Raw genomic sequence first — 112942 nt, 5'->3', positions numbered from 1 at the left:
CACCGGTTCGATGTTGTACTTCAGCAGCTCATCGAACATGTCGTCGTAAAACTTCAGCCCTTCTTCGTTTGGCTGCGTTTCGTCACCTTTCGGGAAGATGCGCGTCCAGGCGATAGAGGTACGGAAACACTTGAAGCCCATCTCGGCAAATAGCTTGATGTCTTCTTTATAGTGGCCGTGGAAGTCGATGGCTTCGTGGTTTGGGTAGTATTTACCCGGCACCACTTCCTGCGTGATTTCGCGCGGCACGCCGTGTGCGCCTCCGGTCAGCACGTCGCAAATGCTTGGCCCTTTGCCGCCTTTGTTCCAGCCGCCTTCAACCTGATGAGCGGCAACCGCGCCGCCCCATAAAAAATCTTTCGGTAAGGTTATTTTTTTCATCGCTGCTATTCTCAATAAATGGCTTATTGGCATTGAGTCTAGCAAAGCGAAATTGAATGTCACGATATAACAATTTGCGAAAATTGTGATTTGTCACATCGAAAAAACAGGGTGTTTTATTCCGTCAGTTTTTTCGCCAGCTTGCGTCCGAGAGATTCCAGAATATAAATGACGGGAATTTGCGTGGTGATATCGTAGACGCCGCCAATTCGCGTCTGGGGAACGTGCCAGGAGAGATTAAAGTCCGCCAGTTTTGCCAGGCGAGAGTGCTCGTGGCTGGTGATAGAGAGCACCTTGCAGTGATGCAGGCTGAACTGGCTGGCGAAGCGCAGGATCTCCTCGGTTTCGCCCGAGACGGAGAGCACAATCGCCAGCGCATTTTTCGCCATATCATTGGTAACCGGGAAATAAGGGTCATCAATATGATTACTGAATTTACCAATATTTGAAAAGAAGCGTGCGCCATATTTGGCCAAAGAGCCTGACGTGCCCGCCCCGACAAATATAATTCGCTCGGAAGACAAAATGATATTTACCGCGTCATTTAATAGCGCGTCGAACTCTTCATTATTCACGCTTTTAAAGAAGCTGATAATTTCGCTGGCGCCGAAATTCGCCTGCTGGGGCTCGTTCTGCTCAAGATAGAGCTTAAAGCGCACGCGAAATTCAGAATACCCTTCGCAGTTGAGCTTGCGGCAAAAGCGCAGGATAGTGGTGGTTGAGACGCCAGCCGCATCCGCCAGCTCGCGGATGGTCATGTACATCACTTTGTCCCGGTTTTTGATGACATAGTTGTAGACCATCATTTCCAGGTTATTGAGACTGGCAATGGCGGAGTGGGTGAACATACTCACAGTGGCAAAACTCTCATTCAGACCTCATTTATCCATCATATCATGCAGCCAGACGGCAGGAGCCAATTTTATGCCATTGATTAGTAACGCTTAAATTTTTATGTGAACAAATGTCAGGTGAATTTTTCGTTTATGTTTTTGATTTTTATTATAAAAATTTAATTTAAAATTATTTTAGCTAACAGGTGTTCACTGGAATCATTCTCAGTTAGCATAGTCATGCGATGAATAATCATCTTTAGTTTTCCCGGAGTTTAGTATGGCGAGCAGACCATTAATCGCACAGGGATATTCGCTGGCTGAGGAAGTGGCCAACAGCATCAGCCACGGTATTGGCCTGGTGTTTGGGATTGTCGGTTTAGTGTTATTGCTGGTACAGGCGGTGGATACCAATGCCAGCGCGATGGCCATTACCAGCTATAGCCTGTATGGCGGAAGTATGATCCTGCTGTTCCTGGCCTCGACGCTCTATCACGCGATTCCGCATCAGCGGGCCAAAATATGGCTTAAGAAATTTGACCACTGCGCTATCTATCTGCTGATTGCGGGTACCTATACGCCTTTTCTGCTGGTGGGGCTAAACTCACCGCTGTCGCGCGGCCTGATGATTGTTATCTGGAGCCTGGCGCTGCTGGGGATCCTGTTTAAGCTGACCATTGCGCACCGGTTTAAAGTGTTGTCGCTGGTCACCTATCTGACGATGGGCTGGCTGTCGCTGATTGTGGTGTATCAGCTGGCGATTAAGCTGGCGGTCGGCGGGGTAACGCTGCTGGCGGTGGGCGGTGTGGTCTACTCGCTGGGCGTTATTTTCTACGTCTGCAAGCGCATCCCATACAACCATGCCATCTGGCACGGCTTTGTGCTGGGCGGCAGCGTGTGCCACTTTTTGGCGATTTATTTGTACGTGGGGCAGGTTTAGTTTGTTGTCGGGTGGCGGCTTCGCCTTACCCGACCTGGATTTGCACCCGTAGGCCCGGTAAGCGCAGCGCCACCGGGCGATAGAGCATCACTCTTCCAGTGAATACGGTAGCGGCTCAATACTCAACGTATTCGCGTCGTCGCGCACGCGGAACACGCTGTCCGCTTCCATGTCGTTGTTCATTACAGCCTGTACCAAAAGACGGCCATCGTCCAGCTGGACTGCGGCTAACACGGTACCGGTGCGGCGCCAGTTGTCGCCCATCTTCAGTTCTAAGTCTTCTCCTGCTTCCGGTACGCGGCTGGCATGGCCTGCCAGTGTCCACAACGCGCGTTTGTTTGCCCCACGGAATTTTGCACGCGCGACCATTTCCTGACCGGTGTAGCAGCCTTTTTTAAAGCTGATGCCCCCCAGCGCCTGCAGGTTAGTTGCCTGAGGAATAAACTGCGCGCTGTTGGCTGCGTCAATTACAGGCAGACCCGCTTCGATGTTCAGCGCCAGCCACTGCTGGCTGTTGTTGAGCTGAGCTTCGCCGCGCAGCGCCTCGGTCACGCGTTCGGCTGTTGCGGCATCCGTGACTAACAGGAAGCGCTCTGCCGGGTGTTCAAACCACAGGATGGAAGTTGCGCCCTCGCTGACCACCTGTTTTTCTGCATCCGGCAGCTCAGCAAACAGGTTTTTCAGCGCCGCACGCGCCTGGAAGCCCGCCACGCCCAGCAGAACATGTTCGTCGTCCGGGGCGATGGTGACTTTGGAAAAGACCGCGTATTTTTTCAGTTCTTTGAGCTGCGCATCGCGCAGGCTGCGGCGCTCAATAAAGGCAAAACCGTCCTGACGGCGGAAGAGACGCAGGTTGCTCCACATTTTGCCCTTAGGATCGCAGTGCGCGGCCAGCAGATGCTGGTGTTCAGTCAACTGCGCAACATCCGCAGTCACCTGACCCTGCAAGTATTTTTCGGCGTCGGCGCCGGAGAGGGTTGCCAGCGCCCAGTCATCAAGAGAAATAAGCGTCAGCGGCAGACGCGCAGAGGCGGCGGGCTGGCGAGGAGAAAATGGTGTAAAGGCCATAACGGTATCCTGAATTGCTTAACGCTTTGATAATGCCTAATGGTAAAAGAGCCTGCAGGCATTGCAAGCGCTTTCAGCAGACCACTTGTGCCATAAACGGGTTATGCGTAGCGCTACGCAAAATAGTGTAATCCGCTGTCTATGTAGGGATTATTCTGGAAGCCAGCTCGTCAAACGCAATATTCCAGTAATGAAACGGTCAAAAACACGTTACACTAGCTGGTGTCCCCGTAGAGAAATTAAGAACAGAAAACGGGGTACCGACTGTGCCAAACGTAATGCAGGAAACTGAACATGGATATTAACAACAAGGCCCGTATTCACTGGGCATGCCGTCGCGGAATGCGTGAACTTGATATTTCCATCATGCCTTTCTTCGAATATGAGTACGACAGCTTAAGCGATGATGATAAGCGTCTGTTTGTTCGCCTGCTTGAGTCTGACGATCCGGATTTATTCAACTGGCTGATGAACCACGGCAAACCCGCCGACACCGAGTTGCAACGGATGGTGCAATTAATTCAAACACGGAATCGGGAACGTGGTCCTGTGGCAATCTGATCTTCGCGTCTCGTGGCGCTCGCAGTGGATGTCTTTATTGCTCCACGGCCTGGTTGCGGCCATCGTTTTACTCATGCCGTGGCCGCTCAGCTATACGCCGCTGTGGCTGCTATTACTTTCGTTTGTTGTTTTTGACAGCGTACGCAGCCAGCGTCGCATTAACGCGCGTCAGGGCGAGATTAAGCTGCTTATGGATTCCCGCCTGCGCTGGCAGGGAAAAGAGTGGGATATTCTCGGTGTACCCTGGATGCTTAACGCCGGGATGATGTTACGGTTACGCAAAGTGGGGGGCGGACGTTGCCAGCACTTGTGGCTGGCGGCGGACAGTATGGACGCATCAGAATGGCGGGATCTGCGCCGGATGTTGCTGCAACAGCCGACGCAGGAGTAACGCGCGTTAGCTGAATTTTTCTGCCATTTCGCCGAGGATCTGCTCGCACCAGGCCTGCAGGCGCTCGTCGCTGAGATCGTACTGATTGGTTTCATCCAGCGCGAGCCCGACAAACAGCTCGCCGTCGGCAATAATCGGCTTTTTACTGGTGAATTCATACCCTTCGGTTGGCCAGTAGCCAATAAACGCCGCCCCTTTTGGTGCCAGCTTATCGTGCAGCATGCCGAGTGCGTCCAGGAACCATTCGCCGTAGCCTAACTGGTCACCCATGCCGTACATCGCAATAATTTTACCGTCGAAATTGACTGAATCGAGCTGATCCCAGATGGCTTCCCAGTCTTCCTGTATCTCACCAAAATCCCAGGTTGGGATGCCCAGAATCAGCACATCGTACTGCTCCATCAAGGCGACCGAGTCATCTTTCAGGTTATGCAACGTCACCAGTTCCGGGCCAATGATGTCGCGAATTTTCTCCGCCGCCATTTCGGTGTAGCAGGTGCTGGAACCATAGAACAGACCAATATTCATCGCGTAACTATCTCAATTCTTGCTATGACTTTGCGCGTAGTGTACCAGAAACCGGTCGCAATCAGGCATAATGGCCTGACTGCAAAATCAAAGGGGCTGATGTGGAAAAGGATCTCGCACTCGTTGAACAGTTTCTCGATGCGCTGTGGCTGGAGAAAAATCTGGCCGAGAATACCCTCAGTGCCTACCGGCGCGATCTCACCATGCTGGTGGAGTGGCTGGCGCGTCGGGAGCTATCGCTTGCGAGCGCGCAAAGCGACGACCTGCAGGCGCTGCTCGCTGAACGCGTAGAAGGAGGGTACAAAGCCACCAGCTCTGCACGCTTGCTCAGCGCAATGCGTCGGCTTTTCCAGCATCTTTATCGGGAGAAGATTCGCGAAGACGATCCCAGCGCGCTGCTGGCGTCCCCGAAACTCCCGCAGCGGCTGCCGAAAGATCTCAGTGAAGCACAAGTTGAGAGATTATTACAGTCACCGGCTGTTGACCTGCCGCTGGAGTTACGCGATAAAGCCATGCTTGAGCTATTGTATGCTACCGGCTTGCGCGTTTCGGAACTGGTTGGCCTGACGATGAGCGACATCAGCCTGCGTCAGGGCGTGGTGCGCGTCATCGGTAAAGGAAACAAGGAAAGGCTGGTTCCGCTGGGAGAAGAGGCGGTTTACTGGCTGGAGACGTATCTTGAGCACGGCCGCCCCTGGCTGCTCAATGGCGCGTCTCTCGACGTCCTGTTTCCGAGCCAGCGCTCGCAGCAGATGACGCGACAAACGTTCTGGCATCGCATCAAGCATTACGCCACACTGGCGGGTATCGACAGTGAAAAGCTTTCGCCGCACGTATTGCGTCACGCCTTCGCGACGCATCTGTTAAACCACGGCGCAGATTTACGCGTGGTGCAGATGCTGCTGGGACACAGCGATCTTTCAACGACGCAAATTTACACCCATGTCGCGACGGAACGCCTGCGGCAGCTACACCAACAGCACCACCCTCGTGCGTGAGTGCCGACAAATTGTAACAGGATCAATTATGAAAAAGTCTTTCGCGCTGTTCACCCTGCTGGCAGCCTCATTTACCGGCTTCGCCCATGCGGATGACGCCGCCATCAAACAGTCTCTGGCCAAGCTTGGCGTCACCAGCAGCGACATCCAGCCTGCGCCGGTTGCCGGTATGAAAACGGTACTGACCAACAGCGGCGTGCTGTACGTCACCGAAGACGGCAAACACTTTATTCAGGGACCGCTGTACGACGTGAGCGGCGCGCAGCCGGTGAACGTCACCAACCAGCTGCTGATGAAAAACCTGAACGCGCTCGAAAAAGAGATGATCGTCTATAAAGCGGCGCAGGAAAAACATGTGATTACCGTCTTCACCGACATCACCTGTGGCTACTGCCACAAGCTGCATGAACAGATGAAGGACTATAACGCGCTGGGCATTACCGTGCGTTACCTGGCCTTCCCGCGCGCAGGCGTACAGAGCCAGCCAGAGCAGGACATGAAAGCGATCTGGTGTTCCAAAGACCGCAACAAAGCGTTTGATGACGCGATGAACGGTAAAGACGTTAAGCCTGCCTCCTGCGACATCGACATTGCTAATCACTACGCGCTGGGCGTGCAGTTTGGCGTGAGCGGTACGCCAGCGATTGTCCTGAGTAACGGCTATGTTGTTCCGGGCTATCAGGGACCGAAAGAGATGAAAGAGTTTCTCGACGCGCACCAGAAACAGTTTGGTGGTAAATAATTCGCGTGAAAGCCCCCATCAAATTGCGCCGCCGCGAGGCGGTTGAACACGTTGATTTACCGGACGATCTCCCGCCGCTGCTAAAGCGCCTCTACGCCAGCCGCGGCGTGCGCCGCGCAGAGGATCTTGAGCGCAGCGTGAAAGGGATGCTGCCCTGGCAGCAGCTGAACGGTATCGAGAAAGCTACCGAAATGCTCTACAACGCGCTGCGTGAGGGAACGCGCATTGTGGTGGTAGGGGATTTCGACGCCGACGGCGCAACCAGCACCGCCCTGAGCGTGCTCAGCCTGCGCGCGCTGGGCTGCGATAATGTCACCTATCTGGTGCCGAACCGCTTTGAAGACGGCTATGGCCTCAGCCCGGAGGTGGTCGATCAGGCCCATGCCCGCGGTGCGCAGATGATCATGACCGTCGACAACGGGATCTCCTCCCATGCGGGCGTCGATCATGCTCACGCTTTGGGGATCCCGGTGTTGGTCACCGATCATCACCTGCCCGGCGATACGCTCCCCGCAGCAGAAGCGATTATTAACCCCAACCTGCGCGACTGCGATTTCCCGTCGAAATCCCTCGCCGGTGTGGGCGTGGCGTTTTATCTGATGCTGGCGTTGCGTACTCTCTTACGCGATAAGGGCTGGTTCGAATCCCGCGGCATTGCCGTTCCAAACCTGGCCGAATACCTCGACCTGGTGGCGCTGGGCACCGTGGCGGACGTGGTACCTCTTGATGCCAATAACCGCATTTTGACCTGGCAGGGCTTAAGCCGTATTCGCGCGGGCAAGTGCCGTCCCGGAATTAAGGCGCTGCTGGAGATTGCCAACCGCGATCCGCTTAAGCTGGCGGCAAGCGACCTGGGCTTTGCCCTCGGGCCGCGTCTAAACGCTGCCGGAAGGCTGGACGATATGTCCGTCGGCGTGGCGCTGCTGCTGTGCGACAACATCGGCGAAGCGCGCGTGCTGGCCAACGAGCTGGACGCCCTGAACCAGACCCGTAAAGAGATTGAGCAGGGGATGCAGGCCGAAGCGCTGACCCTGTGCGAAAAACTTGAGCGCAGTGGCGATACGCTGCCGGGCGGGCTGGCAATGTACCACCCCGAGTGGCATCAGGGCGTGGTCGGCATTCTGGCGTCGCGCATTAAAGAGCGCTTCCACCGCCCGGTGATCGCGTTTGCGCCTGCGGGTGACGGCACGCTGAAAGGCTCTGGCCGTTCGATTCAGGGGCTGCACATGCGCGATGCGCTGGAGCGTCTGGATACGCTTTATCCCGGTCTGATGATCAAGTTCGGCGGCCACGCGATGGCGGCAGGCTTGTCGCTGGAAGAGGCAAAGTTCGACGAGTTCCAGCGCCTGTTTGGCGAACTGGTCACCGAGTGGATTGACCCGGCGCTGCTGCAGGGCGAAGTGGTCTCTGACGGTGAGCTGTCCGTCTCCGAAATGACGATGGAGGTCGCGCAGATGCTGCGCGATGCCGGTCCATGGGGGCAGATGTTCCCGGAACCGCTGTTCGACGGGCGATTCCGCCTGCTGCAGCAGCGTATCGTTGGCGAACGCCACCTGAAAGTGATGGTCGAGCCCGTGGGCGGCGGACCGCTGCTGGACGGCATCGCCTTCAACGTTGACACCTCCATCTGGCCGGACAACGGCGTGCGCGAGGTCGAGCTGGCGTACAAACTGGATATCAACGAGTTTCGCGGTAACCGCACCCTTCAGATCATCATCGACAATATCTGGCCAATTTAGCGGCAGTAATCTCTATAAAAAAGGGCGTGGATTCGGTACAATCCCGCTCTTATCACCGCATTTTGACAAGTCCATAAAAGAAAACAGACCATGTTTGAAATTAATCCGGTAAAAAACCGTATTCAGGACCTCACGGAGCGCTCTGACGTTCTTAGGGGGTATCTTTGACTACGATGCCAAGAAAGAGCGTCTTGAAGAAGTAAACGCCGAGCTGGAACAGCCGGACGTCTGGAACGAACCTGAACGCGCACAGGCGCTGGGTAAAGAGCGTTCCTCTCTCGAAGCTATCGTAGATACGTTGGATCAAATGGCTCAGGGGCTGGAAGACGTTTCCGGTTTGCTGGAGCTGGCCGTCGAAGCCGACGACGAAGAAACCTTTAACGAAGCCGTGGCAGAACTCGACGGGCTGGAAGAGAAGCTGGCACAGCTGGAATTCCGTCGCATGTTCTCCGGCGAATACGACAGCGCTGACTGCTATCTCGATATTCAGGCAGGTTCTGGCGGTACCGAAGCGCAGGACTGGGCCAGCATGCTGATGCGTATGTATCTGCGTTGGGCGGAAGCGCGCGGCTTCAAAACCGAAATTATCGAAGAGTCAGAAGGTGAAGTGGCCGGTATTAAATCCGTCACTATCAAGATCATTGGCGACTACGCCTACGGCTGGTTGCGTACCGAAACCGGCGTTCACCGCCTGGTGCGTAAGAGCCCGTTTGACTCCGGTGGTCGTCGTCATACCTCCTTCAGCTCCGCGTTTGTTTACCCGGAAGTTGACGAAGATATCGATATCGAAATTAACCCGGCGGACCTGCGTATTGACGTTTACCGCGCGTCCGGCGCGGGTGGTCAGCACGTTAACCGTACGGAATCTGCGGTGCGTATTACCCACATTCCAACCGGGCTGGTAACACAGTGCCAGAACGACCGTTCCCAGCATAAGAACAAAGACCAGGCCATGAAGCAGATGAAAGCGAAGCTTTATGAGCTGGAGATGCAGAAGAAAAATGCTGAGAAACAGGCGATGGAAGACAACAAGTCCGACATCGGTTGGGGCAGCCAGATCCGTTCTTACGTCCTTGATGACTCCCGCATCAAAGACCTGCGTACCGGGGTTGAAACCCGCAACACGCAGGCGGTGCTGGACGGCAGCCTGGACCAATTTATCGAAGCAAGTTTGAAAGCAGGGTTATGAGGAACCAACATGTCTGAACAACAAGCACAGGGCGCTGACGCGGTAGTCGATCTTAACAACGAACTGAAAACCCGCCGCGAGAAGCTGGCAGCGCTGCGCGAGCAGGGCGTGCCGTTCCCGAACGATTTTCGTCGTGACCACACCTCAGACCAACTGCACGCTGACTTCGACGGTAAAGAGAACGAAGAGCTGGAAGCGCTGAACATCGAAGTGGCCGTTGCAGGCCGTATGATGACCCGCCGTATCATGGGTAAAGCCTCCTTCGTGACCTTGCAGGACGTGGGTGGCCGTATTCAGCTGTACGTTTCCCGTGACGACCTGCCGGAAGGCATCTACAACGAGCAGTTCAAAAAGTGGGACCTGGGCGATATCCTGGGCGCGAAAGGTAAACTGTTTAAAACCAAAACCGGTGAACTGTCTATCCACTGCACCGAGCTGCGCCTGCTGACCAAAGCCCTCCGCCCGCTGCCGGACAAGTTCCACGGCCTGCAGGATCAGGAAGCGCGCTATCGTCAGCGTTACCTGGATCTCATCTCTAACGATGAATCCCGCAAGACCTTCAAAATTCGCTCCCAGATCATGGCCGGTATTCGCCAGTTCATGGTCAACCGCGACTTTATGGAAGTGGAAACCCCGATGATGCAGGTGATCCCTGGCGGCGCGTCTGCGCGTCCGTTCATCACCCATCACAACGCCCTGGACCTGGACATGTACCTGCGTATCGCGCCGGAACTGTACCTGAAGCGTCTGGTGGTCGGTGGTTTCGACCGCGTGTTCGAAATCAACCGTAACTTCCGTAACGAAGGTATCTCCGTTCGCCATAACCCAGAGTTCACCATGATGGAACTCTATATGGCGTACGCGGACTACAAGGATCTGATCGAGCTGACCGAATCCCTGTTCCGTACCCTGGCGCAGGACATTCTGGGCACCACGCAGGTTCCTTACGGTGAAGAAGTGTTCGACTTCGGCAAGCCGTTCGAAAAACTGACCATGCGCGAAGCGATCAAGAAATACCGTCCGGAAACCAACATGGCGGATCTGGATAACTTCGACTCTGCGAAGGCCATCGCTGAAAGCATCGGCATCAAGGTTGAGAAGAGCTGGGGTCTGGGCCGTATCGTGACCGAGATCTTTGAAGAAGTGGCGGAAGCACACCTGATTCAGCCGACCTTTATTACCGAATACCCGGCTGAAGTTTCTCCTCTGGCGCGTCGTAATGACGAGAACCCGGAAATCACCGACCGTTTCGAATTCTTCATCGGCGGCCGTGAAATCGGCAACGGCTTTAGCGAGCTGAACGATGCAGAAGACCAGGCGCAGCGTTTCCAGGATCAGGTTGACGCGAAAGCAGCAGGCGACGACGAAGCGATGTTCTTCGATGAAGACTACGTGACCGCGCTGGAGCACGGCCTGCCGCCAACTGCAGGTCTGGGTATTGGTATCGACCGTATGGTGATGCTGTTCACCAACAGCCACACCATTCGTGACGTGATCCTGTTCCCGGCAATGCGCCCGGTGAAATAAGGCGTTACGTTGCTAAAAAAGCCCCGAAAGGGGCTTTTTTATTGCGCAGCGAACGCTCTCAGCGCGTCTCGCGCGACCGTTGCTTCCTGCACCATCCACGGGCTAAAGCTCCATGGGGCGGCGTCCAGCGCGCGGAATAACGACTCCAGCGTCACCCATTCAAATGCCATCACTTCATCATGGTTAATTCGCAGTTCGCTGGTGACGCGGGCAGCGAAGACCGGGCAAATCTCGTTTTCCACGATCCCGGAAGGATCCGTTTCGCGGTAGCGGAATTCTGAGGCGACAGGCGTAATCGCGGTAATTTCTGCGCCAATCTCATCGCGGCAGCGACGGATAATTGCCTCTTCCGTCCGTTCACCAGATTGAGGGTGACCGCAGACAGAATTCGTCCAGACGCCCGGCCAGGCTTTTTTACTTAGTGCGCGTCGGGTTACCAGACACTCGCCTTCGGCGTTAAATAGCCAGGATGAGAACGCCAGATGCAGAGGGGTTTGGGCGGTGTGCGCGGCGTATTTTTCCTGAGTGCCAATCACCATTCCCTGGTCGTTTACCAAAATAACGTGTTCTTGAATACTCATTCATGCTCCAGTGCCAACGATGCGGATGGTTCTGCACCATCAACAGGGAGCATTATACGGCAATCTTATACGAACGGTTTGTTTCCTGGAGCGGAAAAGGGCTGACCCATATCTCTCCGGGCTGGTATCATAGTGCGCCATTCACGCTGACCGAGGATCTGTTTTGTTTGCAGGAAGCCTGACGAGAAACCCCATCATCGCCATCTTTTGCCTGACGCTGACGCTATTCCTGGCTGGCTGTTCAGGAAGCAAATCGTCGGATATGGGTAGCTATTCCGGTTCGGTCTATACCGTTAAGCGCGGGGATACGCTGTACCGGATTTCGCGCGCAACGGGGACCAGCGTGAAGGATCTGGCGCGCCTGAATAACATCTCTCCGCCGTACACCATCGAAGTGGGGCAAAAGCTCAAGGTGAACGGCAGTTCGTCCTCGGGCAAAAAATCCTCATCGAAAGGCAAAACCGCCAAAGTGACGCCGTCCTATCAGGTACCGCAATCGTCATGGCCGCCGGTTGGACAGCGCTGCTGGATTTGGCCTGCCAGCGGTAAAGTGGTCGCCCCTTACTCACTCTCTGAAGGTGGCAACAAGGGTATTGATATCGCCGCTGCGCGCGGTACGCCGGTTTATGCCTCCGGGGCAGGGAAGGTGGTTTACGTCGGTAACCAGCTGCGCGGCTACGGTAACCTGATCATGATTAAGCATGGCGAAGATTACATCACCGCCTACGCGCACAACGACACGATGCTGGTCAACAACGGCCAGAACGTGAAGGCGGGGCAGAAGATAGCCACCATGGGCAGTACCGGTACCGATTCGGTGAAGCTGCACTTCCAGATCCGCTATAAGGCGACGGCCATCGATCCGCAGCGCTATCTTCCTGCGCCCGGCAGCAAACCGAAGTGCTAAGTGATTATTTAATCGCCGGTTAGTTGTGAAGAGGCTTGTATGAAGGTGCGTAAGGTCTATAATGCCTTACGCAACTCAAAGCGGGCGTAGTTCAATGGTAGAACGAGAGCTTCCCAAGCTCTATACGAGGGTTCGATTCCCTTCGCCCGCTCCAGCCCTTTAAAAGCCTTGTAACTCATTGAGTTAGCTCTAAGGTGATGTGACCAAAGTACCGCTATTTACCCTGATAGTTGCCGCGATTTGTTGAACGGTGAACAGGGAGTTTAGCAAAGCGCTGGCGGTCGTTCCACTGGTCATACCGCGATAGCCCAACATGAACCGAAAGCCGTGTGCCCGGCATAACTCCCGTAGCATTCATCTGTTCCGCACTTAGCGCGGTGTCCCGTAACAGCCTGTCGTGATGACACGCCACGGATAAACGAGCTGATGTTGGGAAGCCTAACCAGTCCGGGAAAGGGGCTGGCTCTACCGTGGTGTTCACCGTGCCATAAATGAACGGTACTCGATAAGAGAACTGATGGTTGTACAAGATGATGATGATGCGCCGGGGGCGCTGCTGCTGGGTGTACCCAACACGGCGCTAATGGCTTGCTATTGCCTGTGTATGGGGTACGTTTAACTGTTGGATGGGTGGCTCCGTCTGCACCAGCCCCGGCTCTGCTATGGCATCCGGGGCATCTCTCCCGAATTTCTCTTCCTGTGTTTCCCCATCCGTGCTTCGCAGTTGAGCTTCACAGTGGTAATAAATAACAACCCGTTGCATTAGTATCGATCATTTTGTAGCCTGAGATTAATCCTAATCTTGTAGGGCGTTGCATGGTTGACAATGAGCGTTTGCATGAGCAAGAATCCGCCGAAACAGAACTAGATAAATTGTTAGAAAAGCTGGAGTTGACGCAGGAACAACGAGACTTCATTGACTCGATGCGGGACGATAAACGTAGTGAAGAGGGTTAATCATGGATGTGAACAAAGACGCGATCTTCTCTGTGTGCGGGAAGTACCGTTACGCGATTTCTAGAACCTGGGACGCTACAAAGCCTTACGCTCTTTTCATTGGTTTGAATCCATCGTATGCGGATGCGGATCTTGATGACCCCACACTGAAACGTTGTATCTCATTTGCACAGAACTGGGGCTTCGGGGGTGTACGTATCGCGAACCTGTTCGCGTATGTATGTACTGACCGTTTTGAAATGATGAGATTCCCGGAGCCTGTCGGGGCGGATAATGATAAGTATCTGGCAGAATTGATAGCTGGTGCTGGTATCGTTGTTGCTGCGTGGGGGAATGAAGGGCGGCACCTGAAACGCTCTGCCGTAGTACGGGCGTTCCTTCCTGTAGATACGAAGTGTTTTAAAATTAACGCAACGGGAGAGCCTATGCACCCGTTATATGTGCATGGTGATACTAAACTGATTCCGTTTCTGATGCCGGATAATGCTGCTGTGGGGTGCTGAACGTCAACGCAAAGTGGCTTAAGCAGTGGGGAAAATGGTTAGCTTAGCGTTATCTGGTTCAAGGGGAGCTACCCTACAGCCTCACTCTCTGAATGCAAAATAGCCTCACAATCCCACTGTTAAAAGTCCCGGCTTGAAAAATTGCACGCTTATAGTTGCGCCTCCCTCAACTCTATAGCTCGCCCGCGCCCCCGTGCGCATGTGCGTGCCCGCGCGTCAGGGGTCGCTGAGAAAACCCTAAGATTTTGCTCATCCGAGACAACCGTTGCAGGCGCGAAATGCTGGCTGGTTACTGCTGCGGTTGCAATGTTTGATTCAACGCCTTTGTGATTTCGAGATCGTGGCGGTGCCGTGCTGATCTCCTGTGTGCGCTTTGCGCTGCGTTCGCTGGGTGCGCCGGGGTTTTGCTGTGACTCGGTGCCAGTCTGCCGCTGGCTGTCTCTGTCTCATCCGGGTATACCGCATTGTGATGTGCCGCCGCTGTCGCAATCAAATTTATTTTATACCCTATTGACCACGGTTTTTAAGTGTGATCTCCTTCATGTCGGGATGTGATACTTCACTGAGATTTGGAGGGAAATCATGATTAATGTTCGTCTGTACGCGAGGGCATCCACCGCTGAGCAGCACGCCGACCGTGCCGTGCCTGCGCTGGAATCTTTTGCTAATGAGCGGGGCTGGTCTATTGCTGCGCGATACATCGAGAACGCCAGCGGTGCTAGGCTGGAGCGCCCGGAACTGATGCGCCTGCTGGGTGAGGCGGAGGCTGGCGATGTCCTGCTTGTTGAAAGCATCGACAGGCTAAGCCGCCTGACTCAAAAAGAATGGGCGACTCTGAAACAGAGGATTCAGGATAAGGGGCTGGTGATCGTCGCCGTTGACCTGCCAACCTCGTGGCAGTTGCTGAACGAAACCGCGTCAGAGCTAACCAGCGGCATCCTCAGAGCCGTTAACGCAATGCTGATCGATATTCTCGCTACAATGGCTCGCGTGGACTACGAGACGCGACTGATGCGCCAGCGGCAGGGCATTGAACGAGCCAAAGCTGAGGGGCTTTATCGTGGGAGTCAGAAGGATGCCGCCGCTCGCGAGACCGTCAGAGAAATGCTGGCGCAGGGTGTGAAACCGGAGCGCATCATGAAAGCTGCCGGGATAAGCCGGGCGACGTTTTACCGCATCAAGCGAGAGTTGGCCGCCAGCGTCTGAATCGTGGCTGCTTCCTGTTGACATGCTCGACGCCGTGTGATTTTATAGCCATCTAGATGTCTAAGTGAGGTGGCGAGCTGGTCGCCGTGGGGGTGATGTTGTTCGATGCCGTGAGGCGATCTGTGCGCCTCTCTGCGAGGGTGTGAGCCGTTGAGTGTGGGTTACTTGTTCTAAGAGATTTATCAACTCAGAGATCGTTACGCTGCGTCTGGTGCTGTGCCATTGCTGCCGGGTGGGGTTATTGGGTGGTGCGGTCGGGCTGACCTACAACCAAATGATGTGCCAACACTGGCCGTTACTGGGCTGTGGGTGATGGATGACCTACAGCTTTCGTATTAATTTCAGAGCGTTATGTTATGCGCGATGTCGTAATGCTATGATTTATAATGTATTTTCGTATTACTTGCGGCTCTCGATGTGAAGAGATGGCGGGGCTTTAGCCGTGCCAGACGATGAACATCGAGATCAGATTGTGAAGTGATTCATCACTGAAAAATTCCGGGTGGGGCCGGGGAGGGGGTTCAACGATAATTGGTTATGTCGTGGTGCTGGGTTACATGCTGTTTCTATAGGCTTTTAATGATTTCAGCGTACATGTGTACACTTAACCAATTAGCGTTATACCCCTACCCACCGACACCCCGTGGGTGGAGCGAGGTGTGCCTTGCACATCCTCCCCAAATCCACCTCCCTAACGCGGAGACGTTCCGCCGTCTCCACACCTCTCAACGGTGCAGTGCTTACGCCTGCTTGCACTCACCTGTCCGGCTCGTTTATCAGTCGCCGCCTGCTGCTGCGCTTCTCTTTCGCTTTGCTCTATGCGATGCTCGGTACTCATCGCTTACCCGCTTGCCGTACTGGCTACAGGTCGGGAGTTATGTAGTGGAACGGTAATTTAAAGCGGTATTACTCAAACAGCTAATTGCTGAGATAGTAATGATTATTGAAATAGAAGAAAGGATTGAATTATTACAGGGAGAATAAATAGGAAATACTAATCCAGATAAATATTAAAAGTATTATTCAGCTAGGTAATTGTTCTAACTGTTATACAGCGTATCTTCGTTCGTACCGCTCAATCACTCATCGTATTCGATGACAAGTCATCTCATACTCTTCGTTCTTCGCCGACTGGCTTATCGTTCGCTACGCTCACTGCCAGTCGCTCACTCCGATACAACTTCTTAAAACCATTATACAAATAGCTGTCAAGAAAATTAAAGCTGATAATTCCGATCAATTTTAATTTATTGATCTGTTAAATTTATAAGTAATATAGATAACCATTTAATTAACTGAAATTATTAATAAATTTAAAGGTGTCTATATTGTAGGGAAAGAGCGACACCATGGGCCAACTTCACACCCCAAATCCGCCTACCTGAAATTACCCTGCCCAACACGGCCAGCCCACACGCAGCAAGGCTTTGCAGGTGGTTGGTTAAAAAATAAACTCAAGAAGGTGACTATACCGGAGAGATAACCTACGTACAGCGTTGCTGACAAAGAAAGCTACTAAATTGGGGAAAGGCTACCACTAAAACGGGATACTACCGTCACAAGCTGTGGCCGAAAGCCTGCCTACGGCCTGACCCTCGGCAATGCCCGCCGCTCCTGCGTTTAGTCCAGAGCGCCGGAAGAAAGCATCTATATGGGAGAGACAGAACTCCGACGCCATTGCAATGATGGTAACTACTAAGGAGGACAGACTGCCACACTCCCGGCGCTTCCATCCTACGCCCCATTCTAAACTCACCTTGATTTTTGGAGACCACAGTATGCACATAACGCTTAACCAAGTAGACCACGCTGCCATTCAAAAAGAGTACGAAGCCGAGGAGCGACGCGAAAAAGCGCGTCGTGCCCGCCGCAATCAAAAGTTTGTGAAGTTCATGCGCCAGAATTATGGGGAGCCATTGTATCACCCAAGCCCGGATGAACTTTGCGGCATATACATCCACGAATTAGGGCAAGTTGTCTGGCGTGTACGTTCCCGCACAAGGCCGTACCGATTTACGGATTACGAATCGGTGGAAGTTGCCCGCTGGGCTTTCGACCGAGATTGCAGGGAAGTCGCGAGGACTAACCCGGACGCTGTGAAAAATCCTAAAGGTATTCCCCGATACACCAAAGAACATGAGGATTACTTACGCTGGCAGTTAGCGTTAATCGAAAGTCGGACACCCGAAGATTTAGCTTGGGCGCGTAGTATTTAATCCTTCTCTGGAGTTTGCACCATGCCAACCAATTTAAACCGCTTGCTTGCGCTGGCCGCTGACGCCGAACCGCTGAACACCGAGCCTGCGGATACTCAGCAACTGGTTGCGGATAAGATCGTTATACCTCATTCCAAGTTATGCCCTGTTAAACAGCGACCAGTGAAGGCTGCGTTTAACACGGAGTCCGGGCAGTATTTCTACAATGCAGATGGTTCCGTTATGTCGTTCCGTGAATGGAAAGAGGCGAACGGAATCGGACGCAAGACACACGCCCGCCGCGCTGATGCAGGGTTGCGCCAGATTATCCAGCCGGGCGATGCAATCCACTGTCGCCGTGCTGAGATAGAAATGTGGCTCAACAAGAAGCCAGCCCGGTACGCTGACCCCCTGCCGCCAGACTTCCCCGGTGTGCGTGTCGATGATGCCGCTCTGAAACCACGTGAGCACGCTATCCCGGAAGCGACCACGGGGCAAAACGCCTTTCTCAAGGCGTGCCGCGAGTTTCTGATTTGCGATGAGAAGACCATGCGCCGTATCAGTCGCGGCATGAGCAAGCTGGAGGCGATGCGCCGCGATGACTTCACCAGACTGGGAGACTGCCCGGAGTTTCGCCAGCTATGGTGTGGAGAGGTTAGGTCTGTTGATGACAATTTCAACACGCAGAATCATCATTGTGACGCTGGAGGTGCTGACCTGACGCCATCCATCCCGCCGCTGGTTACTGCGCCGTACAGGTTCCGCGAGCTGGAGCAATGCGACCGCCCGGCGTTTGTGCCATTGCCGCCGCCAGATGGTGGCGACTGGCGACCCGGACAGCAGGACGTAGCCGCCGCTGTGTTTGCCCGTGACCGCGATATGTTGGCCGTGCTGCCAACTGGTTACGGAAAGACGGCTGCATTCACCTATGCCCTGCAATTTGAATCCGGTGCTGGCGAGGGGCTGACCGTTATCGTTGTGCCGACGAACACCATCAAGCAGCAGGTGTTACAGCAGTTAAGGGAGGCTGGCGTTCACGCGGTGGCCTTTGGCGATAAACTACCGAAGCGGCGTAATGCGCAGCAACTTGCGGGGGTGGCTGCTGGCGCTTTCCGCGTCGCTGTCGTTTCGCCGGAGCATCTGGTGCCGGGTAGTCAGGTACTGGCTGCGCTGATGGCCGCTGGTGTGAGCAGGTTCATCATCGACGAGGTTCACACCGTTGATGACTGGGAGTTTCGCACTGCTTTCCCCGCGATGAAGCACACCCTGCAAAATGCCTTTCCTGATGCGCAGCGGTGTGCATTCACCGCGACCCTGCCAAAAGGGGATGAGGCTGACCTGATGAAAGAGTTGGGTTGTCGTGGCGGGTTCCTCACCTTTCGGGCTGACGTTTCAAGAGAGAATATCCAGTTGATTCCTGTCCGGCAATGTGCAATTCAGCGCCGGGCTGCTGTTGGTCTGGTCGATGCCCTCCCGGTGGATGAAAAGACGCTGGTTATGGTGGACAGTATCAAGATGCTTTACGCGTACCTCGACGAGCTGGGAAGCCGCGCCCGGCCTTATCATTCTGACGTTGAGCGACTGAGCCGCGACCAGCGGCACGCTAACGCAGAGTGGTTTGCTTCAACGCCGGGCGCTGTTCTGGTGGCAACAAAGGCTTTTGGCTTGGGGGCTGACATTCACGATATTCGTAACGTCATCGTGACCTACGTTCCCGAAGACTTGGCCGACCTCGTTCAGATGGTCGGGCGTGCTGGTCGCGATGGCGAGCCAGCACGCGCTTTCATTCTCTGGTCGTCGCTGGCGCTGTACGGCGACCCAATCACGTATGATGCCGACTCTGCCCCGGTGCCGTCCGGGGTACCTGATGAGCTTGCTTATTTCTACCGCCCTGAAAACTGCAACTGGCAGTACATCGCTAAATACCTTTGAGTCGAAAGGCTCCCCCTCATTCTCTGGAGTTAATCCATATGCCTGTTACCGAACATGCGCAGCGTCGTGCTGCGCGTGCGGATGCGCTCGTCACCGCACAACTTGCCTTCGCCCTGAACGGCTATTCCTTTGATGGATTGGCTGAGCGCCACCACCAGACCCTTAACCGTGAGGCTTTGTTACGTCAAGCAAGTACGCCTCTACAGCGGTATTGCCTGCTCAATAACTGTGAGCCTTGGGAATGTCTGGCCGCTGTGCTGAATAGATTCCGACGCCGGGAGGATGGCGCTCGTCTTTGGCCGACCTATCGCATGGCTCGTGAGGTCTTTAATGGGACTGTTCACCCTGCCGACAAGACGCGCGACGAGATATTTCAATCCGTGCAGCGTCGCCTGTTTTTACCAAAACCAGTACATGCCGAGGTCATCCAACACCTGCGAGCAATGGGACTAACTGGAGACAACCACCAATGACGAAATCTGAATTTGAAAATGAAACGTGGCGAATGAAAGGCTTGCTTCTTGGGGCGCTAATCCGCCGCCTTGAGGAAGACAAGGCTGGTGAGTCGCGCATGGCCGCAGCGGAGTTATCCAGTGCGGTCAACTTCCTTAAGGCCAATGCCGTAGAAGCGCCGGACGCATCGTTTAATCGTGTATTTGAGGATGAAGATTGATGACGCCCCAGCAATTCCGCCAATGGTTCGCCTCGCTGCCTGAAAAATATCAGCGTCAGGCCAAAGCCATGTACGACAACGCCCGGCGTGGCGGTGGTGTTCATACCGCATCAAGCCTCGCCTTGATTAAAAACCTTGTAGAAGATTCGATTAACTTTGACGGAGAGTTTCAGTATGACAACCACCAGTAATGCAACCCTGACCATTGCCGACATCCAGCACATCAACCATTTGTGCATTGTTGAGCACATGAACAACGCGCAGATTGCTGATGCCACTGGTTTCAGTCTGGCAGATATCGACGCCGTAATCCGTGGCGTTTACGTGGACGATCTCGCCGAACAGTGGAAGGATGACGCTGATATTACCCTGCAAGAATACGACACTATCCGCCGTCGCTATCAGCCCGGCAAGTTGCATCGGGACACTGAGTATGCCATCGCTCGCGATATGCTGATTCGCCCTGAAACTGTGTTGGCTATCGCACATTCCCGCTTTAGCAATGCTCACACGCACCCGGCAGAGAAAACCGTGAAGGTGAAGCCAGCTAAGCCGAAAGCAGTGCGCAAGTTAGTGCCTACTGATTTAGATGAAATCCACAAGTTAGAGCGCTTCGGTTGGCCTGCTGCGGAGATCGCCGGGAAGCTGGGCGTCCCTGTTGAAGTCGTCGCGCATGTGCAACGCTGTCTGAGAAATCGTTGGTCGTACCCGGATACTCTGGAGTCTGTTAACTCCAAATTCAGCGAGGCTGAATGATGGAAGAGAACGAACCGCTGCACCCCGCCGTTAACCCTGATCTCTATGTGAACCTTGACGAACAGCGTGAAGGGTACGCGCCGATTGAATCACGGGGCTGGGGCGTGCTGACGCAGAACCTGTCCGGGGAAGGGCGAACTGACCCCGGCCAAACACTTAACCACAATCCGAAACAACGCCCGCGCGGCTCCGTTGGTGAGCGTCGTTGGCTTCGTAAACGTGGATTACTTTAACGAGGAATTACCATGAGCAAAACTATCGTTTTAATGGAGCCACGCCGCGCGGCTGATTGCGGGCAACAACTGAAATTCATTGCTGAAGCCTTGAATCTTCGTCAAATCGATTTGGCTCATGTGTACCAGATCGACAGACAAGATCTCGGCAAAGCGTACCACGGACAGAAAATGATTCCTGCCCGATGCGTACACGCGCACATGCTTTTACTTGAACTGGCACATCGCCGAGTTACATCACAAGAGGTTGCATAATCATGGCTGACCAGAATGTTAATCCGTACCTTTCGGGCGCTGATACTGCGCCGCAGCAATCGCCGTACATGGCCGCACCTGTAGGCGCTGACAACGGCGCTAGCCGATTCGACCAGACAACACCTGATGCTGATTTCCTGAAAACGCAGCCAGCGAACATTAATCAAAGCTGGAGCGAAGGTAACTTTGCCAACCAGCAAGACCAGCAGATTGATGTTGCTGCGCAAGTGGGCGACACGCTGCAATTACAGGATGGCACTACTGTTGAGTTGACTCCTGAACTTCATGGGCTGATGGGGCAGTTTCACCAGTCTGTCGAAAGCCAGCTAGGGCAGGGGACAGTTGACGCCATGTTGCAGTACGCTGGCACACTCGACGCTGGGACGCAATCCACCCTTGAACGTATGGTTATGTCTGGCGACCCTGCGCAGATGCAGCGGGCGGTTCAGTACCTGCAAGAGCGTATGGCCGCTGGCTCTGCCACTGGTTATGTCCCGTCGCAGGGGAACACATATGGTCAGCCCGCCGCGCAACCTGTCGGAATGTCACACGCTGAATTCATCGCGGCGTACGATGCGCTGAATCAATGGGCTGCACAGACTGGCCGGGGTGCTGGCACGCGAGAATACGACCAGCAGTATCATGCGCTGGTTGCTCAACGCAGCGCCGGGAAGCGTGCCGGGCGCTAACTGGAGAATTCCATATGTACGATGAGAATAGAATCCGAGTCCTGACCGAGGTAGAGAAACAATCTCACTCGGTCGATAGCATTCTTTCCATTCTGCTTGATAAATACCCCAGCACCAGCCACGACCATCTGACGCGTGTCGCTGAATGCCTCGTTACTTTTGGCTGGGGTGTTGCTGAATACGATGCGTACCGCGCCGGGACGCTTGGCGAAGAGAAGCGCCAGACGATGGTCGCTTGGTTTACTGAGCGGAATTCCGCGCAACGCTGGGCTGCCTGATTCCGATGCCAGCGCCTGACGGTGCATTGTGGGCTGCAAGTCCGACTGGACACCTGACCCTGCGAATTTACTACTTACTGTCCACTAACCCCTGAGAACCGCACCACATGCGGCTTCCGAAAGCCTGTTTTTAATCATCTGAGGTTCATTATGAGTATCCAGAATTTCCACGCTGTCGAGCGTGTCGTTGACGTGCGTCCTGAATACGCCTTGCCGCTGGGCGCTCGCTCTCGTTCGCGCTCCCGCCGCGCTGCTGCAACACCTGATGTACTGAATCCTGCGTACATCCGGGATGTGCTTTCTAATCCTGATGCGTACCGCCCCGAAATTGTAGAGTGGGTGCGTGCCGATGCTGTGACTCGTGGCGAGAAAGTTACCCATGCTTTTAATCCAGACGAAGCGGTTTATATCGTTGCCCGGTCTGCCACGTCTGATACTCGCACCTCTGGCGTTAGCCGTGGCCTGTCCCCGGAGTTGCCGCCGAAGATGGCCGAGCGTATGCGCGAACGTGAACGGCACGAGAGGAACCGAGCCAGACCCCGCAAGGCAATCACTGAGGCTGTACGCGCAGACATTATCGACCGCGCCGCTAAAGGCCAGTCGAATCGCTACATTGCCGAGAAGGTTGGCGTATCCAAATCATCTGTAAATACGGTGCTGAACATGGCGCGTATGAGTGTTCATTAATGTAGGATATGCGTTTGCACTGTTTGCTGTCCACTAATCGCTGAGAGCCGCGCCAGCTCTGGCCTCGCAAAGCCAGTTTCGGGTACTCCGAGACTAAATATCGATAGTTCGTTTTAACCCTTATTTCCCATCGCTTTGAATCCTGCCTCGGCGGGAGGAATCCGCATGTCTGTGCCATGACGATGGTGCGGTCTTCATCAACCTACGTAGGAGTTTTGTTTATGGCTGATACTTCGTACAGTCCCGATCTGTTCCGCCCACATTATGGCGGGATGGAATCCGACAATGATATTCACATCGAGGCTTATGACCGGGACGTCCAGACTCGTTTAGAGTCCAAATCCGTATTTCTGGCAGAGGGGCTGTCTACATACAGGCCGCTGAAAGCCAGCAACCAATACCGCATTGATCGCCTGAGTGGTGATCTTGAGGTGAAGGGCAGAACCGCAGGGCAATCGCTGGAGCCTACCGCCGTTAAGTCGGACAAGCTGATTATCTCTGTGGATACGCTGAGCTATATCCGCATCCCGATTGACTATCAGGATGACTGGACAGCACCCACCTTTCGCGCAGAGCTGAGCCGCAATATCGGTACTGCTCACGCTAAATTCTACGACGAAGCGCACACCATCCAGCTAATCAAAGCGACTGACTTTGTACCGCCGCCGACGTTGCAACCAACGTTTAACCCACTAACGGATAACGTTGTATCGCTCGACCTGACAGCGGGGAGCGAAGAGGACGCCGCAAACGAACTGGTTCACGCTATCAAAGCTGCTGTTAATCGATTTCTGACTGAGAAAGATATTCCGGTGGCGGAGCTGGTACTGCTTATCGACCCGGCTTGGTTCAGCATCCTGATGGAACATAAGAAGCTGATGAACGTCCGTTACAGCCGGGATAGTGGCAACGATTACGCATGGCGTCGTGTTGGCTATGTCGCTGGGGTGCGAGTTATCGAGCTGAATAGTTACCCGCAGGAAGCCATTACCGGGCATGAACTGGGCGCTGATTATGACGTTACCGCAGAGGAAGCGCTGACGAGGGCGACGCTGTTTAAACCTTCCTCGGTACTGTTGACGGTCGAAGCGCAGAGCGTCATCAATCGCCAGTGGGATGATGAGCGCGAAATGACGATGGTGATGGACTCATATCGCCTGTTCAACGTTGGGCAGCGCCGCCCGGACTGCGTTATCAATTTCCGACAAGCTGCATAACTGGAGGGGCTGAGTCATGGTTAATGATGCTTACGCCCCGGAGCTGCTGCGCTCTTTGTTTCGGTACGATTCGGAGACTGGCCGCCTGTTCCATGCAGTGGACAGGGTAGGCGCTAATAAGCGTGTTTACGCTAGAGCCGGGGAATTGGCCGACACCGCAACGGACAGCGCCGGGTATCGGCGCGTGTCTGTCCGCATTGGTGGAAAGTCATACATGCTTTACGCGCACCGTGTCGCCCTCATCATTGCTGATGGTGGTATTCCTGCCGGGATGCAAACTGATCATATCAACGGCATACGTGATGACAATCGTCGGATTAACCTTCGCACTGTTACACCGCAGGAGAATCAGCACAACTACCGCAAAGCGAAGGGATACAGCCGTCATTCCTGCTCTGGTCGGTGGGAGGCTTACATTCGCGTTGGTGGCGTTCGACATCACCTCGGTTTGTTCACGACCGAAGCGGCTGCGCGTGCTGCGTACCTGAAAGCGAAGCGACTCTATCACCCATCAACGCCAGCCGACTTGTTAAGGGCTGCTTAAATTTTATAGGTGATAATTAATGGCTGATGAAAAACGAATCAGGCAGATTAGACCACTGGCAGATGATGACCCACGCCGCCAGCGGTACGCCGAACTTTTGGCGCAAGCTGGCCGGATGACCATCCCCCGGTTGCATCCGGGCGACGCTAACAGCGTAATGAGCCAACTTGCGACGATGCTTGGCGCACCTGTCCCGTTTATTGGGACTATGCGGGAGCACGCCGCTGCATGGCGTTCCTGTCTGCTGGAGCAAGGGCTTGGCGATCTTCTGGATGGATTGAGTAAACAGGTGCTGACAATCTTCTTTCTACTCTGCTGGAGAGACAGCGCTTTGCGATTGGCTGGGAAACAACGGGAACAAATCGCAGCGGCAAGTGAAGGTCTGACCCTAGAGCGCTACCGGGCAATGCGCCCGGATAACAGCGAGGATAAAGAAGATGACATTGACGATTAAATTACGGTGGCGGTACATCGAGCCGCCGCCTACGGCTGGCGCACTCGCTGACCTTAAACAGTGGGTAATGGATGCCGGAGAGCCTGAACTTGAAGCTGAATTTCGTAAGCTGCTGGGACTGATGCGCCGCAATGGTATCAGCGATGGGCGCGTAAATGCGGTGGCTGATGAGCTTTATGCTCTGGTATGCCAACGCCAGCGCGAAGAATACGAAGCCTGCAAGCGGGCTGCGTCTGACAATGGAGGATTTGACGAATGGCTACTACCGAACAGAAGTTGAGAAAAGCTATGCGGGGCTATCTGGAATATCTCGGCAATATGCCGCTGGCGGAACGGATTACAAACGCTGCTGCATTCGAAGATGTTTATCGCTTTCTGTTGAATGGTTCCGGGCGGCTGGAGTTGCGCCGCGCTGATGTGGCCGCTGTCCGTGTCTTTCTGTGGAATTATCAGTACCGACGCTGTGCCATGACCGGGAAGCCGTTGCGGTTAGAATCTGCTGTGCTCGACCATTGCCACCGTACCGGGCGTGTGCGGGCTGTGACGCACCGCGCCGCGAATTCGGCGGAGGGTGGGTATCGTGTCGGGCGCATGGTGAGGCTGCCGAAAGCGGCGGCGGATGCTCTGATTCGTGCGTACCGCCGCCAGTACACGGGGCTGAATGTTACATACCCGGCGTAATGGCCTCAATTTCTGAATAGCTGACCAGCTCCACGTAATTCGATAGCTCTTTCATTTCCGCCCCTTGGCTGTATGTCTTGAATGCCTCCGTCTTTGCTTTCTTCTCAGTGTGTCCGGTAATCGCTCCTATGCGCTGTTCTGGTACGCCTGCCCGGTCTAAGCAGGTGATGAAGTGACCGCGCAAGGAGTGAAAGCACTGGCGATCTGTTGCCGCTGGCAGCACGCGACGGCGTAGCCGCGTGAATGCTTGCGAGTACCACGGCCCACGTTTGCCATCTGCGCGTTTTATCTTGTTTGACTGGGGCAGCAGGTACTCCCCTTTATTCTGCTCAAGGTATTTATCCACGATACCAAATAACAATGAGTGAATCGGGACGTACCTGATGCCCGCTTTCGTTTTGGATTTGCTGACGTAGAAACAGCGTACCCCTTCAACTGTGACAATCTCGTCTCGTTTGATGCTGGCGATCTCGTCAAGACGCATACCGGAATACAGCCCGATTATGATTACGTCCCGCAGTTCGCTACCTGCCTCTTTTGTTAACGCTTGTAGCTGTTGAGGCTCAAAAGGTTGATAGCTTTCGTTTGACTGGCGGGCTTCCAGATTGTGGCCGTGAAACGGATTATCGGGAGTGATGTTGTCGTATTTACGCCGGGCGAAGTCGTACAGTGTCCCCAAGCAGGTTAGCCAGTTTTGCAGCGTCTGTCGGGAAAACTTATCTTGATTCACTTCCAGAAAGTCAGAGACAAGCCGCCGCCCGATTCCGTTTATAGTAATGGTTGGCCGCTTGATTGATTTAGTGAATGCCGATACAGCGCGAACGGATTTACTCAATGTGGAATAAGAGCGCCGATCTTTGTATTGCTCGATGTACTCTTTGCTTACATCTACCAATTTTGGTGATGGAGGTTTTCCCCGTTCTGCTGGAGTAGTTACGGGCGCGGTAATGTCGCTGGATATTCCCGCCAGTAAGTGAAGATCTGAAATAGCAGAATGAATCCGGTTTATAGGGTTATCCGGTTTCATCATGAGCTGGAGCTTTCGGAACTCTAATAAGTATTGGTCACGGAATATGCGAGCTTGCATGATGTCCCGCGTGCCTGTCGATTTCTTGAGTGAGCGCCGCCCGTGCCATAAGTGGCGCATGTACACCGGGATAAAGATTTGAAAGATGAATATCCCATCTTTGTTTGCATAAAGATAAGAAGTCTTCTTGATTGGCATGGTAATTACCTTGTAATCTACCGCTACCAACTACCGGGATAAGTACCGCGATTACTTATTTTGGTTCACAATTCAATGGGTTAGCTATGAGGGTTCGATTCCCTTCGCCCGCTCCAGATCTCTCCCCTTGTGGCAAAACTTCGATAAAACTCGTTTTGCTTTCAACAACTTACTTAACATAAGTTGTCGTGTTCGTTCTACCATTGAACGACGATTTACCAACACAAGGTACACTGTTAGTTGTCACGGATAGTTACTATGGAAGTAAGAGTATAACTATTCGGCGGCGGCAGTTGTAGCCCTCACACCGCGATAGCACAACGTGAAGGAAAAGCCTGATCCGGGCATTGTCTCTTGCACCAGACCGATCACACGCATTTTAAGCCCGATGTGCGGCCTTGTGGCTGCGTAAACAGGTGTATAGTGGTAAACGTACCTGCACACGATATGCAGGCTCTGCCAGCGCTTCGCTCACGCTCCTGACGGTACACGAGCACCCTGATAAGGTGTGATCCCTCTGACAATCTGATGAAGTCGCTACGCTCCGCTTGTTGCTTGTACCACTAACGGGGCTTTATGGCTTCTATTGTCCAAAATCTGTTAGTTGCGCGTTGTATGCACCTTGGTTAATCTAAGATTAATCCGATAGGGGTGGTGTAGATGCGTGATGGGCGAAGCTCTGGTAGAGATTTGTATGTTAGATTTCAAGGAAGGGTAACTGCTGATGAAGAATAGTATTCTTGCTGATGCTTTGTTGAATGCTGCGAAAAATAGCGAGCCTGAAAGCGCTATCACCAAACTTGTTGCATCAAGTGCTGGAGAACAGCAAAAACAAACCAAAAGAAAACTTCATGCTCAAGAAATGTCTCTACCTGAATTGATCAGGGTAAAAAATGAATACTCTGAAAAAATAAACGATCCGGTAACATCTAACGAGAAGAAGAAAGAAATTTCGGAAATCATTAAATCATTAAATTATGAGATCAGGAATAGAACTAAGGATACGCCTGGACAAAGTCTAAAGGAACCTCGCTCAATATTTAAGCAGGAGAGGAGAGTTGCACGCGAAAATTATAGAAAATCTATTCAGGTTAGATCTTTCAAGAAAACTATCCCGCCGAATCAGTTTACCATTAGCCATGAAAATCGTAGTTTCCTGCCATTGAATGAGAAGACTTTGGAGCGTGAAAGATTGCGTAAAGAGTTAATAGCCAAAGAAGCTCAGGCTGAGCTGGAGAGAATGGCTTTAATTTCTCGCGTTACGCATACTAAAATTATTCAAGAAGAAAGAACTGATACGAAGAAGACATCACCTGCAAAGGTGATCACAAAATTAGATACCAATTCAACAACCAAAATTGAAGTGCCTGAATTTTATTTTAATAGCGAACTGTATAGCCAGTTGATAAGGACTATTCCTGTCACGCAAGCGTACAAGATCGCAAAAAGTCGTGAACTATCTTCAAAATATTATGACAGTAAAGTTGAGCCAGGTAAGTTTTCATATTTTAATTCGCTCGCTTACTTAATTTCGTTAAGAAGTAAGAATGAAACAGATGCGCGTGAAATTGCCAAGAAACAAGGGCAATCTGAAAGGGTTTTGTATGACCTTATCACAGTAGGTTATAAGATTTCTCTAAGTAAAAAAGATTCTGGCGCAGTAAGAAAGGAACAAGAGAAAATTAGTTCCTATCCTGAATCAGTGGATCTTAAATTAATTTCGAGTAATGTTCAGCGTACACTGCAGTTAAGAAGAATAAGTGACCAACAAAGTTTCCGAAGGAGAGTTGAGACCAACTTCAAAGGTAGGTGTGCAGTAACTGGACAATCAATTCAATCTTTGCTTCAAGCCTGTCATTTAGAGGATTATTGTTCTTCGCACAATATGGATACCAGTAACGGCATCCTACTTACCTCGGATTGTCATCGAATGTTCGATAACGGCCAACTTGGTATAAATCCAGATACCCTAACCATACATTTTAATGTTGAATGTATATATGCCCATATGTTTGAGGGTAAAATAATAGGGGCACATACTGTGAAGTTAGACGAGAATAAACTGCGCAGTAAATGGAAATTATTTTTGAAGATCAGATCCAGTTGATATGTTACTTTCAACCTTTGGTCAATTTTAGAATAAGTACATTCCGTCACCACTCTAAAGAAAACTCCTCTGTTAAATCGTCCTGCACGTCCTGACCATACCCGATGTAATACATCGTTGAGCGCGGATCTGTCTGTCCCAGGAAATGGGCGATTGTTTCAATAGCCACTCCAGCATCGAACATCACGCGCCCACGGCTTTTACGTGGTGTATGGCATCCCACGTTAGAGAATCCTGCTCTACGTCCCATCTTCCCAAATTCAGTGAATACCGTGTTACGGGTTACGGCGTTGCCTTTGCTACGTATATCGCCCTTGCTAAAAATGAAATCCGTCTTCACTGGCATATCGGCTTGCTCTGCCTTGCGTTGTGCCATCACTGACAGCATCGCGGCTGTCACCTTTGGCCTCACCACGTTTCCGGTTTTCTCCTGCTTCACCTTGAGGTGAGATTGCCCCTCTACATCTTCGTACCGGAGTTTGAGCACGTCAGAGATACGTAAGCCCGATTCATACATAAACACCCACAAGCAATAGAACAGGTTGCTTCTGGCGTTGCGTTGTAGCTCTGCCGCCACTGCTTTAACTTCGTCTGCACTCTTTAGCGCCTGGCTAATGCCTTTCATCTTTACCCTCCTTATGTTCGTTTCGTTGAAAGCATCATTGATCATAAATTGATCATTTTCAACATGTTGCACGATACGTTTTTTCAGAAGAGCACTAAATGATCAAAATGTGTGCGCGGTTACTTGAGTTGCTTAACGACGTGATCGAGGCCGCCCCATTTCCAGGCGCAGATTTTGGAGAATATCAGTAAGTGATTGAAAAATAGATGAAAATAAATTTTATGTCATGATTCATGAAGCGGTTGTTATGTCAAGAGATTTATTTTCGATGACGGGGAGTTACCCCTGTTTGCACGGTGAGGTGATGGAAAAGCGTACTGATTTAGTTGAATCAATGAGTTGCAGAATACACTTTGCTAATGTGTATCGAAACGGGGCGATATTGCATCTTTGTTGAGAGCTATTATCAATTATAATGGCTGCATCAAGAAATGATTAGAATGCTAACTAATTGGCGGGTTTGGCATGGAAAAATCAGCGGAGTGATCTTTCGAGAATACTCGTTCAACGAATCCGGCACGAGTGCAAAGTAGTTTTCATGACAAATAGCGCTGTATCCCTCACTACACAACGGTTTAGCTAAAATGATCATTCTGACAATGAAAGTGAACAATATACTTTGGCTTACAGCTACACCGATTCTTTACCTGTCATTTAAGATAGGTTTTGATGTTATTAGTGTCGTGATTTGATAGGTATTACCTAATACTTACGTCTGGCTATTCTTAGGATTGTTGCATGTGCGATTCGTAGTGGGCAGGGCGACGATATACATCAAAATGATGTGTGTCGAAACTGAGGATAAGCGGATATACATCAAAATGATGTATGGATGCATGGGATACGCATCAAATTGATGTATGGATCGGCAAACTACACATCAAATTGATGTTCTATACAAAGAGATTCTAAAAGCGATCTCTAAAAGAGAGCTTTTAGAAGATCTTGTGAAAGATTCGCTTTGCTGGCGCGTGTCGCCTGGCAAGTGACCTGATTCGCCTTTGGGGCTACTCGGTCAGCCGCTCACGACGCAGCGATCAGCGCATCTGTCTGTGATTGTGCCAGGGCTTCGCCCTCGTGAAACGAGGCACAGAAGCTATGCGCCGTGTGCGCAATGTCTTTCGGCATAACTTCTGCCTGTCTTCCATGCTCCGCATTCATCCATGCAAAGTTAGCCCACGGCTAAGGATTCACTGGTCGCTGATGGCTCCAGTTCATCCAGCCTCAATCCAACACCACCACCTACTATCCTGATAACTACCGTTATCCCTCAGTAGTTTGTGCTATTGGTTTCGGGAGTAAGTGCCAGAGGGCGGCGGTAACGCAAACGGAACGCCTCAGACGCGCTGAGAGCGTTTTCGAGAGGATAGGGAGGGCATTGCACCTCTCAGGCTTTCAAACCTGTTAGGAAGCGATAGAACGCGTTTTATGATGATATGAATGAGTTGATCACAACGTGTAAGTGCGCTATGATCTGAAATGGATAGAAATAAGTGTTGACATTTAAATCATTTCATGTTAAAGTAAATGATGTAGGGTGATGAAAGCATTCATCCCGTCATCATCTCAGGCATCCAGCCTAACGCAAACAATCCATCTTACACCGCACTATCAGGCAACGTGATTAACGTTCTCCCTGGATGGTGTTTCTGTGTTTCTAACGCAAGGAGAACCAAAATTAAGTATTTCAATCCAGAACTTGTCTTCGAGGCTTTAAAGGCCGGAAGCCAGACACGAAATGCAATAAACAGCCAGCGAGCAGCCGCACAACGGCAAGGATATTTCGAACATGCCGAAAGATTGCGCAAAGGAATAGAACTTTACGATCAATGGAAAGCTGAACAGGCTGAAACCACCAACAACGATTAAACCAGAAGGAGAACCAAATGAGCGAAATCCAGAAGAAGAAACCAGCCGGAACATTCGTAAAACTGCCGGATGAAGTGTTTAGCACTTTGTTCAAAGAGGCGCGAGCGAGAGGCGTAACAGTGCAGGAGATGTTAATTGACGCTGCAACCACACTTTCCACATCAATTAAGAACGGAGAACGTTCTACCAAATAAGGATACACCCAAACATGACTGACATTATAAACAGTAAGGCTTTTAGTTTCACCAACACCGAAGACGCATTTAACGAATGCACCAGGATCACCAATCTTAAAACAGGCGTAACAGAGTTCCTTTCTCCTGCTGATAAGCAGTTTTACGTCAGAATGCGCCATCGTTATTATCGCTTTGCGATAGAGTTGGGCGGCACTTATTACGATGATATTGATCAGCTTGGTGCAAGTATTGGTGTTAGTTCGGCAACAGCAACACGCATTGTTGCAAAGTTGAAGAAAATCGGACTGATCGCCAGTAATAAGCCAAAGCGCTCAAACCAATGGACTATAACGCCACTCACGCCGGAAAACTTCGCCTTTGAACGTGATCGTAATGCGATGGAACGAGATTCCGCGCCGGAATGGGTCGATTGTCTGAAACATCCCGTGTTTGGCAAAGTTAAAGAAGACATAGCGCCAGAGGAGCAACGCAAAGAGGCCAAAGCAGATCCGATGTGCGAGTTTGACGAAATAACGGAAGAAACTAAACCTATTCCAAAACGGGAAAAGCCAAAGGCAGTAACGAAGAAGAAATCTACACCACCCCCAGCCAGAGAAATAGAAATCGAAGCCGTTAACCCTGTCTCAATCGGCGTGTATCGGGATGAATGGGAGAATCCTGAAAAGAATCTACCTGTTTCACAACATCCGAAAATAAGATGGATGCTCATTCATGGATACCTGGACTATACAATCAACCCCAAACTTAAATCAATCTACGAGGAAATAGAACATTTATGCTGAAAACGGTTATACCCAAACAATACAACGAACGTGATCTTAACATCATTCATCTTGCCAGTTTATTAAATCCAGAAGTTGAAAGAGGCGTTGCATTCGAACAAGCACAAGAACTTGTAGATGTTTACGCTGAACGAGGTGAATCAAGTTACGCTAATGCTCTTGTTACGCTATTCAATGCAGCGATGAAGCCACCGAAAGAGATCGAATGTAAAATGTCATCCCCACATCTTCACGATAAGAATCTGTCTCCTTCGGAACGTCTGGTATTAATGCACCTCGAATCACTGTCATCATTAACAAATGTGAAGCAGGAATCAATAGCGATAGTGTTGGGGATCTGTGTGGCAACTGTATCCAGTGCGATTCGCAAGCTCCGCCGCAATGGTTATCTAACTACTACGTTAATCAAACCTGGTCGCGGTAAAGGTTGCGACATTACACTTACGACTAAATAACAACAATCGGGAAACTTTTATGATTACTGCTTTATGGTGGTGGGCTGTGCTGTACGGATTGTACGTCATGACAAGACAAGGAAGTTTCCCTCTACGAGGATTTAATGACAAGAAAACAAAATAGATCTACGCTCGTTAGAATAGAAAAAGCCACACGCATCAGAAAACATAAATTCACTTCATCTCTACAAGATTTCGCACGAGAATCTATTCCTGGGGAGATGGTGACAACTATTCAAGAATATCCCGCAGTAGTACCAACTGGATTAGAGTTTGAACTATTGCAGGATGTTTTAGCATCTTCGGATAAGGTTTATTACAAACCACGACGTAGACAAGAATACATTATCGATAGTAGTCATCTCAAAAAATGGCAAATAGCAGGATTTGAACATTACGCCGATTATGTTGGGTATTGTCAAACCTGGGGACTATCCCAGCACACACAAGACTTTGACATTCTCTTTGACGATAAGGAAATCACACATGATTAATACAATGAACACAGTAAGTACCTTGCTCGATTCTTTCCATAACACTTGGCATCTACCTATTCTTGAACTGGTCAATCATGCATGGCGTGACAGAACGCCAGAGGCGCTTTTAAGCGCGGCTAAACAGGCGGAGCAGGGGATTGATGCGCTGATGTATCTCCAAGAGGTTGTAGAGCGTCTGGTGAAGCGTGGAGACAGCACTATCACACCAGAAGAAGCCTGGCGTGTAGCTAATGACCTTGAAGAGCTGGCTTGCTCTCTACAATACATCACCGTTGAACTCGGAGAGCTTGCCATCCAGATCGCGGAAGAATGCACTGTAACATAAAAGTTACGAAAACGCTTGACAATAAGTGCTTTTTGTGTCATAATGAATTATAGGGTAAATATTCGAATCACCCTCGTATGTCAATACGCACTCCTTGAGAATGCCGTTCCCATAGCGGCATTCCCTCCCTCTGAATGCTATTTCTGAAAAGTGTTGGTTTTTTCGTCTCCCTTTTTGTCTTGTTTAGTTCCGAAGGAATGCGCAGGATGTAATATCTCGTTGTGTTGGTATTGCATCGCAATCACCGCGCATCTCCGACTTTTTCAGAAAGGGCATTCGCTCTTTACTCATTCATTCCGTTAGGATGAATGTAGTAATCTCTTATTACTATTCCAGTGGTGATAAGAAATTCCATTCCCACTTCTCGCCATGACAGAAGGGTTTCTGTTTTGAAGTGGGAGCAATGACGGGCGATCCTACTTCTGTTATTCGTAACAGTTGCGCCCTCCATTTTATTCAAGAAACCATTCTTTAACTTCATAATCCTCCCAAACGATGACGTTAAACAATGCTTTCTAACAAGGGCATCTCTCCAGGGGCTTAATTGCCCCTTTTTAACAATCTGCATGTAACACTTCCGTTATTAATGAACGCAGTAACAATACGAAGGAAATCTCATGTTCCTTATGAATTATGATCGTGTGATTACACACAAAGGTGCTTCTCTTATTCTCTCTGAAAAGATGATGAAACAAGCGGCGAATGTATTAGGTGTAAGTGTCGAAGAGATTCGAGAGGCTACAGAGAAATTCTGGCCTACCGCCACTATCACCAAATCAAAAGAAGGTTCTCACCCATCATCAGGGCTTGAGGAACGATTAAAACTAAAAGCAATAGCAAAAGGAAAATAACCAATGCAATTTGGAACATTTCAAACTCTGAACGGGAATAACAGCCACGCCCGATATAAAGTAGTGGCTTACGCATCTGATGCAATTATGCAGGATAAGCTGATCAAGACAGCTACAGGAATCCCTGATTCCCTTATCGTAGGTGATCTTGTAGACGCTACAGGTAAGAAAGCTACCGTTCCTGGCAATATTGCGTATGTTGTCGTAGAACCTGCACGCGCTGGCGATAAGGCGTTTATTGTAGCTTCTCCAGAACATACTATTTTAGCCCTGGTTGGCATTGAATTTGGAAGTCTGGATAAATCTCTGGCTCAAGCGCAATTAGCAACTCTTGGCTTTACTTTCACAGACTACGACACAGTAGCCCTACGCACAACCTAATTAAGGATAATAATAAAAATGGCTTATTCAGATCTATTTTCTGGCAATATGTACGATTTTGCCAGCCCGTTTACATTCTCTACTCAGTTGAATGCAATTGTAAGTAATCTTGGGTTATTTAAAATTGAGAACCACGACGTCAATACAATCGCTCTTGAGAAAATCACAGATGTGAAAAATCTCGTTGCACCTGAAAAGATGCCCTACGCTCAAAGCGATTGGAACAGTGCAGAACGTCCAGAATTCAGCAATGTGCTGTATCAGCTTAAATATACTAACTCCCTTAACTCCGTCACCTCTCGTGACCTTGAGCAGTATAAAGCGCGTGGAACAGTAGACACGGCTGATCAAATCACCCTGGCTATCTCTGATTTCAGCGATGCACAATACGCGCAGGTGAGTAACACCGTAGAGGTTGACCTTGTAGAGGCGCTGTTAGGGCTTCGTGTGCAGTCACAATACGCCGGACAGGGCAATTTAGATTTCCTTGCAGGTGGGAGCAAAACCACTTACACGATGGATATCAGCGCAGGTGCTAACGTGTTCCAGCAACTAAGCGAGATTGGACGAATCCAGAATGTGAAACTTGGCTCAGGGTTGGCACAGGCTAAACAGGGCGTAGTGATCCTGGCCTCCGGTAAAGCAGCCGTAGCGCTACGCTATCACCCATCAGTGAGAGACTTCATGGTGTATACGCTCCCTCTGGAGCAGGGAGACAACTTCTACACCCGTACTAAAAGTGCAAACCCTGCTTTCGAAACCTGGACACTAAACGGTGTCACCGTGATCGATGTGACAGGCTATAGCCTCATCACTGACAAAATCGGTGTGGACTCATTCGTGAGTCTTCCTGTAATGGCTCCTGAGAGTAATGCCTACGTCCTGCATAGCGGTGTCGGCGTTCGCCATGCCACACAGGGCAAAGGTGCAGAGCTATATCACCAGTATGTTGTAGTTGATCAGCGTTGGGGCTTCCCTGAGATAGCGACAGAATGTAGTTATCTGCCAATTGTGAATATTCCACAAGCGATCATCTTCGGTACTGTCTCAGAATAATGAGCGATAGACGTTAGCTCTTCACGTCTGGGAAAATAACAGAAGAGCTTTAATCAGGGGCGTAGGGAACTGGAACACGCAAAGCAAATGCGCCAGCCCTTGCCCCTTTTTTATTTCCAAAATGAGGAAAGATGAAATTGGAACTAATCCTAAAGAGTCGAGGCTTGCATTTACAACTAAATGATACAAATGCCGAGCAGCTACTGAATTTAGCAGCCGTATCGAGAGCGCTTGATGTGAGCTATTCACATTTAAGACAACTTATTTTCAAAGGAATGAGTGTATCAGATGCACTTAATTATCTTGTGAACGAAAAGAAAGGCGGTGAATAATCATGCTTGAACTTCAGATCAGTAAAATTAATAACACGGTGACATTCAGCGTTGATCGTAATTCAATGAAGGAAGCTATGGACGCTTTCGATCAAATTCAGAAGAAAGCCAAAGGCATTAAAGACCCTACGTTGAACATGAAGAGATTCAGCCAGGGGCTTAAATCTGCTGAGAGAGAATTAGACAAGCTGAATAAGAAAGCCTCTAAGCCTCGTAGCAACGATGAACGAGAAAAGGCAAGGGCAGCTAAGGCGCAAGCCCGTGTAGAGGCTCAGGCAGCGAAAGAGGCCGCACGTTCGGCGGCTCGTCGTGAACGGGCTGAATTGCGGCTATTGGACACTGCCAGCAGCTTTAAGAGTATGCAACACCTTACCAATGTTGAGCTTACACAGGCCGCGCTTGCAGCGTCACGGATCACTAAAGCATATGCAGCAGGTACTATCTCACTACAACGCCAAAACAGCGAGATCAAACGCCTTCAGCAGAGCTACAGACGTATTAACGCAGAGCGTAGGGCAGCGGCAAAAGCGGGAGGGGCTAACGCTCTTGGTGGCGGTGGTAAGGCTACAGGGGCTATCTCTGGCTCTCTGATGGGTTTAGGCACTGGTGCGCTGGCTGGCGCTGGTATCGGTGCGGCGGCTTACGGTGCTTATTCATGGGGTAAAGACGCTGTAACCGCACAGGAAGAGCGCAGCGAGATTGTACAGCGCAGCAGATTGGGCGGGGTGGATTATAACGTGTTACAGGCGCTTTCGCAGTATGCCACGGCTAACGGGATCGACAGCGGGATGGGGCTGCAAGGGGAGAGGAAGCTGCTCGATAACGGAAAAGACATCTCAGAAAAGCTGGCAGACAGCTACACCAACAGCACCTTTGATAAGAAGTCTGGAAAATGGAAAGGCGGGAACGCCGCAGTAGATACAGCCCTGAACATGGGATTCACTAAAGACGATCTGAAATCCTACCAATCCAATGCGTTTGGCTTCGTTTCTGCCTATACCAACACCATGCAGGGCAAAGGCTATTCACAAGAGCAAATCCTTCATAACCTGGAAGACCTTGCAGACGATTTAGGCTTGTATCACAAGGCATTTTCTAATCAAGGAAAAGCGATCACTGATCAGGTGGACGTGCTCAAGCGTAACGGGCAGTGGCTGGATGAAGCCCAGCAGGATCAACTTGTGGCCTACCGTAAGTTTAACCAGGAGCTTAGCATTCTCTCCGATAGCCAGAAGCTGGCATTCTTCGAAGGATTTATGTCAGAGATTGACCCTGAAACCATGCGAGAGTTTAAGGAAGCTATGCAGGAGGCGTTACCCTTCTTTAAAGGTTTAGGAAAAGCGGCGGGTGATGTAGTGGACGGCTTAATGAAGCTAACCAACTGGATCACAGGCAAGCTGAATCTCCTTAACGGTGACAATACCTCTAAAGAGGCCGTTAGTCAGCATTACGGCACTACGTCAGCACCTGCACAGCCAGGAAGTAATCCTGTGGCTAACGCTTACGGAGCCAGCCAGCCTAAATCAGACGGCACACATGAGCCGAACATGTTCGATACATTCCATGATTGGTGGAACGGGACAAGCGACGCTAAAGACGTGAGCAGCTACGCGCAGAGCACAAACGGAGATTACTCTCCTGTTTCTATGTTGAAACAGAGTGCAGCAGCGCCAGCTAAGCCAGCCAGTACGCCGATCATGCAGCCTGTAGTGTTGCAGAATCAGCTACCGGAAGGGCTTATCCATCTAACTATTTCTCCTGATCCAACTTTTGGAAACATGCTTAATGCTACCGTTGATCAGCGTATCAATGATAACAATCAGCGTATGGTGCTGGCTGTTTCATCTGGACAAGGGGCGGGGGGCTAATGCCCCTCTTCGTAAGGAATAAAATAAAATGGCAACACCAGGAAGTTTAACAATCGGGGGCGATTCCTCCCGAATCAATTCAACTCAGAACAGTAATAACAGCAGCGCTACCCGTACCAAAGGTGAAAACGGATTCACCATTCTTGCATCGGTATATAACCCAGCCTCTGATAACTATATTCGTAACTATCAGGCGATAGTTTTTGATGCTGTAACAGATACGGGAGTTCGTAGACAGGCTGATATTACGAGCTATCCCGTTGAGAGCGGGGCTGAGGTGAGCGACCACATTCAGATTAAGAATAATACATTCAAAATGTCTGGAGTAATCACGGAAACTCCGATCAGACTTGAGGGAGATTTATTATACAGTGCTGGTGTTAATGGTACGCGAATATCACAAGCTATCACCTATCTCGATCAAATATTTGACAGTCGTCAGCCCATCACATTAGTGACAGAACATAAAGTGTACGAGAATGTTATTCTCTCCGGCATCTCCTACGATTATAAATCTGAATACGCAATGCAATTCGATCTTGAATTTGAACAGGTCAGGCTTGTCAGTAAAGCTACGGTTAATGTGATTGCAACTAAAACGCAGGGAAATAAATCTGTAGGCGGTACGGTGAAACAGAAAGTAGTGAACAATGCACCTAAGAAAACCGAGGGTGATACGGTTACTACGGAGTTTAAGAAAAAATAAGGGGCTTGCGCCCCCTTTTATTAGATTAATGTTTTCACATCAAAATCTATGTTTGTATCGGTATCGGCTTCATAGTTAACTTCTTCGAATCCGAACCCAAACAACTTCAGGAACTCTTCTTTATAAGCAATGTAATCTGTTAACTGCTCCAGATTTTCATCGGTAATGGTCGGCCAGATTTCGCGGCACGCCTGCTGCACATCTTCACGCAGTTCCAGATCGTCCATGCGGATTCGCTGCTCGTCATCAAGTTTGGCATTACCCCCATACAGGCTGGTAGTCATCAGACGATTAATTTGCTCGATGCAGCCTTCGTGTATCCCACGATCTTTCATGAGCTTGAACACGATAGAAATATAAAGCGGCATGACTGGAATAGCTGAAGACGCTTGGGTGACAACAGACTTTAACACCGCGACGTTTGCAGCACCGTTGAGAGGAGCCAGCTTGTTGCGTAACTCTTTTGCCACCCGATCCAGGTCTTCCTTCGCCTTACCGAGCGCACCGTGCCAGTAAATAGGCCAGGTCAAATCCGTGCCGATGTAGGAGTAAGCAACGGTCTTCACGCCATCAGCCAGAACGCCAGCGTTATTAAGCGCATCAATCCACAGTTCCCAGTCCTCGCCCCCCATCACGGTAACAGTGTTACGCACTTCTTCTTCGGTTGCCGGTTCGATACTGGCAGTAATGATCTGATCTTTGTTGGTATCAATGGCTTTAGAGGTATAAACCTCACCGATTGGCTTCAGCGCAGAGCGAACAATTTCGCCTGTTTTTGGCATCTTTCTTACCGGAGATGCAAGCGAATAAACCACTAAATCAATCTGACCCAGATCTTCTTTGATGAGGCTGATAACTTCGTCGCGGCACTCATCGGAGAACGCGTCGCCGTTGATGCTTTTCGAGTAAAGACCTTCACGTTTCGCTGCTTCATCAAAAGCCGCAGAGTTATACCAGCCCGCTGAGCCTGGCTTGGCATCCGTCCCCGGTTTTTCAAAGAAAACACCGACAGTGGAAGCACCGCCGCCAAATGCTACAGAAATTCTGGAAGCAAGCCCATAACCAGTGGAAGCACCGATCACCAGCACGCGCGCAGGGCCATCAGTGAGTTTTCCGTTTTTGCGGATGTACTCGATTTGTTTGTTTACGTTGACTTGGCAACCAACCGGATGTGTGGTGGTACAAATGAATCCACGAATCTTAGGTTTAATTATCATGTTGATTTTAATCCATTTTCAAAATTTCTTTAGCATACAATAATGATAACTTTTTTATGAAAAGTTGTAATGAATAATACACTTTCATTAACTAACTCTGGGAAGGATAATGGTCTTGTTGAAACGTTACTATAATTAGATTTCAGGGTAGTCCACCAATTCGACATACCCTGCTAACTCTTCCATGCTCGCCCCCTTTGAATAGGTACGGAATGCTTCGGTTTTCGCTTTCTGTTCAGTGTGTCCGGTGATGGCCCCGATCCTTGTTTCGCTAACCCCTGCACGGTCTAAGCAGGTGATGAACATCCCGCGCAAGCTGTGGAAGCATTGACGATCTGTAGCGGTAGGCAATACTCGGCGGCGTAACCTGGTGAACGCTTGGGAGTAGAACGGGCCTTTCTTACCGTCAGCACGGTTAATCTTGTTAGCCTGTGGGAACAGGTACTCGCCGTAACTATGGCTCAGGTATTCATCGACAATCGCAGATAGCCTGGAATGAATAGGGACGTACCGTACCCCCGCCTTGGTCTTTGACTTCGAGATGTAGAAACAGCGTACACCTTCCATCGTTTGAATCTCTGATTTCTTAAGGCTTGCCAGTTCATCAAGGCGGCATCCTGAAAAAAGCCCCATGATTATGATATTCCTGATCTCCGGCTCTGCTGCATCCAGTAGCTTTTGCATATGATGAGCTTCAAATGGTTCATAGCTTACAATGCTGGCTCGTGCTTCGAGGTTGTGACCGTGAAACGGGTTATCTGGTGCTATGTCGTCGTAACCTCTCCGTGCATACTCGTACAGACTTCCCAGGCACGTCAGCCAGTTCTGCACGGTTTGGGGGGCTTTCTTGTCCTGCTGATTGATAAACATCGCCACTTGTGACCGTCTGATCTCCGTGACCTGAATGTCTGCACGGTCAAGCGAAGTGAGAAATACCTCTACGGCGCGAGCAGATTTAGCCAGCGTCGAGAATGAGCGCTTATCACTGTATCTGTCAGCGTATTGATCACGTATGGCGGTTAATGTTGGCACGGTCTGGAGTGGGGCGCGTAGCGTGGTTTGCTTATGTAATCCGGCTATGGCGTTTTGAATGCGCCGTTCCTCCGTGTTTGGGGAATACTGTTCCTTGAGTGTCTTCCACTCGATGAGCATGTGATTACGGAAGTGTTTAGCGGCGGCAAGATCTTTAGTTCCCGTTGATTTCCGGTATAGACGTTTCCCGCCGAAGATGTGGCGCATGTACGCCGGAATGAAGATCTGAAACATCCAGACCCCTTCCGCAGTTGGATATAGATAAGATTGACCCTTGATAGACATGAGAATGATCCTCTACAATCTCCGCTATCAACTACCAATGTTGAGATCTTTCGCGGTTCTTGGGGGGTTCTGTTCGATTCCCTTCGCCCGCTCCAGATCTCCTGATAAAGCAATAAGTTATAACTTATCAGTTAGTTACGTAGCCCTGCTTTAGCAGGTACAACTTAAACTACCCATTGTTCTACGCCCGTACCTGTCGCATGATTGGTCTGTGGTACAAGGGAGCATATCTTCACGCTGGCGGTGGTTCCTGGTTCTTAACGCGACAGCACAACAACGAACAAAAAGCCGCATACCTGGCATAACTCCCGAACAGATTGATCATACGCATTTAAGCCCGATGTGTGGCCCTATGAGCCACGTGAACAGGTGAATAGTAATGCCCCGGTAGCTACAGATCCGGCTCTGCCAGCGCTTCGCTCACGCTCCGAAAGGTACACGAGCACCCTGATAAGGTGTGATCCCTCTGAACACTGATGTTTTCGCCTAACGGCTCCGCTTGACTCCTTACCACTAACGGGGCTTTATGGTTGCTATTGTCTGAAGTCTAAGCTATTCAATGGGTTTGGTATCCAGTGCTTGTTATGCCAAACTTTTATTGTGGTATGTATTTTGTGTCACCTTGATGGAAGGTGGTTTTTCAAGGTATGTTGCCAGCCTTCACTCGTTTTGTTTTTTTGCTTTTTTTTACTTTCTGTTTAATCTCCTTTAGTAAAGGTTCTGTATGTAGCTTGGAAAGTTCGCTGAAGATCCTGTCCTTCAGTGAAGCAGAAATTTGTGTCATTTGATAATTTCTTCCAGCCAGTGTCACATAGTTCTTATATACTCGGCACACAGCCCCATTGAACATGAATTCAATTATTGGCATATTTTCCTCTACGTTATTTCTGTTAAAAATCTTTGTTTGAAATTGCATCTTTCCACGCTGCGGGGATTTGCTCCCATCTCTGACGATACCGAGCTTTGACAAGTGGTGAGGGATGGTCTGATTCTGAAACATCATAACCACGAGCCTTTAGTCCTTTTTTCGCTTTCTGGGCCTGTTTCCCTACCAAAATTATGGTTTTCAGGTTGGGTAGTAATGGTAGTAGCTCATCTAGAATTTCAATGCCTTTACGGACATGTAGAGCCTGGTATGCTCTTGAGTTATCCCAAGCAGGAATGGTATTCCAAAGCAGCGTTCGTTTTCTATCCAAGCCTATACTTTGCATAAAGCAAAAAATTGCTTTGGCCGTGTCATCGTTATTATCACGTGAAATAAAACCAGAACCACCGTTTCTAAAGTCAGTTTGGGGGCCTGGTTTCTCGAAAAGGAAAATAAATTCGGCATTGATCCCACCATCTAAAGGATCAAAGTCAGGGATGAATACATTGTCACCAAGTCTTTCACGTAGGCTTTCGACATACGCTGTTAACGGCTGTATATGAGGAGCTGTGAGTAGGCTCTGTCTGTGGCATATGTTTGATTCATATTTGAGTGATTTTGGTTCCGTTGGAAGAACTGACTCCACAAACATTTTCAACCCCCATGGATACTTCGACTCTTTCTTGAGTCAGTTTACATCTTCCTGCTTAAAATATCCCCGGTTCTATTGGTGATCTGTTGAGTGGAACAATTAGCACCATAATAATTTCACGGGATCTCTGGCGAATATCATAGCGCTGCCAGTGAGTTACACAGGTTTGCTTGTGTTGCAATTTGCCTCGCAATTTTACAACAGGCGAAACACTGTCTTCCTGTAGTAAAAAGCCTTAATTTAAGGTAATACAGTATTGTAGTTTAATATATTATGGCATTTTATAACATCATGGAAAGGGGGATAAGATGGCGAACATAGGTTTCATCAGGGTAACAGCCTGATAAATTAATTTATGCGTAATATACTTTACTCATATTAATTACCGGAATGTATGGACTCGAATGAGAATGGTCAGAATTTATATACAATGCGAAACCCGGAACGGCCTATTTCCTTTTTAAGTTTCGTAATTATTTAGAAATAATAAGTGTTTATTGCTGTGTTAAGAATAATCATTAATGAAATGATGCGTAAAAAGGCAAGGTTATTCAGGTTTTAATGGTCTTTTCTCCGTGGTTTTTCATGGGTTTTAAAGCAAGCACCAATAAATATCAGTTATATATCACTAATGTTCTGAGGGGAAATCCAAAAATAAACAAAATTTCTTTTTACTCATCCTTTTCCATCTGATATCACTTCTCCCTCATACTTGTCTGAGCCATGACCGCTGTAGTCTATAATGGCTATTACCCAACGCTAAAAGGTGGTGTCATGAATATTTTACCTCCCGTTCGGCCTGAACAATCTATTGAACGTCTTACTGCCATCCTTGAGCCGATCGCGGAAAAAGTGAAGCTCGTGCCGCGTAAACGGATCACCTGGAAACACAAAGGCCACCAGCAAATGTATCTTTTTCAGGAGGGTGAGCTTTCTTTGCTGCGGGCATCTGATGGTCTGCTCCTGGTGACCGTTTTTGAGCCTCATCTGTTCGGCATTGCCGAGATGATTCAGCCGACACAGGGGCATATTTTACGTGCAGAAAGAGAGTCTATCATTTTACGTGCTGATGCAGATGAAGCAGCTACGCTATTTCGTCAACAGGGCGTCTGGGAAGATGTTGCGGCCTTGCTGTCGTATCATACGGCGTATCTCATTTATCGTGATGCGCAGGTCGTGCAGCAACGTACCTATTCCGTGATTCGCAGTTATTTGCAGGAAATGGTATTATTGCCCGAAGAGGCGCGTATGCGAATCAGCATTCTGGAATATATTCAGGATCGTACGCTTCTTTCACGCAGCAGTATTCTCAACGTATTATCAGCCCTTAAGCAAGGTCAATATATCGCATTTAAGCGCGGCGGGTATTTAATGGAATTGGGAGATTTACCGGAGTCGTTCTAAATTTAAAATTAAACAGAAAAGTATTTCACGTTGTTCTCGTTTGTCGATATCGTTTGCTCACTGAAACTATTCAACGGAGTAAACGGGATTTGTATGAAGAAGACACTTTTTGCATTAATTATTGCTAACGCATTCACTGCCACAACTGCATTTGCAGCTGCGGATACAGGTACATGGTACAGCGGGGCTAAATTCGGCTGGTCACACTATTTTGACGCCAGCACCGGTTCAAAAGCGAGCGATAATAACAGTGGCTCCAGCCAGTATAATATCGATCATAATAACGTCGGTGGCGGGGTTTACGCTGGCTATCAGATGACACCCTGGCTGGCAGTAGAAGGTGGTTACGATTATTTAGGAAATATGCAGATTAAAGGCAATCATAGTGCGGGCGCACAAATGAAAAGCCAGGGGCTGCAGATGTCCTTAAAAGCCAGCTATGCCGTGACCGACAGCTGGGATATCTATGGGCGCGCCGGTGCGATGGCATATCGGGCAGAATCTGATGTAAGTGGTCACAATCGTTTCGATACAGGCGTTCGCCCGCTTGCCGCGGTGGGGACGGAGTATGCGTTCAACAAAAATTTGGCTGGTCGCCTCGAATATCAATGGGTAAGCAATGTGGGTAATGCCAACCAGATTGGCGTCAGCAGCGACGTAAGCTCCGTAACAGCAGGCCTGACATGGCGATTTGGACAGCACGATTGATCGTTGTTAGCCTCTCAATGATAAAAGCCCGACTGCTTAGCAGTTGGGCTTTTTGGTATTTAAGTAACTAAAGGATCAAGAGCAAGTTTAATCTTTTGCAGGCCGGTAACGTTTTTGTCTTTCAGGTATTGCTGATTAATCATTTCAAGCTGTTCTAGTTTTGTCAGCGAGGCGTAGACCGGCTGAACGGGGCTATCTTCGGTAAAAATATCCTTCGCGGTAGCGTGCTGTAAATACTCTGATTTCAGTTGTGCCGATAATCTGTCTATCTGTACTTTATTCTCCTGATAAAGCGCTGCAATATGCGAGGCCGGAATGGAAGGCGGTTTATCTCCCGGTAGAACTAGCGGAACCTGCAGATGATGTATCTGTTCAACCTTATCCGGATGAGATGCGCTGCAGGCGGTAACTAAATTGAGGCTGAACAGCGCCAGTAATAATGACCGTGTCTTCATTGGACAACTCAGGGTTAATAAGCGGAACGGACATTATCGTAAACAACAGGAAGATCTTCAGAGTAAACTTGTTTAATTTTAAATAACTTAGCGGGTATGTTTAACAACGGCGTAGACATAAACGGTTGTTCACGCTGTTAAAGTAAAACAGGCTGCAGTACGCAGCCTTTTTTATCAGTTTTTCGGGAACACCCAAACATGCTTCTCCGGCAGCGAAAGATGGCAGTGCTGCGGATCCCGAACCTCATGCCCGTACGCGCGAATGACAAAATCATCTCCCGGCGTGCGGAACAGGTACTCCCAGCGGTCGCCAAGATACATGCTGGTGAGCAGCGGCAGCTCAAGCTGATTTTCCCCTGGCCCCTCAACCACCGCCACGCGTTCGACCCGGATCACCGCCGTGGCGTCATTACCGCTCTGTACCCCTTCACCGGCCTGGCCCCACAGCACCCAGCCTTTCCCTTCGATACGCGCTCTGCCGTCGCGCACTTCGGTGACCTTGCCGTGCAGGCGGTTGTTGCTGCCCATAAACTCTGCGGTAAACAGCGTTTTCGGCGAGCCGTACATCTCCTGCGGCGTGCCCTGTTGCTCAATTTTGCCGTTGTTAAGCAGCAGGATGCGGTCGGATATGGACATCGCTTCGTTCTGGTCGTGCGTCACCATCAGCGCGGATAACCCGAGTTTGATAATCAGCTCGCGCAGGAACACGCGGGCCTCTTCGCGCAGCTTGGCGTCGAGGTTGGAAAGCGGCTCGTCCAGCAAAATCACCGGTGGGTTGTACACCAGCGCCCGGCCAATCGCCACGCGCTGCTGTTGCCCGCCGGAGAGCTGGTGCGGGTGACGTTTGCCAAGATGGCCCAGACCCAGTTGGTCCAGCACGTCCTGTACGCGCTGCTGGATCTCTTTGGCCGGAACTTTACGCAGCTTGAGCGGATAGGCCACGTTCTCAAACACGGTTTTGTGCGGCCATAGGGCATAGGACTGGAACACCAGCCCCAGGTTACGCTCTTCTGCCGGGATCTCACTGCGCGGCGTGCCGTCGTAAACTTTATTGTTGCCAATGACAATCGACCCCTGCGTCGGTTTTTCCAGACCCGCGACGGCACGCAGCAGGGTGGTTTTACCACTGCCGGAGGGGCCTAACAAGGAGACCACTTCGCCGCGCTTCAGGTTCATGGAGACACCTTTTAAAACAGGATTGTCGCCGTAGGTTAAGTGCAGATCGTCAACCGCTAATTCAATCATGTATTTTCACTCCGAAACGAAGGGCAATGCCCAGACCTACCACGACCAGCAGGATGTTAATGAAAGAGAGCGCCGCCACGATATCAATGGCACCCGCGGCCCAGAGGGAAACCAGCATTGAACCGATGGTCTCCGTGCCGGGGGAAAGCAGATACACACCCGTTGAGTATTCGCGCTCAAAGATCAGAAACATCAGCAGCCACGAACCAATAAGACCGTAGCGGGAGAGGGGAATGGTCACATGACGGGTGATCTGCCCGCGCGTCGCCCCGGTGCTGCGCGCGGCTTCTTCAAGCTCTGGCCCCACCTGCAGCAGCGTGGAAGAGATAAGCCTCAGCCCGTAAGCCATCCACACCACGGTATAGGCCAGCCAGACGCTGAAAATGGTGCTGCGCAGCGAACGCAGCCAGACGATGACGTTCTCGCGCATCCAGTCGGTCCAGGCGAACCCGGAAAGCCAGCCGGATTTCAGCGAGTTGTCCAGCCACATCGGCAGGAACAGGAACACCCACAGGAACGCCAGACCGGCAAGCAGGCCAGGCACGGCGCGCGGCACCAGCACGCTGTAGTCCAGGAAGCGCGTGGTGTTATCCGGTTTGCGGTGCATCGCAATCCCGACGAACAGGTAGCACGCCACGGCCAGCGCGCCGCCAATCACCCCAATTGCCATGGAGTTGACGATGGCGCGCAGCAGGTTGGGCTGTGCCCAGATGGTGCGGAAAGTGCTCAGCGAAAGCTCATCCCACAGCGAAACGCCCACACCCCAGTTGGAGATAAACGCGCGCAGCACCACGCCGAGCAGCGGCACGCCGATGGTGACGGTGAGCCAGAAGGCAACCACCGCCCCGGCAACCCAGCGCCATTTGCCCAGCGGTAACGCGCGAGCCTGTGAGGCTTTCCCTTTCATCGTGACGAAGCGGTTGGCGGTGCGCATCAGACGACGCTGGAGCATCACCAGCGGGATGGTGATGCAGATCAGCACCACGGCAACCGCCGCCATCAGGTGATATGACGGTGTGCCGAGCTTGTTCGTCAGTTGGTACAGGTAGGTTGCCAGCACCATATTGCCTTCCGGATCGCCGAGCACCAGCATCAGGCCAAATACTTCCAGCCCGAGGAAGAACAGCAGCACGATGGCGTACAGGATCGACGGGCGCACCATCGGCAGGCTGACGGAGGTCATCACCTGCAGCGGAGAGGCACCCGCAATGCGCGCGGCTTCTTCCACATCAGAGCCGACGCTGCGCAGCGCGGATGAAATATAGAGATAGGCATGCGGCACGTGCGTCAGGCCAGCAATGACCACGATGCTCGACATATCGTAAATGTTCCACGGCACAAAGCCGATCAGCGCCTGCGCCCACAGGGACAGAAAGCCCACGGGACCGGCAGCCACCACATAGCCAAAGCCGAGCACCATCGGCGATACGAAAATGGGGACCAGGATCAGCGGTTCAATCAGGCGGCGGCCGGGCAGGTCGGTGCGAACCATCAGAAACGCCAGTACGCCACCCAGCGGAATGGCGATAATGACCAGCCCGAAGGCGAGAATAAAGCCGCTTCTCAGGGCCTTATAGAAATCAGGGTCGGTGAAGATAAAGCCAAATGATTCAAGGCTCCACTCTTTTGCCGGAGAAAAGAACGGAGCGGACAGGAAGCTCTGTATCACGATAAATGACAGCGGCGTGTAGATAACCAGAGCGGTTATCAGCACGACGATGCCGCGCGGCAGGCTTTGCCACTTTCTGCGTAATGTATTCATGGGGTATCCCTGGTGTTGCAGCCCAATAAAACGAACTCAGTCGACAGGGAGCGCGACGGCGTGCGCCGCGCCCGAACGCTTATTTGGCGGCGGCTGCACGCCACTCTTTGATGTACTCCAGGCGTTTTTTCGGCTGCAGGTACTCCAGCAGCGTTTCGTCAACCGGGATCGGCTTCAGCGCGTTACCGAGGATTTTGGTCAGGCCGTCAATATCATTTTTGCCTTCGATATCGTTACGGATGGAGGGAATATCCGCCTGACTGGCCAGAATGCTTTGCCCTTTTTCAGACAGCACATAGTCCAGCCACAGTTTTGCCGCATTGCTGTTTTGCGCCTGCTGGCTGATGAACGACACGCGCGAGAGCACCAGCGTGTAATCTTTCGGGTACGAAATGCCGAGAGAAGGATCGTTCTTCGCACGGGCTTCAGCATAGGATCCGAGGATGTTAAAGCCGATCAGGTTTTCACCGGAGGAAACCCTCTCCATCATGGTGCCCGTTGATGACTGCACCGCTAAGCCGCCTTTGGCGACGTCGGCCAGGGTTTTAAAGTAGTTTGGATCGGCCTTGTGATCCTGCACGGAAAGCATAAAGCCAAGACCCGATTTTTCGATGTCGTAGGTGGTGACTTTGCTCTTGAATTTGTCCGTCTGGCTGGCAATCAGCTTCGCCAGCGCAGCGTGAGAATCCGGCACGTCGCCAGCCGGGATCAGGCGCTTGTTGTAGATAAAGGCCACTGGCTCATAGGTGGTGCCGTATGCCTTATCTTTCCAGACTGCCCATTTCGGCAGCTGACTTTGCTCCGGCGATTTGTACTCCATGGCGTAGTCGGTGGCGAGTTTCAGCCCGGTGTCCATTGAGGAGCTCCAGACCACGTCGCCGCTACCGCCACCGGAGGCCTGTTCGCTGATAAAACGGTTGTACAGCTCGGTGCTGTTCATGTCGTTGTATTCAACTTTGATGCCCGGGTAGGTTTTTTCGAAGCCCGCAATCAGCGGCCCGGCGGCTTTGGTGTCGGTGGTGGAGTAAATCACCACCTTGCCCTCTTTGGTGGCGGCATCGACAACTTTTTGATACTCAGCAGGATAGCCCTGCGGCAGGGCAGAGAGTGCAGAAGCAGAGAACAGGACGGTAGCGGTAAGCAGAGAAATTCGGAACGTGTTCGACATTATAGTTAACCTTTTAGTTACATTTGAGGAACTAATTGTCAACATAGCGTAAAGCGCGCCTCCGACAATAGGGAGGCGCGGGCAATGATTCCGAAGTGTGACTGTCACCATCGTTTCAGCAATTAACACCATAAAATCCGCGAACGTTTGCCTGCGAACGGTTTCGGATTACGGTTTATCGTCGGCTTTGCGGTATAGCCGCCGTGGATGACCAATATTGCCATACAGCATTTCGACGATGATTAACCCGCTCTCCACGCAGTATTCCAGGTAGCGACGCCCCGTGGTTTTGCTGATCCCCACGTTATCCACTACCTCTTCAACCGACATCGCGCTGTCGGGATGTTCGGCGAACAGGCGTTTAATCCTTTCCAGCGTTTGGGGTTCAATGCCCTTCGTCGACGGCGTAATGGAGGCTTCCGCGGCAGGCAGATTAAACAGACGATCCAGCGCGTGCTGGTCGACCACTTTCACCTGCTGCACGGTGTGGACGAAGCGCATAAACCGCTCCAGCGAGGCGTGCAGGCGCTGGAAAAAGACGGGCTTGATCAGGTAGTCAAACGCGCCGCTGCGCATGGCATGGCTGCAGGTCTGCATATCGCTGGCGGCGGTGATGAAGATCACCGAGCATTCATAGCTTTTCAGCAGCGGGTTATCGATGAGCTCCACGCCTTTACCGTCCGGGAGATAGTTGTCCAGCAGGATAAGCCGCGGCTGATGCTGACGAATCAGGCTGCATGCCTGCTCAATCGACGCGGCGATGCCCACCACGCGCAAATGAAAATTCTGCTCGATATACTCGCGATGCAGTTCCGCCAGGTGCGGTTCATCTTCAACGATCACAACGTCAAGTGGTCGGGTCATGCTGTTGTCCATTGGGAATAAACACAGAAAAAATGGTGCCCTGCGGCGTGTTGTCGGCGATCTCTATGCTGCCGCCCGCTTTCCTGATATAGCCTGCCACCAGAAACAGGCCAATACCGTGCTCGGTACCCACAATGTCGTTTTCACTTTCCGGTTTGCTGCTGAACCCCTGGCGGAAAATGTGTGGCTTCACCGCCTCATCCACACCGCAGCCTCTGTCTGCCACCTCTATCAACAACTCCTGGTTGCGGTCAGAAATGTAGAGGTCCACCGGCGCGGGGGCCGGTGCCTTAAGGGTCGCGTCCACCGCGTTATCCAGCAGATTACCAATAATGGACATCAGCTCCGTTTCGTTGAGCGTGGCGGGCATGCGGGTGAGCTGACAGGCGGGATCAAACAGCAGTTCAACGCCTTTTTCGCGCGCGCTGACGTATTTTCCTAACAGCAGCCCGCACAGGGCCGGAGAGACAAAATGGGCGGAGACAAAATCCAGCACGCGCTGCGCGCCTTCTGACTGCACCTGGATGTAACGGATCGCCTCGTCATAGTGTTTCATCTGCAGCAAGCCCACCAGCGTCGCGGTCCAGTTCAGCTGCTCGTGGCGCATAATGCGCAGGTTGTCCGCATAGCGCTTGATCTGGCTAAGCTGGCTGCTGAGGGTGTTAATATCGTTTTTGTCGCGAAAGCTGTACACCCAGCCGCTTTCAACGCCCGGTTCGACCTCAATCGCCACGCGGTTAACGATCACCTCTCGCTGGTTAAGCACTGCGATCTGGTCGTGGCGGCCAGCGCTTACCGAGGCGTAGCGCTGGGATAAAAAGCCCGGCGACGTCTGCAGAACGTCTTCCAGCGGTTTGCCGATAAGTTCTTTCTCACTTTGATGAATATCCAGCATCTCCCTGGCTGCCCGGTTAATTAAAATCAGCTGCTTCTCTTCATTGACGGCAAATACCCCCTCATACATCGCTTCTAATAGCGCGCGTTGCTGCAAAACCAGCTGGGCGATATCTTTCGGCTCAAGGCGGAACATCTGCTTTTTAAGATTGCGGGTAAACAGCCAGGAGAAAATAAACAGCAACAGCAGAAGGGCAATACCGTACAGTCCAGCCTGCCAGAGAATGCGGACGTTAATATTGGCGATATACGAGGTCAGATAGCCGACCGAGACGATGCCAATTACCTGATGCTGCGCATTAAAGATTGGCGCTTTGCTGCGCAGCGACACCCCAATCCCACCCTGACGCACGGAAATAATGGTTTTGCCTTTTAACACCTCCGCATTATCCCCTCCAATCATCGGTAAATTAATGCGCTCCGGTGATTCCGAATGATAAAGGTGCTGTTCCCCGGTATCGCCAATCACAATATAGCTGGCATCGCTTTCGGCACGCAGCGGCTGTATTAAGCGGGCGATACCGGGGATATCTCTGGCTGCCACCATTTCCGCCAGACCCGGTATCAGGGCGATTTCACTGGCCTGAACCCGGGCGCGCTGGCCCAAATCGTGGTGTAGCTGTCGGTCAATAAAATGAAACAGGATCGTTCCCAGCAGAACTAACAGCAGGCAGGAGAAGCACACCAGCGCTAAAAACAGCTTTACCTGAAAAGAGAGTCTGCGTTTCATTCAACCTGTGCTAGCCCTATGAAAGTGAGAGATTTGCGGAGCCTGACATGTGCCAATAGCGGACGCAATCTGGCGAGAAAAGAGTTGTGACCTGGCTTTTCGTTTTCGGCGTTATAGCCATCAGGATCCCGTAAGGCTATGCTTCATTCAGCAAGATAATAATTACAGAGGCAATGTCATGGATAAAGAACTACTGGATGAGGGTTACCGGGCCTATACCGGCGAGAAAATTGACGTTTACTTTAATACCGGGATCTGCAAACACTCAGGTAACTGCGTGCGTGGGAGCGCAAAGCTGTTTAATCTGAAACGTAAGCCGTGGATCATTCCCGATGAAGTGGACGTTGAAACGGTTGTACGCGTGATTGATACCTGCCCGAGCGGTGCGCTGAAGTATCGCCAAAAATAAGCGAGGAACCATGGATATTCTGGAAGGCCATAACAAGTTTTACGTGAATGATGCAGACGGCAATCAGGTCGCAGAGATTGTCTTCGTGCCGACCGGCGAGCACCTGAGCATTATCGAGCACACTGATGTGGATGAGAGCCTGAAAGGGCAGGGCGTCGGTAAACAGCTGGTGGCGAAAGTGGTGGAGAAGATGCGCGGTGAGAACCGCAAAATTATTCCGTTGTGCCCGTTTGCGAAGCATGAGTTTGATAAGACGCGGGAATATGACGATATTCGGGCCTAAATAACGCGCCCGGCAGCACGCCGGGCACGAGTACGTCTAGCCAACAAACATCACCGACACGCACAGCACGCCGACGACCAGCGTCAGCAGGCTGCCAATTGAGCGGTACGGTTTCAGGGAAGGGATCAGATACGTCGACAGCGTCGGCATGATAAACAGGATCATGGCGATAAGCGGGCCGCTGATAGCGTAAATCATCGAGATGGCGTTCGGGTTAATGCAGCAGACCGCAAAGGTGATTAACGACACTCCCATAATGGAAATCGCGCGGTTAAAGGCGCGGCTCTTTTTAATCCCCACTTGATTTAGCGACGACTTCACGATCTCCGTCGCCCCTTCAATCACCCCAAAATAGGTGCCGAGGAACGATTTCGACATCGCTACGATCGCCACGATAATCCCGGAAATGCCGAGCCAGGCTGGGGAAGACGGCATCATCGACAGCGCTGACAGAATCGTCACCCCCTGCTCTTTGGCGGCCATAATATAGGACGGTGGGATAGAGAGCAGGCAACTGAAGACAAAGAACAGCACGCTCAGGCAGATAATCAGGTACGCCACCTTCATGATCTTCTTGCATTTATCCATGGCACCGTCGGCAAACTTCTCGCGACGGTCAACGGCAAACGTTGAGATAATCGGGGTATGGCTAAAGGCAAACACCATCACCGGAATTGAAATCCATACCTGATGCAGCGTTTGGCGATCGAAGGCCATCTGGCTGGTGAGCAACGAGGGCTGCCAGCCTCCGGTGAGATAGATCGAGACAAACAGGAAATAGGCAATCAGCGGAAACACAAGGAAACCCATCACTTTTATCGTGATATGCCGTCCCATCAGGAAAATCAGATTCAATACCAGCACCACCCCCAGGCTGACCAGCACGCGAACGGTGGTGTCCACCGTCAGGTGTTTTGCCAGCTGCTCGGTTAACGAGTTGGTAATGGCCACCGCATAAATCTGCACCACCACAAAAAAGGCGATGAAATAGAGCGTGGTGATCAGATTGCCAATCTTCTTACCATAGTAGTGGGAGACGGCGCCGGTGATCCCTTCATTACCTTTTGTGTTTGACGAGAGAATAAATTGCGCCAGCGCCCGGTGCGGCCAGTAGGTTAACGGATAGGCCACGAGGGCGGTGATAAACAGGACAATAGCGCCTGCGGAGCCCAGCTGAATGGGCAAGAACAGCGTTCCTGCGCCCACGGCCGTGCCATAGAGAGCGAAACTCCAGAGAGTCTCATCTTTTGACCAAATTTTCGACATTAGAGCAACGTTTCAACTAACAAACCATCAGAATGGCGTGCAATTTACCATAGTTATGCCTGAAGAGCGCAGTTGCTTCGACGGAGTTTGGCCGGAACAGGCGTCCGGCCCGCGGGGGTTTAGCCTGCCAGAGCGCGTCGTTGCTGGCGACGCTTAAGGAATTTCTCACGCAGGTTATCGTATGCCCAGTTATAGAACATGGTGTATGGCAGGAAGAACAGGAAGAAACCAATTTCTAACGTGAATGCCTCAAGCAGGGTCACGCCCAGCACGGCGGCGACAATCGACACGCCGATTACAATAAACCCGCATTCGAACCCCAGGGCGTGCAGCGCGCGCACTTTTGCCGTACGTTTTACGCGCTGGACAGGCCAGAAACGGTCGAAGCCGAAGTTATAGATAATGTTCCAGAGCATGGCGGTGGTAGCCAGGATAATGGTTAACCCACCCATCTCCACCACCGAGCGCTGCATCAGCCATGCCGCCGTGGGTGCGAGAATTGCCGTGGCAATCCCTTCGAAACAGACAGCATGAAAGATCCGCTCCGGCAGCTTACGTTGGAGTGCATCCTGATGTTGCATAGTGTAGACCTCATTTATTCACCGGTATGGGCGTTGATGCAGCCTATTTTTATCGCTAAAGCTGATATATTAAAGATAGTATCCATCGATAAAGTAGATAGTTTATGCGCTATTCACCTGAAGCTCTTACCGCGTTTGTTGAGACCGTTGCGGCAGGCTCTTTCTCTGCTGCCGCGCGCAGGCTGCGTAAAAGCCAGTCGACGATCAGCACCTCCATTGCCAACCTTGAAGCCGATCTGGGTTTCGAACTGTTTGACCGCTCGGCGCGCCAGCCGGTGTTAACGGTCCAGGGAGAACAGGTGCTGGGCTATGTGCAGGCCATCCTCGCCGCCAGCACGCGGCTGGATGAGCTGGCGGTGTCGTTAACGGCACAAACGGAGGCGCGTCTGACGTTTGTCCTCTCCGATACCCTCAACCCCGACGTGCTTGAAGATCTGATGAAGCAGTTTGACGCTCGCTTTCCCCACACGGAGTTCGAATGCCTGATTGGCGAGGAAGAGGACGTGATCGATCTGCTGCAAAAGGAGCGCGCGCAGGTGGGGCTGACGGAAGCGCGAGACGGTTATCCTACGGATATTGGCGCTACCCGGCTGCCGATGCAGACCCGAATGGCGATATATGCCGCGACCACGCATCCGCTCGCCGGACAACACGAGGTGCAGAGCGACGAGCTGCACGGCTGGCGGGAACTGAGGCTCAGCACCTACCTTGAGCGCGAGGCTGAGATCGCGCGCGGGCCCGTCTGGTCAGCGCCGAACTACCTGTTACTGCTGAGTATGGCTGTCCAGGGGTTCGGCTGGTGCGTGCTGCCGTGCGCGCTGGTGGCTGAATTCGCCGCCGCGAAGTCGCTGGTACAGCTCAATGTTCCCGGCTGGCCACGGGCGATCGGCATCGATCTGCTGTGGAATAAACGATCCCCTCCCGGCGTGGCCGGAAGCTGGCTGCGGCAGTATCTGCAGGATGCACGCTAATCCTTGTGATTAAACTCACTATTTTTAAACAATTAAGATAATTGCCAGTAACAATCCTCTACTATCGTCATGTCATTTAACACAGAGGTCGTGATGAAAGATGTCGTAATAGTGGGTGCGTTGCGTACGGCTATCGGCTGTTTTCAGGGAGCGCTTGCGCGTCACTCGGCGGTTGATCTGGGCAGCGTGGTCGTTAAAGCGCTGGTGGAACGTAGCGGGATCGCAGCCCATGAAGTTGATGAGGTGATCCTGGGGCAGGTTCTCACGGCCGGTGCCGGGCAAAACCCTGCGCGTCAGGCGGCGCTGAAGGGTGGGCTGCCCAACACCGTCTCCGCCATTACCATCAACGACGTCTGTGGTTCAGGGTTAAAAGCGCTGCATCTCGCCACCCAGGCCATTCAGTGCGGTGAAGCGGATGTGGTTATAGCTGGCGGACAAGAGAACATGAGCCGCGCGCCGCACGTTCTCACCGATAGCCGAACCGGCGCGCAGCTGGGTAACAGCCAACTGCTCGACAGCCTCGTGCATGACGGGCTGTGGGATGCGTTCAACGACTATCATATGGGCGTGACGGCAGAAAACCTGGCGCGCGAGTACGGCATTAGCCGCGAATTGCAGGACGCCTATGCGCTCAGTTCGCAGCAAAAAGCGCGTGCCGCGATTGATTCCGGTCGCTTTCGCGACGAGATTGTCCCGGTCAGCACGCAGCGTCAGAACGGCGAGGCGATCGTCGTCGATACCGATGAACAGCCGCGCACGGATGCCAGCGCGGAAGGCCTGGCGAGACTGAATCCCGCGTTTGAAACGCAGGGCTCGGTCACCGCAGGCAATGCCTCGTCCATTAACGACGGTGCCGCCGCCGTGATGATGATGAGCGAAAGCAAAGCCCTTGAGCTCGATCTCCCCGTGCTGGCCCGCATTAAGGCGTTTGCCAGCGTGGGCGTGGATCCAGCGTTGATGGGGATTGCGCCGGTCTACGCTACCCGTCGCTGCCTGGAGCGCGCAGGGTGGCAACTTTCGGATGTCGATCTGATCGAAGTGAACGAAGCCTTTGCCGCGCAGGCGATCTCGGTCGGCAAAATGCTGGAGTGGGATCCGCTGCGGGTCAACGTGAACGGCGGTGCAATTGCGTTAGGGCATCCCATCGGCGCGTCCGGCTGCCGAATCCTGGTTTCGCTGGTCCATGAAATGAAAAAGCGAAACGCGCGCAAAGGGATCGCTACCCTCTGTATAGGCGGCGGACAGGGCGTGGCGCTCGCCATCGAACGCTAATTTCTCCTCGCTTAAAAAACCTCCTTCGGGAGGTTTTTTTTATCGTGTTCTTCTCTTCATGGGAAGTAATCGTGATCCGCGCGTCATTTCTGTTATAAACAAAAATAAAAAATGAAACGTTGTTTTAATTGCAATTGAAAACCCTATTTTATGCCGCTAGTATGTGTTCATCATAAAACGAAACGTCGTTTCGTTTAATTTCTGCCTTCGGGCATGACCACATCTGGAGGTTACCGTGGACGTCAGACAAAGCATCCACAGCGCGCACGCCAAAACGCTGGATACTCAGGGACTGCGCAGCGAGTTTTTAGTTGAGCAGGTGTTCGAAGCCGATAAGTACACCATGGTCTATAGCCACATCGACCGCATTATCGTGGGCGGCATCATGCCGGTGGCGAAAACCGTCTCCGTGGGCGGTGAAGTAGGCAAGCAGCTGGGCGTAAGCTACTTCCTGGAGCGTCGTGAACTGGGCGTGATTAATATTGGCGGGCCGGGCACGATTACCGTGGACGGCCAGTGCTACGAGATTGGCCACCGCGACGGGCTGTACGTTGGCAAAGGGGCGAAAGAGGTGGTCTTTGCCAGCATCGACGGCGGTAAACCCGCGAAGTTTTACTACAACTGCGCCCCGGCGCACACCGCTTATCCAACCAAAAAAGTAACGCCCGCTGACGTTGCGCCCGTGACGCTGGGCGACAACCTCACCAGCAACCGCCGCACCATCAATAAATACTTCGTGCCGGATGTGCTGGAAACCTGCCAGCTCAGCATGGGGCTGACCGAGCTTGCGCCAGGCAACCTGTGGAACACCATGCCGTGCCATACCCACGAACGCCGCATGGAAGTCTACTTCTACTTCAACATGGATGAAGACGCCTGCGTGTTCCACATGATGGGACAGCCTCAGGAAACTCGCCATATCGTCATGCATAACGAGCAGGCGGTGATTTCACCCAGCTGGTCTATTCACTCCGGCGTGGGGACGAAAGCCTATACCTTCATCTGGGGGATGGTTGGAGAAAACCAGGTCTTCGATGACATGGACCACGTCGCTGTTAAGGATCTGCGCTAGTCGCGGGCAGTTAAGCATACATCTGCCTGTTGATGACAGGCGCTGAAAGAGTAAGGAACAAACATGATTCTGGATGCATTTTCTCTGCAGGGTAAAGTGGCCGTGGTTTCCGGGTGTGACACCGGACTGGGCCAGGGGATGGCGTTAGGCCTGGCGGAAGCGGGCTGTGATATCGTCGGGATTAACATCGTTGAGCCCACGGAAACCATCGAACGCGTAACCGCGCTGGGCCGCCGTTTTCTCAGCCTGACCGCCGACCTGCGTAAAATCGACGCTATTCCGGAGCTGCTGGATCGCGCGGTGGCGGAATTTGGCCATATCGACATTCTGGTCAACAACGCGGGGCTGATCCGCCGTGAAGACGCGATTAACTTCAGCGAGACCGACTGGGACGATGTCATGAACCTGAACATCAAGAGCGTGTTCTTTATGTCCCAGGCGGCGGCGAAGCACTTCATCGCGCAGGGCAAGGGCGGCAAGATCATTAACATCGCGTCGATGCTCTCCTTCCAGGGCGGCATCCGCGTGCCGTCTTACACCGCATCGAAAAGCGCGGTGATGGGCGTGACCCGCCTGCTGGCGAACGAATGGGCCCAGCACAACATCAACGTCAACGCGATTGCGCCGGGCTACATGGCCACCAACAACACCCAGCAGCTTCGCGCGGACGAAGAACGCAGTGCGGCGATCCTGGAGCGTATTCCGGCGGGCCGCTGGGGGCTGCCGAGCGATCTGATGGGGCCGGTAGTGTTCCTGGCTTCCCCGGCATCGGACTATATCAATGGTTATACCGTCGCGGTTGATGGCGGCTGGCTGGCGCGATAACCCTACTTATGACAAATACCTCCGCTCTTCGGCGGAGGTTTTTTTTGCTTAAAATTAGTCAAAGTCCATATTGATAAACACGAAAAATCCATACTTAAAAATCATAGATGACTGCCATCACATTTTTATTGTTGAAAAATTAAGGCATTAGTAAAATAAGGTGATTATCCAGCATTAGTTGAAATTGTAATGTCCATCACAGATCGCTATGCCATAGCGAAATAATCCATATCTTCACGAATTCCGGCCTGACACTTTTTCCCGCTATCTCGTAATTTCATTTAACGGATTTTGCTGTTGAGGCAGGAAAAATATGACATCTATAAATGACTCTACCCTGATGCCCGCCGCGCTGCGCGATACCCGCCGCATGAACCAGTTTGTCTCCATTGCGGCAGCCGTGGCCGGTTTGTTGTTCGGCCTGGATATCGGCGTTATCGCCGGGGCGCTGCCGTTTATTACCGATCACTTTACGCTGAGTAACCGCCTGCAGGAGTGGGTGGTGAGCAGCATGATGCTCGGCGCGGCCATCGGCGCGCTGTTTAACGGCTGGCTTTCCTTCCGCCTTGGGCGTAAATACAGCCTGATGGTCGGGGCGGTCCTGTTTGTTGCCGGGTCCATTGGTTCGGCGTTTGCCACTAACGTTGAAGTGCTGCTGCTCTCCCGCGTACTGCTGGGCGTGGCGGTGGGGATTGCCTCCTACACCGCGCCGCTGTATCTCTCCGAAATGGCGAGCGAGAACGTGCGCGGCAAGATGATTAGCATGTACCAGCTGATGGTGACGCTGGGCATCGTGCTGGCGTTCCTGTCCGATACGTACTTCAGCTACAGCGGTAACTGGCGGGCGATGCTCGGCGTGCTGGCGCTGCCTGCGGTAGTGCTGATTGTTTTAGTGATCTTCCTGCCCAATAGTCCGCGCTGGCTGGCGCAAAAAGGGCGTCACGTGGAAGCGGAAGAGGTGCTGCGCATGCTGCGCGACACGTCTGAGAAAGCGCGTGAAGAGCTGAACGAGATCCGCGAAAGCCTGAAGCTGAAGCAGGGCGGCTGGTCGCTGTTTAAGGCTAACCGCAACGTGCGCCGCGCGGTGTTCCTCGGGATGTTGCTGCAGGCGATGCAGCAGTTCACGGGGATGAACATCATCATGTATTACGCCCCGCGCATCTTCAAAATGGCCGGTTTTACCACCACGGAACAGCAGATGATCGCCACGCTGGTGGTGGGGCTGACCTTTATGTTCGCCACCTTTATTGCGGTGTTCACCGTCGATAAGGCCGGTCGTAAGCCTGCGCTGAAAATTGGCTTTAGCGTGATGGCGCTCGGCACCCTGATCCTCGGCTACTGCCTGATGCAGTTTGATAACGGCACGGCGTCCAGCGGCCTCTCCTGGCTCTCCGTGGGCATGACCATGATGTGTATTGCTGGCTACGCGATGAGCGCCGCGCCGGTGGTGTGGATCCTGTGCTCTGAAATTCAGCCGCTGAAATGTCGCGATTTTGGTATCACCTGTTCCACCACCACCAACTGGGTGTCGAACATGATCATCGGTGCGACCTTCCTGACGCTGTTGGATGCGATTGGCGCGGCGGGAACCTTCTGGCTCTATACGGTGCTGAACGTGGCGTTTATTGGCGTGACATTCTGGCTAATTCCAGAAACCAAAGGCGTGACGCTGGAACATATTGAACGCAAGCTGATGAGCGGGGAGAAACTGCGAAATATCGGCGTGTAAGGGTTAATGCCGGGTAAGCGCAGCGCCACCCGGCGTTTTGTTAGCGTGATGCTGTATAACTACCAACTTTGATAGCAATTCCTCAGATAGTCCATTCTCGCGTTCAGATTATTCTTATTTTCTTGTATTATCGGGCAACTGAACTCACCCGGCAGGAATTTACTGCACCCGAAACAGAAGAACGGCTATGTCAGCAATGGATTTCAAAAAAAATACGGACCTCGATTTTTCCTCATATGCTCCTCCAGCAGTCAGTTCAAAAGAGATCGATCTTCTGGGCCTGTTAGATATTCTGATTACCGCGAAAAAACGCATTGCCACCATTATCTTTGTTTTCGCGCTGGCAGGTCTGGCAATTGCGCTTCTACTGCCGCAAAAATGGACCAGTAAAGCGGTGATCACTCCGGCGGAACAGACACAGTGGAACCCGCTGAGCCAGATGATGGTTGCGCTGCAGGTTCTTGATGTGAAGGTGCCGGTTACCCGTCAGGAAGTCTTTGACCTGTTTATTAAAAAATTCCAGTCGCAGTCATTGCTTGAAGAGTATATGACCTCTTCCCCTTACGTGATGGCGCAGCTCAAGAATGCGCAAGTGGACCCGCTTGAACTGCACCGTGCGGTTGTCAATATTGCAGACAAAATGAAAGCGGTGAATGATGTTCAGGGAAAAGATGCGGATAAAGCGCCTTTCGTCTCCTGGACATTGAGCTTCACCGCGCCGACCGCAGCCGATGCCCAATCCGTTCTGGAGGGGTATATCAACTATATCTCGGCAATTGTTGAGAAAGAAACGGTGCAGAATATCCGCAACCAGATCGCCCTCAAAACGAACGAGGTAGAGCAGCAGCTGACGCTCGACCGCGTTCGTCTGACCAATGTACATAACACCAACCTGCAGCGGCTGAACTATTCGCTGGAAGTGGCGAATGCGGCGGGCATTAAGAAGCCCGTTTATAGCAACGGACAGGGGATAAAAGACGATCCGGATTACTCCGTTGCGCTCGGGGCTGACGGTATCGCGGAAAAGCTAAGGATTGAAAAAAATCTTAAGGATGTGACGGAGCTGAACGCGGACTTCCAGAACCGGGAATATTACCTGGCGCAGCTGAAACAACTCTCCTTCGCAGACGTTAAGCTTGAGCCATTCAGGTATCAGCTTTCGCCATCGATGCCGGTGAAAAAAGACGGCCCGGGCACAGGCATGATTGTCATTCTGGCGGCGATCCTTGGCGCTCTGTTTGCCTGCGGCAGCGTATTACTCCGTGAGGCCATGCTCAGCCGAAACCCATTGCCAGAGCCGGTAACGGAATAAATTCTGCACACATGAAGGCGCTGCAATAGCGCCTTTTTTATTTCAGGAAATCCTCGCGAACAGGCGTAAAGGTGTCCAGCAGCGTGCCGGCCCTGAGGCAGACGCAGCCGTGCATCACATGTGGTTTTTTGTAGAGGGTATCTCCCGCCGTCACGACATGCTTCTCTTCACCAATGGTAAACTCAAATTCACCAGAGAGAACATAGGTTAACTGTTCGTGCGGGTGGTTATGCAGTGGGCCAATCGCGCCCTGCTCAAACTGTACTTCAACCGCCATCATCCTGCCGCCGTGGGCCAGCACGCGACGCGTAACGCCATTCCCCAGATCTTCAGACGCGGTCTCTTTGTGGAACATAAACATGGCTTAGCCCTTCATAATAAAACAGTGTTTTATTTAATTTACATTGGCCAGCTTAAAAAGAAAACGACGTAATAAAGAACTGGAAACAGGATCACAAGTTTGCTTCACTGGCTTAAACAGATAAGGAGCGATGATGAAAACGATTGGCCTGATAGGTGGGATGAGCTGGGAATCGACAATCCCTTATTACCGCCTGATTAACGAAGGCGTAAAGCAGCGTCTGGGCGGCCTGCACTCCGCGAGCCTGCTGCTGCACAGCGTTGATTTTCATGAAATCGAAGCCTGCCAGTCGAGCGGCGAATGGGATAAAGCCGGAGAAATCCTGGCTGATGCCGCGCTGGGGCTGGAGCGTGCGGGGGCGCAGGGCATTCTGCTGTGTACCAACACGATGCACAAAGTGGCCTCGCACATTGAAGCGCGCTGTCCGCTGCCGTTCCTGCACATCGCGGACGCCACCGGACGCGCCATTCGCGCTTCGGGAATGTCGCGCGTGGCCTTGCTGGGCACACGTTACACCATGGAGCAGGATTTCTATCGCGGGCGCTTGCACAGCGAGTTTGGGATTGAAAGCCTGATCCCGGATGAGGGGGACCGGGCGCGCATCAATCAGATTATCTTCGACGAGCTCTGCCTCGGAACCTTCAGCGAAACCTCCCGCGCATATTACGTCAGCGTAATAGATAAACTGGCGCAGCAGGGGGCTGAAGGGGTGATTTTCGGCTGCACGGAGATCGGTTTGCTGGTGCCGGCCGAACGAAGCCCCATCCCGGTGTTTGATACCGCGGCCATTCACGCGGCAGATGCCGTGGAATTTATGCTGTCATAACGGGTTTTGCAGATCAGGTAAGCGAAGCGCCACCTGACGCGCATGCTCAACTAAGTGTTCGGTGAATGCGTCCACCAGCGCGGAAGCCGGACGGTGCAGCGGGCGGATAAGGCTAACGGTGAACGGGACGGAAACGCTAAAACGGCGGATGACGATCCCGCTCCCTGCATAGTCCAGCGCCGTAAGCGGATTGACGACCGCAACGCCAACGCCCGCGCGCACCATCGCGCATATTGACGCCGCGCTGTGGGTTTCAACGACCATCCGCCGCTTCACCTGATGCTCAGAAAAAAGCGTATCCAGCAGCTGCCGGTAGCTGTCCGTTTGCGACAGGCTAATGTAGTTTTCACCATGAAAATCCGCGGGCGTCAGCACTGCTTTGTGGGCAAGCCGATGCCCGGCGGGCAGAACGCACACTTCATCCAGCGCGAGCAGTTCCGTGCGCGCCGTTCCTGCGGGGGTCGAGAGGGTTTCGGTTAACCCGAGATCGTGCCGCTGTGCCGACAGCCACTCTTCAAGCAGAGGCGACTCCTGCGGCACGATGGTGAGATTGACCTCAGGATAGCGGGCCAGAAAAGGCTGGAGCAGCGTTGGTAAGAAGGACTGAGAGAAGACGGGCAGGCAGACAATCGACAGCTCGCCCTGACGAAACTCGCGCAGGCTTTCCGCCGCGCTGACGATTCTGTCCAGCCCGTACCATGAGCGCTGCACTTCCTCAAACAGGCGCAACCCCTGCACCGTCGGGTGAAGCCTGCCCCGGGCGCGTTCGAACAGCTTCAGCCCCAGCACTTTCTCGAAGCGCGCCAGCTCGCGGCTGACCGTCGGCTGCGAGGTATGCAGCATCTGCGCGGCTTCGGTGAGATTGCCGGCGGTCATCACGGCGTGAAAAATCTCGATGTGGCGTAAATTGACGGCGGGCATAGGGCACCTGAAAGCAAGGAACTGTCCATATCATTTTTGCATAGACTCGCGATAAAACGATATTTTTTATTCTGCTTCCGCTGTGGCGTAATCATAAAAAAATGAATTGAACCGGAGAAGACCATGCCACGCCCGCTCAACCAGACGGACACCGATTTGAACGCTGAAAACCTGCTGCGCCTGCCCGCCGAGTTTGGCTGCCCGGTATGGGTCTATGACGCGCAGATCGTTCGCGAGAAGATCGCCGCCCTGCATCAGTTTGACGTGGTGCGTTTTGCCCAGAAGGCCTGCTCCAATATTCATATTCTGCGCCTGATGCGCGAGCAGGGCGTGAAAGTTGACTCCGTATCGCTGGGTGAAATCGAGCGTGCGCTGGCGGCAGGCTTTGATCCGAAAACCGATCCTGACGCGATCGTCTTTACCGCGGATGTGATCGACGACGCAACGCTTGCGCGCGTGCATGAACTGCAGGTGCCGGTGAACGCCGGTTCTGTGGATATGCTGGAGCAGCTTGGGCAGGTTTCACCCGGCCATCGCGTCTGGCTGCGCGTCAACCCGGGCTTTGGACATGGTCATAGCCAAAAAACCAACACCGGGGGCGAAAACAGCAAGCACGGGATCTGGTATGCCGATATGCCTGCCGCGCTTGAGGTACTGCAGCGCTACAGCCTGAAGCTGGTCGGTATTCATATGCACATTGGCTCCGGCGTCGATTACGGGCACCTGGAGCAGGTGTGCGGGGCGATGGTGCGCCAGGTTGTCGACTTCGGTCAGGATCTGGAGGCGATCTCCGCCGGTGGCGGTCTTTCCATTCCTTATCGTGAAGGGGAAGAAGCGATCGACACCGATCACTATTACGGCCTGTGGAGCGCCGCGCGCGATCAAATTGCCGCGCATCTGGGCCATGCCGTGAAGCTGGAAATTGAGCCGGGTCGTTTCCTGGTAGCCGAAGCCGGCGTGCTGGTGGCGCAGGTACGCAGCGTCAAAGAGATGGGCTCCCGCCACTTCGTGCTGATTGATGCGGGCTTTAACGACCTGATGCGTCCGTCCATGTACGGCAGCTACCATCACATTACCGCCCTGGCTGCCGATGGCCGCGATTTAACGCACGCGCCGCGCGTTGAGACGGTGGTCGCAGGCCCGCTGTGTGAATCCGGTGATGTGTTTACCCAGCAGGAAGGTGGCAAAGTTGAAACCCGCGCGCTGCCCGAGGTGAAGCCGGGCGATTACCTGGTGCTGCACGACACCGGGGCGTACGGGGCGTCTATGTCCTCGAACTACAACAGCCGTCCGCTGCTGCCGGAAGTGCTGTTTGATAACGGCAAGGCGCGGCTGATCCGTCGTCGCCAGACCATTCAGGAACTGCTGGCGCTGGAACTCGTTTGATTAAAGTACGGCCCCGTTGTGACCGAATCGCGTAATACCAGCGTGCCGGTAAACGGCGGGATCGCATCGACCGGCTGGTTCTTCGCCAGCCGGATCGCCTGATCGATAGCCGTGACGATCATGTTATCTATCGGCAGATAAACCGACGACAGCGCAGGCTCCAGCCACTTTGCGCTTGGGGCATCGTCAAAGCCGAACAGGGAGATATCCTGCGGGATCTTAAGCCCTGCCTGATGCAGCGCTTTGGACGCGCCCAGCGCCATATCATCGTTACAGGCAAACAGCGCGCTGAACGACACCCCTTCAGCAATCAGCTCCTTACACAGCTCATAGCCCCGCGTCATTCCCGCATCACCGTACTTTATTCGACGCTCGTCCAGACGAATGCCGTGCTTTTCCAGCGCCTTACGGTAGCCCATCAGCCGCGCTTTACCCGTGGGGGTGTGGATCGGAACGGTAATGCAGGCGATCTCCCGGTGGCCCTGATTGATCAGGTAATCCACCGCCTTAAACGCGGCATCCTGTTGTTCGAAGAACACGCAGCGCTCCGGTGCCTGGCTGACTTCACGGTTGATGACCACCAGCGGCGTTTGCACGGTATTAATCAGCTTGATGATCGCTTTTTCGCTCATATAGCGCGTGTAAAGCACGATGGCATCGCACTGGCGGTCGGCCAGCATTTGCACCGCCTGCTCTTCCTGCTCTGGCGCGTCGTGACCGTCGGTGACGATCAGCTGTTTCCCGTGGGTTTCGGTCTGCCGCGACGCCTGCTGCAAAAGACGACCAAAGTAAAAGCCGTCGAAGGTAGAGACGACCAGACCAATGCTGTTGCTGGTCTGGTTAGCCAGCGAACGCGCGAGAAAGTTTGGGCGGTAGCCCAGCTCTTCCATCGCAGCAAAGACCTGCTGACGCGTGCTCTCTTTAACCTGACCTGTGCCGTTCAGCACGCGCGAGACGGTAGCCTTCGACACGCCCGCGCGCAGTGAGACATCCAGCATTGTTGCCATTCTACATTCCTGCTTCCACGTAATGGTTTGCAGTTTAACACAGACCTGACAGCGTATAAGCGATGCGGGAAGCGCAAAACTTCTGCCACGATCACGCTTTTTGGTCACGATTCGCCTGGCCTGCCGGAAGTAAAACTAAATAGTCTGACTCTGGTAAAATAATCGCCAAACCGGGCTGGAGGCGTCAGGCCAGCATATTCATTAAAAACGCAGGTGAAACGTGAAAAAGACCGTCATTCTCCCGCTTTACGAGGCACCGCGCTATGCGGAGCAGGTCACCGACTGGCTCTGGCAGGCCTTTGGCGAGGGGCTTGCGCGGGATTTTTTCCATAGCATCGTCGAGCACAGCCAGACGCCGGGTGCCCTGCCGCTGACCTTTATCGCCGTAGAGGATGAACGGCTTCTCGGGACGGTGGGACTCTGGCGCTGTGATTTGATTACCCGTCAGGATCTCTGTCCGTGGCTGGCGGCGCTCTACGTTGACGACGCGGCGCGCGGCAAGGGGCTGGCAGGAAAGTTACAGCAGCATGTTATTCGCTTCGCCGCACGGGCCGGGTACGAGGAACTTCATCTCTGGTCTGCCTGCCGCGACTTCTATGAACGTTACGGCTGGCAGTATATTGGCGATGGGCTGGAGTATCCGGATAAAACGGTACACCTGTATCGCTATTCGCTCTGCGCGTCAGCGGGCGCTGCAACGGAGTGACGGCGCACTAACGTTGGGCTGAAGAGATGGGTAATCTCCGGCGGCTGGCGTTGTTCGGCCAGCGCCAGCGCCAGCTCTGCGGCCTGGGTGGCCATCGTGATGATGGGGTAGCGTACGGTGGTCAGGCGCGGGCGCACGTACCGGGAGACCAAAACATCGTCGAAGCCAATTAGCGAGATTTCCGCCGGCACCTCGATCCCGTTGTCATTCATGACGCCCATTGCCCCGGCAGCCATCGAATCGTTATAGCTGGCGACCGCGGTGAAATTCCGTCCGCGACCCAGCAGCTCCGTCATGGCCTGTTCGCCGCCGCTCTCATCCGGTTCACCGTAGGCCACCAGACGGTCATTGCACGGCAGACCGTTTTCGCGCAGGGCGTCGTAATAGCCCTGCAGGCGGTCTTCCGCATCAGAAATGGGGTGATTGGAGCAGAGATAGCCAATCCGGGTATGACCCTGTTGAATCAGATGACGGGTCGCAAGCCAGGCGCCGTAGCGGTCGTCGAGTGCTACACAGCGTTTTTCAAAGCCGGGGATAATACGGTTGATAATCACCATGCCGGGCATTTGCTTCATCAGGTGAATTAGCTCGGCATCCGGGATCATTTTGGCGTGTACCACCAGTGCAGCGCAGCGGTGGCGGATCAGCTGCTCGATGGCCTGGCGTTCTTTTTGTTCATTATGATAGCCATTGCCGATCAGCAAAAAATTACCCGTCTGATAAGAGACCTGTTCAACCGCTTTTACCATGGCACCGAAAAAGGGATCGGAAACGTCTCCCACCACCAGCCCAATAGTCTCTGTTGACTGCTGGGCGAGCGCGCGGGCGTTGGCATTCGGATGGTAGTTCAGGGTTTCCATGGCGCTTTGTACCGCCTGGCGTGATGCGTCACTGGCTTTGGGTGAATCATTAATCACGCGGGAGACGGTGGCTACCGACACACCTGCCAGACGAGCCACATCCTTTATTGTCGCCATTTATAACCTTCTTATTTGGGGTAAGCGTTTACACACTGAATAGTGTTGCGGAAAAGTGACGTCCATTCAAGGGAAGCCGGTTTCCGCGCGCCACAAACGTGACGCAGACCAACCCTGGTAGTGTAATCGTTACACGCCTGGTCATGTCAGAAGAATGTCATTCTGAACCTTTAGTTACACTTTGCCTCAGGCTGTTGCGATTGTCCGGTGGCGATGACGTTAAAGAGGTTGGTAGAGTCGAGATCCCAGAGGTATTGATAGGTGGAATCAACTCCGGTTGATTAACACGACTTACACCAGCCTGCGTTCTTACGCAGGTTTTTTTTGCCTGACAGTTCAACCTGTAACAGCAAAAGAGAATATTCACACCTGGTTGCATTTCGGCTCATTCCCTTGCGTTTTCCTGCTGGCGAAGCGCAGGGTCAACAGCCACAATCAAGATCCCAGAGGTATTGATTGGTGAGAATTCTTAGTACGGTTTCGTACTCATCTCTTGCACCAGCCTGCGCGGATGCGCAGGTTTTTTTTCGCCTCCACTTTTGCTGTCGCTCCCGTATCACTTCTCGTGTAATCTGCCACCATTTACTGTCAACCCACCACACTGTCTGGCAAAGGGAGTTGAGATGCTATTTGGGTTTTTCCGTACACTGTTCCGTATTCTTTTTCGCATCCGCGTCACTGGCGATGCCCAGGCGCTTCGTGGCGAGCGCGTTCTCATCACACCCAATCATGTTTCCTTTATAGACGGCATCCTGCTTGCGCTGTTTCTGCCCGTGCGTCCGGTGTTTGCGGTCTATACCTCCATCAGTCAGCAGTGGTATATGCGCTGGCTCACCCCACTGATCGATTTCGTACCGCTTGACCCGACAAAGCCGATGATGATTAAACACCTGGTGCGTCTGGTAGAGCAGGGGCGTCCGGTGGTCATTTTCCCGGAAGGGCGCATTTCAGTGACCGGTTCGCTGATGAAAATCTACGACGGCGCGGGGTTTGTCGCGGCGAAATCAAACGCGACCGTGGTGCCGCTGCGCATTGAAGGCGCAGAGTTGACCCATTTCAGCCGCCTTAAGGGGCTGGTGAAGCAGCGTCTGTTCCCCAAAATCACGCTGCATATCCTGCCGCCAACGTCGTTACCGATGCCGGAAGCGCCGCGTGCCCGCGATCGCCGTAAAATCGCCGGGGAAATGCTGCACCAGATTATGATGGAAGCGCGCATGGCCGTTCGTCCGCGCGAAACGCTGTATGAATCCCTGCTTTCGGCGCAGTACCGCTACGGCGCGAAGAAAAACTGCATTGAAGACATCAACTTTACCCCTGATACCTATCGTAAACTGCTGACCAAGACGCTGTTCGTGGGCCGCATTCTTGAGAAGTACAGCAAAAAGGGCGAAAAGATCGGCCTGATGCTGCCAAACGCGGGCATCAGCGCGGCGGTGATTTTTGGTGCGGTTTCCCGTGGCCGCATTCCGGCGATGATGAACTACACGGCGGGCGTGAAGGGGCTGACCAGCGCCATTACCGCCGCCCAAATCAATACCATCTTTACCTCCCGACAGTTTCTGGACAAAGGCAAGCTGTGGCATCTGCCGGAACAGCTGACCCAGGTACGCTGGGTCTTCCTGGAAGATCTAAAAGCGGACGTGACCACCGGCGACAAGCTGTGGATTTTTGCGCATCTGCTGGTGCCGCATCTGGCTCAGGTCAAACAGCAGCCGGAAGATGACGCGATTATTCTTTTCACGTCGGGTTCGGAGGGTAACCCGAAAGGCGTCGTCCACAGCCACAAGAGTATTCTGGCGAACGTTGAGCAGATCAAAAGCATTGCCGACTTTACCGCGAATGACCGTTTTATGTCGGCGCTGCCGCTGTTCCACTCCTTTGGCCTGACGGTGGGGCTGTTCACGCCGCTGCTGACCGGTGCCGAGGTGTTCCTCTATCCCAGCCCGCTGCACTACCGCATCGTGCCGGAGCTGGTGTATGACCGTAACTGCACCGTTCTGTTCGGCACCTCAACGTTCCTCGGCAACTATGCCCGTTTCGCCAATCCGTATGACTTCTATCGCGTGCGGTATGTGGTGGCCGGTGCGGAAAAGCTGCAGGAGAGCACGCGTCAGATCTGGCAGGACAAGTTTGGCCTGCGCATTCTTGAAGGTTATGGCGTTACCGAGTGCGCGCCCGTTGTCTCGATCAACGTACCGATGGCGGCGAAACCGGGAACGGTGGGCCGAATTCTGCCGGGGATGGATGCGCGCTTGCTGGCGGTGCCGGGCATTGAGGACGGTGGCCGCCTGCAGCTGAAAGGGCCGAACGTGATGAACGGTTACCTGCGCGTGGAAAACCCGGGCGTGCTGGAAGCGCCAACGGCGGAAAACGTCAACGGCGAGATTGAAACCGGCTGGTACGACACCGGCGACATCGTTCGTTTCGATGAGCAAGGCTTTGTACAGATTCAGGGGCGCGCAAAACGCTTCGCCAAAATCGCCGGTGAGATGGTCTCTCTGGAAATGGTTGAACAGCTGGCGACGGCCGTGTCCGCCGAGAAGATGCACGCCACGGTCGTGAAGAGCGATGCCAGCAAAGGCGAGGCGCTGGTGCTGTTTACCACTGATGCTGAGCTTAAGCGCGACAGGTTACTGAGCTATGCGCGTGAACACGGTATTCCTGAACTGGCCGTGCCGCGCGATATTCGCCACCTGAAGCAGCTTCCGGTGCTGGGTAGCGGCAAGCCCGATTTCGTGACCCTGAAAGGTATGGTTGAAGAGGCGGAACAGCAAAATGCGTGAGTCAGTACACACTAACACCTCCCTCAGGTCGAAAGGCATGATGGCCGTCATCGCCGCGCAGTTTCTCTCTGCGTTCGGTGATAACGCGCTGCTGTTTGCCACGCTGGCGCTGCTGAAAGCCGAGTTTTACCCTGACTGGAGTCAGCCGATCCTGCAGATGGTGTTTGTGGGCGCTTACATTATCTTTGCCCCGTTTGTGGGGCAGGTGGCGGACAGCTTCCCGAAAGGCCGGGTGATGATGTTTGCCAACGGTCTCAAGCTGCTGGGCGCTGCCAGTATCTGCTTCGGCTTCAATCCGTTTATTGGCTATACGCTGGTGGGTATCGGCGCTGCCGCCTACTCTCCGGCGAAGTATGGCATCCTCGGGGAGCTGACCACGGGCGATAAGCTGGTGAAGGCCAACGGTCTGATGGAGTCGTCAACGATTGCCGCTATCCTCCTCGGCTCCGTCGCGGGTGGCGTGCTGGCCGACTGGCATGTTCTGGCAGCCCTGGGTGTGTGTGCAGTGGTGTATGGTGGGGCGGTCGTGGCTAACCTGTTTATTCCGAAGCTGCCGGTGGCTCGCCCGGGCCAGTCCTGGCGCTTTAAACCGATGACCGGCAGTTTCTTTAACGCGTGCCGCGTGCTGTGGCGTAACGGGGAAACGCGCTTCTCCCTGATGGGAACCAGTATGTTCTGGGGGGCGGGCGTCACGCTGCGCTTCCTGCTGGTTCTGTGGGTACCGGTGGCGCTGGGGATTACGGACAATGCGACGCCGACCTATCTTAATGCGATGGTGGCTATCGGCATTGTGGCTGGCGCGGGCGCGGCGGCGAAGCTGGTGACGCTTGAAATGGTCGCACGCTGCATGCCAGCGGGGATCCTGATTGGCCTCGTGGTGCTTATTTTCTCGCTGCAACATGCGTTATTGCCCGCTTATGCTCTGCTGATCCTGATTGGTATTCTGGGGGGCTTCTTTGTGGTACCGCTGAATGCGTTACTCCAGGAGCGTGGCAAGCAGACCGTCGGGGCGGGGAATGCCATTGCGGTTCAAAATCTCGGTGAAAACCTGGCCATGCTGTTAATGCTGGGGCTCTACTCGCTGGCGGTAAAAGTGGGTGTCCCGGTGGTGGCGATTGGCGTCGGATTTGGTGGGCTGTTCGCGGCGGCGATTGCGGGATTGTGGATCTGGCAGCGTCGCCATTAATAAGTAGCCGGGTGGCGGCTTCGCCTTACCCGGCAAAAGCATCAGGCTACGGCGCAGGATAAGTATAAACCTGATGCACCGCTTCAATCTCCGCTAATACCTCTTCACTCAGCTTCAGATGGAAACTCTCAATGTTAGTTTTCAGCTGTTCCATGGTCGTCGCGCCAAGCAGGGTACTGGCAACAAACGGCTGACGGCGCACGAAGGCCAGCGCCATCTGCGCCGGATCCAGGCCGTGGCGCTTCGCGATATCCACATAGGCAGCAACGGCTTTTTGCGTCTGCTCGCCGCTGTAGCGGGTAAAGCGGCTAAAGAGGGTATTACGCGCCCCGGCCGGTTTCGCACCGTTCAGGTATTTCCCCGTCAGGGTGCCGAAACCGAGGCATGAATAGGCGAGCAGTTCCACTTCCTCATATTGCGTCACTTCAGCCAGCCCCACCTCGTAGCTGCGGTTAAGCAGGCTGTACGGGTTCTGGATGGTGACGATGCGCGGCAGATCGTGTTTATCCGCCAGGTGCAGATAGCGCATTACGCCAAAGGCCGTTTCGTTGGACACGCCAATGTAGCGGATTTTTCCCGCGCGCTGGCATTCGGTCAGCGCCTCCAGCGTTTCCAGCAGCGTAACGGCGGGGGCGCTCTCATTCCAGCTGTAGCCGAGCTTGCCAAAACAGTTGGTTGGACGCTGCGGCCAGTGGACCTGGTAAAGGTCGAGATAGTCGGTTTGCAGGCGCTTCAGGCTCGCGTCCAGCGCGGCGCGGATATTTTTGCGATCGAGGATCTGGTTTGGGCGGATCCCGGCATCGTTGTTTCGCGCGGGGCCACTGACTTTCGAGGCAATAACCAGCTTTTCACGGTTACCGCGTTTTGCCAGCCAGTTACCGACGTAGGTTTCGGTAAGTCCCTGCGTTTCAGGGCGTGGAGGCACAGGGTACATCTCTGCGACATCAATCAGGTTAATCCCTTGGCTGACGGCATAATCGAGTTGTGCATGGGCATCGGCTTCGCTGTTTTGTTCACCAAATGTCATCGTGCCCAACCCCAGTTGACTTATCTCCAGAGCGCTGTGGGGGATACGGTGATAATACATAGCCGGCTTCCTTCAATAGACATGTAGAGCGCGTCAGGAACCTCCCGACAAAGGAATATAAACATGGCAGAGGGGAAGCAAAAGGGGAAGAAAAAAATCAAAAAGGCCAGTAGGCTACTGACCTCCGACTGTTATCGCTCAATAATTTGCGAGACTTCGTCGCGATTGATCTGCATTTTATTGCCTGCCTGGTCGTGGTAGCTGACCAGACCGGTATCATCGTCGACTTCAGGTTTACCGTCAGTCAGGATCATCCGGCCGTCTTTCGTCGCCATGACGTAATCGCTGCTGCAGCCCGAAACGGCAAACGCCAACCCGACTGCTGAAATTAACACCGCCCATTTTTTCATCGTTATCGTCCTCATCTGGCTCGTATCAAATCATAGTGTAGTATTAACCCGTTATAGCAACAGGGTGAAGCGGTAAAATCTTAAAAACCAGGCGATTATGTTTGTGAGCTCGCAAAATAAGTAAAAAACTATGTTTTAAGTAAGAAATGACGAGCAAGCAGCGCGCCGGTGAAATTTTTTTTGAGATAAAAACCGCGCGGCAGCGTCAGTATGGGTTCGCCCATCGCGCCGATCGCCTCGGTAAGCGCTTTGCTGTTTGCCGCTTTCGGGCGCAGCTGTAACACTTCTCCGTGCCGGGCGGTAATTCGCTCGACCTGACCGAGCACAATCATGTCCATCAGTTCTTCCCAGTCCAGGCGCAACTGATGCTCCTCTTCTTCATCCGGGCTCCAGAGCAGCGGCGCGCCAACGCGGCGTTCAGCCAAAGGGATCTGCCGTTCGCCTTCAACCGGAACCCAAAGCACGCGATTCAGCTTATGGCGCACGTGGCTGGTTTCCCACGTTACGCCGGTATTGCCGGTTAAGGGCGCAACGCAGACAAAGGTAGTCTCCAGGGGACGACCCTGGCGGTCGATAGGAATAGTTTTTAACTCTACGCCAAGGGCCGCGAAATCTTGCTCTGGCTTGCTCCCGGCGCTTGCCCCCAGCCACAGCTCCAGAAGCATGCCGATCCAGCCCTTATCTCGTTTCAGATCCTTCGGGATCTGTAGCCCTGCCATCGCCGCCAGTTCGCCCAGCGAGAAGCCTGCAAGGCGCTGAGCCTGTTGTAGCAACTGGCTTTCGCTCGAAGGCGGTGAGAGCAAGGGTGAAAGCGGATGCATGACGATAACCTTTTGATTAAAAAATAAACGAAGAAACAGTCCCCTGTGGATAGAGTTTAACTTTTTCTGTACCAATATTCCATGTGCATGATTTATAGGTTTTTTTATGAATTTTTCACGGTTTCATCAGGGACGCAAAACGGGTTGTTCAAATCTGGTCACTGACAATAAACAGGATCTTACACCATGTTATCCACAGAAAAATGGGATAACTGGGCATAACCCTGACTACTGTTTCAATTTACAGCCTTGACGTGCGACGAAAATCCAAATTTCAGACAAATTGTGCCTAACTTATTGGCACAATCTGTGGATAAAACCGACGCTGTTCGATCTTTCATCAGCACGACGATCCCTGTTGTGACGATCGTCACGCTATTCTGCATTTTGTTTGTCGATATGAATATAAAATCATGAAAAGTATAGCGTTATGTTGAAGGTGAGAAACGGGAGGGCAGAGGCCATTTCAGGTTGTTCATCGGTAATCAGACACTTCTTCACAACTATATCCACAGAAAAGGTGAATAAAATTGCCCTCAAGACCGCACATCTGTTTATAACTCTGCGCTTATTTGTGAGTTATTCAAATGTTATTAGGTTGCAGGCCTGTAAGAGAGTGGTTTACCGCCTCACTGTAGTGTGAAACAATCATTCATATATAAGGTTTAGTTTGGGGTAGTCCGGTGATTGATGACGATGGCTACCGCCCGAACGTAGGAATAGTAATTTGTAATCGTCAGGGCCAGGTCATGTGGGCCCGTCGATATGGTCAGCACTCCTGGCAGTTCCCGCAAGGCGGGATCAATCCGGGAGAGTCCCCAGAACAAGCGATGTACCGGGAGCTTTTTGAAGAGGTCGGTTTAAGCCGAAAAGATGTTCGCATCCTTGCCTCGACCCGCAACTGGTTGCGTTACAAGTTACCGAAACGTTTGGTGCGTTGGGACACAAAGCCGGTTTGTATCGGCCAGAAACAGAAGTGGTTTCTTCTGCAGTTGGTGGGCAACGATTCGGACATCAATATGCAAACCAGCAGTACGCCGGAGTTCGATGGCTGGCGCTGGGTGAGCTATTGGTATCCTGTTCGTCAGGTCGTGTCATTTAAGCGCGATGTTTACCGTAGGGTGATGAAAGAGTTTGCAAGTGTGGTGATGCAGCTTCAGGAGATCCCGCCTAAGCCGCAGAGCGCACCTGCCTGGCGACGTAAAAGAGGTTAAGCTACGCAAATCATGCTCACCCGCTTGCGAGAAATAGTCGAGAAGGTGGCCAGCGCTCCGCGCCTCAACGAGGCGCTGAATATTTTGGTCACTGACATCTGTCTTGCGATGGAGACCGAGGTCTGTTCGGTGTATCTGGCCGACCACGATCGGCGCTGCTATTACCTGATGGCGACCCGCGGTTTGAAAAAGCCGCGGGGGCGCACCGTAACGCTCGCATTTGATGAAGGTATCGTCGGTCTGGTTGGGCGGCTGGCTGAACCTATCAACCTTGCCGACGCGCAAAAACACCCCAGCTTTAAATACATCCCTTCCGTAAAAGAAGAACGCTTCCGCGCGTTTCTGGGTGTGCCGATTATTCAGCGTCGTCAGCTACTCGGTGTGCTGGTCGTCCAGCAGCGCGAGCTGCGTCAGTATGATGAAAGCGAAGAGTCCTTCCTCGTCACGCTGGCGACACAGATGGCGGCGATCCTCTCTCAGTCTCAGCTTGCTGCGCTCTTTGGTCAGTACCGCCATACGCGCATTCGCGCCCTTCCGGCATCGCCAGGGGTGGCGATTGCGGAAGGCTGGATGGACGCCACGCTGCCATTGATGGAGCAGGTCTACGAAGCCTCTACGCTTGATGAAGCGCTGGAGCGCGAGCGTCTTACCGCCGCGCTGGAAGAGGCGGCCAATGAGTTCCGTCGCTACAGCAAGCGCTTTGCCGCTGGTGCGCAAAAAGAGACGGCGGCCATCTTCGACCTCTACTCGCACCTGCTTTCCGACGCGCGTCTGCGCCGTGAGCTTTTTGCTGAGGTTGATAAAGGCGCAGTCGCGGAGTGGGCGGTTAAAAAGGTCATCGAAAAATTTGCCGAGCAGTTCGCTGCACTGACCGACGGTTATCTGAAAGAGCGGGCGGGAGATCTCCGCGCGCTGGGACAGCGCCTGCTGTTCCACCTCGATGACACCATTCAGGGGCCGAATGCCTGGCCAAAACGGTTTGTGCTGGTGGCCGATGAACTTTCGGCAACAACGCTGGCCGAGCTGCCGCAGGACAGACTCGCCGGGGTTGTCGTACGTGATGGTGCAGCGAACTCCCATGCCGCCATTATGGTGCGCGCGCTCGGTATCCCCACCGTTATGGGGGCGGATATTCAGCCCTCGGTGCTGCACCGCCGCACGCTGGTGGTTGATGGTTACCGCGGTGAACTGCTGGTCGATCCTGAGCCGGTTCTGCTCCAGGAATATCAGCGTCTCATCAGCGAAGAGAATGAATTAAGCAAGCTGGCGGAAGATGACGTTAACCTGCCCGCGCAGCTGAAAAGCGGAGAGCGGATCAAAGTCATGCTCAACGCCGGCTTAAGCCCCGAGCACGAAGAGAAGCTTGGCAGCCGCATCGACGGGATCGGTTTATACCGCACTGAAATCCCCTTCATGCTGCAGAGCGGTTTCCCCTCCGAAGAGGAGCAGGTGGCGCAGTATCAGGGGATGTTGCAGATGTTCAACGACAAGCCTGTCACCCTGCGAACCCTGGATGTCGGGGCGGATAAACAGCTGCCGTATATGCCCATCAGCGAAGAGAACCCGTGTCTGGGCTGGCGCGGGATCCGCATTACGCTCGATCAGCCGGAGATCTTCCTGATCCAGGTGCGCGCGATGCTGCGCGCTAACGCCGCGACGGGCAATCTCAGTATCCTGCTGCCGATGGTCACCAGCATAGATGAAATCGACGAAGCGCGGCGCCTGATCGAACGTGCTGGTCGTGAAGTGGAAGAGATGATTGGCTATGCGATCCCGAAACCACGGATCGGCGTCATGCTCGAAGTGCCATCTATGGTCTTTATGCTGCCGCAGCTGGCAAATCGCGTTGATTTTATCTCTGTCGGTACCAACGACCTGACGCAATATATTCTGGCCGTCGACCGGAACAACACCCGCGTCGCCAGTATCTACGATAGCCTGCACCCGGCGATCATTCGCGCGCTGGCGATGATTGCCCGTGAGGCTGAACAGTACGGTATTGATCTCCGCCTGTGCGGTGAAATGGCCGGAGACTCTATGTGCGTCGCGATCCTGATTGGTCTGGGGTATCGCCATCTGTCAATGAACGGCCGCGCAGTAGCGCGCGTGAAGTATTTGTTGCGGCATATCGACATCAATGATGCCCGCGAGCTGGCTGAGCGCAGCCTTGAGGCGCAGCTGGCCGCAGAGGTTCGTCACCAGGTGGCGGCATTTATGGAACGGCGCGGTATGGGCGGCCTGATCCGCGGTGGTCGCTAATCGTCTTTCGTCCTCTCCTTGTGGAGAGGGCGCCAGTGCGCACAAAAACCTATACACATCTTTTACATCTCTGGCGCATCCTCCGCGCCCGCCTTATGCTATGATTCGCAACTTTGGAGCCTCTGCTTAAGGCAGAATCGCATGTCTACCGCTGTCCACTTTCAGCGGAATAACAACATCTTGTGGTGACAGATGAACAGTGGTTATCTGCATTTTCCGGAATTTGATCCGGTCATTTTCTCAGTAGGACCTGTTTCGCTTCACTGGTACGGTCTGATGTACCTGGTGGGCTTTATTTTTGCCATGTGGCTCGCGGGCCGTCGCGCCAGCCGTCCTGGCAGCGGCTGGACCAAAAACGAAGTTGAAAACCTGCTGTACGCGGGCTTCCTCGGCGTGTTCCTCGGTGGCCGTATTGGGTATGTACTGTTCTATAACTTCCCGGTGTTCCTGAACGATCCCCTCTACCTGTTCCGCGTCTGGGACGGCGGCATGTCCTTCCATGGCGGCCTGATTGGGGTGATCCTGGTGATGGTGATTTTTGCCAAACGCACCAAACGCAACTTCTTCCAGGTGTCAGATTTTATCGCACCGCTGATCCCGTTTGGTCTGGGGGCGGGTCGTCTGGGCAACTTTATTAACGGTGAACTGTGGGGCCGCGTTGACCCAAGCGTACCGTACACGATGCTCTTCCCGGGCTCCCGCGCGGAGGATATCGCGCTGCTGCCGTCGCACCCGGAGTGGCAGTCCATTTTCGATACCTACGGCGTGCTGCCGCGTCATATGTCCCAGCTGTATGAACTGGCGCTGGAAGGCGTGGTGCTGTTTATCATCCTCAACCTGTTTATTCGCAAGCCGCGCCCGATGGGAGCTGTTTCCGGACTGTTCCTGATTGGCTATGGCGCGTTCCGCATTATCGTTGAATTCTTCCGCCAGCCGGATGCGCAGTTTACCGGCGAATGGGTACAGTACATCAGCATGGGGCAGATCCTCTCCATTCCGATGATTGTCGCGGGTGCCATTATGATGATTTGGGCGTATCGTCGTCGTCCACAGCAACAACTTTCCTGAGGAACCATGAAACAGTATCTTGAATTGATGAAAAAAGTGCTCGATGAGGGCACGCCGAAAAACGACCGTACCGGTACCGGTACGCTCTCCATTTTTGGCCACCAGATGCGCTTCAATCTGCAAGAAGGCTTCCCTCTGGTGACGACGAAGCGCTGCCACCTGCGCTCGATCATTCATGAACTGCTCTGGTTCCTGCAAGGCGACACCAACGTTACGTATCTGCACGAAAATAACGTCTCTATCTGGGACGAATGGGCAGATGAAAACGGCAACCTGGGCCCGGTTTACGGCAAGCAGTGGCGCGCATGGCCAACGCCTGATGGCCGCCATATTGACCAGATCACCACCGTGATGAACCAGCTGAAAAACGATCCGGACTCGCGCCGAATTATCGTTTCCGCCTGGAACGTGGGCGAGCTGGATAAAATGGCGCTGGCTCCGTGCCACGCGTTCTTCCAGTTCTATGTCGCAGACGGCAAGCTCTCCTGCCAGCTCTACCAGCGCTCCTGTGACGTGTTCCTCGGCCTGCCGTTTAACATTGCCAGCTATGCGCTGTTAGTCCACATGATGGCGCAGCAGTGCGACCTGGAAGTGGGTGATTTCGTCTGGACAGGTGGGGACACCCATCTTTACAGCAATCATATGGAACAGACGCATCTTCAGCTCACTCGTGAACCGCGCGCGTTGCCGAAGCTGATTATCAAACGCAAACCGGAATCGATCTTCGATTACCGCTTTGATGATTTTGAGATTGAGGGCTACGACCCGCACCCTGGCATCAAAGCGCCCGTCGCTATCTGATGCGGTAAAGCGTGACATAACCGGTGCTATTTAGCGCCGGTTTTTTTTCGTCTTTATTCCGTTTTCCGAGGCGTTATCCAGAAAACGTGCAACGCGCTGCAACTCTCCTGATACTTCGGATAACGCCTCGTAAAACCATTATTCACCGCTCGCCACGCCCACGGCGAATCGCCACACTTCCCGCATGAAAAAAGAGAACGGCTTTACGCTTATCGAAACGCTGGTGGCAGTCTCGCTGGTTGTCATACTCAGCGCCTCAGGTCTGTACGGCTGGGACAGCTGGCAGCGGCAGCAGCGGCTGTGGCAAACCGCCGGCCAGGTGCGCGACTATCTGGTGTTTCTGCGCAACCATGCCAACCGCTACAACCGCGACCATCACATAACCCAGCTGCGGGTTGGGGGACAGCAGTGTCTGGTGAGCGCTGCCGTGCAAGGCTGTGAGAAGGGCAGCCCCTTTGTTCTGATTCCACTCTGGCCAGAGGTCGCGGTGAGCGAGGTCACACCGTCATTAGGGTTCTATGGGTTAAGGGATACGGCATGGGCAGGACGGATACGCCTGCAAAGCCGTGCCGGAGAATGGCTTATCCTGGTCTCAGACGGAGGGCGCATCAGAATGTGTAAGGTCTCACAAGGAGGTTCATGTCGATGAGACAACGCGGATTCTCGCTGACAGAAGTTCTGATTGCTACGGCCATCAGTAGCCTGTTGTTGATTGGCGCATCGCGCTTTCTACCCGGATTGCATCAGGCGGTATTACTGCAATCCGGCCAGAGAGAGCTGGAAGAAGAGGTCTGGCAGCGCCTGTTTGCTCTCGGCAAACAGCTTCAGCGTGCGGGTTACTGTGCGGGGAACTGCCAGGGGCAAGGGCTGGCGATCGCAAGGCAGGGCAGCTGCGTCATTGTTCGGTGGGATGCCAACAGTAACGGTCGCTGGGATCGCAGTGCATCAGAAAACGACAGCACCGGTTTTCGTCTGGAATCGGGCGCGCTGGAAACGCTTCGTGGGGCAACCTCGTGTGAAGGTCAGGGATGGGAAAAGCTCACGGACCCGGACAGGCTCGCCATCGCGCATTTTGTGGTGAGGAAAGTAACACACACCGGGTTTGCGCCGGAGCTGAATATCGAACTGTCCGCCCTGCGCAACGGCGATCAAGGAGAGCCTTATCAGGCTTTGTATACGGTCACGGGGTACAACCTGTGAACCGTCAACGCGGTATGTCTTCGCTGGCGCTGGTTCTACTTTTACTGGTGCTTGGTACGCTGATCCTCACCGGCCTTAACCAGCAGCTGACAACGTTCAGCGCGCTCGTTGGCGGTGAGAGCCGTTCGCTGCAGCAGCAGGCTTCTGTACAATCAGCGCTTGAGTGGGGACGCGTTCAGAGCTGGTCACCCGATCCTGAAGTCCAGTGCAAAAAGGCATTCGCGCGGCAAGTGTGTTTGCGGCGGCTGAGTGAGACCACTGTTTTACTGATTGCCGGAGCCAACGACCTGCTGCTCTGGCGTTCAGGAGAGATTATTGACGGTAATATTCGCTTTTCGCCTCACGGCTGGAGTGATTTTTGTCCGCTAAAGGAACGTTCGCTATGCCAGCTGCCGTAAGCAAAGAAAAAGGATTTAGCATGGTTGAGGTTCTGCTGGCGATGCTGCTGCTGGTCATCATCGTCACGGCACTGGCCGGCTATCATCGGGCGCTGGCGGCGCGGTTTACGCTGTTTAACCAGTATCGTCAGCTCTGGCACCACGCCTGGAATCAGGCTCAGCTCTCAACAAATGTTCTGCCCGCAGGCTGGCAGGCCAGTCGGGTGCAGACAACGCACGCAGGATGTGTCAGCATCACGGTTACACTTATTTCTCCTCTGGGGCGACGCGGTGAAATAACGCGTCTGCATTGCCCGGTTAGCCAGTAGTCGGGAGCGTCTATGTTAAGGGTCTACCACTCAAATCGTCTGGATGTGCTGGAAGCACTGATGGAATTTATCGTTGAGCGCGAGCGGCTCGACGATCCTTTTGAGCCTGAAATGGTGCTGGTGCAGAGCACCGGTATGGCACAGTGGCTGCAAATGTCGCTTTCCCGTAAGTTTGGCATTGCCGCGAATATTGATTTCCCGCTGCCCGCGAGCTTTATCTGGGAGATGTTTGTTCGCGTGTTACCGGACATCCCCGAGCAGAGCGCCTTCAACAAGCAGGGCATGAGCTGGAAGCTGATGGCGCTGCTGCCGGAGATGCTCCAGCACGATGAATTCGCCATGCTGCGCCACTACCTCAATGACGATACCGATAAGCGCAAGCTGTTCCAGCTGGCGTCGCGTACCGCGGATCTCTACGACCAATACCTTGTTTACCGTTCTGACTGGTTAATTCGCTGGGAAGCGGGCGAACTGGTTGAAGGGTTACCGGAGGCGCAAATATGGCAGGCACCGCTTTGGAAAGCGCTGGTCGAGCATACGGAGAAACTTGGGCAGCCTAAGTGGCACCGTGCCAACCTGTACGATCGGTTTATCTCAATACTCGAGAATGCGTCGGCGCGTCCAGCCCGACTGCCGTCACGCGTTTTTATCTGTGGGATATCCGCATTACCGCCTGTTTATCTGAAAGCGTTGAATGCGCTGGGTAAACATATCGATATTCATATTTTGTTCACCAACCCTTGCCGACAGTATTGGGGGGATATCCTCGACGAACGTTGGCTTGCGCGGCTGGTGACTCGCCAGCGAAAGCGCCTTTTTGAAGAACGATCCGTCCCGCTGTTTAAAGACGGCTCGACTGCCGGGCAGCTTTTTGATGAAGACGGCATCCAGAACCTGCCCAATCCACTGCTTGCCTCATGGGGGAAGCTGGGGCGTGATTACATTCACATGCTCTCCGATATTACGTCATCAGGCGAAGGTGACGTTGACGCCTTTGTCGAGATCGCCCCGGATAGTCTGCTGCACAATATTCAGTTAGATATTCTGGATCTGGAGAACCGCGCCGTCATGGGCGTGACGGCGAAAGAGTTTGAGCGCAGCGACAGCAAGCGGAAGCTGGACGCTGAGGATCGCAGTATCACGATCCATGTTTGTCATAGCCCGCAGCGTGAGGTCGAAGTGCTTCACGATCGACTGCTGGCGATGCTGCAGGACGACCCTGAACTGACGCCGCGCGATATCGTGGTGATGGTGGCGGACATCGACAGCTACAGTCCCTTTATTCAGGCCGTCTTCGGCAGTGCGACGGGTGAGCGATATCTGCCTTACGCCATCTCTGACCGTCGTGCCCGTCAGTCGCACCCGGCATTGCAGGCATTTATCACCCTGCTTTCACTGCCGGATAGCCGGTTTATCTCCGAAGATGTTCTGGCGCTACTGGATGTTCCCGTGCTGGCAGCCCGCTTCAACATCAATGAAGAAGGGCTGCGCTATCTTCGCCAGTGGGTAAACGAATCAGGCGTTCGCTGGGGCATCGATGACGATAACGTCCAGGAGTTCGAGCTTCCCCCAACCGGCCAGCATACCTGGCGGTTTGGCCTGACGCGTATGCTGCTGGGCTACGCCATGGAGAGCAGCCAGGGCGAGTGGAACGAAGTGTTGCCTTACGATGAGTCCAGCGGTTTGATTGCTGACCTGGTAGGGCATTTAGCTTCTCTGCTGATGCAGCTTAACCGCTGGCGCCGTGAGCTAATGCAGCCGCGTCCGCTTGAAGAGTGGCTCCCGGTGTGCAGGGCGTTACTTAATGATTTCTTCCTGCCAGACAACGACACCGAAGCGGCGATGGCGCTCATTGAAACGCAGTGGCAGGCTATCGTTGACGAGGGCGTGAATTCCCACTATCGCGAAGCGATTCCTTTGTCGCTGCTGAGAGATGAGTTGACGCAGCGCCTTGACCAGGAGCGAATCAGCCAGCGTTTCCTGGCAGGCCCCATCAATATCTGTACCCTGATGCCAATGCGCTCAATTCCCTTTAAGGTGGTCTGCCTGCTCGGCATGAACGACGGTATTTATCCTCGGGCCCTGGCACCGCTGGGGTTCGATTTGATGAACGCAGATCCAAAGCGGGGGGACCGTAGCCGTCGTGATGATGACCGCTATCTCTTCCTTGAAGCGCTCATCTCCGCTCAAAGTAAGCTCTATATCAGCTATATCGGTCGCTCCATTCAGGACAACAGCGAGCGCTTCCCCTCCGTTCTAGTGCAGGAACTGGTGGACTATATCGGCCAGAGCCACTATCTGGCTGGGGATGAGGCGCTTAACTGCGATGAAAGCGAGCAGCGGGTGAAGGCGCACATTACCTGTATCCACAGCCGCATGCCGTTTGACCCGGTAAACTATATTGTCAGCGAACAGCAGAGCTATGCCCGCGAATGGCTGCCAGCAGCGAAAAAAGAGGGGAGAGCCCATACGGATTTTATTCAGCCGCTTGATCCGCTGCCCATTAATACTCTGACTTTCGAACAGCTTCAGCGGTTTTGGGCGCATCCGGTGCGCGCCTTCTTCCAGCAGCGATTACAGGTCAACTTCCGCTCTGAAGAGAGCGAAATTCCTGATGCAGAACCCTTTACTCTGGAAGGGCTGGAGCGCTATCAGCTAAACCTCCAGCTGCTTAATGCGCTGGTTGAAGAGGAAGATGCAGACAAACTTTACCGCCGCTACCGTGCCGCAGGACAACTACCTTACGGTGCGTTTGGGGAAATCGTCTGGGAGGCGCAGTGCCAGGAGATGACCGCTCTGGCGGAGCGCGTCAGGGAGCACCGCCAGCCCGGACACAGCATCGAAATCGATCTCAGCTGCAAGGGCATACAGCTCACGGGCTGGCTAACCCAGGTTCAGCCAGATGGGCTACTGCGCTGGCGGCCTTCTCTGCTCAGCGTTTCACAAGGATTGCAACTCTGGCTGGAACATCTTGTCTACAGTGCGGGTGGGAATAAAGGTGAAAGCCGGATCTTCGTGCGCAAAGAGGGCGAATGGCGCTTCCCACCCATGGAGGCAGAACAGGCGTTACGCTATCTGTCCTTGTATATTGAGGGCTATCTTCAGGGAATGAACAAACCCCTCCTGTTACTGCCCGAAAGTGGCGGTGCGTGGATAAAAGCCTGTTATGACGCGCAGAATGATGCGATGTTAACGGATGAGGCTTCGCTGCAGAAAGCGCGCAGTAAATTTATGCAGGCCTATGAAGGAAACATGATGGTACGCGGTGAAGGTGAGGATGTCTGGTATCAACGTCTATGGCGAACGCTTGAGCCAGAATACTTCGAGGCTATTACGGAAGAGGCACAGCGCTACCTGTTACCGTTGTTTAAGTTTAATCAGTCCTGAGCGCTGTATAAAAATTGCGCAGTATGGGGTGTTCATTTATGATGCACTTCTTATCACGGACTGATGTACCCAAAGAATGAGATGTTGGCGTGTCCAGCACGCAGTTTGTTAATGATGTAGCCGTGATAAAGAGGTCGTAATGCCAGGCAGCACCTTGTTTAAAGCGTTTGTTTTGTTTTTCGCCCTCTGGGCACCCGTCACTCACGCAGACTCCGGTTGGCAACCCGTTCAGGAAACTATCCGTAAGAGCGAAAAAGATACCCGTCAGTATCAGGCTATCCGCCTTGATAACGGTATGACCGTGCTGCTGGTTTCCGATCCGCAGGCGGTGAAATCCCTCTCGGCGTTAGTGGTGCCGGTTGGATCGCTGGAAGATCCTGAGGCGCATCCGGGGCTGGCGCATTACCTCGAACACATGACGCTGATGGGCTCTAAAAAATATCCGCAGCCGGATAGCCTTTCTGAATTCCTGAAAATGCACGGCGGCAGCCACAACGCCAGCACGGCACCGTACCGCACGGCCTTTTATCTCGAAGTCGAAAATGACGCGCTGGCAGGGGCGGTTGATCGTCTTGCCGATGCTATCGCCGCGCCGCTGCTGGATAAAAAATACGCCGACCGCGAGCGCAATGCCGTCAATGCGGAGCTGACTATGGCCCGTACCCGGGACGGTATGCGTATGGCGCAGGTCAGCGCCGAGACCATCAACCCGGCGCATCCGGGCTCACGTTTCTCGGGCGGTAACCTGGAGACGCTGAGCGATAAACCGGGAAGCCCGGTCATTGACGCCCTGCATGCGTTTCGTGACAAATACTACTCCGCCAACCTGATGAAGGCGGTTATTTACAGCAACAAACCGTTGCCGGAGCTTGCCGGACTGGCGGCACAAACGTTTGGCCGGGTGCCGAATAAAAATATTGACCTGCCGAAGATAGACGTACCGGTTGTCACGGACGCGCAAAAAGGGATCGTCATCCACTACGTCCCTGCCATGCCCCGCAAAGTGCTGCGCGTTGAGTTCCGCATTGATAACAACACAGCCCAGTTTCGCAGTAAAACCGACGAGCTGGTGACCTACCTGATTGGTAACCGCAGCCCGGGAACCTTATCTGACTGGCTGCAAAAACAGGGGCTGGTGGAAGGGATCCGCGCCGATTCCGATCCCGTGGTAAACGGCAACAGCGGCGTGCTGGCGATCTCCGCCACCCTGACCGACAAAGGTCAGGCCAACCGTGATGAAGTGGTGGCGGCTATCTTTAGCTACCTCTCTTTACTGCGCGAGAAAGGCGTCGATAAGCGCTATTTTGATGAACTGGCGCACGTGCTGGATCTCGATTTCCGTTACCCTTCCATTACCCGCGATATGGATTACGTGGAGTGGCTGGCGGATACCATGATCCGCGTGCCGGTGGCGCACACGCTCGACGCGGTCAATATTGCCGATCGTTATGATGCCGAGGCGGTAAAAGCGCGCCTGGCGATGATGACGCCGCAAAATGCCCGCATCTGGTACATCAGCCCGAACGAACCGCATAACAAGACGGCATACTTTGTTGATGCCCCTTATCAGGTAGACAAAATCAGCGACCAGACCTTCGCCGACTGGCAGAAGAAGGCCGGTGAGATTGCGTTGAAGCTGCCGGAGCTGAACCCCTATATCCCGGATGATTTCTCGCTGATCAAAACGACTAAGGATTATCCGCACCCGGAGCTCATTATTGATGAACCGACGCTGCGCGTGGTGTATACCCCAAGCCGTTATTTTGCGAGCGAGCCAAAGGCCGATGTCAGCGTGGTCCTGCGTAACCCGAAAGCGATGAACAGCGCCAAAAATCAGGTGATGTTCGCGCTCAATGACTATCTGGCCGGTATTGCGCTCGATCAGCTCAGCAACCAGGCGGCCGTGGGCGGGATCAGCTTCTCCACCAACGCCAACAACGGTTTGATGCTTAATGCAAATGGCTATACTCAGCGTCTGCCTCAGCTTTTCAAGGCACTGCTCGAGGGTTACTTCAGCTACACGCCAACGGAAGAGCAGCTTGAGCAGGCTAAATCCTGGTATGCGCAGATGATGGATTCTGCAGAAAAGGGCAAAGCTTACGATCAGGCGCTTATGCCGGCGCAAATGCTGTCGCAAATACCTTATTTCCAGCGTGAAGAACGCCGTGCCTTGCTGCCATCAATCTCATTAAAAGAGGTGCTGGCTTACCGTGACTTGCTAAAAACCAACACGCGCCCGGAGTTTCTTATCGTCGGCAACATGAGCGAAGATCAGGCCAAAACGCTGGCAGAAAATGTTCGCACGCAGCTCGGTTCGAAAGGGGACGAGTGGTGCCGTAACCAGGACGTGCTGGTTGAGAAAAAACAGAATGTGATCTTTGAAAAAGCGGGGAGCAGCACCGATTCCGCGCTGGCCGCGGTGTTTGTGCCAACGGGCTATGATGAATTCGCAAGCTCTGCGCAGAGCGCCGTTCTGGGTCAGATTATTCAGCCGTGGTTCTATAACCAGCTGCGCACAGAAGAGCAGCTTGGCTATGCGGTATTTGCTTTCTCAATGAACGTGGGGCGTCAATGGGGGCTGGGCTTCCTGCTGCAAAGCAGCGACAAACAGCCGGCCTATCTCTGGCACCGCTATCAGGCGTTCTTCCCGCAGGTGGAAGCAAAACTGCGGGCCATGAAGCCGGAAGAGTTTGCTCAGATCCAGCAGGCCGTCATCGCGCAGGTGATGCAGCCGCCGCAGACGCTGGGCGAAGAGGCGTCGCAGCTGAGCAAAGATTTCGATCGCGGTAATCTGAAATTTGATTCGCGTGATAAAGTAGTGGCCGAGATAAAACAGCTGACGCCGCAGAAGGCTGCCGATTTCTTCCATCAGGCCGTGATTAAGCCGCAGGGCATCACTATCCTGTCTCAGGTTTCCGGTAGCCAGAACGGGAAAACGGACTACGTGAACCCTAAAGGCTGGAAAGTCTGGAAGAGCGTCAGCGCGTTGCAGCAATCTATGCCCTGGAGTAAGAAAGAATGACCGATACCGCTGAGTCCCTTGATCCCTTACGTTTACCTCTGCAGGGTGAACGATTGATTGAAGCCTCAGCGGGAACGGGAAAAACCTTCACCATCGCCGCGCTCTATCTGCGCCTGCTGTTAGGGCTTGGCGGTAACGCCGCTTTTCCTCGTCCTTTGAGCGTTGAAGAGCTGCTGGTTGTTACCTTTACCGAGGCCGCCACCGCTGAGCTGCGCGGCCGTATTCGGACCAATATCCACGAACTGCGCATCGCCTGTCTGCGCCAAAGCACGGATAACCCTCTTTACGCGAGCCTTCTGGAAGAGATTGCCGATAAGCAACAGGCAGCCCAGTGGCTGCTCCTCGCAGAAAGGCAGATGGACGAAGCATCCGTCTTCACCATTCACGGTTTTTGCCAGCGCATGCTGAGCCTGAATGCGTTTGAATCCGGCATGCTGTTTGAGCAGCAGCTTATTGAAGATGAATCCGTGCTTCGCTATCAGGCCTGCGCGGATTTCTGGCGTCGCCACTGCTATCCGTTACAGCGGGATATCGCCGAAGCGGTACATGCGTTATGGAAAGGCCCGGAGGCGCTGCTGCGCGCCATCGATCGTTATCTGCAGGGTGAGGCGCCGGTCATCAAATCCCCGCCGCCAGCAGATGAAACCCTGGCCTCGCGGCATGAAAAAATCATCGCGAAAATTGCCGACATCAAGCAAAAGTGGATGGAGTCAGTCGGTGAGATTGACGCCATCCTCGAGAATTCCGGGATCGATCGACGTAAGTTCAATCGCGGCAACCAGGGCAAATGGATCGAGAAAATCAGCGCGTGGGCGCAGGAAGAGACGCGCGGTTACCAGCTCCCGGATGCGCTGGAGAAATTCTCCCGGCGTTTCTTGGTTGAGCGGACCAAAGCCGACGGTATCGTACCTGAACATCCCCTGTTTCTGGCGATTGAAGCCCTGCTGGCGGAGCCCCTGACGCTCAACGATCTGATGATCACTCGCGCCATGACGGAGATCCGCGACGCCGTCGCGCGTGAAAAGCGTCGCCGGGGCGAGCTGGGGTTCGACGATATGCTGAGCCGACTTGATGCGGCGCTGTGCAGTGAAAATGGCGAAGCGCTTGCCGCTGCGATTCGCACCCGCTTCCCGGTGGCGATGATTGACGAATTTCAGGACACCGACCCTCAGCAGTACCGCATTTTCCGCCGTATCTGGCGCCAGCAGCCCGGCACCGCGCTGTTGTTAATCGGCGATCCTAAGCAGGCCATTTACGCCTTCCGCGGTGCGGATATTTTTACCTACATGAAAGCCCGCAGCGAGGTTGACGCGCACTACACGCTCGACACCAACTGGCGCTCTTCTCCCGGCATGGTGGAAAGCGTCAATGCGCTCTTCAGCCGCATGGATACGGCGTTTATGTTCCGGGAGATCCCTTTCCAGCCGGTCAAGTTCGCCCCTAAAAATACCGCGTTGCGCTTCGAGTTTAATGGCGAAACTCAGCCAGCCATGAACTTCTGGCTACTTGATGGGGAAGGCTGGGGCGTCGCGGACTATCAAAATGCTATGGCCCAGCACTGTGCGGCGCAAATTAGGGACTGGCTCAGCGCAGGCGCGCGCGGCGATGCGCTGCTGTGGAAGGAGAATAAACCAGCCCCGGTAAAGGCATCCGATATCACGGTGCTGGTGCGCAGCCGTCAGGAGGCCGCGCTTATCCGCGACGCCCTGACGCTACTGAATATACCGTCCGTCTACCTCTCCAACCGCGACAGCGTTTTTGAAACGCTGGAAGCCCTCGAGATGCTATGGCTGCTGCAGGCTGTGCTAGCCCCGGAGCGTGAAAGCACGCTCCGCAGCGCCTTAGCGAGCGCGATGCTCGGGCTGAACGCGCGTGACATTGATGCGCTTAATACTGACGAATCCGCGTGGGATGCCGTGGTAGAAGAGTTTGTGCGCTACCGTGAAAAATGGCAGAAGCGCGGCGTGATGGCGATGGTGCGCGAGCTCATGGCACAGCGTCACATTGCGGAAAACATGCTGGCGACAGCGGGCGGCGAGCGCCGTCTGACCGATATTTTGCACATCAGCGAGCTGCTCCAGGAAGCGGGTACGCAGCTGGAGAGCGAGCATGCTCTGGTGCGCTGGCTGGCACAGCAGATTGCCGACCCGAACAGCAATTCCTCCAGCCAGCAGATGCGCCTCGAGAGCGATAAACATCTGGTGCAGATCGTCACCATTCACAAGTCGAAAGGCCTGGAGTATCCGCTGGTCTGGCTGCCGTTTATCGCTAATTATCGCGTGCAGGACCAGGCTTTTTATCACGATCGCGAGTCGTTCGAAGCGGTACTCGACCTCAGCAACGCGGAGTCCAGCGTCGAGCTGGCCGAAGCGGAACGTCTCGCGGAAGACCTGCGCCTGCTATATGTGGCGCTGACCCGTTCGGTCTGGCACTGTTCCCTGGGCGTCGCGCCGCTGTTCAGGCGCCGTGGCGAAAAGAGCGGAGAGAGTGATTTTCATCTGAGCGCGCTGGGGCGGCTTATTCAGCGCGGCGAGCCTAAAGATGCCGCAGGGCTGCGCCAGTGCATCGAATCAATTTGCTCAGAGCATGTTGCCCTGCATATTCCCTCCCAGCCCGACAGCAGCCGCTGGCAGACGCCGGAGCAGGGAGAGTCAGCGCTGCATGCCCGCGAGGTGGCTCGCACAATCGCTGACGACTGGCGCGTCACCAGTTACTCCGGTTTACAGCAGCACGGACAGAGTATTGCGCAGGATCTGATGCCAAAACTGGACGTGGATGCCGCAGGGGCCGGGAGCGTGCCCGTCGAGCCGGCGCTCACGCCGCATCAGTTTCCGCGCGGCGCCTCGCCGGGCACGTTTTTGCACAGCCTGTTTGAAGAGCTGGATTTTACCCAACCGGTATCAGAAGAGTGGGTGCTGAAGATGTTACAGAGCGGCGGCTACGACGCACAGTGGCAGCCGGTTCTCACTGAATGGATCCGCGCTGTTCTGCACGCGCCGCTCACGGCGCAGGGGATCTCGCTAAGCCAGCTGACCGCCAAAGATAAGCAGGTGGAGATGGAGTTTTACCTCCCCATCGCCAGCCTGCTCAGGGCCGAGGCGCTTGATGCGCTGATCCGCGAGTACGATCCGTTATCCGCCGGGTGTCCGCCGCTGAATTTTCGCCAGGTGCAGGGGATGCTGAAAGGCTTTATCGACCTGGTTTTCCGCCACGATGGGCGCTACTACCTGCTGGATTACAAATCGAACTGGCTGGGGGCAAACAGCGAAGCTTATACCCAGCAGGCAATGGCCTCAGCGATGCAAATGCATCGCTACGATCTGCAGTATCAGCTTTACACCCTGGCACTGCACCGTTACCTGCGCCATCGCATGGCCGATTATCGCTATGAAGATCATTTTGGCGGCGTCATTTACCTGTTTCTGCGCGGCGTGGATGCTAACGACCCGCGTTCGGGTATCTTCAGCACCCGTCCGGCTGCGGAGTTGATTGAAAAGATGGATAACCTGTTTGCTGCAAGCACGGAGGAAGTAGCATGACGATGCAGGCGCTACTGCTGGACGCAATTGAACAACGTGCACTTCGCCACCTGGACGTACAATTTGCCATGATGGTGGCGGGCGAAGAGCCTGCCGTCATGCTTGCCGCGGCGATCCTGAGTAAAGATGCGGGAGAAGGGCATGTCTGTCTGCCGCTTTCACGTCTGGTGGTGGATGAGAAAATGCCGCCGGCTTTACAGGCGTGTTTCGCGCTTCTGGGTGAGGCAGTGGACTGGCAAGAAATATTACTCCGCTCGCCCGCCGTCAGCAGCGCCGATACCGGTACGCCAATGATTTTGACGGGTGAACGTTTGTATCTGAACCGGCTGTGGCGTAACGAACTGACGGTGGCGCGCTTCTTCAGCGAGACCAATGCTCCGCTCCCGTGCGATGAAGCACTGCTCCGGCAAACGCTGGATACGCTGTTTACCTCTGACGACGAGACAGACTGGCAGAAAGTGGCGGCAGCAGTGGCGTTAACGCGGCGGATATCGGTGATTTCGGGCGGGCCGGGCACCGGTAAAACGACCACCGTGGCAAAGCTGCTTGCCGCGCTGATTCAGTTATCGGGTGAGCAAAAGTGTCGTATCCGCCTGGCGGCACCCACCGGTAAAGCGGCTGCACGTCTGACGGAGTCGTTAGGCGGCGCGCTGCAAAAACTGCCGCTTACCGGGGAGCGGCTTGCGCTTTTCCCTAACGAAGCCAGCACGCTGCACCGCTTGCTCGGCGCGCAGCCGGGTAGCCAGCGTCTGCGCTACCATGCCGGTAACCCGCTGCATCTGGATGTGCTGGTGGTTGATGAAGCGTCGATGATTGACCTGACGATGATGTCGCGTTTGATTGATGCGTTGCCGCCGCACGCGCGCGTCATTTTCCTCGGCGACCGCGATCAGCTTGCCTCCGTTGAGGCCGGGGCCGTGCTGGGCGATATCTGCACCTATGCCAGCCTGGGGTATACTGCTGAACGCGCTGAGGAGCTGGCGCGCCTGACCGGATGTTCGCTCGCGGCTGAAAACCATTTACTTGCGGGGGCGCTGCGCGACAGCCTGTGTCTGCTGCAAAAAAGCTACCGTTTTGGCAGCGACTCCGGCATTGGTCAGCTTGCGGCGGCGGTGAACCGGGGCGACCGGCACGCTACCTGTGCGGTATTTGACGGTACCTTTACCGATATTGAGAAAAAATCGCTGCAAACCGGGGAAGAGTATCAGGCGATGCTGGATGACGCCCTGCTGGGGTACCAACATTTTCTGACGGGCGTACAGCAGCAAAGCACGCCGGAGCAGGTCATTGCCGCGTTTGGCGAATACCAGCTGCTCTGCGCGTTGAGGGAAGGGCCCTTTGGCGTCAGCGGCCTGAACGACAGGCTGGAACAGCTGCTGGCGCAAAAGCGTAAAATCAACCGTACTCCGCACTCGCGTTGGTATGAAGGCCGGCCGGTGATGATCTCCCGCAACGACAGCGCGCTGGGGTTGTTTAACGGGGATATCGGGATTGCGCTCGATCGCGGGCAGGGGCTCCGCGTCTGGTTCCAGATGCCGGACGGTAGCGTGAAGTCCTTCCAGCCGAGCCGTTTGCCCGAGCATGAAACTGCCTGGGCGATGACGGTGCATAAATCCCAGGGTTCTGAGTTTAACCATGCGGCACTTATCCTGCCCACACAGCTTTCCCCCGTCGTTACCCGCGAGCTGATCTATACCGCCATTACGCGCGCGCGTCAGCGCCTGTCGCTGTATACCGATGAACGGGTGCTGGTACAGGCGATTGCCACCCGCACGGAACGCCGAAGCGGGCTGAGCGCGATATTTGACTCCCTCTGAACGACGCCGGCAAAGGAAGGATTACCCCAGGTCGGCCATCAGCACTTTCGAACGGCGCTGATAGTTGTACATCTCTTTCTTCGTTTCCGGCAGAGAATCAATATCCACCGGCGTGAACCCGCGCTCCTGGAACCAGTGAATGCTGCGCGTCGTCAGGACGAACAGCTTGCTCAGCCCCATCTGACGCGCCTGTGCCGCCACGCGCTCAAGCAGCATTTCGCCGCGTGAAGAGCTGCGGTAATCCGGGTGCACCGCCACGCAGGCCATTTCTCCGATTTTCTCTTCCGGGAACGGATAGAGGGCGGCGCAGGCAATGGTCAGGTTATCGCGCTGGATAATGGTGAATTTGTCGATCTCCATCTCCAGCTGCTCGCGGGAGCGACGAACCAGAATACCCTGCTGTTCCAGCGGACGGATCAGTTCCAGAATGCCGCCGATATCGTTGATGGTCGCGCGGCGAATCTGCTCCGCACTTTCCATCACAATCTGGGTGCCAATACCGTCGCGGGAGAACAGCTCCTGCAGCAGAGCTCCGTCTTCCTGATAGCTAATCAGGTGACTACGGCGCACGCCGCTGCGGCAGGCCTTCACGGCGCCACGCAGGAAGCGGACGGTGCCGGAGTGGTAATCCCCTTCGGCTTCCAGCGCTTCAACGCGGGCCTGCGCTTCATTCGGGAAGAGTTCCGGCACAATTACCCCTTCATCGTTTACGACGCCCTGGGAGGAGCAAAACCCAATCATTTTTTCCGCCTTCAGCTTGATCGCCAACTGGGTGGCAATCTCTTCGGACGTCAGGTTAAAGCTTTCACCGGTTACGGAAACCGCCACCGGTCCCATCAGGACAATGGCACCGCTGTCGAGCTGACGGTGAATGGCCTCTTCATCAATACGACGAATGCGGCCGCTGTGGCAGTAATCCACGCCATCGTCCACGCCGAGCGGCTGGGCAATGATAAAGTTGCCGCTCACGACGTTGATATGCGCGCCCTGTAGCGGCGTGTTGTTCAGGCTCATCGACAGGCGAGCGGTGATATCCAGCTGCAGCAGACCCGCCGCCTGCTTCACCAGCTCCAGGGTTTTGGCATCCGTGACGCGGGTATGTTTGTGGTAAATCGGCTCGTGGTGGTGAGCGGCCAGGTTGGCGTCGATCTGCGGGCGCGCGCCATAGACCACCACCAGGCGGATCCCGAGGCTGTGCAGCAGGCCAATGTCATTGACGATGCTGGAAAAATTTTCATGCTCAATGGCTTCGCCGCCCAGCATGATGACGAACGTTTTTCCCCGGTGGGCGTTGATATAGGGAACAGAATGGCGGAATCCCTGGACCAGTTCGGTTCTACGTTCCTTCACCATGGCACAACCCTTAATGAATGTTTATTCTTAATTTATGTATTTTTATTCGATTGTGGGCGCGTGTGCAAGTGCAAATTTTCTGCGACCTACAGAAATTAATAAGTAATCCGTGCGTTAACGTATGATTGTTTACCCTTTTATAGATGACAGTTTATGCGTCATTCGTTAAAGTTTTCGGTCAATCTGCACTTTTGTATATCAGTTTGTTTTCTTGCTCGGGAGAAGCATGTCGGGATCCAATTCAGCAATAAGCCGCCGCCGTTTGTTAAAAGGGGCCGGGGCAATGTGGTTGCTTAGCGTCAGCCAGGTCGGTCTTGCCGCCACGAGTCAGGTGGTGGCGGTGCGCGTCTGGCCGTCGTCGACCTATACGCGCGTGACGGTTGAATCCAATCGCGTGCTGAAATATAAGCAATTTGCCCTCAGCAACCCTGAACGCGTGGTGGTGGATCTCGAAGGGGTGAACCTCAACTCCGTGCTGAAAGGCATGGCGGCGCAGATCCGCGGTGACGATCCGTTTATTAAATCGGCGCGCGTCGGGCAGTTTGATCCGCAAACCGTGCGCATGGTGTTTGAGCTTAAGCAGAACGTTAAGCCGCAGCTGTTCGCCCTGGCGCCCGTCGCGACGTTTAAAGAGCGTCTGGTGATGGATCTTTACCCGGCGAATGCGACGGATATTCAGGATCCGCTTCTCGCCCTGCTGGAGGATTACAACAAAGGCGATCTTCAGCGTCAGGTGCCGCCTGCGCAAAGCGGCCCGCAGCCGGGGAAAGCAGGGCGCGATCGTCCGATTGTGATCATGCTCGATCCCGGCCACGGCGGCGAAGACTCCGGTGCGGTGGGGAAATACCATACGCGTGAAAAAGATGTGGTGCTGCAAATTGCCCGTCGTCTGAAGGCGTTAATTGATAAAGAGGGCAATATGCGCGCCTACATGACGCGCAATGAGGATGTCTTTATCCCGCTGAAGGTGAGGGTGGCGAAAGCGCAGAAGCAGCGTGCCGATCTGTTCGTCTCGATCCATGCGGATGCCTTTACCAGCCGCCAGCCGAGCGGCTCGTCGGTGTTTGCGCTCTCAACCAAGGGCGCGACCAGTACCGCGGCGCGATACCTTGCGGACACCCAGAACGCCTCGGACCTGATCGGTGGCGTGAGCAAAAGCGGCGACCGCTACGTCGACCACACCATGTTCGACATGGTGCAGTCCCTGACCATTAACGACAGCCTGAAGTTTGGTAAAGCGGTGCTGGGCAAGCTGGGGAACATCAATAAGCTGCACAAAAACAGCGTTGAGCAGGCCGGGTTTGCGGTGCTGAAGGCACCGGATATCCCGTCCATTCTGGTAGAAACCGCGTTTATCAGTAACGTTGAAGAAGAGCGTAAGCTCAAGACGGCAAAGTTCCAGCAGGAGGTGGCGGAGTCGATTCTGGCGGGGATACGGGCGTATTTCTCAGACGGGGCGACGCTGGCGCGGCGCGGGTAGGTTTTTAGCCGGGTGAAATGCCCGGCAAATTCACAAACGGCAGATACAAAAAAACACCCTTAAGGGTGTTTATTGTTTTTAGAAGTGTTGGTTGCGGGGGCCGGATTTGAACCGACGACCTTCGGGTTATGAGCCCGACGAGCTACCAGGCTGCTCCACCCCGCGTCACCGTACTGCTTATACTTCATCAAATTTTAATTGGTTGCGGGGGCCGGATTTGAACCGACGACCTTCGGGTTATGAGCCCGACGAGCTACCAGGCTGCTCCACCCCGCGTCCGTGGAAGCGCACTATACTCGGATAGGTTTGTGATGCAACCCCTTTTTCACATAAATCATTAACTTTGTATGTAAAGTGAACGGCATTGCGACATTTAGACTATTTTTTGCTCTGAATTTGCCAAAGGGCATGCGATCGCATTTCATTCGCTTTGTCGGTTTGTTATCTTCATCACGCGGAAATGGGCAACTTAAAGACGAGATATAATGAAAGGACGTTGGGCGAAGTATCTTATGGCGGGCGCAATGGTAGCGATTCTTGCGGCCTGTTCTTCCAAACCGACCGATCGCGGTCAGCAGTATAAAGACGGGAAGTTATCCCAGCCTTTCTCTTTAGTTAATCAGCCTGACGCCGTTGGCGCGCCGATCAACGCCGGTGATTTCTCCGAGCAGGTCTACCAGATCCGCAACGCGTCGCCGCGTCTGTATAGCGCACAGAACAATGTTTATAGCGCGGTACAGGACTGGCTGAAGGCGGGCGGCGATACGCGCAACATGCGCCAGTTTGGTATTGATGCCTGGCAAATGGAAGGGGCGGATAACTACGGCAACGTCCAGTTCACCGGCTATTACACGCCCGTGGTTCAGGCGCGACACACGCGCCAGGGCGAGTTCCAGTACCCTATCTACCGTATGCCGCCAAAACGCGGCCGTCTGCCGTCCCGCGCCGAAATCTACGCCGGTGCGCTGAGCGAAAACTACGTCCTGGCCTACAGCAACTCCCTGATGGATAATTTCATCATGGACGTGCAGGGCAGCGGTTACATTGATTTTGGCGACGGTTCACCGCTTAACTTCTTCAGCTATGCCGGGAAAAACGGCCATGCCTACCGCAGCATCGGTAAGGTGCTGATTGACCGCGGCGAAGTGAAAAAAGAAGATATGTCGATGCAGGCGATCCGCGAGTGGGGCGAAAAGCACAGTGAAGCCGAGGTGCGCGAGCTGCTGGAGCAGAACCCATCGTTCGTCTTCTTCAAGCCGCAAAACTTCGCGCCGGTGAAAGGGGCCAGCGCCGTGCCGCTGATTGGCCGCGCGTCGGTGGCATCGGATCGTTCTATCATTCCTGCGGGTACCACGCTGCTGGCGGAAGTCCCTCTGCTCGACAACAACGGCAAGTTCAACGGCAAATATGAGCTGCGTCTGATGGTAGCCCTGGATGTGGGCGGAGCGATTAAGGGCCAGCACTTTGATATCTATCAGGGCATTGGCCCGGATGCCGGTCACCGTGCAGGCTGGTATAACCACTACGGACGCGTATGGGTGCTGAAGGCCGCGCCGGGCACCGGAAACGTATTCAGCGGCTGATTGTGGTATTCTGAGCGCAATACGGATTACTGTTCAGGGTGAGGAAAACCTCACCCTTTTTACATCTGAGGTTTTATGTCTGTGGTAATCAGCGATGCCTGGCGCCAGCGTTTTGGCGGCACGGCACGTCTCTATGGTGAAAAAGCCCTACAGCTGTTTGCGGATGCGCACGTCTGCGTCGTGGGCATTGGCGGTGTCGGCTCCTGGGCGGCGGAAGCGCTGGCGAGAACCGGGATTGGCGCAATCACGCTGATTGATATGGATGACGTTTGTGTGACCAACACTAACCGTCAGATCCACGCCCTGCGTGATAACGTCGGCCTGGCGAAGTCCGAGGTGATGGCGGAGCGCATTCGTCTCATCAATCCGGAGTGTCGGGTGACGGTGATCGACGACTTTGTGACGGCAGATAACGTCGCGGAGTACATGAGCAAAGGCTACAGCTATGTGATTGACGCCATCGACAGCGTGCGGCCTAAAGCGGCGCTGATCGCATACTGCCGTCGTTACAAGGTGCCGCTGATCACGACCGGCGGCGCGGGCGGGCAAATCGATCCCACGCAGATCCAGGTTGCCGATCTGGCGAAAACCATTCAGGATCCGCTGGCTGCCAAGCTGCGTGAACGCCTGAAGAGCGACTTCAATGTGGTGAAGAACAGCAAGGGCAAGCTGGGCGTCGACTGCGTGTTCTCCACCGAAGCGCTGGTCTACCCGCAGGCGGATGGTTCAGTTTGTGCGATGAAAAGCACGGCGGAAGGGCCAAAACGCATGGACTGCGCGTCAGGCTTTGGAGCGGCCACCATGGTAACCGCCTCTTTTGGCTTTGTGGCGGTCTCTCACGCCCTGAAGAAGATGATGGCGAAGGCGGAACGTCAGGCCTGAGCCTGACGTGCGGCGTCCAGCACCGCGTCGCTGAGCGCGATCAGGCCCTGACCGCGCGAGGCGCTAAGCTGCGCGCGCAGCCCCAGCTCGTCGAACAGCGCCAGCGGCGAGCGCGTTAACAATTCCGCCGCGCTTTTCCCCTCAATGGCGGTTAACAGGACCGCCAGCAGGCCCCGGACGATGCGCCCTTCGCTGTCGCCGAAGAAATGCAGCTTCTCGCCGGAGACGCTCACGCCCAGCCAGACGCGGTTTTCACAGCCCGCAATCTCTTTCGCCTGCGCTTTAAGATCGTCGGAAAGAGCTGGGAGCTGTTTACCCAGCAGGATCAGCTGACGATATTTATCTTCCCACTGCTGGAGCGGGGCGAAGGTCTGTTTTAAGGTCTCTTCAGTGATGACCGTGCCAAACGGATGTCCGGCTAAAGCAGCGCTAGTCATTAATCCACCAGTATTTCAAGGGCGCGGTCAATGGCGCTAACCAGCGCATCGACATCGCTTTGGGTATTATACGGCGCAAACGAGGCGCGCAGCGTACCGCTGACGCCGAGCGCCGCCAGCAGCGGCTGGGCGCAGTGCTGTCCGGCGCGCAGGGCAATGCCGTACCCGGCCAGCAGCGTCACCATATCGCTATGATGCACACCAGCAAAATCAAAGGCGAGCAGGCTGGAATCCTGAACGCGGAACGAGCGGAAACCCGGGCGTTTTTTCAGTTCTTCCTCAGCCAGCGTCGCCAGCCCTCGGCTCCAGCTTTCCGCCTGAACCACGTCCGTTTCCGCCAGCCATTCAAGTGCGGCGCTCAGGCCGATGACCCCGGCCACGTTCGGCGTGCCCGCTTCCAGACGGTAAGGCACCTCCTGCGTTTTAAAACCGTCGAAGGTCACTTCGGTAATCATTTTGCCGCCGCCGAGCCACGGCGTCATTTTTGCCAGCAGTTCTGGCTTACCGTACAGCGCGCCAATCCCGGTTGGCCCGTAGAGTTTGTGCCCGGAGAAGGCGTAGAAGTCGATATCCAGCGCCTGCACATCAGCGGGGAAATGAACCACGCCCTGAGCACCGTCGACCATCACCACCACGCCGCTGGCATGGGCAATCTCAATGGCGCGAGCCAGATCCGGACAGCCGCCGGTGACGTTGGACATCTGCCCCAGCGCCAGAATACGGCTGCGGGGGGTAATCAGCTCAGGGAGACGGGCCACGTCAGGCAGAAAGTCTGCACTCAACGGGAGCTTAATAACGCGCGCGCCCGTTTGCTCAGCCACCATCAGCCACGGCACCAGGTTAGCGTGGTGCTCTGCTTCGCTGACAATGATCTCGTCCCCTGGCTGCAGCAGCGGGCGGGCATAGCACTGGGCCACCATATTGATGGCTTCAGTCGTACCGCGCGTCCAGACGATATTTTTCCCGCTTTCGGCATTGATCAGGCGTGCAACCTGATCGCGTGCGGCTTCATAGCGCGCGGTCAGGCGCTGCGCTTCGGCAAACTGGCTGCGATGTACGTTGCCGGCGCTCAGGCTGTAGAACTGCTGCGTGGCCTCGATCACCGCCTGGGGCTTCAGGGCCGTGGCGGCGCTATCAAGATAAATACCGGCATCGGCCAGCGCCGGAAACTGTGCGCGAAACTGCGCAGGACTGAAAGCGTTCATGGAATTCCTCGTGTCGATAGAGAGATCGTCGCGCAATTTCAGCGGCAGGGCAAGGAGGTTGATATCTATCAGATTTGTCTGCTTATCCTGGCGACCTCGAAAAAGCAGGTTATGCTAAATAGTGTTAGGCGGATGTTTTAGCCTGTTATAAATCGAGGTTTGAATAGCATTAATTGCTAAAGGAGAATAATCATGAATAAGACAGCTGCAATCATTTCTGCCTGTGCGTTTACTTTTGCCCTGAGCGCCTGTTCTGGTAACAACTACGTGATGCACACAAACGATGGTCGTTCTATCGTTTCGGAAGGGAAACCGACTACCGATAACGATACCGGGATGATTTCGTACAAAGATGCTAATGGGAACAAGCAGCAGATCAACCGCACGGACGTGAAAGAGATGAAAGAGATCGAGCATTAACCGATCGCAGGCGAAAAAAAAGCACCGCAAATTGGCGGTGCTACATTAATCACTATGGACAGACAGGGTAAATGTACAGGAAGTGAAAAATTGGTAGCGTTGCTACCGTGGTCTGAATCGCAGACCAATTGCAAACACAACAACACAACATCACAACCGTAAGCCAAAAGCCCTTCAGAACACGCATTCCGAAAAAAGCTCTTCGTTCCGGCTCAGGAAGTGCCGCCACTATAGGTATTTGCTGGTAGTTCCTCAACGGACAAATTATAATGGCTCAGATAAAAAAAACTAATAGGTTAAACGTTGTTTCCTGTTTGTTAAATTCCGTTAACATCTAAGCCAGATAACCATGTCAAAGCGATTGCCACCCCTTAATGCATTACGCGTTTTTGATGCAGCAGCACGTCACCTGAGCTTCACCCGTGCGGCAGATGAGCTTTTTGTGACACAGGCCGCAGTAAGTCACCAAATCAAGTCCCTGGAGGATTTCCTGGGCCTTAAGCTGTTCCGCCGACGCAATCGTTCCTTGCTGTTGACCGAAGAGGGGCAGAGCTATTTTCAGGATATTAAAGAGATTTTTTCCCAGCTCACGGAAGCCACGCGTAAGCTGCAGGCCCGCAGTGCAAAAGGTGCCTTGACTGTTAGTTTATTGCCCAGTTTTGCCATTCAGTGGTTGGTGCCAAGACTCTCAAGCTTTAACTCAGCTTATCCGGGGATCGACGTTCGAATCCAGGCGGTGGATCGTCAGGAAGACAAGCTGGCCGATGATGTGGATGTCGCCATTTTTTATGGTCGCGGCAACTGGCCGGGCTTGCGTGTCGAGAAATTATACGCAGAATATCTGCTGCCGGTCTGTTCGCCTCTGCTTTTAACAGGCGACAAGGCGCTGAAAACACCCGCTGACCTGGCGCAGCATACGCTTTTACATGATGCCTCTCGCCGCGACTGGCAAACTTATACCCGTCAATTAGGTCTTAGTCATATAAACGTGCAGCAGGGCCCCATTTTTAGCCATAGTGCGATGGTGCTACAGGCTGCCATTCACGGACAGGGCGTGGCGTTGGCGAACAACGTGATGGCGCAGTCCGAAATTGAGGCAGGCCGTCTGGTTTGCCCTTTTAATGATGTACTGGTCAGCAAGAATGCATTTTATCTGGTTTGTCATGACAGTCAGGCAGAACTGGGTAAAATAGCCGCCTTCCGGCAGTGGATACTGGCGAAAGCGGCAAGCGAGCAAGAAAAATTCCGCTTCAGGTATGAACAATAACGTTTGTGTGCCGGGCACGCATTAATTCAGGACTTAAACATGACCAGCCGATTCATGCTGATTTTTGCCGCGGTGAGTGGCTTTATTTTTGTTGCACTGGGCGCCTTTGGCGCGCACGTATTGAGCAAGTCTTTGGGCGCCGTCGAGATGGGCTGGATCCAGACCGGCCTTGAATACCAGGCGTTTCATACGCTGGCTATTTTTGGGCTGGCGGTGGCGATGCAGCGCCGGATAAGCATCTGGTTTTACTGGAGTAGCGTATTTATGGCGCTGGGTACCGTGCTGTTTAGCGGTAGCCTTTACTGTCTGGCCCTCTCGCATTTGCGCCTGTGGGCGTTTGTTACACCTGTCGGCGGCGTGAGCTTCCTGGCGGGTTGGGTATTAATGTTTATCGGAGCTATCCGTCTGAAACGCAAGGGCGTTGTTCATGAATAAGGTTGTTTTATATTGTCGCCCGGGGTTTGAGAAAGAGTGCGCCGCGGAAATTACCGATAAAGCGGCGAAGCGCGAAGTCTTCGGCTTTGCTCGCGTAAAAGAAAATGCGGGCTATGTGGTATTCGAGTGTTATCAGCCTGAAGACGCCGACAAGCTGGCGCGCGAGCTGCCGTTCAGCTCGCTGATCTTCGCCCGCCAGATGTTCGTCGCGGGTGAGTTGCTGAAAGATCTTCCGCCGGAAGATCGCATCACGCCGATTGTGGGCATGCTGCAGGGCGTGGTGGAGAAGGGCGGCGACCTGCGCGTTGAGGTTGCCGATACCAACGAAAGCAAAGAGCTGATGAAGTTTTGCCGTAAGTTCACCGTGCCGCTGCGCGCAGCGCTGCGTGACGCGGGCATACTGACAAACTACGAAACGCCGAAGCGTCCGGTGGTGCATATCTTCTTTATCGCACCGGGCTGCTGCTATGCGGGCTATTCGTACACCAATAACAATTCGCCATTCTTTATGGGCATCCCGCGCCTGAAGTTCCCGGCAGATGCGCCGAGCCGTTCAACCCTGAAGCTGGAAGAGGCGTTTCACGTCTTTATCCCGGCAGATGAGTGGGACGAGCGTCTGGCTAACGGCATGTATGCCGTCGACCTTGGCGCGTGCCCGGGCGGCTGGACCTATCAGCTGGTGAAACGCAACATGTGGGTGTCGTCTGTGGATAACGGTCCAATGGCGCAAAGCCTGATGGACACAGGGCAGGTCACCTGGCTGCGAGAAGACGGTTTCCGCTATCGCCCAACCCGCAACAACATCTCGTGGATGGTGTGCGACATGGTGGAGAAGCCGGCGAAAGTGGCCGCGCTGATGGCCTCCTGGCTGGTGAACGGCTGGTGCCGTGAGACCATTTTCAACCTCAAGCTGCCGATGAAAAAGCGCTACGAGGAGGTATCCCAGAACCTGGCCTATATTCAGGCACAGCTGGATGAGCACGGTATTAACGTGGAGATCCAGGCGCGTCAGTTGTACCACGACCGCGAAGAGGTGACGGTACACATCCGTCGCTGGTGGGCGGCTGTAGGGGGACGTCGCGACGAGCGATAGTGCGTGCTTTGTTTTGCCCGGTGGCGCTGCGCTTACCGGGCCTACAAAACGGTGTTGACGTTTTAACGTTCTAACCGCAACTGCTGTAAATTCCCGTCCAGCTGTAAATCCGTCTGTAGCGTCGCCACCTCGCGGCAGATAAACGCCATCTCTTTATGCGCCTCCAGCTTCTTGCGCCACTTTTCAGGCACCTCATCCAGACGGGCGTAAATCCCTTCCAGACTCTGAAAATCGGTCAGCAACTGGGCGGCGCTCTTTGGTCCAATACCGGCGACACCCGGAACCTTAGAGCTGCTGATGCCTGCCAGACCCCAATAATCCGGCAGTTGCTCAGGCGAGACGCCGAACTCGCTGGCAATAAACGGCGCGTCCAGCCAGCGTTTTTGAAAATAGTCGCGAATGCGGATAGTTGGGGAGAGCAGCTGGCAGTAGCCTTTGTCAGTTGAAACGATAGTGGCCTGATGCCCGGCACTTGCCACTTTTACGGCCAGGGTGGCCGCGAGATCGTCGGCTTCATTGCCCTGTGCACCCCAGCAGGGGACGCCGCGCTGCTCAAAGGCGGCACGCAGGGTGGGCATTTCGGCATGGAGATCGTCCGGCATCGGCGCGCGTCCAGCCTTGTAGTCGGGCAGGCGCTGATGTCGCCAGCCGCTGTTGCGCGCTTCGTCATCAAACACGGCCACGACGTGCGTCGGCTCGCTGTGGCGAATAAGCTGCTCCAGCGCGTGCAGGCAGGTGTCCTTGCAGGGCGTGCCTTGTACCGCATGGATTCGGCGAATCAGATTGAGCGCGTCGACGATAAGCAAATGAACAGCCACAGATATTCTCCCTTAAATCTAATGGGTAAAGGGTATCACTGTCGGCAGGATGAAACGAATAGCGTGAGGGAAAACAGGAAGAAGCCTCGCAAAACGAGGCTTCCTGAGAGGCTTAATCGCAGGTTACGATCTTCATCGCCAGGCCGCCGCGAGAGGTTTCGCGGTATTTGGCGTTCATATCTTTACCGGTTTCGTACATGGTTTCGATAACTTTATCGAGACAGACGCGCGGCTCACTGGTGCGGCGCAGCGCCATACGCGCCGCGTTCACCGCCTTGACGGAGGCGATGGCGTTACGCTCGATGCACGGCACCTGTACCTGTCCGGCAACCGGATCGCAGGTTAGCCCCAGGTTATGTTCCATGCCGATTTCCGCAGCGATGCAGACCTGCGCCGGGCTTGCGCCCAACAGTTCCGCCAGGCCTGCTGCCGCCATGGAGCACGCCACGCCGACTTCACCCTGACAGCCTACTTCCGCACCGGAAATGGAGGCGTTCATTTTATACAGAGAACCAATCGCGCTGGCGACCAGCAGGTAGCGCGCCAGGGAGTTAGCGTTCACTTCACGGATAAACTTGTCGTAGTACGCTAGCACGGCCGGAACGATACCGCAGGCACCGTTGGTTGGCGCCGTGACGACGCGGCCCCCTGCGGCGTTCTCTTCGTTCACCGCCAGGGCGAACATGTTGATCCAGTCGACGACGGCCATCGGGTCCGTTGTCGTTTTGTCGGTGCTCACCAGCATACGACGCAGCGCCGCCGCACGACGCGGTACGCGAAGCTTGCCCGGCAGAACGCCTTCGGTGGTGATCCCGCGCTCAATGCCGCCGCGCATCACTTCCCAGACGCTAGCGAAGTGCTGTTCCAGCTCCTCTTTGCTGTGAAGGGCCAGCTCGTTTTTCATCATCAGGCCGGAGAGGGAAAGCCCCGTCTCCTGGCAGTGGCGCTGGAGATCTGCCGCGGTTTTGTACGGATACGGCACCTCAACAGAAGAGGTGGTGGTTTGACCAAAGTGGTCTTCGTCGACGATAAAGCCGCCGCCGATGGAGTAATACGTCTGGCTGTAAACCGCTTTGTCGCCGGCCAGCGCGGTAATGCGCATGCCGTTTTCGTGCAGCGACAGGTTGTCCGCATGGAAATTCATGCAGTGGTCAACCGGGAATTCAACCTCATGCTCACCGTTTGCCAGCAGCAAACGACCGTGGGTGTTCACGTCCTGGATGAAGCCAGGGATCGCGTCAATATCAACGGTATCCGGCAGATTTCCTGCCAGGCCCATGATAATGGCGATATCGGTATGGTGGCCTTTCCCGGTCAGGGAAAGCGAGCCGTACACATCGACAACCACGCGGGTGATGTCGTGCAGAATGCCGCGTGCAATCAAGTCATCCGTGAACTGCTTACCGGCTTTCATTGGTCCGACGGTGTGAGAGCTGGAAGGACCAATACCGATTTTGAAAATATCGAATACGCTAATCATGATGCGTCCATTGCTTTCAGTCAGAGGGGGAGGAGTGCGCCGCCGAAGGCGGCGCGGGCGTTCATCAGAACATGGTGTACAGGGAGTAGAAGATCGCAGAGATAGCGATAAGGCCCATGATAACCACAAACACGTTGCTGACCTGGCCGCTGTACTTGCGCATGGCAGGCACTTTCTGAATCGCGTACATCGGCATCAGGAACAGAATCATCGCGATAACCGGGCCACCCAGGGTTTCAATCATGCCCAGGATGCTTGGGTTCAGGGTCGCTACCGCCCAGGTGGTGAGCAGCATGAACAGTGCAGTGATTTTGTTCAGCTTGTTGATTTCAATGCTCTTGCCTTTACCGCGCAGAGATTTAATCACCATACCGTTAAAGCCTTCACGCGCACCCAGGTAGTGGCCCAGGAAGGATTTGGTGATGGCGATCATCGCGATGATCGGTGCCATCCACGCAATCAGCGGTGCGTTAAAGTGGTTCGCCAGGTAAGACAGAATAGAGATGTTCTGTTCTTTCGCTGCCGCCAGATCCGCCGGGGAGAGGCTCAGTACGCAGCTGAAGACGAAGAACATCACGGTCAGCACCATCATCACGTGAGCGCGGGCCAGGATGCTGGAGCACTTCTTCTCTGCACCATTACCGTACTCTTCGCGTTTCGCCACGGCGAAAGAGGAGATGATTGGCGAGTGGTTGAAGGAGAAGACCATTACCGGGATCGCCAGCCACAGGGTCATCAGCAGGCCGTTACCGGTCGCAGACGCGCTGCTCAGGGACAGGGTTTCCAGCGCTGCACCGTTCCACTGTGGGATCAGGTAGCAGGCCAGCAGCATCAGCGCAGCCACAAACGGGAAGACCAGCACGCTCATGGCCTTAACAATCATCTGCTCGCCGAAGCGCACGATGGTCATCATGCCGACGATCAGGATCAGAGACAGAATGGCACGCGGTGGCGGCGTCATGTGCAGCTGGTGCGTCATGAAGCTTTCAACGGTGTTGGTGATCGCCACGCTGTAGACGAGCAGGATTGGGTAAATCGCGAAGAAGTAGAGCAGGGTAATCAGTTTACCTGCGCCAACGCCGAAATGTTCTTCAACCACTTCGGTGATGTCTTCGCCCGGGTTTTTACCGGACAGCACGAAGCGGGTCAGACCGCGGTGTGCGAAGTAGGTCATCGGGAAGGCGATGATGGCCATGATGATCAGCGGAATCAGACCGCCGACGCCTGCGTTGATAGGAAGGAACAGTACACCAGCGCCGATTGCCGTGCCGTAAAGGCCCAGCATCCACATGGTATCCGTTTTGCGCCAACCACTTCGGGATTCAATCGAAGCAACGGTGCTGGTTTGAGTGGTTTCCATCTGTATCTCCTGGAGGAAGCAAATTGTCAGGTTTTTAGTCAAATCCGATGAAAAAGTGCCTGACGGTAATATGAAATTCGTTCAGTGACGGTTTTTTAATAATTTTCGCCCGTAACTATTGGCGGGCGGAAAGATACATTCTCGTTATGAATCTATCAGTGATCGCGATCCCAAATGCAATAATCCACTTATGATGTGGGCATCTTTAGACCATTTATCTGTTAAAAAAACATCAAATAGAATTTACGGGCGCGAAGGCTACCACCAACGACATGTGGGCTAAAAGAGCGGCCCGCAATATAGGTGTCTTCCGCTGTAAAGATATGGGTTTTTAGGATTTTCTTGCGGGTAATTTAGTTTAAGGCTGATAAATTACGGTTGTTAAATGGAGGTAATCGATTGCGTTCGCCGTAAGTTTGTTAAAGTTATAAGTGAGGCCTATGAATTGATTCGCTAATAAAAAAGCCGGGACCCGCTACAGGGTGCCCCGGCTTTGAGAAGAAGAAACTGAGCGTTACGTGCAGATTTCGTAGCACGGAATGTAGGCTGAACCCGGCAACTTCATGCGGTGTTGAGCCACAAAGCCCTGAAGCATGTCGTCCATACGGCGCATCATCTCCGGGTCGCCGTGGATCTTGTACGGACCATACTGCTCAATCGCGCGGATGCCCATCTCCTTGACGTTGCCCGCCACAATCCCGGAGAAGGCGCGACGCAGGTCGGCGGCCAGCACTTCCACCGGCTGGTCCGGGTAGAGTTTCAGGTTCGCCATATTTTCATGGGTCGGCTCGAACGGGATCTGCAGGTCAGGCGCAATACGGATTGACCAGTTAAAGCTGTACGCATCACCGGTATCACGACGATTCTCTTTCACCAGCGGCATCGCTTTTTTCATCTGGCGCGCCACTTCCGCCGCATCATCAATGATGATGCGATAGTGACGACGCGCGGCTTCTCCCAGCGTATGCACGATAAACTCGTCCAGCACGCGGAAGTAGTCGGCGCTCTCTTTCGGGCCGGTCAGGATCAGTGGCAGAACCTGATCTTTGTTGGCCGGATTCATCAGAATCCCCAGCAGATAGAGCAGCTCTTCCGCCGTTCCCACGCCGCCCGGGAAGATGATAATCCCGTGAGCGATACGAACAAACGCCTCAAGACGCTTCTCGATATCCGGCATGATAATCAGCTCATTGACCAGCGGGTTAGGCGGCTCAGCGGCGATTATTGACGGCTCGGTCATGCCGATAAACCGCCCCTCTTTGTAACGCTGCTGCGCATGACCCACGGCTGCACCTTTCATTGGTGCTTCCATTGCACCCGGACCACAGCCGGTACAGATATTCAGCTCGCGCAGGCCAAGCTGCGTTCCGACCCGACGGGCATAGAGATATTCGGTTTCGTTAATCGAGTGGCCGCCCCAGCAGACGACCATGTTTGGTGCTTCGCCAACGTGCAGGGCGCGGGCGTTGCGCAGAATAGAGAACACCAGGTTGGTGATATGAACGGAGCTTTCCAGGTCGAGATGCTGGAAGCGGCCCGCGTTGTGAATCTGCCCGTTAACAAACAGGATGTCGCGCAGGACGGCAAACAGGTTGGCCTGAAGGGAACGAATGATACGCCCGTCGACAAAGGCCTCTTCCGGCGGGTTGATCACTTCCAGTTTCACGCCACGCTCGCGGCGCAGCACGTTAATATCAAAGCTTTCGAAGCGGGACAGCAGTTCTTTACTGTTATCTGTCAGGCTTCCGGAGTTCAGTACGGCAAGTGAACAGTTACGAAACAGTTGATAAAGATCGCTGCTGGCCGTGCGTTTAAGCATGTCCACTTCCAGCTGCGACAACATATCCATTGAGCCAAGCGGGCTAATATGTGTAATCAAGTGAGCTCCTTATGGGACGATTATCGTCATTCCCTTTGATTACAATAGCCCTGGCGCGTGACGTTTCACAACACTTCGGCGGAATACCGCACGCATATTGTGAAAATATTTATATTATTGACGCACCAGCCGGCCCGTTGCTGGCACAAAATCGGTGTTGGTGCGCCACGGGTTAATGTCCAGCCCGCCACGGCGGGTATAGCGCGCGTAAACGCTCAGTTTCTCCGGCTGGCAGAAACGCTGAATATCGTTAAAAATACGCTCCACGCACTGCTCGTGAAATTCGTTGTGATGGCGGAACGACACCAGATAGCGCAGCAGTTTTTCCCGGTCAATTTTCGGGCCGCGGTACTGGATCTGCACCGAACCCCAGTCCGGCTGGTGGGTAATCAGGCAGTTGGACTTCAGCAAATGGCTGACGAGCGTCTCTTCAACCACTTTTCCGCCCGCCGCGTTTTCGAGGTAATCGGCGCTGAATTCATAATTCTCCACCTCGATGTCCTGCTCGTCGATGCAGGTTCCGTGGAAATGGGCAATGGGCTGTCCTTCCAGCTCGTGCAGGCGGTATAACGAGACGGACACGTTCCCCTGCGCGCAGGCGGCTAAATCCCGCTCCAGCGTTTGCTGAACCTCGTCCCAGCTGTTGAATCGGGTCTGGTTGAAGCTGTTGAGATAGAGCTTAAAGCTTTTGGATTCCACCAGGTTCACGCTGGCATAGTCCAGCTCAACGTGGCCCACGGCCACCTGCGGCAAACCGCGCGCGTTAAGCCAGGAGAGTTCGTACAGCGTCCAGATATCGCCGCCGACAAACGGCAATGCGTCCGCATGCAGTCCAAGAGGATCGCGGTTCAGGCTGCGCGGCACGCCCTGCAGCAGGCTTGCATCGTAGATATCGCGGTAATCGGTCGATTTACCCAGCGTTAGGCCGGTTAACGCCTGATGATTTTCGTAAGACATGTTTCATAGCCACTTTACAGGTACACTTATGGGCAGAGTTTATCCTGTCTTACAAGAAGAGAGAAATCGGTGGACATCGAAACTGCAAATGCCCTTAGTACCTTCACAACCCGCTATTGCGACGCGTGGCATGAAAAGCACGGCACATGGCCGCAAAGCGCTGATTTATATGGCGTGCCGTCGCCGTGCATTATCTCTTCGCAGGATGACTATGTTATCTGGCAGCCGAAGCCCAATACCGCTGAGCAAAATGTAAATGCGGTTGAACGGGCTATGGACCTTGTGGTACAACCAGCGGTTCACGCGTTTTATGCCACGCAGTTTGCAGGGGATATGCCCGCGCGCTTGGATGATTTGACGCTGACGCTGTTGCAGACCTGGAGCGAAGACGATCTGCAGCGTGTTCAGGAAAACCTGATTGGTCATCTGGTCACGCAAAAACGCCTTAAGCTTTCTCCGACGCTCTTTATTGCCACGCTGGACAGCGAACTGGATGTGATATCCGTCTGCAACCTGTCCGGGGAAGTGATTAAAGAGACCATCGGTACCCGCAATCGCGAAACGCTCGCCCCCTCTCTTGCGGATTTCCTTACCCGGCTTGAGCCACTTCTGTAATCCATGATGCTACGACGCGTGTGAGAGATCTCTTACAAGGTTTGTGAGAGATCGCTGGATCATTCAGTATTGCCTTATTTAATTCAGATTAATATCACTCTGTTTTTCAAAGAATTAGTTGTTCATCGCATCTTTTTTAGGGATTTCTTACGGCTTACAGTGCTGCAAGGGTGGGTTGTAAGACGAAGCGGAATAGCGGATTCTATCTCCGTCGACAGGACGCCGACATGAGAAACGAACATCAGGATGATGGCGTTTCTTACTCAGGACACGTCAGGATGGCGCTGCAGGAAGGCTTCAGGATGAAGCAAAAGGATAACGCAGGACGCGTAAGGGACACCTCCAGGAAGGAGAACGAGAACCGAACAGGATGGTCGGTGGGTCAGGAAGGCCAGGACGTTTCAGGATGAAACAAACACGTCAGGAAGATGTGTGCAGGATGCAAAAGGTATAAGGATGACCAGGCCTTCGGGCATCAGGAAAAGTTGTCACGGAAGAGCAGGGAGCACGAATTGTAGCTGGAATGCTGCGAAACGAACCGGGAGCACTGTTTTTACAGTGCTCCCTTTTTTATTTCTGTCTTCCGCAATGCTATGCTGCGCGCCGTTCACTTTTTCAGTTGAGGTTACTATGACGCAACACGATAGCGTTCGTGCTCAGTTGCACGCCATCGAAGCCCTTTTGCGCCAGCATCAGCTGTGGCAGGAGACCGCGCCGAATCCGGAAGCGTTTGCCAGTACCCAGCCATTCTGCCTGGATACGCTGGCACCGTTCGAGTGGCTCCAGTGGGTATTAATCCCGCGCATGCACGCGCTGCTGGAAGGCGGTCACCCTTTGCCGCAGGCGTTCGCCGTTTCTCCCTACTATGAAATGGCGCTTGAGGCGACGCACCCTGCGCGCGATGTGATGCTGGTTGAACTGGAAAAACTGGACGCCCTGTTTGCCGGTGAAGAGGCATGACGCTGGAAATCCTCTATCAGGACGAGTGGCTGGTGGCGGTGAATAAACCGTCTGGCTGGCTGGTGCACCGCAGCTGGCTGGATCGCGATGAGAAAGTGGTGGTGATGCAAACCGTGCGCGACCAGATTGGTCAGCATGTGTTTACCGCGCACCGCCTCGACAGACCGACTTCCGGCGTGCTGCTGATGGGGCTTTCCAGCGAGGCGGGCCGCCTGCTGGCACAGCAGTTCGAACAGCACCAGATCCAGAAGCGCTACCACGCGATCGTTCGTGGCTGGCTGACCGAATCCGCCACGCTGGACTATCCGCTGGTGGAGGAGCTGGACAAAATCGCCGATAAATTTGCCCGCGATGACAAAGGCCCGCAGCCCGCGGTGACGGATTATCGCGGCATGGCGACAACGGAAATGCCGGTAGCAACCAGCAAATTCCCCACCACGCGCTACAGCCTGGTTGAGCTTTTGCCCAAAACCGGACGCAAGCACCAGCTTCGCCGCCATCTTGCGCACCTGCGCCACCCGATTATTGGTGACAGCAAGCACGGCGATCTGCGCCAGAACCGCAGCGCGGCAGAGCATTTTGGCTGTAACAGACTGATGCTGCACGCCAGCGAGCTTAGCCTGATTCACCCGTTTACCGGTGAACCACTGATTATTCGTGCCGGGCTGGACGACGTCTGGATGCAGGCGCTGTCACAGTTTGGCTGGCGGGGACAACTCCCCGAAAATGAAAGGGTTGAGTTTGTATCAGGCAACGTTCAGGATGAACGGTAAGCGCAATAATTACGGGAGCAAAGCATGGCTGAAGTAGGCATTTTTGTCGGCACGATGTATGGCAACTCGCTGCTGGTAGCGGAAGAGGCTGAGGCGATTTTGACAAGCCAGGGCCATAAAGCCACGGTCTATGAAGACCCGGAGCTGGCGGACTGGGAAAAGTATAAAGATAAATACATTCTGGTAGTGACCTCCACCACCGGTCAGGGCGATCTCCCGGACAGTATCGTGCCGCTTTTCCAGGGCATTAAAGATCGGCTTGGCTACCAGCCGGGCGTTCACTACGGCATTATTGCCCTCGGCGATAGTTCTTACGCCAACTTCTGCGGCGGCGGCAAGCAGTTCGATGCGCTTCTTCAGGAACAGAGCGCCCAGCGCGTCGGCGAGATGCTGTTGATTGATGCCGGTGAGCATCCTGAACCCGAAAGCGAGTCGAACCCGTGGGTTGAACACTGGGCAACGCTTCTTAAATAGTTTCGTAGATACTGTTATGCCATGCAAGCATTTTCCTGATGCAACGTGGCATCGAACGGGCGTCCTGATTTCAGGACGCCATACGCCACCTGCGCCAGCTTACGCATCATCGCTCCGATTATCAG

113 protein-coding genes and 3 tRNA genes (1 of these 116 cut by a window edge) are annotated in these 112942 nt (G+C 53.7%); 81 read left to right on the top strand and 35 right to left on the bottom strand.

Going from position 1 to position 112942, the window contains the following annotated elements; genetic code table 11:
* Nucleotides 1–381 carry the 5' portion of a 6-phospho-beta-glucosidase BglA gene (bglA, locus tag ACMWL8_RS19290; RefSeq protein ID WP_414751609.1) on the bottom strand. The gene continues 1053 nt to the left of window position 1, outside the view, so 381 of the gene's 1434 nt are visible here — the first part of the coding sequence; its start codon is at nt 379–381; its stop codon lies off the left edge, out of view.
* A 116-nt stretch (nt 382–497) separates the two neighbouring features.
* Complete coding sequence (locus tag ACMWL8_RS19285) at nt 498–1229, bottom strand: MurR/RpiR family transcriptional regulator (protein ID WP_028014325.1); 732 nt, start codon at nt 1227–1229, stop codon at nt 498–500.
* A gap of 265 nt (nt 1230–1494) precedes the next feature.
* Between ACMWL8_RS19285 and trhA the strand changes: the two genes are divergently transcribed.
* Complete coding sequence (gene trhA / locus ACMWL8_RS19280) at nt 1495–2154, top strand: PAQR family membrane homeostasis protein TrhA (protein ID WP_023331242.1); 660 nt, start codon at nt 1495–1497, stop codon at nt 2152–2154.
* A gap of 87 nt (nt 2155–2241) precedes the next feature.
* Here trhA and ygfZ read toward each other — a convergent pair whose 3' ends face one another.
* The gene (ygfZ, locus tag ACMWL8_RS19275; protein ID WP_028014323.1) at nt 2242–3222 is read right to left on the bottom strand and encodes a tRNA-modifying protein YgfZ; all 981 of its coding nucleotides are present in this window, start codon (nt 3220–3222) and stop codon (nt 2242–2244) included.
* 294 nt (nt 3223–3516) lie between these two features.
* On the opposite strand from ygfZ, the gene sdhE reads away from it, so the two are divergent.
* Together sdhE and ACMWL8_RS19265 are read left to right on the top strand one after the other, a co-directional pair.
* Nucleotides 3517–3783: an FAD assembly factor SdhE gene (sdhE, locus tag ACMWL8_RS19270; protein WP_010435322.1), complete on the top strand. Its 267-nt coding sequence runs from the start codon at nt 3517–3519 to the stop codon at nt 3781–3783.
* Nucleotides 3764–4174 carry a protein YgfX gene (locus tag ACMWL8_RS19265; protein WP_028014322.1) on the top strand — a complete coding sequence of 137 codons (411 nt, stop codon included), beginning with the start codon at nt 3764–3766 and terminating at the stop codon, nt 4172–4174. The genes sdhE and ACMWL8_RS19265 overlap by 20 nt, the downstream gene beginning before the upstream one ends.
* Nucleotides 4175–4180: 6 nt before the next feature.
* Here the strand turns inward: ACMWL8_RS19265 and fldB are convergent, their stop codons facing one another.
* Nucleotides 4181–4702: a flavodoxin FldB gene (fldB, locus tag ACMWL8_RS19260; protein WP_041908355.1), complete on the bottom strand. Its 522-nt coding sequence runs from the start codon at nt 4700–4702 to the stop codon at nt 4181–4183.
* 101 nt (nt 4703–4803) lie between these two features.
* On the opposite strand from fldB, the gene xerD reads away from it, so the two are divergent.
* The 5 genes from xerD to lysS all read left to right on the top strand — a co-directional run bounded on the left by xerD (nt 4804) and on the right by lysS (nt 10897).
* Nucleotides 4804–5700, top strand: a complete 897-nt coding sequence (gene xerD, locus ACMWL8_RS19255; protein ID WP_045260932.1) for a site-specific tyrosine recombinase XerD — start codon at nt 4804–4806, stop codon at nt 5698–5700.
* Between the two features lie 28 nt (nt 5701–5728).
* Nucleotides 5729–6442, top strand: a complete 714-nt coding sequence (dsbC, locus tag ACMWL8_RS19250; RefSeq protein WP_045260931.1) for a bifunctional protein-disulfide isomerase/oxidoreductase DsbC — start codon at nt 5729–5731, stop codon at nt 6440–6442.
* A gap of 5 nt (nt 6443–6447) precedes the next feature.
* Entirely contained in the window at nt 6448–8181 is a 1734-nt protein-coding gene (gene recJ, locus ACMWL8_RS19245) for a single-stranded-DNA-specific exonuclease RecJ (RefSeq protein WP_041908356.1), read from the top strand.
* A 90-nt stretch (nt 8182–8271) separates the two neighbouring features.
* Nucleotides 8272–9370 (top strand): peptide chain release factor 2 gene (prfB, locus tag ACMWL8_RS19240; RefSeq protein WP_120266878.1). Its coding sequence is split into 2 segments (ribosomal slippage): nt 8272–8346 and nt 8348–9370, totalling 1098 coding nucleotides; the frame shifts between segments, so codons are not numbered across the junction.
* A 9-nt stretch (nt 9371–9379) separates the two neighbouring features.
* Nucleotides 9380–10897, top strand: coding sequence for a lysine--tRNA ligase (lysS, locus tag ACMWL8_RS19235; RefSeq protein WP_014885130.1), 1518 nt, complete (start codon nt 9380–9382; stop codon nt 10895–10897).
* A 38-nt stretch (nt 10898–10935) separates the two neighbouring features.
* Here the strand turns inward: lysS and idi are convergent, their stop codons facing one another.
* The gene (gene idi / locus ACMWL8_RS19230) at nt 10936–11478 is read right to left on the bottom strand and encodes an isopentenyl-diphosphate Delta-isomerase (RefSeq protein WP_041908358.1); all 543 of its coding nucleotides are present in this window, start codon (nt 11476–11478) and stop codon (nt 10936–10938) included.
* Between the two features lie 163 nt (nt 11479–11641).
* On the opposite strand from idi, the gene actS reads away from it, so the two are divergent.
* The 21 genes from actS (at nt 11642) to ACMWL8_RS19125 (ending at nt 25645) form a co-directional block, all read left to right on the top strand.
* On the top strand, nt 11642–12385 hold the full coding sequence (gene actS, locus ACMWL8_RS19225; RefSeq protein ID WP_041908359.1) for an amidase activator ActS: 744 nt from the start codon (nt 11642–11644) through the stop codon (nt 12383–12385).
* 80 nt (nt 12386–12465) lie between these two features.
* Nucleotides 12466–12539 (top strand) — tRNA-Gly (locus ACMWL8_RS19220).
* 662 nt (nt 12540–13201) lie between these two features.
* On the top strand, nt 13202–13342 hold the full coding sequence (locus ACMWL8_RS19215; protein ID WP_063855369.1) for a hypothetical protein: 141 nt from the start codon (nt 13202–13204) through the stop codon (nt 13340–13342).
* 2 nt (nt 13343–13344) lie between these two features.
* Nucleotides 13345–13845, top strand: a complete 501-nt coding sequence (locus ACMWL8_RS19210) for a DUF1643 domain-containing protein (protein ID WP_063855370.1) — start codon at nt 13345–13347, stop codon at nt 13843–13845.
* 582 nt (nt 13846–14427) lie between these two features.
* Nucleotides 14428–15051 (top strand): recombinase family protein, encoded by a 624-nt coding sequence (locus tag ACMWL8_RS19205; protein WP_084832448.1) that lies wholly within the window; start codon nt 14428–14430, stop codon nt 15049–15051.
* Nucleotides 15052–16829: 1778 nt separating this feature from the next.
* On the top strand, nt 16830–17267 hold the full coding sequence (locus ACMWL8_RS19200; RefSeq protein WP_158695547.1) for a hypothetical protein: 438 nt from the start codon (nt 16830–16832) through the stop codon (nt 17265–17267).
* Nucleotides 17268–17288: 21 nt separating this feature from the next.
* Nucleotides 17289–19178 (top strand): DEAD/DEAH box helicase, encoded by a 1890-nt coding sequence (locus ACMWL8_RS19195; RefSeq protein ID WP_105612178.1) that lies wholly within the window; start codon nt 17289–17291, stop codon nt 19176–19178.
* 38 nt (nt 19179–19216) lie between these two features.
* Nucleotides 19217–19651, top strand: coding sequence for a hypothetical protein (locus ACMWL8_RS19190; RefSeq protein ID WP_105612177.1), 435 nt, complete (start codon nt 19217–19219; stop codon nt 19649–19651).
* Nucleotides 19648–19851 (top strand): hypothetical protein, encoded by a 204-nt coding sequence (locus ACMWL8_RS19185; RefSeq protein ID WP_105612176.1) that lies wholly within the window; start codon nt 19648–19650, stop codon nt 19849–19851. Before ACMWL8_RS19190 ends, ACMWL8_RS19185 begins: the two co-directional genes overlap by 4 nt.
* The gene (locus ACMWL8_RS19180) at nt 19851–20042 is read left to right on the top strand and encodes a hypothetical protein (RefSeq protein ID WP_063930139.1); all 192 of its coding nucleotides are present in this window, start codon (nt 19851–19853) and stop codon (nt 20040–20042) included. Before ACMWL8_RS19185 ends, ACMWL8_RS19180 begins: the two co-directional genes overlap by 1 nt.
* Nucleotides 20026–20607 (top strand): hypothetical protein, encoded by a 582-nt coding sequence (locus tag ACMWL8_RS19175; protein ID WP_163365100.1) that lies wholly within the window; start codon nt 20026–20028, stop codon nt 20605–20607. The genes ACMWL8_RS19180 and ACMWL8_RS19175 overlap by 17 nt, the downstream gene beginning before the upstream one ends.
* The gene (locus ACMWL8_RS19170; RefSeq protein WP_226840822.1) at nt 20604–20840 is read left to right on the top strand and encodes a hypothetical protein; all 237 of its coding nucleotides are present in this window, start codon (nt 20604–20606) and stop codon (nt 20838–20840) included. The genes ACMWL8_RS19175 and ACMWL8_RS19170 overlap by 4 nt, the downstream gene beginning before the upstream one ends.
* Before the next feature lie 12 nt (nt 20841–20852).
* On the top strand, nt 20853–21095 hold the full coding sequence (locus ACMWL8_RS19165; RefSeq protein WP_001676741.1) for a hypothetical protein: 243 nt from the start codon (nt 20853–20855) through the stop codon (nt 21093–21095).
* A 2-nt stretch (nt 21096–21097) separates the two neighbouring features.
* Nucleotides 21098–21784 (top strand): hypothetical protein, encoded by a 687-nt coding sequence (locus tag ACMWL8_RS19160; protein WP_105612173.1) that lies wholly within the window; start codon nt 21098–21100, stop codon nt 21782–21784.
* Nucleotides 21785–21798: 14 nt separating this feature from the next.
* Complete coding sequence (locus ACMWL8_RS19155) at nt 21799–22062, top strand: hypothetical protein (RefSeq protein WP_105612172.1); 264 nt, start codon at nt 21799–21801, stop codon at nt 22060–22062.
* 150 nt (nt 22063–22212) lie between these two features.
* Nucleotides 22213–22749 (top strand): hypothetical protein, encoded by a 537-nt coding sequence (locus ACMWL8_RS19150; protein WP_226840821.1) that lies wholly within the window; start codon nt 22213–22215, stop codon nt 22747–22749.
* Between the two features lie 221 nt (nt 22750–22970).
* Nucleotides 22971–23966, top strand: coding sequence for a capsid protein (locus ACMWL8_RS19145; protein WP_105612206.1), 996 nt, complete (start codon nt 22971–22973; stop codon nt 23964–23966).
* A gap of 16 nt (nt 23967–23982) precedes the next feature.
* Nucleotides 23983–24510, top strand: a complete 528-nt coding sequence (locus tag ACMWL8_RS19140) for an HNH endonuclease signature motif containing protein (RefSeq protein ID WP_063930133.1) — start codon at nt 23983–23985, stop codon at nt 24508–24510.
* A 19-nt stretch (nt 24511–24529) separates the two neighbouring features.
* Nucleotides 24530–24964 carry a hypothetical protein gene (locus ACMWL8_RS19135; protein ID WP_105612171.1) on the top strand — a complete coding sequence of 145 codons (435 nt, stop codon included), beginning with the start codon at nt 24530–24532 and terminating at the stop codon, nt 24962–24964.
* Nucleotides 24948–25244 carry a hypothetical protein gene (locus ACMWL8_RS19130; protein WP_105612170.1) on the top strand — a complete coding sequence of 99 codons (297 nt, stop codon included), beginning with the start codon at nt 24948–24950 and terminating at the stop codon, nt 25242–25244. Before ACMWL8_RS19135 ends, ACMWL8_RS19130 begins: the two co-directional genes overlap by 17 nt.
* Before the next feature lie 8 nt (nt 25245–25252).
* The gene (locus ACMWL8_RS19125; RefSeq protein WP_063930147.1) at nt 25253–25645 is read left to right on the top strand and encodes an endonuclease domain-containing protein; all 393 of its coding nucleotides are present in this window, start codon (nt 25253–25255) and stop codon (nt 25643–25645) included.
* Here the strand turns inward: ACMWL8_RS19125 and ACMWL8_RS19120 are convergent.
* Nucleotides 25629–26870: a tyrosine-type recombinase/integrase gene (locus tag ACMWL8_RS19120; RefSeq protein WP_105612169.1), complete on the bottom strand. Its 1242-nt coding sequence runs from the start codon at nt 26868–26870 to the stop codon at nt 25629–25631. The genes ACMWL8_RS19125 and ACMWL8_RS19120 overlap by 17 nt on opposite strands.
* Before the next feature lie 724 nt (nt 26871–27594).
* On the opposite strand from ACMWL8_RS19120, the gene ACMWL8_RS19115 reads away from it, so the two are divergent.
* Nucleotides 27595–28977, top strand: coding sequence for an HNH endonuclease signature motif containing protein (locus ACMWL8_RS19115; protein ID WP_023309091.1), 1383 nt, complete (start codon nt 27595–27597; stop codon nt 28975–28977).
* Nucleotides 28978–29023: 46 nt separating this feature from the next.
* On the opposite strand, the gene ACMWL8_RS19110 is transcribed toward ACMWL8_RS19115, so the two are convergent.
* Complete coding sequence (locus tag ACMWL8_RS19110; RefSeq protein ID WP_023309090.1) at nt 29024–29602, bottom strand: tyrosine-type recombinase/integrase; 579 nt, start codon at nt 29600–29602, stop codon at nt 29024–29026.
* Between the two features lie 1620 nt (nt 29603–31222).
* Here ACMWL8_RS19110 and ACMWL8_RS19105 point away from each other — a divergent pair.
* The 12 genes from ACMWL8_RS19105 (at nt 31223) to ACMWL8_RS19050 (ending at nt 38921) form a co-directional block, all read left to right on the top strand.
* On the top strand, nt 31223–31471 hold the full coding sequence (locus tag ACMWL8_RS19105) for a hypothetical protein (RefSeq protein WP_133059720.1): 249 nt from the start codon (nt 31223–31225) through the stop codon (nt 31469–31471).
* 17 nt (nt 31472–31488) lie between these two features.
* Nucleotides 31489–31665, top strand: a complete 177-nt coding sequence (locus ACMWL8_RS19100) for a hypothetical protein (RefSeq protein WP_023309089.1) — start codon at nt 31489–31491, stop codon at nt 31663–31665.
* A gap of 14 nt (nt 31666–31679) precedes the next feature.
* On the top strand, nt 31680–32450 hold the full coding sequence (locus tag ACMWL8_RS19095) for a hypothetical protein (protein WP_023309088.1): 771 nt from the start codon (nt 31680–31682) through the stop codon (nt 32448–32450).
* Entirely contained in the window at nt 32444–32905 is a 462-nt protein-coding gene (locus ACMWL8_RS19090; RefSeq protein ID WP_032653285.1) for a helix-turn-helix domain-containing protein, read from the top strand. Before ACMWL8_RS19095 ends, ACMWL8_RS19090 begins: the two co-directional genes overlap by 7 nt.
* Before the next feature lie 104 nt (nt 32906–33009).
* Nucleotides 33010–33399 carry a hypothetical protein gene (locus tag ACMWL8_RS19085; RefSeq protein ID WP_032667926.1) on the top strand — a complete coding sequence of 130 codons (390 nt, stop codon included), beginning with the start codon at nt 33010–33012 and terminating at the stop codon, nt 33397–33399.
* Nucleotides 33392–33727 (top strand): hypothetical protein, encoded by a 336-nt coding sequence (locus ACMWL8_RS19080; RefSeq protein ID WP_023309087.1) that lies wholly within the window; start codon nt 33392–33394, stop codon nt 33725–33727. The genes ACMWL8_RS19085 and ACMWL8_RS19080 overlap by 8 nt, the downstream gene beginning before the upstream one ends.
* A 617-nt stretch (nt 33728–34344) precedes the next feature.
* Entirely contained in the window at nt 34345–34578 is a 234-nt protein-coding gene (locus tag ACMWL8_RS19075) for a hypothetical protein (protein WP_023309086.1), read from the top strand.
* 3 nt (nt 34579–34581) lie between these two features.
* Entirely contained in the window at nt 34582–34959 is a 378-nt protein-coding gene (locus tag ACMWL8_RS19070) for a hypothetical protein (RefSeq protein ID WP_023309085.1), read from the top strand.
* 18 nt (nt 34960–34977) lie between these two features.
* A complete protein-coding gene (locus ACMWL8_RS19065) occupies nt 34978–36015 on the top strand; it encodes a major capsid protein (RefSeq protein ID WP_023309084.1) in 1038 nt (345 codons plus the stop codon).
* A gap of 131 nt (nt 36016–36146) precedes the next feature.
* Nucleotides 36147–36347 carry a hypothetical protein gene (locus ACMWL8_RS19060; protein ID WP_224310681.1) on the top strand — a complete coding sequence of 67 codons (201 nt, stop codon included), beginning with the start codon at nt 36147–36149 and terminating at the stop codon, nt 36345–36347.
* A 2-nt stretch (nt 36348–36349) separates the two neighbouring features.
* Complete coding sequence (locus tag ACMWL8_RS19055; protein ID WP_023309083.1) at nt 36350–38215, top strand: hypothetical protein; 1866 nt, start codon at nt 36350–36352, stop codon at nt 38213–38215.
* A gap of 28 nt (nt 38216–38243) precedes the next feature.
* Entirely contained in the window at nt 38244–38921 is a 678-nt protein-coding gene (locus ACMWL8_RS19050; RefSeq protein ID WP_023309082.1) for a phage baseplate protein, read from the top strand.
* 20 nt (nt 38922–38941) lie between these two features.
* Here ACMWL8_RS19050 and fabV read toward each other — a convergent pair whose 3' ends face one another.
* The 3 genes from fabV to ACMWL8_RS19035 form a co-directional block, all read right to left on the bottom strand.
* Complete coding sequence (gene fabV, locus ACMWL8_RS19045; RefSeq protein WP_023309081.1) at nt 38942–40138, bottom strand: enoyl-ACP reductase FabV; 1197 nt, start codon at nt 40136–40138, stop codon at nt 38942–38944.
* A 135-nt stretch (nt 40139–40273) separates the two neighbouring features.
* Nucleotides 40274–41455, bottom strand: coding sequence for a tyrosine-type recombinase/integrase (locus tag ACMWL8_RS19040; RefSeq protein WP_023309080.1), 1182 nt, complete (start codon nt 41453–41455; stop codon nt 40274–40276).
* Between the two features lie 890 nt (nt 41456–42345).
* The gene (locus tag ACMWL8_RS19035; protein WP_082071013.1) at nt 42346–42972 is read right to left on the bottom strand and encodes a uracil-DNA glycosylase; all 627 of its coding nucleotides are present in this window, start codon (nt 42970–42972) and stop codon (nt 42346–42348) included.
* 774 nt (nt 42973–43746) lie between these two features.
* Here ACMWL8_RS19035 and ACMWL8_RS19030 point away from each other — a divergent pair.
* Nucleotides 43747–44376, top strand: a complete 630-nt coding sequence (locus ACMWL8_RS19030) for a helix-turn-helix domain-containing protein (RefSeq protein WP_045260926.1) — start codon at nt 43747–43749, stop codon at nt 44374–44376.
* Nucleotides 44377–44469: 93 nt separating this feature from the next.
* Nucleotides 44470–45084, top strand: coding sequence for an outer membrane beta-barrel protein (locus ACMWL8_RS19025; protein ID WP_045260925.1), 615 nt, complete (start codon nt 44470–44472; stop codon nt 45082–45084).
* Nucleotides 45085–45143: 59 nt separating this feature from the next.
* Here ACMWL8_RS19025 and ACMWL8_RS19020 read toward each other — a convergent pair whose 3' ends face one another.
* The 6 genes from ACMWL8_RS19020 to ACMWL8_RS18995 all read right to left on the bottom strand — a co-directional run bounded on the left by ACMWL8_RS19020 (nt 45144) and on the right by ACMWL8_RS18995 (nt 52202).
* The gene (locus ACMWL8_RS19020; protein ID WP_045260924.1) at nt 45144–45539 is read right to left on the bottom strand and encodes a hypothetical protein; all 396 of its coding nucleotides are present in this window, start codon (nt 45537–45539) and stop codon (nt 45144–45146) included.
* Nucleotides 45540–45713: 174 nt separating this feature from the next.
* On the bottom strand, nt 45714–46784 hold the full coding sequence (locus ACMWL8_RS19015) for an ABC transporter ATP-binding protein (protein WP_028014309.1): 1071 nt from the start codon (nt 46782–46784) through the stop codon (nt 45714–45716).
* The gene (locus ACMWL8_RS19010) at nt 46777–48546 is read right to left on the bottom strand and encodes an ABC transporter permease (RefSeq protein ID WP_045260923.1); all 1770 of its coding nucleotides are present in this window, start codon (nt 48544–48546) and stop codon (nt 46777–46779) included. Before ACMWL8_RS19010 ends, ACMWL8_RS19015 begins: the two co-directional genes overlap by 8 nt.
* Before the next feature lie 79 nt (nt 48547–48625).
* Nucleotides 48626–49714 (bottom strand): ABC transporter substrate-binding protein, encoded by a 1089-nt coding sequence (locus ACMWL8_RS19005; protein ID WP_045260922.1) that lies wholly within the window; start codon nt 49712–49714, stop codon nt 48626–48628.
* A 168-nt stretch (nt 49715–49882) separates the two neighbouring features.
* Complete coding sequence (locus ACMWL8_RS19000; RefSeq protein WP_120266877.1) at nt 49883–50578, bottom strand: response regulator; 696 nt, start codon at nt 50576–50578, stop codon at nt 49883–49885.
* Nucleotides 50562–52202, bottom strand: a complete 1641-nt coding sequence (locus ACMWL8_RS18995; RefSeq protein ID WP_045260920.1) for a sensor histidine kinase — start codon at nt 52200–52202, stop codon at nt 50562–50564. Before ACMWL8_RS18995 ends, ACMWL8_RS19000 begins: the two co-directional genes overlap by 17 nt.
* Before the next feature lie 178 nt (nt 52203–52380).
* Between ACMWL8_RS18995 and yjdI the strand changes: the two genes are divergently transcribed.
* Entirely contained in the window at nt 52381–52611 is a 231-nt protein-coding gene (gene yjdI, locus ACMWL8_RS18990) for a 4Fe-4S mono-cluster protein YjdI (protein WP_041908367.1), read from the top strand.
* 10 nt (nt 52612–52621) lie between these two features.
* Nucleotides 52622–52894, top strand: a complete 273-nt coding sequence (locus ACMWL8_RS18985) for a GNAT family N-acetyltransferase (protein ID WP_045260919.1) — start codon at nt 52622–52624, stop codon at nt 52892–52894.
* Nucleotides 52895–52930: 36 nt separating this feature from the next.
* Here the strand turns inward: ACMWL8_RS18985 and ACMWL8_RS18980 are convergent, their stop codons facing one another.
* Together ACMWL8_RS18980 and ACMWL8_RS18975 are read right to left on the bottom strand one after the other, a co-directional pair.
* Nucleotides 52931–54160 carry an amino acid permease gene (locus tag ACMWL8_RS18980; protein ID WP_045260918.1) on the bottom strand — a complete coding sequence of 410 codons (1230 nt, stop codon included), beginning with the start codon at nt 54158–54160 and terminating at the stop codon, nt 52931–52933.
* A 119-nt stretch (nt 54161–54279) separates the two neighbouring features.
* On the bottom strand, nt 54280–54741 hold the full coding sequence (locus ACMWL8_RS18975; protein WP_041908370.1) for a multidrug/biocide efflux PACE transporter: 462 nt from the start codon (nt 54739–54741) through the stop codon (nt 54280–54282).
* A gap of 104 nt (nt 54742–54845) precedes the next feature.
* On the opposite strand from ACMWL8_RS18975, the gene ACMWL8_RS18970 reads away from it, so the two are divergent.
* The 6 genes from ACMWL8_RS18970 to wzz(fepE) all read left to right on the top strand — a co-directional run bounded on the left by ACMWL8_RS18970 (nt 54846) and on the right by wzz(fepE) (nt 61922).
* Entirely contained in the window at nt 54846–55712 is an 867-nt protein-coding gene (locus ACMWL8_RS18970; protein ID WP_045260917.1) for a LysR family transcriptional regulator, read from the top strand.
* 93 nt (nt 55713–55805) lie between these two features.
* On the top strand, nt 55806–56984 hold the full coding sequence (locus ACMWL8_RS18965) for an acetyl-CoA C-acetyltransferase (RefSeq protein WP_028014300.1): 1179 nt from the start codon (nt 55806–55808) through the stop codon (nt 56982–56984).
* Between the two features lie 235 nt (nt 56985–57219).
* Entirely contained in the window at nt 57220–58056 is an 837-nt protein-coding gene (gene kduI / locus ACMWL8_RS18960; RefSeq protein ID WP_045260916.1) for a 5-dehydro-4-deoxy-D-glucuronate isomerase, read from the top strand.
* A gap of 63 nt (nt 58057–58119) precedes the next feature.
* On the top strand, nt 58120–58881 hold the full coding sequence (gene kduD / locus ACMWL8_RS18955) for a 2-dehydro-3-deoxy-D-gluconate 5-dehydrogenase KduD (protein WP_003862835.1): 762 nt from the start codon (nt 58120–58122) through the stop codon (nt 58879–58881).
* A 313-nt stretch (nt 58882–59194) separates the two neighbouring features.
* Nucleotides 59195–60610, top strand: a complete 1416-nt coding sequence (locus ACMWL8_RS18950; RefSeq protein ID WP_028014298.1) for a sugar porter family MFS transporter — start codon at nt 59195–59197, stop codon at nt 60608–60610.
* A 187-nt stretch (nt 60611–60797) separates the two neighbouring features.
* Nucleotides 60798–61922, top strand: a complete 1125-nt coding sequence (gene wzz(fepE) / locus ACMWL8_RS18945; protein WP_045260915.1) for an LPS O-antigen length regulator Wzz(fepE) — start codon at nt 60798–60800, stop codon at nt 61920–61922.
* 37 nt (nt 61923–61959) lie between these two features.
* Here the strand turns inward: wzz(fepE) and ACMWL8_RS18940 are convergent, their stop codons facing one another.
* Nucleotides 61960–62283, bottom strand: a complete 324-nt coding sequence (locus ACMWL8_RS18940) for a cupin domain-containing protein (RefSeq protein ID WP_045260914.1) — start codon at nt 62281–62283, stop codon at nt 61960–61962.
* Nucleotides 62284–62416: 133 nt separating this feature from the next.
* On the opposite strand from ACMWL8_RS18940, the gene ACMWL8_RS18935 reads away from it, so the two are divergent.
* On the top strand, nt 62417–63109 hold the full coding sequence (locus ACMWL8_RS18935) for an aspartate/glutamate racemase (protein WP_045260913.1): 693 nt from the start codon (nt 62417–62419) through the stop codon (nt 63107–63109).
* Here ACMWL8_RS18935 and ACMWL8_RS18930 read toward each other — a convergent pair.
* Nucleotides 63104–64030, bottom strand: a complete 927-nt coding sequence (locus tag ACMWL8_RS18930; protein WP_045260912.1) for a LysR family transcriptional regulator — start codon at nt 64028–64030, stop codon at nt 63104–63106. The genes ACMWL8_RS18935 and ACMWL8_RS18930 overlap by 6 nt on opposite strands.
* A gap of 123 nt (nt 64031–64153) precedes the next feature.
* Here ACMWL8_RS18930 and lysA point away from each other — a divergent pair, with 123 nt between their 5' ends.
* Complete coding sequence (gene lysA, locus ACMWL8_RS18925) at nt 64154–65416, top strand: diaminopimelate decarboxylase (RefSeq protein ID WP_045260911.1); 1263 nt, start codon at nt 64154–64156, stop codon at nt 65414–65416.
* Here the strand turns inward: lysA and ACMWL8_RS18920 are convergent.
* Nucleotides 65386–66423 carry a LacI family DNA-binding transcriptional regulator gene (locus tag ACMWL8_RS18920; RefSeq protein ID WP_028014292.1) on the bottom strand — a complete coding sequence of 346 codons (1038 nt, stop codon included), beginning with the start codon at nt 66421–66423 and terminating at the stop codon, nt 65386–65388. The genes lysA and ACMWL8_RS18920 overlap by 31 nt on opposite strands.
* 220 nt (nt 66424–66643) lie before the next feature.
* Between ACMWL8_RS18920 and ACMWL8_RS18915 the strand changes: the two genes are divergently transcribed.
* Complete coding sequence (locus tag ACMWL8_RS18915; RefSeq protein ID WP_041908378.1) at nt 66644–67129, top strand: GNAT family N-acetyltransferase; 486 nt, start codon at nt 66644–66646, stop codon at nt 67127–67129.
* Here ACMWL8_RS18915 and galR read toward each other — a convergent pair.
* The gene (galR, locus tag ACMWL8_RS18910) at nt 67090–68106 is read right to left on the bottom strand and encodes an HTH-type transcriptional regulator GalR (protein ID WP_028014290.1); all 1017 of its coding nucleotides are present in this window, start codon (nt 68104–68106) and stop codon (nt 67090–67092) included. The genes ACMWL8_RS18915 and galR overlap by 40 nt on opposite strands.
* Before the next feature lie 623 nt (nt 68107–68729).
* Between galR and aas the strand changes: the two genes are divergently transcribed.
* Nucleotides 68730–70889, top strand: a complete 2160-nt coding sequence (gene aas, locus ACMWL8_RS18905; protein ID WP_045260909.1) for a bifunctional acyl-ACP--phospholipid O-acyltransferase/long-chain-fatty-acid--ACP ligase — start codon at nt 68730–68732, stop codon at nt 70887–70889.
* Nucleotides 70882–72075, top strand: coding sequence for a lysophospholipid transporter LplT (gene lplT / locus ACMWL8_RS18900; protein ID WP_045260908.1), 1194 nt, complete (start codon nt 70882–70884; stop codon nt 72073–72075). Before aas ends, lplT begins: the two co-directional genes overlap by 8 nt.
* Before the next feature lie 46 nt (nt 72076–72121).
* On the opposite strand, the gene ACMWL8_RS18895 is transcribed toward lplT, so the two are convergent.
* The 3 genes from ACMWL8_RS18895 to mutH form a co-directional block, all read right to left on the bottom strand.
* Nucleotides 72122–73162, bottom strand: coding sequence for an NADP(H)-dependent aldo-keto reductase (locus ACMWL8_RS18895; protein WP_045260907.1), 1041 nt, complete (start codon nt 73160–73162; stop codon nt 72122–72124).
* Between the two features lie 131 nt (nt 73163–73293).
* Nucleotides 73294–73512, bottom strand: coding sequence for a YgdI/YgdR family lipoprotein (locus ACMWL8_RS18890; RefSeq protein ID WP_014885085.1), 219 nt, complete (start codon nt 73510–73512; stop codon nt 73294–73296).
* Nucleotides 73513–73640: 128 nt separating this feature from the next.
* The gene (mutH, locus tag ACMWL8_RS18885; RefSeq protein ID WP_028014286.1) at nt 73641–74333 is read right to left on the bottom strand and encodes a DNA mismatch repair endonuclease MutH; all 693 of its coding nucleotides are present in this window, start codon (nt 74331–74333) and stop codon (nt 73641–73643) included.
* A 683-nt stretch (nt 74334–75016) separates the two neighbouring features.
* Here mutH and rppH point away from each other — a divergent pair.
* The 12 genes from rppH (at nt 75017) to recD (ending at nt 93346) form a co-directional block, all read left to right on the top strand.
* On the top strand, nt 75017–75547 hold the full coding sequence (gene rppH, locus ACMWL8_RS18880) for an RNA pyrophosphohydrolase (protein ID WP_013098553.1): 531 nt from the start codon (nt 75017–75019) through the stop codon (nt 75545–75547).
* A gap of 12 nt (nt 75548–75559) precedes the next feature.
* Nucleotides 75560–77806 carry a phosphoenolpyruvate--protein phosphotransferase gene (gene ptsP, locus ACMWL8_RS18875; RefSeq protein WP_028014285.1) on the top strand — a complete coding sequence of 749 codons (2247 nt, stop codon included), beginning with the start codon at nt 75560–75562 and terminating at the stop codon, nt 77804–77806.
* 192 nt (nt 77807–77998) lie between these two features.
* Nucleotides 77999–78874, top strand: a complete 876-nt coding sequence (lgt, locus tag ACMWL8_RS18870; protein WP_028014284.1) for a prolipoprotein diacylglyceryl transferase — start codon at nt 77999–78001, stop codon at nt 78872–78874.
* A gap of 6 nt (nt 78875–78880) precedes the next feature.
* Nucleotides 78881–79675 carry a thymidylate synthase gene (gene thyA / locus ACMWL8_RS18865; protein ID WP_045260906.1) on the top strand — a complete coding sequence of 265 codons (795 nt, stop codon included), beginning with the start codon at nt 78881–78883 and terminating at the stop codon, nt 79673–79675.
* Nucleotides 79676–79859: 184 nt separating this feature from the next.
* Nucleotides 79860–80324, top strand: a complete 465-nt coding sequence (locus tag ACMWL8_RS18860; protein ID WP_045260905.1) for a prepilin peptidase-dependent protein — start codon at nt 79860–79862, stop codon at nt 80322–80324.
* Nucleotides 80315–80875 carry a prepilin peptidase-dependent protein gene (locus tag ACMWL8_RS18855; RefSeq protein ID WP_045260904.1) on the top strand — a complete coding sequence of 187 codons (561 nt, stop codon included), beginning with the start codon at nt 80315–80317 and terminating at the stop codon, nt 80873–80875. Before ACMWL8_RS18860 ends, ACMWL8_RS18855 begins: the two co-directional genes overlap by 10 nt.
* The gene (locus ACMWL8_RS18850; protein WP_045260903.1) at nt 80872–81273 is read left to right on the top strand and encodes a DUF2509 family protein; all 402 of its coding nucleotides are present in this window, start codon (nt 80872–80874) and stop codon (nt 81271–81273) included. Before ACMWL8_RS18855 ends, ACMWL8_RS18850 begins: the two co-directional genes overlap by 4 nt.
* On the top strand, nt 81258–81581 hold the full coding sequence (locus tag ACMWL8_RS18845) for a prepilin-type N-terminal cleavage/methylation domain-containing protein (RefSeq protein WP_028014280.1): 324 nt from the start codon (nt 81258–81260) through the stop codon (nt 81579–81581). Before ACMWL8_RS18850 ends, ACMWL8_RS18845 begins: the two co-directional genes overlap by 16 nt.
* A 12-nt stretch (nt 81582–81593) precedes the next feature.
* Entirely contained in the window at nt 81594–84968 is a 3375-nt protein-coding gene (recC, locus tag ACMWL8_RS18840; RefSeq protein WP_045260902.1) for an exodeoxyribonuclease V subunit gamma, read from the top strand.
* Nucleotides 84969–85107: 139 nt separating this feature from the next.
* Nucleotides 85108–87990: a pitrilysin gene (ptrA, locus tag ACMWL8_RS18835; protein WP_045260901.1), complete on the top strand. Its 2883-nt coding sequence runs from the start codon at nt 85108–85110 to the stop codon at nt 87988–87990.
* A complete protein-coding gene (gene recB, locus ACMWL8_RS18830) occupies nt 87987–91529 on the top strand; it encodes an exodeoxyribonuclease V subunit beta (RefSeq protein ID WP_045260900.1) in 3543 nt (1180 codons plus the stop codon). Before ptrA ends, recB begins: the two co-directional genes overlap by 4 nt.
* Nucleotides 91526–93346 carry an exodeoxyribonuclease V subunit alpha gene (recD, locus tag ACMWL8_RS18825; protein WP_045260899.1) on the top strand — a complete coding sequence of 607 codons (1821 nt, stop codon included), beginning with the start codon at nt 91526–91528 and terminating at the stop codon, nt 93344–93346. The genes recB and recD overlap by 4 nt, the downstream gene beginning before the upstream one ends.
* Nucleotides 93347–93367: 21 nt before the next feature.
* Here the strand turns inward: recD and argA are convergent, their stop codons facing one another.
* Nucleotides 93368–94699, bottom strand: coding sequence for an amino-acid N-acetyltransferase (gene argA, locus ACMWL8_RS18820; RefSeq protein WP_014885072.1), 1332 nt, complete (start codon nt 94697–94699; stop codon nt 93368–93370).
* Between the two features lie 226 nt (nt 94700–94925).
* Here argA and amiC point away from each other — a divergent pair, with 226 nt between their 5' ends.
* Entirely contained in the window at nt 94926–96179 is a 1254-nt protein-coding gene (gene amiC / locus ACMWL8_RS18815) for an N-acetylmuramoyl-L-alanine amidase AmiC (RefSeq protein ID WP_014885071.1), read from the top strand.
* 88 nt (nt 96180–96267) lie between these two features.
* Here amiC and ACMWL8_RS18810 read toward each other — a convergent pair.
* Nucleotides 96268–96344: transfer RNA gene (locus tag ACMWL8_RS18810), tRNA-Met, on the bottom strand.
* A 34-nt stretch (nt 96345–96378) separates the two neighbouring features.
* Nucleotides 96379–96455: transfer RNA gene (locus tag ACMWL8_RS18805), tRNA-Met, on the bottom strand.
* Nucleotides 96456–96664: 209 nt separating this feature from the next.
* Between ACMWL8_RS18805 and mltA the strand changes: the two genes are divergently transcribed.
* Both mltA and tcdA read left to right on the top strand, forming a co-directional pair.
* Nucleotides 96665–97762, top strand: coding sequence for a murein transglycosylase A (gene mltA / locus ACMWL8_RS18800; RefSeq protein ID WP_045261324.1), 1098 nt, complete (start codon nt 96665–96667; stop codon nt 97760–97762).
* Nucleotides 97763–97837: 75 nt separating this feature from the next.
* On the top strand, nt 97838–98644 hold the full coding sequence (tcdA, locus tag ACMWL8_RS18795; protein WP_045261323.1) for a tRNA cyclic N6-threonylcarbamoyladenosine(37) synthase TcdA: 807 nt from the start codon (nt 97838–97840) through the stop codon (nt 98642–98644).
* Here the strand turns inward: tcdA and csdE are convergent.
* Both csdE and csdA read right to left on the bottom strand, forming a co-directional pair.
* Entirely contained in the window at nt 98635–99081 is a 447-nt protein-coding gene (csdE, locus tag ACMWL8_RS18790; protein ID WP_045261322.1) for a cysteine desulfurase sulfur acceptor subunit CsdE, read from the bottom strand. The genes tcdA and csdE overlap by 10 nt on opposite strands.
* On the bottom strand, nt 99081–100286 hold the full coding sequence (csdA, locus tag ACMWL8_RS18785) for a cysteine desulfurase CsdA (RefSeq protein WP_045261321.1): 1206 nt from the start codon (nt 100284–100286) through the stop codon (nt 99081–99083). Before csdA ends, csdE begins: the two co-directional genes overlap by 1 nt.
* A gap of 192 nt (nt 100287–100478) precedes the next feature.
* Here csdA and ACMWL8_RS18780 point away from each other — a divergent pair, with 192 nt between their 5' ends.
* The 4 genes from ACMWL8_RS18780 to rlmM all read left to right on the top strand — a co-directional run bounded on the left by ACMWL8_RS18780 (nt 100479) and on the right by rlmM (nt 103501).
* Nucleotides 100479–100706 carry a YgdI/YgdR family lipoprotein gene (locus ACMWL8_RS18780; protein WP_008499648.1) on the top strand — a complete coding sequence of 76 codons (228 nt, stop codon included), beginning with the start codon at nt 100479–100481 and terminating at the stop codon, nt 100704–100706.
* A gap of 349 nt (nt 100707–101055) precedes the next feature.
* Entirely contained in the window at nt 101056–101973 is a 918-nt protein-coding gene (gcvA, locus tag ACMWL8_RS18775; protein ID WP_014885066.1) for a glycine cleavage system transcriptional regulator GcvA, read from the top strand.
* Nucleotides 101974–102012: 39 nt separating this feature from the next.
* Complete coding sequence (locus ACMWL8_RS18770) at nt 102013–102408, top strand: DUF423 domain-containing protein (protein ID WP_028014272.1); 396 nt, start codon at nt 102013–102015, stop codon at nt 102406–102408.
* Nucleotides 102401–103501 carry a 23S rRNA (cytidine(2498)-2'-O)-methyltransferase RlmM gene (gene rlmM, locus ACMWL8_RS18765; RefSeq protein WP_028014271.1) on the top strand — a complete coding sequence of 367 codons (1101 nt, stop codon included), beginning with the start codon at nt 102401–102403 and terminating at the stop codon, nt 103499–103501. Before ACMWL8_RS18770 ends, rlmM begins: the two co-directional genes overlap by 8 nt.
* A 62-nt stretch (nt 103502–103563) precedes the next feature.
* Here rlmM and xni read toward each other — a convergent pair whose 3' ends face one another.
* From xni to queF, 5 genes are all read right to left on the bottom strand, one after another.
* Nucleotides 103564–104319 (bottom strand): flap endonuclease Xni, encoded by a 756-nt coding sequence (gene xni, locus ACMWL8_RS18760; RefSeq protein ID WP_045261320.1) that lies wholly within the window; start codon nt 104317–104319, stop codon nt 103564–103566.
* 112 nt (nt 104320–104431) lie between these two features.
* Nucleotides 104432–105799 (bottom strand): L-serine ammonia-lyase II, encoded by a 1368-nt coding sequence (sdaB, locus tag ACMWL8_RS18755; RefSeq protein ID WP_028014269.1) that lies wholly within the window; start codon nt 105797–105799, stop codon nt 104432–104434.
* Nucleotides 105800–105863: 64 nt separating this feature from the next.
* Complete coding sequence (locus ACMWL8_RS18750; protein WP_028014268.1) at nt 105864–107159, bottom strand: HAAAP family serine/threonine permease; 1296 nt, start codon at nt 107157–107159, stop codon at nt 105864–105866.
* A 514-nt stretch (nt 107160–107673) separates the two neighbouring features.
* Nucleotides 107674–109038 carry a nucleotide 5'-monophosphate nucleosidase PpnN gene (gene ppnN, locus ACMWL8_RS18745; protein WP_023309027.1) on the bottom strand — a complete coding sequence of 455 codons (1365 nt, stop codon included), beginning with the start codon at nt 109036–109038 and terminating at the stop codon, nt 107674–107676.
* Between the two features lie 114 nt (nt 109039–109152).
* The gene (gene queF, locus ACMWL8_RS18740) at nt 109153–109995 is read right to left on the bottom strand and encodes an NADPH-dependent 7-cyano-7-deazaguanine reductase QueF (RefSeq protein ID WP_045261319.1); all 843 of its coding nucleotides are present in this window, start codon (nt 109993–109995) and stop codon (nt 109153–109155) included.
* Nucleotides 109996–110064: 69 nt separating this feature from the next.
* On the opposite strand from queF, the gene syd reads away from it, so the two are divergent.
* The 5 genes from syd to ACMWL8_RS18715 all read left to right on the top strand — a co-directional run bounded on the left by syd (nt 110065) and on the right by ACMWL8_RS18715 (nt 112817).
* Nucleotides 110065–110610 carry a SecY-interacting protein gene (gene syd, locus ACMWL8_RS18735; RefSeq protein WP_045261318.1) on the top strand — a complete coding sequence of 182 codons (546 nt, stop codon included), beginning with the start codon at nt 110065–110067 and terminating at the stop codon, nt 110608–110610.
* 227 nt (nt 110611–110837) lie between these two features.
* Nucleotides 110838–111020, top strand: coding sequence for a hypothetical protein (locus ACMWL8_RS18730; protein WP_045261317.1), 183 nt, complete (start codon nt 110838–110840; stop codon nt 111018–111020).
* Between the two features lie 220 nt (nt 111021–111240).
* Complete coding sequence (locus ACMWL8_RS18725; RefSeq protein WP_028014265.1) at nt 111241–111570, top strand: YqcC family protein; 330 nt, start codon at nt 111241–111243, stop codon at nt 111568–111570.
* A complete protein-coding gene (gene truC, locus ACMWL8_RS18720) occupies nt 111567–112343 on the top strand; it encodes a tRNA pseudouridine(65) synthase TruC (RefSeq protein ID WP_045261316.1) in 777 nt (258 codons plus the stop codon). Before ACMWL8_RS18725 ends, truC begins: the two co-directional genes overlap by 4 nt.
* Nucleotides 112344–112367: 24 nt before the next feature.
* The gene (locus ACMWL8_RS18715; RefSeq protein ID WP_045261315.1) at nt 112368–112817 is read left to right on the top strand and encodes a flavodoxin; all 450 of its coding nucleotides are present in this window, start codon (nt 112368–112370) and stop codon (nt 112815–112817) included.
* Nucleotides 112818–112942: the final 125 nt, after the last annotated feature.

Source organism: Enterobacter sp. 04-C-12-SI-ECC (assembly GCF_047530715.1).
Taxonomy (GTDB): Bacteria; Pseudomonadota; Gammaproteobacteria; order Enterobacterales; family Enterobacteriaceae; genus Enterobacter; species Enterobacter bugandensis.
The sequence above is the reverse complement of the archived record's forward strand: the minus strand, read 5'-3'. Positions and strand labels throughout refer to the sequence as shown.

Excerpts from the sequence above, each read along its gene's own strand:
- ACMWL8_RS19285 (WP_028014325.1), bottom strand. The coding sequence starts at position 1,229 with ATGTTCACCCACTCCGCCATTGCCAGTCTCAATAACCTGGAAATGATG.
- trhA (WP_023331242.1), top strand. The coding sequence starts at position 1,495 with ATGGCGAGCAGACCATTAATCGCACAGGGATATTCGCTGGCTGAGGAA.
- ygfZ (WP_028014323.1), bottom strand. The coding sequence starts at position 3,222 with ATGGCCTTTACACCATTTTCTCCTCGCCAGCCCGCCGCCTCTGCGCGT.
- sdhE (WP_010435322.1), top strand. The coding sequence starts at position 3,517 with ATGGATATTAACAACAAGGCCCGTATTCACTGGGCATGCCGTCGCGGA.
- fldB (WP_041908355.1), bottom strand. The coding sequence starts at position 4,702 with ATGAATATTGGTCTGTTCTATGGTTCCAGCACCTGCTACACCGAAATG.
- dsbC (WP_045260931.1), top strand. The coding sequence starts at position 5,729 with ATGAAAAAGTCTTTCGCGCTGTTCACCCTGCTGGCAGCCTCATTTACC.
- lysS (WP_014885130.1), top strand. The coding sequence starts at position 9,380 with ATGTCTGAACAACAAGCACAGGGCGCTGACGCGGTAGTCGATCTTAAC.
- idi (WP_041908358.1), bottom strand. The coding sequence starts at position 11,478 with ATGAGTATTCAAGAACACGTTATTTTGGTAAACGACCAGGGAATGGTG.
- ACMWL8_RS19215 (WP_063855369.1), top strand. The coding sequence starts at position 13,202 with ATGGTTGACAATGAGCGTTTGCATGAGCAAGAATCCGCCGAAACAGAA.
- ACMWL8_RS19210 (WP_063855370.1), top strand. The coding sequence starts at position 13,345 with ATGGATGTGAACAAAGACGCGATCTTCTCTGTGTGCGGGAAGTACCGT.
- ACMWL8_RS19205 (WP_084832448.1), top strand. The coding sequence starts at position 14,428 with ATGATTAATGTTCGTCTGTACGCGAGGGCATCCACCGCTGAGCAGCAC.
- ACMWL8_RS19200 (WP_158695547.1), top strand. The coding sequence starts at position 16,830 with ATGCACATAACGCTTAACCAAGTAGACCACGCTGCCATTCAAAAAGAG.
- ACMWL8_RS19195 (WP_105612178.1), top strand. The coding sequence starts at position 17,289 with ATGCCAACCAATTTAAACCGCTTGCTTGCGCTGGCCGCTGACGCCGAA.
- ACMWL8_RS19190 (WP_105612177.1), top strand. The coding sequence starts at position 19,217 with ATGCCTGTTACCGAACATGCGCAGCGTCGTGCTGCGCGTGCGGATGCG.
- ACMWL8_RS19185 (WP_105612176.1), top strand. The coding sequence starts at position 19,648 with ATGACGAAATCTGAATTTGAAAATGAAACGTGGCGAATGAAAGGCTTG.
- ACMWL8_RS19180 (WP_063930139.1), top strand. The coding sequence starts at position 19,851 with ATGACGCCCCAGCAATTCCGCCAATGGTTCGCCTCGCTGCCTGAAAAA.
- ACMWL8_RS19175 (WP_163365100.1), top strand. The coding sequence starts at position 20,026 with ATGACAACCACCAGTAATGCAACCCTGACCATTGCCGACATCCAGCAC.
- ACMWL8_RS19170 (WP_226840822.1), top strand. The coding sequence starts at position 20,604 with ATGATGGAAGAGAACGAACCGCTGCACCCCGCCGTTAACCCTGATCTC.
- ACMWL8_RS19165 (WP_001676741.1), top strand. The coding sequence starts at position 20,853 with ATGAGCAAAACTATCGTTTTAATGGAGCCACGCCGCGCGGCTGATTGC.
- ACMWL8_RS19160 (WP_105612173.1), top strand. The coding sequence starts at position 21,098 with ATGGCTGACCAGAATGTTAATCCGTACCTTTCGGGCGCTGATACTGCG.
- ACMWL8_RS19155 (WP_105612172.1), top strand. The coding sequence starts at position 21,799 with ATGTACGATGAGAATAGAATCCGAGTCCTGACCGAGGTAGAGAAACAA.
- ACMWL8_RS19150 (WP_226840821.1), top strand. The coding sequence starts at position 22,213 with ATGAGTATCCAGAATTTCCACGCTGTCGAGCGTGTCGTTGACGTGCGT.
- ACMWL8_RS19145 (WP_105612206.1), top strand. The coding sequence starts at position 22,971 with ATGGCTGATACTTCGTACAGTCCCGATCTGTTCCGCCCACATTATGGC.
- ACMWL8_RS19140 (WP_063930133.1), top strand. The coding sequence starts at position 23,983 with ATGGTTAATGATGCTTACGCCCCGGAGCTGCTGCGCTCTTTGTTTCGG.
- ACMWL8_RS19135 (WP_105612171.1), top strand. The coding sequence starts at position 24,530 with ATGGCTGATGAAAAACGAATCAGGCAGATTAGACCACTGGCAGATGAT.
- ACMWL8_RS19130 (WP_105612170.1), top strand. The coding sequence starts at position 24,948 with ATGACATTGACGATTAAATTACGGTGGCGGTACATCGAGCCGCCGCCT.
- ACMWL8_RS19125 (WP_063930147.1), top strand. The coding sequence starts at position 25,253 with ATGCGGGGCTATCTGGAATATCTCGGCAATATGCCGCTGGCGGAACGG.
- ACMWL8_RS19120 (WP_105612169.1), bottom strand. The coding sequence starts at position 26,870 with ATGCCAATCAAGAAGACTTCTTATCTTTATGCAAACAAAGATGGGATA.
- ACMWL8_RS19115 (WP_023309091.1), top strand. The coding sequence starts at position 27,595 with ATGAAGAATAGTATTCTTGCTGATGCTTTGTTGAATGCTGCGAAAAAT.
- ACMWL8_RS19110 (WP_023309090.1), bottom strand. The coding sequence starts at position 29,602 with ATGAAAGGCATTAGCCAGGCGCTAAAGAGTGCAGACGAAGTTAAAGCA.
- ACMWL8_RS19100 (WP_023309089.1), top strand. The coding sequence starts at position 31,489 with ATGAGCGAAATCCAGAAGAAGAAACCAGCCGGAACATTCGTAAAACTG.
- ACMWL8_RS19095 (WP_023309088.1), top strand. The coding sequence starts at position 31,680 with ATGACTGACATTATAAACAGTAAGGCTTTTAGTTTCACCAACACCGAA.
- ACMWL8_RS19090 (WP_032653285.1), top strand. The coding sequence starts at position 32,444 with ATGCTGAAAACGGTTATACCCAAACAATACAACGAACGTGATCTTAAC.
- ACMWL8_RS19085 (WP_032667926.1), top strand. The coding sequence starts at position 33,010 with ATGACAAGAAAACAAAATAGATCTACGCTCGTTAGAATAGAAAAAGCC.
- ACMWL8_RS19080 (WP_023309087.1), top strand. The coding sequence starts at position 33,392 with ATGATTAATACAATGAACACAGTAAGTACCTTGCTCGATTCTTTCCAT.
- ACMWL8_RS19075 (WP_023309086.1), top strand. The coding sequence starts at position 34,345 with ATGTTCCTTATGAATTATGATCGTGTGATTACACACAAAGGTGCTTCT.
- ACMWL8_RS19070 (WP_023309085.1), top strand. The coding sequence starts at position 34,582 with ATGCAATTTGGAACATTTCAAACTCTGAACGGGAATAACAGCCACGCC.
- ACMWL8_RS19065 (WP_023309084.1), top strand. The coding sequence starts at position 34,978 with ATGGCTTATTCAGATCTATTTTCTGGCAATATGTACGATTTTGCCAGC.
- ACMWL8_RS19060 (WP_224310681.1), top strand. The coding sequence starts at position 36,147 with ATGAAATTGGAACTAATCCTAAAGAGTCGAGGCTTGCATTTACAACTA.
- ACMWL8_RS19055 (WP_023309083.1), top strand. The coding sequence starts at position 36,350 with ATGCTTGAACTTCAGATCAGTAAAATTAATAACACGGTGACATTCAGC.
- ACMWL8_RS19050 (WP_023309082.1), top strand. The coding sequence starts at position 38,244 with ATGGCAACACCAGGAAGTTTAACAATCGGGGGCGATTCCTCCCGAATC.
- fabV (WP_023309081.1), bottom strand. The coding sequence starts at position 40,138 with ATGATAATTAAACCTAAGATTCGTGGATTCATTTGTACCACCACACAT.
- ACMWL8_RS19040 (WP_023309080.1), bottom strand. The coding sequence starts at position 41,455 with ATGTCTATCAAGGGTCAATCTTATCTATATCCAACTGCGGAAGGGGTC.
- ACMWL8_RS19035 (WP_082071013.1), bottom strand. The coding sequence starts at position 42,972 with ATGTTTGTGGAGTCAGTTCTTCCAACGGAACCAAAATCACTCAAATAT.
- ACMWL8_RS19030 (WP_045260926.1), top strand. The coding sequence starts at position 43,747 with ATGAATATTTTACCTCCCGTTCGGCCTGAACAATCTATTGAACGTCTT.
- ACMWL8_RS19025 (WP_045260925.1), top strand. The coding sequence starts at position 44,470 with ATGAAGAAGACACTTTTTGCATTAATTATTGCTAACGCATTCACTGCC.
- ACMWL8_RS19020 (WP_045260924.1), bottom strand. The coding sequence starts at position 45,539 with ATGAAGACACGGTCATTATTACTGGCGCTGTTCAGCCTCAATTTAGTT.
- ACMWL8_RS19015 (WP_028014309.1), bottom strand. The coding sequence starts at position 46,784 with ATGATTGAATTAGCGGTTGACGATCTGCACTTAACCTACGGCGACAAT.
- ACMWL8_RS19010 (WP_045260923.1), bottom strand. The coding sequence starts at position 48,546 with ATGAATACATTACGCAGAAAGTGGCAAAGCCTGCCGCGCGGCATCGTC.
- ACMWL8_RS19005 (WP_045260922.1), bottom strand. The coding sequence starts at position 49,714 with ATGTCGAACACGTTCCGAATTTCTCTGCTTACCGCTACCGTCCTGTTC.
- ACMWL8_RS19000 (WP_120266877.1), bottom strand. The coding sequence starts at position 50,578 with ATGACCCGACCACTTGACGTTGTGATCGTTGAAGATGAACCGCACCTG.
- ACMWL8_RS18995 (WP_045260920.1), bottom strand. The coding sequence starts at position 52,202 with ATGAAACGCAGACTCTCTTTTCAGGTAAAGCTGTTTTTAGCGCTGGTG.
- yjdI (WP_041908367.1), top strand. The coding sequence starts at position 52,381 with ATGGATAAAGAACTACTGGATGAGGGTTACCGGGCCTATACCGGCGAG.
- ACMWL8_RS18985 (WP_045260919.1), top strand. The coding sequence starts at position 52,622 with ATGGATATTCTGGAAGGCCATAACAAGTTTTACGTGAATGATGCAGAC.
- ACMWL8_RS18980 (WP_045260918.1), bottom strand. The coding sequence starts at position 54,160 with ATGTCGAAAATTTGGTCAAAAGATGAGACTCTCTGGAGTTTCGCTCTC.
- ACMWL8_RS18975 (WP_041908370.1), bottom strand. The coding sequence starts at position 54,741 with ATGCAACATCAGGATGCACTCCAACGTAAGCTGCCGGAGCGGATCTTT.
- ACMWL8_RS18970 (WP_045260917.1), top strand. The coding sequence starts at position 54,846 with ATGCGCTATTCACCTGAAGCTCTTACCGCGTTTGTTGAGACCGTTGCG.
- ACMWL8_RS18965 (WP_028014300.1), top strand. The coding sequence starts at position 55,806 with ATGAAAGATGTCGTAATAGTGGGTGCGTTGCGTACGGCTATCGGCTGT.
- kduD (WP_003862835.1), top strand. The coding sequence starts at position 58,120 with ATGATTCTGGATGCATTTTCTCTGCAGGGTAAAGTGGCCGTGGTTTCC.
- ACMWL8_RS18950 (WP_028014298.1), top strand. The coding sequence starts at position 59,195 with ATGACATCTATAAATGACTCTACCCTGATGCCCGCCGCGCTGCGCGAT.
- ACMWL8_RS18940 (WP_045260914.1), bottom strand. The coding sequence starts at position 62,283 with ATGTTTATGTTCCACAAAGAGACCGCGTCTGAAGATCTGGGGAATGGC.
- ACMWL8_RS18935 (WP_045260913.1), top strand. The coding sequence starts at position 62,417 with ATGAAAACGATTGGCCTGATAGGTGGGATGAGCTGGGAATCGACAATC.
- ACMWL8_RS18930 (WP_045260912.1), bottom strand. The coding sequence starts at position 64,030 with ATGCCCGCCGTCAATTTACGCCACATCGAGATTTTTCACGCCGTGATG.
- lysA (WP_045260911.1), top strand. The coding sequence starts at position 64,154 with ATGCCACGCCCGCTCAACCAGACGGACACCGATTTGAACGCTGAAAAC.
- ACMWL8_RS18920 (WP_028014292.1), bottom strand. The coding sequence starts at position 66,423 with ATGGCAACAATGCTGGATGTCTCACTGCGCGCGGGCGTGTCGAAGGCT.
- galR (WP_028014290.1), bottom strand. The coding sequence starts at position 68,106 with ATGGCGACAATAAAGGATGTGGCTCGTCTGGCAGGTGTGTCGGTAGCC.
- aas (WP_045260909.1), top strand. The coding sequence starts at position 68,730 with ATGCTATTTGGGTTTTTCCGTACACTGTTCCGTATTCTTTTTCGCATC.
- lplT (WP_045260908.1), top strand. The coding sequence starts at position 70,882 with ATGCGTGAGTCAGTACACACTAACACCTCCCTCAGGTCGAAAGGCATG.
- ACMWL8_RS18895 (WP_045260907.1), bottom strand. The coding sequence starts at position 73,162 with ATGTATTATCACCGTATCCCCCACAGCGCTCTGGAGATAAGTCAACTG.
- ACMWL8_RS18890 (WP_014885085.1), bottom strand. The coding sequence starts at position 73,512 with ATGAAAAAATGGGCGGTGTTAATTTCAGCAGTCGGGTTGGCGTTTGCC.
- mutH (WP_028014286.1), bottom strand. The coding sequence starts at position 74,333 with ATGCATCCGCTTTCACCCTTGCTCTCACCGCCTTCGAGCGAAAGCCAG.
- ptsP (WP_028014285.1), top strand. The coding sequence starts at position 75,560 with ATGCTCACCCGCTTGCGAGAAATAGTCGAGAAGGTGGCCAGCGCTCCG.
- lgt (WP_028014284.1), top strand. The coding sequence starts at position 77,999 with ATGAACAGTGGTTATCTGCATTTTCCGGAATTTGATCCGGTCATTTTC.
- thyA (WP_045260906.1), top strand. The coding sequence starts at position 78,881 with ATGAAACAGTATCTTGAATTGATGAAAAAAGTGCTCGATGAGGGCACG.
- ACMWL8_RS18860 (WP_045260905.1), top strand. The coding sequence starts at position 79,860 with ATGAAAAAAGAGAACGGCTTTACGCTTATCGAAACGCTGGTGGCAGTC.
- ACMWL8_RS18855 (WP_045260904.1), top strand. The coding sequence starts at position 80,315 with ATGTCGATGAGACAACGCGGATTCTCGCTGACAGAAGTTCTGATTGCT.
- ACMWL8_RS18845 (WP_028014280.1), top strand. The coding sequence starts at position 81,258 with ATGCCAGCTGCCGTAAGCAAAGAAAAAGGATTTAGCATGGTTGAGGTT.
- recC (WP_045260902.1), top strand. The coding sequence starts at position 81,594 with ATGTTAAGGGTCTACCACTCAAATCGTCTGGATGTGCTGGAAGCACTG.
- ptrA (WP_045260901.1), top strand. The coding sequence starts at position 85,108 with ATGCCAGGCAGCACCTTGTTTAAAGCGTTTGTTTTGTTTTTCGCCCTC.
- recB (WP_045260900.1), top strand. The coding sequence starts at position 87,987 with ATGACCGATACCGCTGAGTCCCTTGATCCCTTACGTTTACCTCTGCAG.
- recD (WP_045260899.1), top strand. The coding sequence starts at position 91,526 with ATGACGATGCAGGCGCTACTGCTGGACGCAATTGAACAACGTGCACTT.
- argA (WP_014885072.1), bottom strand. The coding sequence starts at position 94,699 with ATGGTGAAGGAACGTAGAACCGAACTGGTCCAGGGATTCCGCCATTCT.
- amiC (WP_014885071.1), top strand. The coding sequence starts at position 94,926 with ATGTCGGGATCCAATTCAGCAATAAGCCGCCGCCGTTTGTTAAAAGGG.
- mltA (WP_045261324.1), top strand. The coding sequence starts at position 96,665 with ATGAAAGGACGTTGGGCGAAGTATCTTATGGCGGGCGCAATGGTAGCG.
- tcdA (WP_045261323.1), top strand. The coding sequence starts at position 97,838 with ATGTCTGTGGTAATCAGCGATGCCTGGCGCCAGCGTTTTGGCGGCACG.
- csdE (WP_045261322.1), bottom strand. The coding sequence starts at position 99,081 with ATGACTAGCGCTGCTTTAGCCGGACATCCGTTTGGCACGGTCATCACT.
- csdA (WP_045261321.1), bottom strand. The coding sequence starts at position 100,286 with ATGAACGCTTTCAGTCCTGCGCAGTTTCGCGCACAGTTTCCGGCGCTG.
- ACMWL8_RS18780 (WP_008499648.1), top strand. The coding sequence starts at position 100,479 with ATGAATAAGACAGCTGCAATCATTTCTGCCTGTGCGTTTACTTTTGCC.
- gcvA (WP_014885066.1), top strand. The coding sequence starts at position 101,056 with ATGTCAAAGCGATTGCCACCCCTTAATGCATTACGCGTTTTTGATGCA.
- ACMWL8_RS18770 (WP_028014272.1), top strand. The coding sequence starts at position 102,013 with ATGACCAGCCGATTCATGCTGATTTTTGCCGCGGTGAGTGGCTTTATT.
- rlmM (WP_028014271.1), top strand. The coding sequence starts at position 102,401 with ATGAATAAGGTTGTTTTATATTGTCGCCCGGGGTTTGAGAAAGAGTGC.
- sdaB (WP_028014269.1), bottom strand. The coding sequence starts at position 105,799 with ATGATTAGCGTATTCGATATTTTCAAAATCGGTATTGGTCCTTCCAGC.
- ACMWL8_RS18750 (WP_028014268.1), bottom strand. The coding sequence starts at position 107,159 with ATGGAAACCACTCAAACCAGCACCGTTGCTTCGATTGAATCCCGAAGT.
- queF (WP_045261319.1), bottom strand. The coding sequence starts at position 109,995 with ATGTCTTACGAAAATCATCAGGCGTTAACCGGCCTAACGCTGGGTAAA.
- ACMWL8_RS18730 (WP_045261317.1), top strand. The coding sequence starts at position 110,838 with ATGAGAAACGAACATCAGGATGATGGCGTTTCTTACTCAGGACACGTC.
- ACMWL8_RS18725 (WP_028014265.1), top strand. The coding sequence starts at position 111,241 with ATGACGCAACACGATAGCGTTCGTGCTCAGTTGCACGCCATCGAAGCC.
- truC (WP_045261316.1), top strand. The coding sequence starts at position 111,567 with ATGACGCTGGAAATCCTCTATCAGGACGAGTGGCTGGTGGCGGTGAAT.
- ACMWL8_RS18715 (WP_045261315.1), top strand. The coding sequence starts at position 112,368 with ATGGCTGAAGTAGGCATTTTTGTCGGCACGATGTATGGCAACTCGCTG.